103 protein-coding genes, 2 tRNA genes and 1 pseudogene (1 of these 106 only partly in view) are annotated in these 113,055 nt (G+C 64.4%); 47 read left to right on the top strand and 59 right to left on the bottom strand.

Annotated features, from left to right (window positions below; all coding sequences use genetic code 11):
- Positions 1-2,066, bottom strand: partial view of a TonB-dependent receptor domain-containing protein gene (locus AC0KVN_RS21745; protein WP_435567917.1) — the 5' portion only. The gene continues 952 nt to the left of window position 1, outside the view; only the first 2,066 of its 3,018 coding nucleotides appear in the window; its start codon is at positions 2,064-2,066; its stop codon lies off the left edge, out of view.
- A gap of 241 nt (positions 2,067-2,307) precedes the next feature.
- Here AC0KVN_RS21745 and AC0KVN_RS21740 point away from each other — a divergent pair, with 241 nt between their 5' ends.
- The gene (locus tag AC0KVN_RS21740) at positions 2,308-3,756 is read left to right on the top strand and encodes an amidohydrolase (protein ID WP_483656383.1); all 1,449 of its coding nucleotides are present in this window, start codon (positions 2,308-2,310) and stop codon (positions 3,754-3,756) included.
- Between the two features lie 19 nt (positions 3,757-3,775).
- Here AC0KVN_RS21740 and AC0KVN_RS21735 read toward each other — a convergent pair whose 3' ends face one another.
- The 6 genes from AC0KVN_RS21735 to AC0KVN_RS21710 all read right to left on the bottom strand — a co-directional run bounded on the left by AC0KVN_RS21735 (position 3,776) and on the right by AC0KVN_RS21710 (position 9,783).
- Positions 3,776-4,420: a trimeric intracellular cation channel family protein gene (locus AC0KVN_RS21735; RefSeq protein WP_004207533.1), complete on the bottom strand. Its 645-nt coding sequence runs from the start codon at positions 4,418-4,420 to the stop codon at positions 3,776-3,778.
- 53 nt (positions 4,421-4,473) lie between these two features.
- A complete protein-coding gene (locus AC0KVN_RS21730; RefSeq protein WP_435567919.1) occupies positions 4,474-5,790 on the bottom strand; it encodes a M20/M25/M40 family metallo-hydrolase in 1,317 nt (438 codons plus the stop codon).
- A gap of 99 nt (positions 5,791-5,889) precedes the next feature.
- Complete coding sequence (locus AC0KVN_RS21725; protein WP_284110388.1) at positions 5,890-6,435, bottom strand: glutathione peroxidase; 546 nt, start codon at positions 6,433-6,435, stop codon at positions 5,890-5,892.
- Between the two features lie 39 nt (positions 6,436-6,474).
- Positions 6,475-7,188, bottom strand: a complete 714-nt coding sequence (locus AC0KVN_RS21720; protein ID WP_374553378.1) for a VIT1/CCC1 transporter family protein — start codon at positions 7,186-7,188, stop codon at positions 6,475-6,477.
- Positions 7,185-7,943 (bottom strand): class I SAM-dependent methyltransferase, encoded by a 759-nt coding sequence (locus tag AC0KVN_RS21715; RefSeq protein WP_435567920.1) that lies wholly within the window; start codon positions 7,941-7,943, stop codon positions 7,185-7,187. The genes AC0KVN_RS21720 and AC0KVN_RS21715 overlap by 4 nt, the downstream gene beginning before the upstream one ends.
- Before the next feature lie 61 nt (positions 7,944-8,004).
- Positions 8,005-9,783, bottom strand: a complete 1,779-nt coding sequence (locus AC0KVN_RS21710; protein WP_161733184.1) for an ABC-F family ATP-binding cassette domain-containing protein — start codon at positions 9,781-9,783, stop codon at positions 8,005-8,007.
- 140 nt (positions 9,784-9,923) lie between these two features.
- Here AC0KVN_RS21710 and AC0KVN_RS21705 point away from each other — a divergent pair, with 140 nt between their 5' ends.
- Positions 9,924-10,649 carry an SIMPL domain-containing protein gene (locus AC0KVN_RS21705; RefSeq protein WP_010336071.1) on the top strand — a complete coding sequence of 242 codons (726 nt, stop codon included), beginning with the start codon at positions 9,924-9,926 and terminating at the stop codon, positions 10,647-10,649.
- A 4-nt stretch (positions 10,650-10,653) separates the two neighbouring features.
- Here AC0KVN_RS21705 and AC0KVN_RS21700 read toward each other — a convergent pair whose 3' ends face one another.
- Positions 10,654-12,147, bottom strand: coding sequence for a DUF389 domain-containing protein (locus tag AC0KVN_RS21700; RefSeq protein WP_435567921.1), 1,494 nt, complete (start codon positions 12,145-12,147; stop codon positions 10,654-10,656).
- Between the two features lie 70 nt (positions 12,148-12,217).
- Between AC0KVN_RS21700 and AC0KVN_RS21695 the strand changes: the two genes are divergently transcribed.
- The 4 genes from AC0KVN_RS21695 (at position 12,218) to AC0KVN_RS21680 (ending at position 15,196) form a co-directional block, all read left to right on the top strand.
- Complete coding sequence (locus tag AC0KVN_RS21695; protein WP_004207540.1) at positions 12,218-12,556, top strand: hypothetical protein; 339 nt, start codon at positions 12,218-12,220, stop codon at positions 12,554-12,556.
- 48 nt (positions 12,557-12,604) lie between these two features.
- On the top strand, positions 12,605-13,270 hold the full coding sequence (locus tag AC0KVN_RS21690; protein WP_435567922.1) for a response regulator transcription factor: 666 nt from the start codon (positions 12,605-12,607) through the stop codon (positions 13,268-13,270).
- 169 nt (positions 13,271-13,439) lie between these two features.
- Positions 13,440-14,744 (top strand): sensor histidine kinase, encoded by a 1,305-nt coding sequence (locus AC0KVN_RS21685; RefSeq protein WP_026109023.1) that lies wholly within the window; start codon positions 13,440-13,442, stop codon positions 14,742-14,744.
- Between the two features lie 98 nt (positions 14,745-14,842).
- On the top strand, positions 14,843-15,196 hold the full coding sequence (locus tag AC0KVN_RS21680) for a YbaN family protein (protein ID WP_004207544.1): 354 nt from the start codon (positions 14,843-14,845) through the stop codon (positions 15,194-15,196).
- Positions 15,197-15,381: 185 nt separating this feature from the next.
- On the opposite strand, the gene AC0KVN_RS21675 is transcribed toward AC0KVN_RS21680, so the two are convergent.
- The 3 genes from AC0KVN_RS21675 to AC0KVN_RS21665 all read right to left on the bottom strand — a co-directional run bounded on the left by AC0KVN_RS21675 (position 15,382) and on the right by AC0KVN_RS21665 (position 17,095).
- A complete protein-coding gene (locus AC0KVN_RS21675; RefSeq protein ID WP_125998488.1) occupies positions 15,382-15,783 on the bottom strand; it encodes a polyketide cyclase in 402 nt (133 codons plus the stop codon).
- Between the two features lie 77 nt (positions 15,784-15,860).
- The gene (locus AC0KVN_RS21670; RefSeq protein WP_435567923.1) at positions 15,861-16,616 is read right to left on the bottom strand and encodes a competence/damage-inducible protein A; all 756 of its coding nucleotides are present in this window, start codon (positions 16,614-16,616) and stop codon (positions 15,861-15,863) included.
- Entirely contained in the window at positions 16,613-17,095 is a 483-nt protein-coding gene (locus AC0KVN_RS21665) for a GFA family protein (protein ID WP_435567924.1), read from the bottom strand. The genes AC0KVN_RS21670 and AC0KVN_RS21665 overlap by 4 nt, the downstream gene beginning before the upstream one ends.
- A gap of 83 nt (positions 17,096-17,178) precedes the next feature.
- Between AC0KVN_RS21665 and map the strand changes: the two genes are divergently transcribed.
- The 6 genes from map (at position 17,179) to AC0KVN_RS21635 (ending at position 22,213) form a co-directional block, all read left to right on the top strand.
- Entirely contained in the window at positions 17,179-18,009 is an 831-nt protein-coding gene (gene map / locus AC0KVN_RS21660) for a type I methionyl aminopeptidase (RefSeq protein WP_010336065.1), read from the top strand.
- Positions 18,010-18,345: 336 nt separating this feature from the next.
- On the top strand, positions 18,346-18,684 hold the full coding sequence (locus AC0KVN_RS21655; RefSeq protein ID WP_004207549.1) for a P-II family nitrogen regulator: 339 nt from the start codon (positions 18,346-18,348) through the stop codon (positions 18,682-18,684).
- Positions 18,685-18,778: 94 nt separating this feature from the next.
- The gene (gene glnA / locus AC0KVN_RS21650; RefSeq protein ID WP_004207550.1) at positions 18,779-20,191 is read left to right on the top strand and encodes a type I glutamate--ammonia ligase; all 1,413 of its coding nucleotides are present in this window, start codon (positions 18,779-18,781) and stop codon (positions 20,189-20,191) included.
- 120 nt (positions 20,192-20,311) lie between these two features.
- On the top strand, positions 20,312-20,614 hold the full coding sequence (locus AC0KVN_RS21645; protein WP_435567925.1) for a helix-turn-helix domain-containing protein: 303 nt from the start codon (positions 20,312-20,314) through the stop codon (positions 20,612-20,614).
- A 43-nt stretch (positions 20,615-20,657) separates the two neighbouring features.
- Positions 20,658-21,707, top strand: a complete 1,050-nt coding sequence (locus AC0KVN_RS21640) for an NAD(P)H-dependent flavin oxidoreductase (protein WP_483656382.1) — start codon at positions 20,658-20,660, stop codon at positions 21,705-21,707.
- Positions 21,704-22,213 carry a DUF4269 domain-containing protein gene (locus AC0KVN_RS21635; protein ID WP_435567927.1) on the top strand — a complete coding sequence of 170 codons (510 nt, stop codon included), beginning with the start codon at positions 21,704-21,706 and terminating at the stop codon, positions 22,211-22,213. Before AC0KVN_RS21640 ends, AC0KVN_RS21635 begins: the two co-directional genes overlap by 4 nt.
- A 16-nt stretch (positions 22,214-22,229) precedes the next feature.
- On the opposite strand, the gene AC0KVN_RS21630 is transcribed toward AC0KVN_RS21635, so the two are convergent.
- Together AC0KVN_RS21630 and AC0KVN_RS21625 are read right to left on the bottom strand one after the other, a co-directional pair.
- Entirely contained in the window at positions 22,230-22,883 is a 654-nt protein-coding gene (locus AC0KVN_RS21630; protein WP_010336062.1) for a histidine phosphotransferase family protein, read from the bottom strand.
- 91 nt (positions 22,884-22,974) lie between these two features.
- The gene (locus AC0KVN_RS21625; protein WP_435567928.1) at positions 22,975-23,376 is read right to left on the bottom strand and encodes a M67 family metallopeptidase; all 402 of its coding nucleotides are present in this window, start codon (positions 23,374-23,376) and stop codon (positions 22,975-22,977) included.
- A 17-nt stretch (positions 23,377-23,393) separates the two neighbouring features.
- Here AC0KVN_RS21625 and AC0KVN_RS21620 point away from each other — a divergent pair, with 17 nt between their 5' ends.
- Together AC0KVN_RS21620 and rpoH are read left to right on the top strand one after the other, a co-directional pair.
- Positions 23,394-24,344 carry an RluA family pseudouridine synthase gene (locus AC0KVN_RS21620; RefSeq protein WP_161733197.1) on the top strand — a complete coding sequence of 317 codons (951 nt, stop codon included), beginning with the start codon at positions 23,394-23,396 and terminating at the stop codon, positions 24,342-24,344.
- Between the two features lie 78 nt (positions 24,345-24,422).
- On the top strand, positions 24,423-25,337 hold the full coding sequence (gene rpoH, locus AC0KVN_RS21615) for an RNA polymerase sigma factor RpoH (protein WP_004207557.1): 915 nt from the start codon (positions 24,423-24,425) through the stop codon (positions 25,335-25,337).
- Between the two features lie 57 nt (positions 25,338-25,394).
- Here the strand turns inward: rpoH and AC0KVN_RS21610 are convergent, their stop codons facing one another.
- Positions 25,395-25,880 carry a GNAT family N-acetyltransferase gene (locus AC0KVN_RS21610; protein WP_435567929.1) on the bottom strand — a complete coding sequence of 162 codons (486 nt, stop codon included), beginning with the start codon at positions 25,878-25,880 and terminating at the stop codon, positions 25,395-25,397.
- The gene (locus tag AC0KVN_RS21605; RefSeq protein WP_435567930.1) at positions 25,877-26,425 is read right to left on the bottom strand and encodes a TetR/AcrR family transcriptional regulator; all 549 of its coding nucleotides are present in this window, start codon (positions 26,423-26,425) and stop codon (positions 25,877-25,879) included. The genes AC0KVN_RS21610 and AC0KVN_RS21605 overlap by 4 nt, the downstream gene beginning before the upstream one ends.
- Positions 26,426-26,548: 123 nt before the next feature.
- Here AC0KVN_RS21605 and AC0KVN_RS21600 point away from each other — a divergent pair, with 123 nt between their 5' ends.
- Positions 26,549-27,838: an MFS transporter gene (locus tag AC0KVN_RS21600; RefSeq protein ID WP_435567931.1), complete on the top strand. Its 1,290-nt coding sequence runs from the start codon at positions 26,549-26,551 to the stop codon at positions 27,836-27,838.
- 43 nt (positions 27,839-27,881) lie between these two features.
- Positions 27,882-28,595: a monofunctional biosynthetic peptidoglycan transglycosylase gene (gene mtgA, locus AC0KVN_RS21595; RefSeq protein ID WP_159365789.1), complete on the top strand. Its 714-nt coding sequence runs from the start codon at positions 27,882-27,884 to the stop codon at positions 28,593-28,595.
- A gap of 212 nt (positions 28,596-28,807) precedes the next feature.
- Here mtgA and AC0KVN_RS21590 read toward each other — a convergent pair whose 3' ends face one another.
- The 3 genes from AC0KVN_RS21590 to clpP form a co-directional block, all read right to left on the bottom strand.
- A complete protein-coding gene (locus AC0KVN_RS21590; RefSeq protein ID WP_004207562.1) occupies positions 28,808-31,288 on the bottom strand; it encodes a TonB-dependent receptor in 2,481 nt (826 codons plus the stop codon).
- Positions 31,289-31,654: 366 nt separating this feature from the next.
- Positions 31,655-32,923, bottom strand: coding sequence for an ATP-dependent Clp protease ATP-binding subunit ClpX (gene clpX / locus AC0KVN_RS21585; RefSeq protein ID WP_004207563.1), 1,269 nt, complete (start codon positions 32,921-32,923; stop codon positions 31,655-31,657).
- A 133-nt stretch (positions 32,924-33,056) separates the two neighbouring features.
- Entirely contained in the window at positions 33,057-33,692 is a 636-nt protein-coding gene (gene clpP, locus AC0KVN_RS21580) for an ATP-dependent Clp endopeptidase proteolytic subunit ClpP (protein WP_004207564.1), read from the bottom strand.
- Between the two features lie 131 nt (positions 33,693-33,823).
- Between clpP and AC0KVN_RS21575 the strand changes: the two genes are divergently transcribed.
- Positions 33,824-34,453 carry an HdeD family acid-resistance protein gene (locus AC0KVN_RS21575; RefSeq protein ID WP_010336052.1) on the top strand — a complete coding sequence of 210 codons (630 nt, stop codon included), beginning with the start codon at positions 33,824-33,826 and terminating at the stop codon, positions 34,451-34,453.
- Here the strand turns inward: AC0KVN_RS21575 and AC0KVN_RS21570 are convergent.
- From AC0KVN_RS21570 to AC0KVN_RS21555, 4 genes are all read right to left on the bottom strand, one after another.
- Positions 34,435-35,406, bottom strand: a complete 972-nt coding sequence (locus tag AC0KVN_RS21570; protein ID WP_435567932.1) for a glycosyltransferase family 2 protein — start codon at positions 35,404-35,406, stop codon at positions 34,435-34,437. The genes AC0KVN_RS21575 and AC0KVN_RS21570 overlap by 19 nt on opposite strands.
- A 42-nt stretch (positions 35,407-35,448) precedes the next feature.
- Positions 35,449-36,858: a hypothetical protein gene (locus AC0KVN_RS21565; protein WP_435567933.1), complete on the bottom strand. Its 1,410-nt coding sequence runs from the start codon at positions 36,856-36,858 to the stop codon at positions 35,449-35,451.
- Between the two features lie 256 nt (positions 36,859-37,114).
- Positions 37,115-38,704 (bottom strand): trigger factor, encoded by a 1,590-nt coding sequence (tig, locus tag AC0KVN_RS21560; RefSeq protein ID WP_048938173.1) that lies wholly within the window; start codon positions 38,702-38,704, stop codon positions 37,115-37,117.
- 63 nt (positions 38,705-38,767) lie between these two features.
- Positions 38,768-38,852 (bottom strand) — tRNA-Leu (locus AC0KVN_RS21555).
- A gap of 119 nt (positions 38,853-38,971) precedes the next feature.
- On the opposite strand from AC0KVN_RS21555, the gene AC0KVN_RS21550 reads away from it, so the two are divergent.
- The 3 genes from AC0KVN_RS21550 (at position 38,972) to AC0KVN_RS21540 (ending at position 40,898) form a co-directional block, all read left to right on the top strand.
- Positions 38,972-39,172, top strand: a complete 201-nt coding sequence (locus tag AC0KVN_RS21550) for a hypothetical protein (RefSeq protein WP_483656381.1) — start codon at positions 38,972-38,974, stop codon at positions 39,170-39,172.
- A gap of 171 nt (positions 39,173-39,343) precedes the next feature.
- Positions 39,344-39,949, top strand: coding sequence for an RNA polymerase sigma factor (locus tag AC0KVN_RS21545; RefSeq protein WP_004207570.1), 606 nt, complete (start codon positions 39,344-39,346; stop codon positions 39,947-39,949).
- Positions 39,918-40,898, top strand: coding sequence for a FecR family protein (locus AC0KVN_RS21540; protein ID WP_435567935.1), 981 nt, complete (start codon positions 39,918-39,920; stop codon positions 40,896-40,898). The genes AC0KVN_RS21545 and AC0KVN_RS21540 overlap by 32 nt, the downstream gene beginning before the upstream one ends.
- Positions 40,899-40,904: 6 nt before the next feature.
- Here the strand turns inward: AC0KVN_RS21540 and AC0KVN_RS21535 are convergent, their stop codons facing one another.
- The 4 genes from AC0KVN_RS21535 to AC0KVN_RS21520 form a co-directional block, all read right to left on the bottom strand.
- Positions 40,905-41,603: an NAD-dependent deacylase gene (locus tag AC0KVN_RS21535; RefSeq protein ID WP_435567936.1), complete on the bottom strand. Its 699-nt coding sequence runs from the start codon at positions 41,601-41,603 to the stop codon at positions 40,905-40,907.
- 16 nt (positions 41,604-41,619) lie between these two features.
- Positions 41,620-41,931, bottom strand: coding sequence for a hypothetical protein (locus tag AC0KVN_RS21530; RefSeq protein ID WP_435567937.1), 312 nt, complete (start codon positions 41,929-41,931; stop codon positions 41,620-41,622).
- Between the two features lie 62 nt (positions 41,932-41,993).
- Positions 41,994-42,293: a polyhydroxyalkanoic acid system family protein gene (locus AC0KVN_RS21525; protein ID WP_004207574.1), complete on the bottom strand. Its 300-nt coding sequence runs from the start codon at positions 42,291-42,293 to the stop codon at positions 41,994-41,996.
- A gap of 23 nt (positions 42,294-42,316) precedes the next feature.
- Positions 42,317-43,000 (bottom strand): fumarylacetoacetate hydrolase family protein, encoded by a 684-nt coding sequence (locus tag AC0KVN_RS21520; protein WP_435567938.1) that lies wholly within the window; start codon positions 42,998-43,000, stop codon positions 42,317-42,319.
- A gap of 109 nt (positions 43,001-43,109) precedes the next feature.
- Between AC0KVN_RS21520 and dapB the strand changes: the two genes are divergently transcribed.
- The 4 genes from dapB to AC0KVN_RS21500 all read left to right on the top strand — a co-directional run bounded on the left by dapB (position 43,110) and on the right by AC0KVN_RS21500 (position 45,155).
- A complete protein-coding gene (dapB, locus tag AC0KVN_RS21515; protein ID WP_435567939.1) occupies positions 43,110-43,874 on the top strand; it encodes a 4-hydroxy-tetrahydrodipicolinate reductase in 765 nt (254 codons plus the stop codon).
- A 4-nt stretch (positions 43,875-43,878) separates the two neighbouring features.
- On the top strand, positions 43,879-44,538 hold the full coding sequence (gene nth / locus AC0KVN_RS21510) for an endonuclease III (RefSeq protein ID WP_435567940.1): 660 nt from the start codon (positions 43,879-43,881) through the stop codon (positions 44,536-44,538).
- 78 nt (positions 44,539-44,616) lie between these two features.
- On the top strand, positions 44,617-45,003 hold the full coding sequence (locus AC0KVN_RS21505; protein WP_435567941.1) for a hypothetical protein: 387 nt from the start codon (positions 44,617-44,619) through the stop codon (positions 45,001-45,003).
- A 75-nt stretch (positions 45,004-45,078) separates the two neighbouring features.
- Positions 45,079-45,155, top strand: a tRNA-Arg gene (locus tag AC0KVN_RS21500).
- A gap of 118 nt (positions 45,156-45,273) precedes the next feature.
- On the opposite strand, the gene AC0KVN_RS21495 is transcribed toward AC0KVN_RS21500, so the two are convergent.
- The 4 genes from AC0KVN_RS21495 to AC0KVN_RS21480 form a co-directional block, all read right to left on the bottom strand.
- Entirely contained in the window at positions 45,274-45,813 is a 540-nt protein-coding gene (locus AC0KVN_RS21495; RefSeq protein WP_435567942.1) for a methylated-DNA--[protein]-cysteine S-methyltransferase, read from the bottom strand.
- Positions 45,814-45,907: 94 nt separating this feature from the next.
- Positions 45,908-47,326 carry an efflux transporter outer membrane subunit gene (locus AC0KVN_RS21490; protein ID WP_435567943.1) on the bottom strand — a complete coding sequence of 473 codons (1,419 nt, stop codon included), beginning with the start codon at positions 47,324-47,326 and terminating at the stop codon, positions 45,908-45,910.
- 2 nt (positions 47,327-47,328) lie between these two features.
- Positions 47,329-50,508 carry an efflux RND transporter permease subunit gene (locus tag AC0KVN_RS21485; RefSeq protein ID WP_483656380.1) on the bottom strand — a complete coding sequence of 1,060 codons (3,180 nt, stop codon included), beginning with the start codon at positions 50,506-50,508 and terminating at the stop codon, positions 47,329-47,331.
- Positions 50,509-50,511: 3 nt separating this feature from the next.
- Complete coding sequence (locus AC0KVN_RS21480) at positions 50,512-51,720, bottom strand: efflux RND transporter periplasmic adaptor subunit (RefSeq protein ID WP_010336036.1); 1,209 nt, start codon at positions 51,718-51,720, stop codon at positions 50,512-50,514.
- A 116-nt stretch (positions 51,721-51,836) separates the two neighbouring features.
- Here AC0KVN_RS21480 and AC0KVN_RS21475 point away from each other — a divergent pair, with 116 nt between their 5' ends.
- Positions 51,837-52,424, top strand: coding sequence for a TetR/AcrR family transcriptional regulator (locus tag AC0KVN_RS21475; protein ID WP_004207585.1), 588 nt, complete (start codon positions 51,837-51,839; stop codon positions 52,422-52,424).
- Between the two features lie 47 nt (positions 52,425-52,471).
- Here the strand turns inward: AC0KVN_RS21475 and AC0KVN_RS21470 are convergent, their stop codons facing one another.
- On the bottom strand, positions 52,472-53,755 hold the full coding sequence (locus tag AC0KVN_RS21470) for a Xaa-Pro dipeptidase (protein ID WP_435567945.1): 1,284 nt from the start codon (positions 53,753-53,755) through the stop codon (positions 52,472-52,474).
- A gap of 227 nt (positions 53,756-53,982) precedes the next feature.
- Here AC0KVN_RS21470 and AC0KVN_RS21465 point away from each other — a divergent pair, with 227 nt between their 5' ends.
- A complete protein-coding gene (locus tag AC0KVN_RS21465) occupies positions 53,983-54,153 on the top strand; it encodes a hypothetical protein (RefSeq protein ID WP_435567946.1) in 171 nt (56 codons plus the stop codon).
- 9 nt (positions 54,154-54,162) lie between these two features.
- Here AC0KVN_RS21465 and AC0KVN_RS21460 read toward each other — a convergent pair whose 3' ends face one another.
- The 3 genes from AC0KVN_RS21460 to AC0KVN_RS21450 form a co-directional block, all read right to left on the bottom strand.
- Positions 54,163-57,060, bottom strand: a complete 2,898-nt coding sequence (locus AC0KVN_RS21460; RefSeq protein ID WP_435567947.1) for a M16 family metallopeptidase — start codon at positions 57,058-57,060, stop codon at positions 54,163-54,165.
- Between the two features lie 205 nt (positions 57,061-57,265).
- Positions 57,266-58,696, bottom strand: coding sequence for a DEAD/DEAH box helicase (locus AC0KVN_RS21455; RefSeq protein WP_004207589.1), 1,431 nt, complete (start codon positions 58,694-58,696; stop codon positions 57,266-57,268).
- 279 nt (positions 58,697-58,975) lie between these two features.
- Positions 58,976-59,446 (bottom strand): pyridoxamine 5'-phosphate oxidase family protein, encoded by a 471-nt coding sequence (locus AC0KVN_RS21450; protein ID WP_435567948.1) that lies wholly within the window; start codon positions 59,444-59,446, stop codon positions 58,976-58,978.
- Between the two features lie 105 nt (positions 59,447-59,551).
- Between AC0KVN_RS21450 and AC0KVN_RS21445 the strand changes: the two genes are divergently transcribed.
- The 11 genes and pseudogenes from AC0KVN_RS21445 (at position 59,552) to AC0KVN_RS21395 (ending at position 69,044) form a co-directional block, all read left to right on the top strand.
- Complete coding sequence (locus AC0KVN_RS21445; protein ID WP_435567949.1) at positions 59,552-60,130, top strand: NifU family protein; 579 nt, start codon at positions 59,552-59,554, stop codon at positions 60,128-60,130.
- A gap of 88 nt (positions 60,131-60,218) precedes the next feature.
- Positions 60,219-60,845 carry a tRNA (adenosine(37)-N6)-threonylcarbamoyltransferase complex dimerization subunit type 1 TsaB gene (gene tsaB, locus AC0KVN_RS21440; protein WP_201450259.1) on the top strand — a complete coding sequence of 209 codons (627 nt, stop codon included), beginning with the start codon at positions 60,219-60,221 and terminating at the stop codon, positions 60,843-60,845.
- A complete protein-coding gene (locus AC0KVN_RS21435) occupies positions 60,842-61,324 on the top strand; it encodes a GNAT family N-acetyltransferase (protein WP_004207594.1) in 483 nt (160 codons plus the stop codon). Before tsaB ends, AC0KVN_RS21435 begins: the two co-directional genes overlap by 4 nt.
- Positions 61,325-61,435: 111 nt before the next feature.
- Positions 61,436-61,861 (top strand): Ros/MucR family transcriptional regulator, encoded by a 426-nt coding sequence (locus AC0KVN_RS21430; protein ID WP_069337769.1) that lies wholly within the window; start codon positions 61,436-61,438, stop codon positions 61,859-61,861.
- Positions 61,862-61,987: 126 nt separating this feature from the next.
- Complete coding sequence (locus AC0KVN_RS21425) at positions 61,988-62,410, top strand: Fur family transcriptional regulator (protein WP_004207596.1); 423 nt, start codon at positions 61,988-61,990, stop codon at positions 62,408-62,410.
- A gap of 4 nt (positions 62,411-62,414) precedes the next feature.
- On the top strand, positions 62,415-63,173 hold the full coding sequence (locus AC0KVN_RS21420; protein WP_435567950.1) for a lysophospholipid acyltransferase family protein: 759 nt from the start codon (positions 62,415-62,417) through the stop codon (positions 63,171-63,173).
- Between the two features lie 9 nt (positions 63,174-63,182).
- Positions 63,183-64,547, top strand: coding sequence for a tRNA (N6-isopentenyl adenosine(37)-C2)-methylthiotransferase MiaB (gene miaB, locus AC0KVN_RS21415; protein WP_483656379.1), 1,365 nt, complete (start codon positions 63,183-63,185; stop codon positions 64,545-64,547).
- 101 nt (positions 64,548-64,648) lie between these two features.
- The gene (locus AC0KVN_RS21410) at positions 64,649-65,650 is read left to right on the top strand and encodes a PhoH family protein (RefSeq protein WP_010336027.1); all 1,002 of its coding nucleotides are present in this window, start codon (positions 64,649-64,651) and stop codon (positions 65,648-65,650) included.
- A gap of 24 nt (positions 65,651-65,674) precedes the next feature.
- Complete coding sequence (gene ybeY, locus AC0KVN_RS21405; RefSeq protein WP_010336026.1) at positions 65,675-66,184, top strand: rRNA maturation RNase YbeY; 510 nt, start codon at positions 65,675-65,677, stop codon at positions 66,182-66,184.
- Between the two features lie 69 nt (positions 66,185-66,253).
- A complete protein-coding gene (locus AC0KVN_RS21400) occupies positions 66,254-67,201 on the top strand; it encodes a hemolysin family protein (protein ID WP_017503267.1) in 948 nt (315 codons plus the stop codon).
- 398 nt (positions 67,202-67,599) lie between these two features.
- A pseudogene (locus AC0KVN_RS21395) lies at positions 67,600-69,044 on the top strand (DUF2142 domain-containing protein).
- Here AC0KVN_RS21395 and AC0KVN_RS21390 read toward each other — a convergent pair.
- Genes AC0KVN_RS21390 through AC0KVN_RS21375 form a run of 4 tightly spaced genes read right to left on the bottom strand, consistent with a single transcriptional unit; the run spans position 69,018 to position 72,789 of the window.
- Positions 69,018-69,659 (bottom strand): phosphatase PAP2 family protein, encoded by a 642-nt coding sequence (locus AC0KVN_RS21390; RefSeq protein WP_435567952.1) that lies wholly within the window; start codon positions 69,657-69,659, stop codon positions 69,018-69,020. The pseudogene AC0KVN_RS21395 and the gene AC0KVN_RS21390 sit on opposite strands and share 27 nt — an antisense overlap.
- Positions 69,637-71,052, bottom strand: coding sequence for a dihydrolipoyl dehydrogenase (lpdA, locus tag AC0KVN_RS21385; protein WP_435567953.1), 1,416 nt, complete (start codon positions 71,050-71,052; stop codon positions 69,637-69,639). The genes AC0KVN_RS21390 and lpdA overlap by 23 nt, the downstream gene beginning before the upstream one ends.
- Before the next feature lie 40 nt (positions 71,053-71,092).
- Entirely contained in the window at positions 71,093-71,494 is a 402-nt protein-coding gene (locus AC0KVN_RS21380; protein WP_004207606.1) for an acyl-CoA thioesterase, read from the bottom strand.
- Complete coding sequence (locus tag AC0KVN_RS21375) at positions 71,494-72,789, bottom strand: pyruvate dehydrogenase complex dihydrolipoamide acetyltransferase (RefSeq protein ID WP_435567954.1); 1,296 nt, start codon at positions 72,787-72,789, stop codon at positions 71,494-71,496. The genes AC0KVN_RS21380 and AC0KVN_RS21375 overlap by 1 nt, the downstream gene beginning before the upstream one ends.
- A gap of 189 nt (positions 72,790-72,978) precedes the next feature.
- On the opposite strand from AC0KVN_RS21375, the gene AC0KVN_RS21370 reads away from it, so the two are divergent.
- The 3 genes from AC0KVN_RS21370 (at position 72,979) to AC0KVN_RS21360 (ending at position 75,882) form a co-directional block, all read left to right on the top strand.
- Positions 72,979-73,434 (top strand): universal stress protein, encoded by a 456-nt coding sequence (locus AC0KVN_RS21370; protein WP_004207608.1) that lies wholly within the window; start codon positions 72,979-72,981, stop codon positions 73,432-73,434.
- A gap of 427 nt (positions 73,435-73,861) precedes the next feature.
- Positions 73,862-74,698, top strand: coding sequence for a transcription factor jumonji, JmjC (locus AC0KVN_RS21365; protein WP_435567955.1), 837 nt, complete (start codon positions 73,862-73,864; stop codon positions 74,696-74,698).
- Positions 74,695-75,882: a GNAT family N-acetyltransferase gene (locus AC0KVN_RS21360; RefSeq protein WP_435567956.1), complete on the top strand. Its 1,188-nt coding sequence runs from the start codon at positions 74,695-74,697 to the stop codon at positions 75,880-75,882. The genes AC0KVN_RS21365 and AC0KVN_RS21360 overlap by 4 nt, the downstream gene beginning before the upstream one ends.
- A 24-nt stretch (positions 75,883-75,906) precedes the next feature.
- Here the strand turns inward: AC0KVN_RS21360 and AC0KVN_RS21355 are convergent, their stop codons facing one another.
- The 7 genes from AC0KVN_RS21355 to paoA form a co-directional block, all read right to left on the bottom strand.
- Entirely contained in the window at positions 75,907-77,370 is a 1,464-nt protein-coding gene (locus tag AC0KVN_RS21355; protein WP_483656378.1) for a TolC family protein, read from the bottom strand.
- Between the two features lie 2 nt (positions 77,371-77,372).
- The gene (locus AC0KVN_RS21350; RefSeq protein WP_435567958.1) at positions 77,373-78,443 is read right to left on the bottom strand and encodes an efflux RND transporter periplasmic adaptor subunit; all 1,071 of its coding nucleotides are present in this window, start codon (positions 78,441-78,443) and stop codon (positions 77,373-77,375) included.
- Positions 78,440-80,122: an ATP-binding cassette domain-containing protein gene (locus AC0KVN_RS21345; protein WP_435567959.1), complete on the bottom strand. Its 1,683-nt coding sequence runs from the start codon at positions 80,120-80,122 to the stop codon at positions 78,440-78,442. The genes AC0KVN_RS21350 and AC0KVN_RS21345 overlap by 4 nt, the downstream gene beginning before the upstream one ends.
- Before the next feature lie 183 nt (positions 80,123-80,305).
- Positions 80,306-80,905, bottom strand: a complete 600-nt coding sequence (locus AC0KVN_RS21340) for a cysteine hydrolase family protein (RefSeq protein ID WP_435567960.1) — start codon at positions 80,903-80,905, stop codon at positions 80,306-80,308.
- A 20-nt stretch (positions 80,906-80,925) separates the two neighbouring features.
- Entirely contained in the window at positions 80,926-83,127 is a 2,202-nt protein-coding gene (gene paoC, locus AC0KVN_RS21335; RefSeq protein WP_313229542.1) for an aldehyde oxidoreductase molybdenum-binding subunit PaoC, read from the bottom strand.
- 4 nt (positions 83,128-83,131) lie between these two features.
- Complete coding sequence (locus AC0KVN_RS21330) at positions 83,132-84,082, bottom strand: FAD binding domain-containing protein (protein WP_010336012.1); 951 nt, start codon at positions 84,080-84,082, stop codon at positions 83,132-83,134.
- Positions 84,079-84,714 carry an aldehyde dehydrogenase iron-sulfur subunit PaoA gene (paoA, locus tag AC0KVN_RS21325; RefSeq protein WP_435567961.1) on the bottom strand — a complete coding sequence of 212 codons (636 nt, stop codon included), beginning with the start codon at positions 84,712-84,714 and terminating at the stop codon, positions 84,079-84,081. Before paoA ends, AC0KVN_RS21330 begins: the two co-directional genes overlap by 4 nt.
- 364 nt (positions 84,715-85,078) lie before the next feature.
- On the opposite strand from paoA, the gene AC0KVN_RS21320 reads away from it, so the two are divergent.
- Together AC0KVN_RS21320 and AC0KVN_RS21315 are read left to right on the top strand one after the other, a co-directional pair.
- Complete coding sequence (locus tag AC0KVN_RS21320) at positions 85,079-86,392, top strand: MFS transporter (protein ID WP_435567962.1); 1,314 nt, start codon at positions 85,079-85,081, stop codon at positions 86,390-86,392.
- 53 nt (positions 86,393-86,445) lie between these two features.
- A complete protein-coding gene (locus AC0KVN_RS21315; protein WP_435567963.1) occupies positions 86,446-87,459 on the top strand; it encodes a LacI family DNA-binding transcriptional regulator in 1,014 nt (337 codons plus the stop codon).
- 75 nt (positions 87,460-87,534) lie between these two features.
- Here the strand turns inward: AC0KVN_RS21315 and AC0KVN_RS21310 are convergent, their stop codons facing one another.
- Positions 87,535-90,045: a TonB-dependent receptor domain-containing protein gene (locus AC0KVN_RS21310; protein WP_483656377.1), complete on the bottom strand. Its 2,511-nt coding sequence runs from the start codon at positions 90,043-90,045 to the stop codon at positions 87,535-87,537.
- 188 nt (positions 90,046-90,233) lie between these two features.
- Between AC0KVN_RS21310 and AC0KVN_RS21305 the strand changes: the two genes are divergently transcribed.
- Positions 90,234-91,778, top strand: coding sequence for a putative 2OG-Fe(II) oxygenase (locus AC0KVN_RS21305; protein WP_435567965.1), 1,545 nt, complete (start codon positions 90,234-90,236; stop codon positions 91,776-91,778).
- A gap of 4 nt (positions 91,779-91,782) precedes the next feature.
- Here AC0KVN_RS21305 and AC0KVN_RS21300 read toward each other — a convergent pair whose 3' ends face one another.
- The 5 genes from AC0KVN_RS21300 to AC0KVN_RS21280 form a co-directional block, all read right to left on the bottom strand.
- Complete coding sequence (locus AC0KVN_RS21300; protein WP_435567966.1) at positions 91,783-93,990, bottom strand: alpha-galactosidase; 2,208 nt, start codon at positions 93,988-93,990, stop codon at positions 91,783-91,785.
- 5 nt (positions 93,991-93,995) lie between these two features.
- Complete coding sequence (locus AC0KVN_RS21295; protein ID WP_435567967.1) at positions 93,996-94,910, bottom strand: ROK family protein; 915 nt, start codon at positions 94,908-94,910, stop codon at positions 93,996-93,998.
- The gene (locus AC0KVN_RS21290; protein WP_435567968.1) at positions 94,907-95,998 is read right to left on the bottom strand and encodes a glycoside hydrolase family 68 protein; all 1,092 of its coding nucleotides are present in this window, start codon (positions 95,996-95,998) and stop codon (positions 94,907-94,909) included. Before AC0KVN_RS21290 ends, AC0KVN_RS21295 begins: the two co-directional genes overlap by 4 nt.
- 315 nt (positions 95,999-96,313) lie before the next feature.
- On the bottom strand, positions 96,314-97,144 hold the full coding sequence (locus tag AC0KVN_RS21285; RefSeq protein WP_435567969.1) for a 23S rRNA (adenine(2030)-N(6))-methyltransferase RlmJ: 831 nt from the start codon (positions 97,142-97,144) through the stop codon (positions 96,314-96,316).
- Positions 97,145-97,678: 534 nt separating this feature from the next.
- Positions 97,679-98,602: a LysR family transcriptional regulator gene (locus tag AC0KVN_RS21280; protein WP_097385635.1), complete on the bottom strand. Its 924-nt coding sequence runs from the start codon at positions 98,600-98,602 to the stop codon at positions 97,679-97,681.
- Between the two features lie 100 nt (positions 98,603-98,702).
- On the opposite strand from AC0KVN_RS21280, the gene AC0KVN_RS21275 reads away from it, so the two are divergent.
- Both AC0KVN_RS21275 and AC0KVN_RS21270 read left to right on the top strand, forming a co-directional pair.
- Positions 98,703-100,118: an aldehyde dehydrogenase family protein gene (locus tag AC0KVN_RS21275; protein WP_435567970.1), complete on the top strand. Its 1,416-nt coding sequence runs from the start codon at positions 98,703-98,705 to the stop codon at positions 100,116-100,118.
- The gene (locus AC0KVN_RS21270) at positions 100,115-100,846 is read left to right on the top strand and encodes an SDR family NAD(P)-dependent oxidoreductase (RefSeq protein ID WP_435567971.1); all 732 of its coding nucleotides are present in this window, start codon (positions 100,115-100,117) and stop codon (positions 100,844-100,846) included. The genes AC0KVN_RS21275 and AC0KVN_RS21270 overlap by 4 nt, the downstream gene beginning before the upstream one ends.
- A gap of 14 nt (positions 100,847-100,860) precedes the next feature.
- On the opposite strand, the gene AC0KVN_RS21265 is transcribed toward AC0KVN_RS21270, so the two are convergent.
- From AC0KVN_RS21265 to AC0KVN_RS21245, 5 genes are all read right to left on the bottom strand, one after another.
- On the bottom strand, positions 100,861-101,394 hold the full coding sequence (locus tag AC0KVN_RS21265; protein WP_010336000.1) for a cytochrome P460 family protein: 534 nt from the start codon (positions 101,392-101,394) through the stop codon (positions 100,861-100,863).
- A 12-nt stretch (positions 101,395-101,406) separates the two neighbouring features.
- Positions 101,407-102,441: an alpha/beta fold hydrolase gene (locus AC0KVN_RS21260; RefSeq protein WP_435567979.1), complete on the bottom strand. Its 1,035-nt coding sequence runs from the start codon at positions 102,439-102,441 to the stop codon at positions 101,407-101,409.
- Positions 102,442-102,577: 136 nt separating this feature from the next.
- Complete coding sequence (locus tag AC0KVN_RS21255; protein ID WP_435567972.1) at positions 102,578-103,351, bottom strand: alpha/beta fold hydrolase; 774 nt, start codon at positions 103,349-103,351, stop codon at positions 102,578-102,580.
- Positions 103,352-103,376: 25 nt separating this feature from the next.
- Positions 103,377-103,790 (bottom strand): organic hydroperoxide resistance protein, encoded by a 414-nt coding sequence (locus tag AC0KVN_RS21250; protein ID WP_287431049.1) that lies wholly within the window; start codon positions 103,788-103,790, stop codon positions 103,377-103,379.
- A gap of 26 nt (positions 103,791-103,816) precedes the next feature.
- On the bottom strand, positions 103,817-105,088 hold the full coding sequence (locus AC0KVN_RS21245; protein ID WP_435567973.1) for an epoxide hydrolase family protein: 1,272 nt from the start codon (positions 105,086-105,088) through the stop codon (positions 103,817-103,819).
- 217 nt (positions 105,089-105,305) lie between these two features.
- Here AC0KVN_RS21245 and AC0KVN_RS21240 point away from each other — a divergent pair, with 217 nt between their 5' ends.
- Together AC0KVN_RS21240 and AC0KVN_RS21235 are read left to right on the top strand one after the other, a co-directional pair.
- Positions 105,306-106,391: a redoxin family protein gene (locus AC0KVN_RS21240; protein WP_435567974.1), complete on the top strand. Its 1,086-nt coding sequence runs from the start codon at positions 105,306-105,308 to the stop codon at positions 106,389-106,391.
- Positions 106,392-106,498: 107 nt separating this feature from the next.
- Positions 106,499-109,240: an ATP-binding protein gene (locus tag AC0KVN_RS21235; RefSeq protein ID WP_435567975.1), complete on the top strand. Its 2,742-nt coding sequence runs from the start codon at positions 106,499-106,501 to the stop codon at positions 109,238-109,240.
- A 243-nt stretch (positions 109,241-109,483) separates the two neighbouring features.
- Here the strand turns inward: AC0KVN_RS21235 and AC0KVN_RS21230 are convergent, their stop codons facing one another.
- The 3 genes from AC0KVN_RS21230 to AC0KVN_RS21220 all read right to left on the bottom strand — a co-directional run bounded on the left by AC0KVN_RS21230 (position 109,484) and on the right by AC0KVN_RS21220 (position 112,919).
- Positions 109,484-110,128: a pentapeptide repeat-containing protein gene (locus AC0KVN_RS21230; RefSeq protein WP_435567976.1), complete on the bottom strand. Its 645-nt coding sequence runs from the start codon at positions 110,126-110,128 to the stop codon at positions 109,484-109,486.
- 112 nt (positions 110,129-110,240) lie between these two features.
- Positions 110,241-112,103: a methanol/ethanol family PQQ-dependent dehydrogenase gene (locus AC0KVN_RS21225; protein ID WP_483656376.1), complete on the bottom strand. Its 1,863-nt coding sequence runs from the start codon at positions 112,101-112,103 to the stop codon at positions 110,241-110,243.
- Positions 112,104-112,208: 105 nt separating this feature from the next.
- Positions 112,209-112,919: a response regulator transcription factor gene (locus tag AC0KVN_RS21220; protein WP_435567977.1), complete on the bottom strand. Its 711-nt coding sequence runs from the start codon at positions 112,917-112,919 to the stop codon at positions 112,209-112,211.
- Between the last annotated feature and the right edge of the window lie 136 nt (positions 112,920-113,055).

Genomic DNA, 113,055 nt, shown 5'->3' with positions numbered 1-113,055 from the left:
CGGCTGTTCGCGCGCGTGACGACCGTCGCGTTGGTCTGCTCCAGGTTCGGGGCGCGGAACGACTTGGCCCAGGAACCACGGAAGCGGATGCCGCGCACCACTTCCCAGGCGCCGGCGATCTTGGGCACGGCGACATCGCCGAAATCGCTATAATGTTCGTACCGGCCAGCCAGCTGGAGATCCAGGCTGCGCACCAGCGGGATGTCCATTTCCGGCGAAACCAGCGGCACGGCAAATTCGGCATAGGCGCCGAACACTTCGCGATGGCCGCTGGTGTCGTTGTTGAGCGCGGAGTTGACGAAGTCGCCCGCAACCGCGCCGGTCAGCGGATCGGTATAGGTGATGGTGCCGTCGATGCGCGGATCGCGATCGTCGAGCTGGGTCTCGCGCCGCGCCTCGATACCCGCCGCAAAGCCGACATTGCCACCCGGCAGGGTGAACAGGTCGCTCTTGGAAATGCGGAAGTCATAGGTCGCCAGGGTCGACTTGGTATAGCGGACCAGTTCCTCGCGCATCGCGTCGATGGTCGACTGGCTGTTCACCGACGTGCCGAAGATGTTGTAGGCGTCCGGGGTCGAGAGCGACAGATATTCCTGCAGCTTGGTGCGGCTGATATTGTCGCTGACGTCGCGGGCCCAGGCTTCGGAGTAGCTGACCGCACTTTCCCAGTTGAAGCCGTTGAACTCGCCGCGCAGACCGGCCAGCAGGCGATATTGCTGGTTGGTCACGGTGACGTTCATCGGACCGAAGTCATCGAACAGATAATTGTTGATGGTGAGCGGCAGCCCCTCGGCCGGGGCGTTGGTGCCGGCCAGGCGGTTGGGATTGACGGTACCGTTGGCGAACACGGCCTGACCCAGCGGGTTCCAGTAGTTGCTCGCCGGCACATAGATGGGGATCGAGCTGAGCGTTGCGACCGGGCTCTGCTGTGCCTTGGTCTTGCTGCGATAGAAGCCGGCTTCGGCGAAGAAGGTGACATCGTCGCTGATGTCATAATGGCCGGTCATGAACAGGTTGAGGCGGTTGAGGCGCGGCATGATCGACGTGCCCTGCGCCAGCGAGTCATAACGCAGGTCGCGGTCCGCGCCCGCCGTCGCCATCGCCCCATTCTGGATGCAGCGATCATTGCCGATCGCCGCGACGCAGCCCGTGCTGCTGGTCGGCTGCAGGTGGAACTGGCCCGATGCGTTGGTCAGGGACGTGCCGTTGATGGTGACGGGCACATTGCCATAGGTGCGCAGGTTGGCGAAGGGCGTGGTGGTCGACCGACCGTCGAGCGAGGTCGAGCCTTCGAACGCGGTGCCTTCGAACAGGCCACGGCGGTCGGAGGATTCGGTATAATATTGCTCGGTCGAATCCAGGCCGGTGCCATGGTCATAGCTGCCGAACAGGGTGATGTTGCCGCGATTTTCAGCAAAGTTGGTGCCGATCACGCCATTGGCGTTGAACTCGCGCAGGCCGGGGCCTTCCGCGCCGCCATATTGCAGCGACAGTTCCGCACCCTGATAGTCGGTCTTGAGCACGGTATTCACCACACCCGCCACCGCGTCCGCGCCGTAAATGGCGGCCGCGCCGTCGCGCAGCACTTCCAGCCGCTCCAGCCCGTTCACCGGGATGGCATTGGTGTTGTAGCTCAGCACCGGCACCAGTTGGTCGTTCGCCTGGCTGGTCGGGTGGGCGACGACACGGCGGCCGTTCAGCAGCACCAGCGTGTTGCCGATGCCCAGACTGCGCAGGTCGAGCGAGCCGACGTCGCCGCGCGCACCGTTGGAGCTGCCGGGCAGATATTGGCTGTTGAACTGGACGTCGCCAAATTGCGGGATCGAACGAAACAGTTCGTCGCCCGACACGGCGGCCGCGCTCTTGATCTCGTCGGTCGATACCACCGTGACCGGCAGCGCCTCGTTGATCTTGGCGCCCTTGATCTGCGAGCCGACGACGACGATGCCGTCCGCCGCATCCGCCGCCGGGGCGGCGTCCTGCGCAAATGCGCTGCCTGCGGTCATGGCCCATCCCATGGCGATCAGGCTCGCCGCGCAGGCTCCCTTGTTCCGATACACACCCATATGTCTTCCCCTGGCTCCCGCCATCCGATCCCTTCGGATGGGCTCTGATCTTTTGAGGTTGTCCCCTCGTCCGGCTGCGTGGCCGGAAACCCTCTCATTGTCGGAGACGCAGGCCCGAAAATTTCCCCCATCAAAAATTTCACTTTTGTGATGGTGGTATCCATCGCCCTGATCGATAAGCCGTTTCACCAGTGGGGGATGGTGCGGACCGCCCCGCTTCATGCAGCCAGGGGATCCATCCATGTCACGCTTCGCCCGCTCCTTCCTTGCCCTCCTCGCGCTCGGCGCATCGGCGCCCGCCCTGGCCGGGCCGCTGGCCGATGGCGACAAGATGGCGATCATGGCGGATGTCGATCGCGGCGCGGACACGCTGGCCAAGAACGCGCTGCAGATCTGGAACTATGCCGAAATCGGCTTTCAGGAGACCAAGAGTTCGGCGCTGTTACAACAGCAGCTGAAGGTTGCCGGCTTCACGGTCGAGGCCGGGATCGCCGGCATGCCGACCGCCTTCGTCGCCCGCTTCAGGACCGGCGACGGCCCGGTGATCGGCCTGCTCGCCGAATATGACGCGCTGCCCGGCCTGCCCCAGGCGGCCGAGCCGGTGCGCAAGCCCATCGAGGGCATTGCCGGCCATGGTTGCGGTCATAATCTGTTCGGCGCCGCCTCGGTCGCGGCCGCCATCGCCACCAAGGACTGGATGGCCGCGCACAAGATCAAGGGCGAACTGCGCCTCTATGGCACCCCGGCGGAGGAAGGCGGATCGGGCAAGGTGTTCATCGTCCGCGCGGGCCTGACCAAGGACGTGTCGGCGATGATCCACTGGCATGCCGCCGACAGCAACAGCGCGTCGCAGAATACCGCGCTCGCCAATATCAGCGGCAAGTTCCGCTTCCACGGCACCGCCGCCCATGCCGCCGCCGCGCCCGAACGTGGCCGCTCCGCGCTCGACGGGGTCGAGGCGATGGACGCGATGGTCAACATGATGCGCGAACATGTGCCGCAGGAAACCCGCATCCATTATGTCATCACCGATGGCGGCAAGGCGCCGAACGTTGTGCCCGATACGGCCGAGGTCTATTATTATGTCCGCCACCCCAATCAGCAGGTGGTCGCCGACATCATGGACCGGGTGAAGAAGGCGGCCGAGGGCGCGGCCATGGGCACCGGCACCACGGTCGAGTTCAACCAGGTCGGCGGCACCTTCGACCTGCTGCCCAACGACACGCTGGGCCATGTCATGTATGACAATCTGAAACAGGTGACCCTGCCCAGCTACAATGCGCAGGAACAGGCCTTCATCACCCAGATCCAGTCGAGCTTCCCCAAGGGCACGCGCATGGGTGACGGCAGCGTCGAGGCTTATAGCAGCGGCGGCCTGACGCCGGCCTCCACCGATGTCGGCGATGTCAGCTACACGACGCCGACGGTCGGCATGGTCGCGGCCACCTGGGCGCCGGGCACCCCGCCGCACAGCTGGCAGGCGGTTGCCGCGAGCGGAACCAGCGTCGGCACCAAGGGTGCCGTCGTCGCCGCCAAGGCGATGGCGCTGACCGCCGCGCAACTGTTCCAGAGCCCGGACACGCTGGCGGAGGCCAAGGCTGAACTGGATCGCCGCCGCGGCAAGGATTTCGTCTATCGCTCGCTACTGGGCGACAAGGGGCCGGCGCTGGAGTATCGAAACGGAAAGTGACGATCCCGAAGCAGGACGATCACTCGCCCGCCTCCTTATAGGCGGGCAACCCCAGCCCACGGCGGATTGCCAGCGCCCGCAGGCCAAATCCCAGCAGCGCCGCGATCACGCCGGCGACCGGCACATCCAGCCCGGCCAGCCGCAGCAGCACGAACAGGCCGGAGGCGAACGCTGCGGCCGTGACGTATAGTTCGGGGCGCAGCAGGATCGACGGCTCGCCGGCCAGCGTGTCGCGCATGATGCCACCGACACAGCCGGTGACCACGCCCATCATCCCCGCGACAAAGGGCGGCACGCCAAAGCTCATCGCCTTGGCCGCGCCAAAGACCGCGAAAGCGGCCAGCCCGATCGCATCGAGCCAGTCGAGCGCATGATCGCTCCACCAGCGGCGCGGCGTGATCCAGACGGTAATGGCGGCCGCCATACACACGATCGACGGCGCCGGATCATGGATCCAGAAGACCGGCGCATCGATCAGCAAGTCGCGCACCGTGCCGCCGCCCACGCCTGTCAGCAGGGCGAAGAAAGCGAAGGTCACCAATGTCTGACGCAGGCGCGCGGCAGCCAATGCCCCGGAAGCCCCGAAGACGAACGTGCCGATCAGGCTCAACGCCTCCAGCACGGGTCCGATATGGGTGGCGATCGTCGGGGTCGGCGGCAGCATGGCTTTCCGTAGCCGCTATCGGGCGCCAGCGGAAGCCGGCGCCCGAGGGTCGATCATTTCCGGCCTTTCTCGGCCGACAAACGGGTCATCAATATGGCCGCCCGCTTGGCCTGGCGCGGCATGGTGGACAGGTCCGCCTTTTCCGCCGGGCTATGGTCACCCATCGAGGCGAGGCCAAGACCCACCAGCCCGTCGACATCCTGCGCGACGAAGCTGATATCGCCCGCGCCGCGCTTGAGCGGATCAAGCTCGGGCATTTCGGGCAGGCCCAAATCCTTGTTGATGCCATTCAATTTGCCGAGCAGCGCGCGGTTGCCCGCCGTCGGCGCCATGGAGGGATAGCCCAGGTCAAAGGCGATGCTGGCGCCGGTGCCCGGCAGATGGCCGCTATCGACGATCGCCTGCATCTTCGCCCGCACCCGCTCGGTCTGATCCTGGCTGAGGGTGCGGAAATCGCCCTTGGCGACGGCGATCTGCGGGATGATGTTGGTCTTGCCGGTCACGGCGATGCGCACGCCATCCTTGTCAACATCGGCGCTCTGGCCGCCCCCGATCAGGCCGACATTGAAGGTCAGGTTAGGCTCCGGCAATTCCTTGCGGAAAGCGGTGATGATCCGCGCCATTTCATAGACCGCGCCATCACCGGCGGCGGCGGAGAAGATGCCCGAGCTGTGCGCCGACTTGCCGCTGGTGGTCAGCGTCCAGCTGTTGGAGGAGCGGCGCGCGATCGAGCCCATATCCTTGCCGTCCTCGCGGCTCAGCCCCTCGAAATCGAGCGCGACGTCGGCGCGCTTGCCGGCCGCGATCAGGTCAGCGCGGGAAATCGAGACCGGATCGCCCGAATCCTCCTCGTCACCGGTCAGCACCACCTCGATATTGGCGTTCTTCAGCGTGCCGGCCGCCTGCATCGCCTTCAGGGCGAGCAGCATCGTCACCACCCCGCCCTTGTCGTCGCCAACGCCCGGCCCGGCGGCCCAGTCGCCATCCCGCTTAAAGGTCTGGAACGGCGAGTCCGGCTCGAACACCGTGTCGAGATGGCCGATCAGCAGCATCTTCGTCGTGCCCGCCCGCCCCTTGTGGACCGCGATGAAATGGCCGGCACGCTTGACCTGATCCATCGGTTTCCAGGTGACGGCAAAGCCCAGTGCCTCGAACTCGGGGCGCAGCATGTCGGCCACCACCTTGACGCCGGCGACATTCATCGACCCGCTATTCTGGTTCACGATCTTTTCGAGGAGGGCGATCGCGGGCTCATGACCGGCATCGACGCTGGCGCCGATCTTCTGTTCGGCCGGGCTCAGCGCCGCCTGTGCCGTGGTCGCCAGCAGCATCGCGCCGCACAGCGCCGCCTTCACAATAGTCTGTCGCATGGGTTCGTAACTTCACCGAAACAAAGGAAGAATGGGCCGCTCCGGGGCAGCTTCAGAATAGAACGGGTGGCGCGCGCAGACACGCCACCCGTCGGATGCTTATTTCGCCAGTTCGGCTTCGATCGCGGCAACCAGCGCCGGATCGTCGGGCGCCGTCGTCGGCGCGAAACGGGCCGCGACGCTGCCATCCTTGGCGATCACGAATTTCTCGAAATTCCACAGGATTTCCGGCACCGGATTGGGCGTCATGCCATAGCCCTTGAGCCGCTCGCGGAAGCTGTCGCCATCGCCCTGCGCCTCCGGCAGTGCGCTCGTCAGTGCGGCATAAAGCGGATGCTTGTCCGGCCCGCTGACCACGATCTTCTCGAACATCGGGAAATCGACGCCGAAATTGGTGGTGCAGAAGGTCGCGATCTCGTCATTGCTGCCCGGTTCCTGGGCACCGAAATCATTGGCCGGGAAGCCCGCGACCACCAGCCCCTTGTCCCGATAATCGGCATAGAGCTTTTCCAGCCCCTCATATTGCGGCGTCAGCCCGCATTTGGAGGCGACATTGACCGCAAGCACCACCTTGCCGGCATAATCGGCCAGGGTCGCGTCGGCGCCCTTGATGGTCTTGAGCGGTATCTGCTGGATGTCGGTCATGCATCGTCTCCCTTGGATATCAGGCGGCGGACCTTGCCATCATATGGCGGCGCCGAAAAGATGCCCCGCCGCCGCCGTCACAGCCATCGCCAGCGCGCCCCAGAAGAAGGTACGCAGCATCGACCGCCCCGGCCGCGCCCCGCCCAGCCGCGCCCCGACATAGCCCAGCAGCAACAGGCAGAGCAGCGACACCGGCACGACGCTGATCCCGGCCAGCGACGGCGCGATGGCTGCGGCGACTACCGGTGGCGCGGCGCCACAGGCGAAACTCGCCGCCGAGGCCAGCCCCGCCTGCACCGGGCGCGGCGTGCTGAGGTCGGAAATGCCCAGCTCATCGCGGGCATGGGCGCCCAGCGGATCGGTCGCCATCAATTGGGTAGCCACCTGCCCAGCCAAGTCCCGATCCAGCCCGCGCTCGACATAAATGTCGCGCAACTCCTCCCATTCCGCATGGGGCTGCGTCGCCAGCGCCTTCTTTTCCTTGGCGAGATCGGCACGCTCGGTATCCGACTGGGCGCTCACCGACACATATTCGCCCGCCGCCATCGACATGGCACCTGCCACCAAGGCGGCAATACCCGACAATAATATGGACTCGCCCGTCGCGCCCGATGCGGCGATCCCGGTCATCAGGCTGGCGGTCGATACAATCCCATCATTGGCGCCCAGCACGGCCGCGCGCAGCCAGCCGACCCGGTTGACATAATGGACGGCATGATGTGGCCGTGGCGGCTCGACGCGCGGCATGGTCATGGCAATGTCTCCGTCGGGCTGATCCGTCGCGCCGCGATATGCATGGTCAGGAAACGGCCATGCCGTTCCACATCGACCAGCGCCTGGCCAAAGCCACGCAGATGCATCATCGAGAAGATGGCAGAAACGGGATATTCGTTCATCTGCATCATCGGCTCGCTCGACTTCTTCCCGCGCAGCCGATGGACCAGCCGCTGCAGGCCGGGAATATGGGTCCGCGCGCGATAAAAAGCGGCACGGACCGGCGTGTCACCGCGCCGGATCGCCACATGGATATTGGCCATCCCGCCGACCGCCACCCGATCAAGCAGGCGCCCGATCAGCGGCAGGCCACGCTCGACCGCGATATGCTGAAAGACGATATAGCTGTGGACGAAGTCGAACTCGCCGACGGCCATGCTCAGCCGGTCGTCGGACTGACGAAAATGGGCGTTGCCTATGCCCCGCTCCAGCCGCAGCCGCTCGGCCTCCTTGAGCATGCCCGGCGCGACATCGAGCCCGACCACCTCGTCGAACAATCCCGCCAGCGGCAGGGCGACGCGGCCGACGCCGCATCCGAAATCCAGCGCCCGTCGACGCGGGAGCATGCCCAGTTGCCGCTCCAGCCGGCCCAGCCGTTCCTGGATATAGGCATCGCCGGTCTGGAAAAATGCGTCGAGATCGACCTGTTCGCGTCGGAACTGAGGCGCGGAGACCACGCCATAATAGGGGTCGGTCTCCCCCCATATCCGCCAGTCCCTGTCGGTATCGATCATGCGACCATCCTGAAGTTTCGACGCCGTCTGGCTATCAGATGCAGGGGGCAGCGCAAGGGGCTCAGCCCAGCCCCTCGGCCTTCTCCGCCAGTTCCAGCCAGCGTTCCTCGGCCGCGTCCTTCTCCGCGCGCGCCTTCTCGATCGCAGCGGTCAGCGCGGCGAATTTCTTGGGATCGCGGGTATAGAGCGCGGGATCAGCCAGCGCCTCCTCGTCGCGGGCGATCGCCGCTTCCAGTTCCTCGATCTTCTTGGGCAGCAGGTCGAGGTCGCGCTGGTCCTTGTAGGTCAGCTTGGTCGAGGCCGGCTTGGGCGGCGGCGGTGCCGCAGCCTCCTTCTTCTCCGCCTTGGGCGCGCGGCGCGGATCGCGCTTGGCGATCCAGTCGGCATAACCGCCGACGATCACGTCGACCTTGCCCGATCCGTCGAGGCCGAGCGTGACGGTCACGGTCCGATCCAGGAAATCGCGGTCATGGCTGACGATCAGCACCGTGCCATCATAGTCCGCGATGACTTCCTGCAGCAGGTCGAGCGTTTCGAGGTCGAGGTCGTTGGTCGGCTCGTCCAGCACCAGCAGGTTGGATTCGCGGGCAAATTCGCGCGCGAACAGCAGACGCGAGCGCTCGCCACCCGACAGGGTGCCGACCTTTGCCTCGGCCAGCGAGGGATCGAACAGGAAGTCCTTCAAATAGCCATGGACATGTTTGCGGACGCCGCGCACGTCGATCCAGTCGCCGCCTTCGGCCAGCACGTCGCGCACGCTCTTGTCGCCCTGCATCAGGCTGCGCTGCTGGTCGATGAAGATCATGTCCAGCGTCTTGGCCAGCGTCACCGCGCCGCTGTCGGGCGCCAGTTCGCCGGTCAGCAGCTTGAGCAGGGTCGACTTGCCCGCACCATTGCCGCCGACGATGCCGATCCGGTCGCCACGCTGCACGCGCAGGGAAAAGTCGTTGATGATGGTCCGATCACCAAATGTCTTGGTGACATGCTCGGCCTTGATGACGCTCTTGGTCTTGCTGTCGTCGCTCGCCACCGCGATCTTGGCAGTGCCCTGCGGCCCCTGCATCGCGGCACGCTGGGCGCGCATCTCCCACAGCTTGGCAAGGCGCCCCTGGTTGCGCTTGCGCCGCGCAGTGACGCCGCGCTCCAGCCAGTGTGCCTCGATCTTGAGCTTGGCGTCCAGCTTCTCGGCGGCGCGTGCCTCCTCGGCATAGACCGCTTCCATCCAGTCCTCGAAACCGCCGAAGCCGATTTCGTTGCGGCGCATCTGGCCGCGATCGAGCCACAGCGTCTGCCGGGTCAGGCGGGTGAGGAAGGCACGGTCATGGCTGATGACGATGAAGGCGCCGGTATAGCGGGCGAGCCAGCTTTCCAGCCAGTCGATCGCCGCGATATCCAGATGGTTGGTCGGCTCATCCAGCAGCAGCAGGTCGGGTTCGCTCGCCAGTGCGCGGGCGATCGCGGCACGGCGGCGCTCACCGCCACTCGCGGTCGCCGCTTCGCGCGACAGGTCGATGCCCAGTTGGTCGGCGATCGCCTCCACCTCATGGGCGGGCGGCGCGAATGCGCCGGCCAGCGCGAAATCATGCAGCGTCTTGAAGGCGCTGACGTCCGGATCCTGTTCCAGCGTCACCACCCGCGCGCCCGGCTGCACCGAACGAATGCCCTCATCCGCCTCGATCTGCCCACCGATCAGCTTAAGCAGCGTAGTTTTACCCGCGCCGTTGCGCCCGATCAGCGCCAGCCGGTCGCGCTGGCCGACATGGATGTCGATATGCCGGAACAGCCAGTGGCTGCCCTGCGAGAGGCCGAGATTTTCGAACGAGAGAATGGGTGCTGCCATGGCGGTGCAGCTAGGGCCTATCGGGCGTCGGGGCAAGAGTGGAACCGGAAAGCTGTCGGACGGCTTTCAACGCAGGACAGCGTCCATTCATCGCACCCAGGCCAAAAACGGGTGCAGGACTTACAGAGGAGACCATGTCCATGAAATCCGCTCTCGCCCTGATGGCGCTCGGCGCCGCCGCACTGCCTGTCGCGGCTGTCGCCCAGACCAGCGTCACCATCGCCGAGACCGCGCCGGTGGTGACGTTGAACGTCACCGAAAGCGTCGAGGCCGCGCCTGACGTCGCGACCATCGGCACCGGCGTTCAGACCAAGGCCCCGACCGCGGCCCAGGCGATGAAGGACAATGCCGCCAAGATGGACGGGCTGATCGCGGCGCTGGCCAAGGCCGGCATCGCCAAGGCCGACATCCAGACCAGCGGCATCAACCTCAACGCCCAATATGACTACAGCAACCGCGACGGCCAGCCGTCCGGTCCGCGTTTCCTGGGCTATGAGGCGTCGAACCAGCTGAGCGTCAAGGTGCGCGACGTGAAGAAGGTCGGCGCGCTGCTCGATACGCTGGTGCAGGCCGGCGCGACCAACATCAACGGCCCCAGCTTCTCGGTCGAGGATCCGAGCCCGCTTCAGGCCCAGGCCCGCGCCACCGCGCTCAAGACGGCCAAGGCCCAGGCCGATTTCTATGCCCAGGCGGCGGGCTATCGCTCGGCCCGGCTGGTCTCGATCTCGGAAAGCAGCAGCGGCGGCAATGCGCCGATGCCGCTGATGGCGGCCCGCTTCAAGGCCGACGCCGCGCCGACCCCGGTCGAACCCGGTCAGGTCAGCGCATCGATCAGCCTGACGGTCCAGTACGCGCTCGAACGCTAAGCCGTCATTCCTCGACGCGCCAGTGCGGCACCGCAAGGTCCGCGCTGGCGCCTTTGACCAGCCGCGCGTCGATGCCAAGATCGGCAAAGGGCTTGAGTAGCCCCTCATTCCCCTCCCCCTTGATCGACAGGTCGATCGGCAGGCCGGTGCGCTGCGCCGCCCACAGCACAAGCGCCAGCCGATCCTTGTCCGTCACGGCCCCTTCATCATCCAGCGCGAGCGACGGCAGCGGCAGGGTCGGCGGCGTAACCTCTATCGTCCAGCCGGGCGTTGCCGCCGCCGCCCGCCGCTCCAGCGCCCAATAGGCGCCGAGGCCCGCATCCGGCAAAGCCCGCGCCCGCACCACCGCCCGCTTGCGCGCGGTATCCACCGTCACCGCATCGGGATTGACGCCGGCGACCAGCGCCAGCCGGTCGGTCAGGCGATCGATCTGCCCCTGCACCTCACGCCGCGCGGTCTGGGCGGCGAGCAACTGGGCATTGTCGGCATCCGTCCCCTCACCCACCCGAATCTGTTCGATATCCAGCGACACCGGCTTGCCCAGCATGTCCCCCAGGATATGGCCGGCCCGCGCGGACGCATCGCGTTCGTAATGGCTGGTGAGGACGCTGGCGGTCACGGCAAGCGGCTTGGCGGCGAAATCCAGGTCGAGCTGCGCGATCCGGGCGCCATCGGGAAATTCGCGCCGGATGACGTCGCGGGCATCGCGGGCGGCCCGCGCCTCCCAGGCGATCTGGCCGAGCGACAGGCCGAGCGGCACTGCCAGTGCCAGGAAGATAGCGCCTATGAAAACCATCTGCAGCCAACTCTGGCTGGGCGACAGGCGGCGGCCAAAGCCATAGAGGCGCGCCATGATCGCCGCGGCCAGGGCGATCGTCACGAAATTGGTGAAGAAGAGGAGGAAGGCACCACCCGCGACCGTCGCATTGAGCGTCGCCAGACCAAAGCCCACCGTTGCCAGCGGCGGCATCAGCGCAGTGGCGATCGCGACGCCGACGATCGTGCCGGCCTTGCCGCGAATCATCGCATAGGCGCCCGCCAGCGCGGAAAAGAGCGCGACCATCAGGTCGAACAGATTGGGCCGGGTGCGGGCGGCGATTTCACTGGTCACCGTCTGCAACGGCGACAGCAGGACGATGAAGGCCGTGAACGCGATCGCCACCAGCGCCCCGCCCGCCAGCGCGACGATCGTCCGGCGGATTTCACGCGCATCGGTCATGGCGAGGCCAAAGCCCAGCCCGACGATCGGCCCCATCAGCGGCGAGATCAGCATCGCGCCGATCACCACGGCCGGCGAGGAGAGCAGCAGGCCGAGCACCGCAATGCCCGCCGACATCAGGATCATGAAGGCGTAGGAGGGGCTCCAGCCATCATCGGCCCGGACCCTTTCGAGCACGGCCTGATGATCGATCCCACGGATTACATGGCTGCGCCACCAGCGCGGAACGGAGCGCCACAAGGGCGCATCGGCTACGGGCCTGTCATCTTCATTCTGCATGGTTGGCAAGCCTAATTCGCCCGGCCGCTCCTTTCCAGCGCGGAATGACCGGTCATTCACCACCTGTTCAATGCGCTTCGCCTATGCCATGCCCATGACAATGATCGCCAAAAGCCTGACTGCCGGACTGGCCGCAATTATGGCCCTGTCCCTTATGACACCGGTCGCCGAAGCCGGTGGCCGCCGTGACGAACAGGATGCCGCGCGTCGCGCGATGCTGGACGGCCAGGTCATGCCCTTTTCGATGATCAAGCGCCGGGTCGACGCCCAGGTGGGCGGCGCCACCTATGTCGGCAGCGAGTTCAACCCCTCCACCAATCGCTATCGCCTGAAATATGTGAAGGACGGCAAGGTGATGTGGGTTGATGCCGACGGCCGGACAGGCGATATCATCGGCTGGGCGCGCTGACCGCGCGCCGCCCAACCTCTTTGCGTCGATAACAAGAAACGGAACCCTATGCGCCTGCTGATCGTCGAGGATGAACCGAGTCTGGGCCAGCAGCTCAGGAACACGCTGGAAGGTGCCGGCTATGCCGTCGACCTCGCCACCGATGGCGAGGATGGCCATTTCCTGGGCTCGACCGAAAATTATGACGCCGTGATCCTGGACCTGGGCCTGCCCACGATCGACGGCCTGACCGTGCTTGATCGCTGGCGCAAGGAAGGCCGCAGTTTCCCGGTGCTGGTGCTGACCGCGCGCGATAGCTGGTCCGACAAGGTCGCGGGCCTCGATGCCGGCGCCGACGATTATCTGGCCAAGCCCTTCCAGAGCGAGGAACTGATCGCCCGCCTGCGCGCGCTCATCCGCCGTGCCAGCGGCAACGCGTCGAGCGAACTGATCGCCGGCGACGTCCGCCTCGACACCCGTTCGGGCAAGGTGACGCTCAAGGGCGATCCGGTGAAGCTGACGGCGCAGGAATATAAGCTGCTGTCCTATCTGCTCCACCACAAGGGCAAGGTGGTCAGCCGCACCGAGCTGATCGAACATATTTACGACCAGGATTTCGACCGTGATTCCAACACGATCGAGGTGTTCGTGACGCGCATCCGCAAGAAACTCGGCGCCGATGTCATCACCACCATCCGCGGCCTTGGCTACAGCCTGGACGAGCCGGGGCGCTGATCCGCGCCCCATCCGCTTCCGTTCGCTGCGGGCGAAGTCGACAGGCAAATAGGTCCGTGCCATCGGCCATGTTTCTCGGCTGCGCCAGCAGTGAACGGGTGTAGGATCATTTTGCATGGCCAGCCCGTCGCCCTCCCCCGTCCGGTCCACCGGGTCGATCAGCCGCCGCATGATCGGCATTGCCGCGCTGTGGATCAGCGTGCTGCTGCTGGGCGGCGGCGTCGCGCTCGACCGGGTGCTGTCGGACGCGGTGACGCGCAATTTCGACGACGGCATGAATTATGTGCTGACCGCGATGATCGCGGCGGCCGAGATCGGCCCGGACGGCGAAGTGCTGTTCAACCGCGAACTGGCCGACCAGCGCTTCCTGGAACCCAATAGCGGCCTCTATTACCAGATCAGCGCCAAGGGGCATGAGGATTGGCGGTCGCGATCGCTGTGGGACCGGGCGCTCAAGGTGCCGGGCGACCATGCCGACCGCAATTTCCATGTCTATGACAGCAAGCAGTTTCCCGGCGAGGATCTGCGCGTCATGGAGCGCAGCGTCATCCTGCCCGGTTCCGACGCGCGCTGGATGTTCATGGTGGCGCAGGCGCGCCAGGGCCTCGATGGCCAGATCAAGACGCTGCGATCCACCCTGTTCAAGAGCTTCGCGCTGCTGGCGCTGGGCCTGATCGTGCTTGCCACCTTGCAGACCATCTATGGCCTGCGGCCGCTGCGCAAGGTGCGGCTGGAAATCATCAAGATGCGCGATGGCGACAAGAGCCGGGTGACCGAACCCATGCCCGCCGAAGTGCTGCCGATGGTCGAGGAGTTGAACGCGCTGCTCGCCCATAATGAGCGGCAGGCCGAGGAAGCGCGCACCCATGCCGGCAACCTCGCCCATGCGCTCAAGACGCCGCTGACGGTCATCATGAACGCCGCGACCGCCAATGCGCCGGACCTGGGCGAAACAGTCGTGCGCGAGGCGACGACGATGCGGCGCCAGGTCGACCATCACCTCGCCCGCGCCCGCGCCGTCGGCCGGCGCGGCGCGGCGCAGAGCCGGGCCGAGGTCTGGGCCAGCCTGGAGGCGGTCGAGCGCGCGGTGCGCCATCTCTATCAGGATGCGCGGGTCGACATGGACGGCGACAAGCATGCGGCGGTCCGCGTCGAACGGCAGGATCTGGACGAAATGCTGGGCAATCTGGTCGAGAATGCCGCCAAATATGGCGGCGGCAGCGTGTTCGCGACCGTCAGCCGGGTTGGCGCGATGGTCGAGATCATGGTCGAGGATGACGGCATGGGCATTCCCGAAGCCGACCGGGTGCGCATCTTCGATCGCGGCGTGCGTCTCGATTCGGGCAAGCCCGGCACTGGCCTTGGCCTCGCCATCGTCCGCGATGTCGCCGAAATCTATGGCGGGTCGGTGGCGCTGGAGGAGAGCGAGGATCTGGGCGGACTGCTGGTCCGCCTGCGCCTGCCGGCCGCCTGACAAAGGGCGCCCGACGAAAGGCAATTGCGTTCCTGCAAATCAATAGCATAGACAGGACAGACCGGGCCGCATCGGCCCATTCCAGACGGGATCGACGGGTGCGGCGCCATCTCTATCTCATTGCCGGCTTCCTCTCGATCGGATTGGGCACGCTGGGCGCCTTCCTGCCGCTGCTGCCGACCGTCCCTTTCATGATCCTCGCGGCCTATTGCTTTGCCCGCTCCAGCCCGGAACTGGAGGCAAAGCTGCTGGATCACAAGCATTTCGGTCCGCATATCCGCCGCTGGCGCGAACGCGGCGCGATCAGCCGCAAGGGCAAGAAGGCCGCGCTCGGCGCCTTCGCCTTCAGCGCGATCCTGGCGCTGATCTTCTCCCCCTTCCCCTGGTATCTGATCCCGCTGGCCGCCGCACTGATCGGCGGCAGCTGGATCTGGACACGGCCGGAAAGCTGAGCCGCCTGGCTGGGATCGAAATCAGCCTTTAAAGTCTGTTGGAGAATGCGCCCTTCGGCGCATTCCGGCACCAGCCCGCTCCCCCACCCGGCCACCCAACGGCAGTATTCTATGGGTGGCCGGGTGGGGGAGCGGGCTGGTGCCGTATCAGAAATCACTCTTTCGCGATTTCTCAAAATGGCCTCTTAGCCCAGCGTCTTTGCATAATCGCGCAGCGCGCGCAGATCGCGGGTAATCCACTTGGCGTCGCGCGCGAAATCCTCGTCACTCATACCGGGTTGGCGAAAAAGCGTCAGCATCACCTCTGCCCCATCCCCATTCTCAATGACGCGCAGCGGGACATGAACCTCCCGGCCATCGCCGGTCTCGACGAAATGATCCATCACGCCAAATTCATTGTGCGGCGTGAAGCGAACGACGATCGGCCCATCCGGACCGTCGGCAATCCATCCGGTGCCGCCCCTGCGCAGATCGGCCTCGGTCAGGCCCGATGCCCATTTCGGGAATATCTCCGGCTGCCAGATCGCTTCGTAAAGCTCGCGCCAGTTGCGCGCTATCGTGACGCTGTAGGTTCGCGCGGTAAGCATGCCGTATTCTCTCAAAGAAGTGGAACCGCGCTGTACCGCCGTCATGCCTTCTTGTCACCGGAACGGATGTGTTCTGGTTAGATACCGCCCGGCACCGGGGGCCAGCCGCCGGAGGTCAGCGCGGCGCTGAGGTCCGTGACGCACGCATCCAGCACCGCCTGGTCGGTCGAGCGGATGACGAAATTGGCGCCGGTGCGCCCTTCGCGGAAGAAGGGGTAGCTGCCGATCTGGACGCCGTCATGGGCGCGCTCGGTGGCGCCGAGCAGGTCGGCAATCTCGCTTTCCGCGACCCAGCAGCCGATCGTCGCCGACAGAACCGGCAATCCGCCTTCCAGCGTGCCGGTCAGGCTATCGAGCATGCCGGCGGTGATGTGCGGCACCCCGGCCATGATGAAGATATTGCCGTGGCGAATGCCCGGCGCGCCCGACATGCGGTTTTCGATGAGGTCGGCGCCGGCCGGCACCCGCGCCATGCGCAGCCGCGCATCGGTAAGGCCACCGCGCGTGACATAATAGCGTTCCAATATCGCCCGCGCTTCGGGATGGATCTCGACGCCGACGCCCAGCGCAGCGGCGATCGCATCCACCGTGATATCGTCATGGGTCGGGCCGATGCCGCCGGTGGTAAAGAGATAATCGTTGCGGGCGCGCAGCGTGTTCACCGCCTCGACGATCGCGTCCTGCACGTCGGGCACCACCCGCACCTCGCGCAGGCGGATGCCCTGGACATTGAGCCAGGTGGCGATCTGCGCGACATTCTTGTCCTGAATGCGGCCGGACAGGATTTCATCGCCGATCACGATCACGGCGGCGGTCCAGATGCGGTCACTCATGCCAGCGGCTCCGCACGGGCAGCGAGCGCCATCAGCCGGGCCAGCCGATCGGGCGGCAAGACGTCCGCCGGCTTGTAGCTGGCCTCGAAGACCGGCACGTCGGCGGGCAAGGCGGTCCAGTCCGACCGGTCGGCGACGAAGATCGCGGCATCGGGCCGGATCGCCGCGCGATCGTCCAGCGTGCCGACCCGGATCGCCGCCCCCGTCCGGCCGAGACGGGGATAGAAGCTCCAGACCGCCGTCCCGCAGTTGGCGCAGCGCACGATCACCTGGCTCTTGCCGCTGCCGGTCGGCACGACATGTTCGCTCAACTGCCCAGACAGGAGATGAAGATGATCGACCTCGACAAAAGCGTTGACCGCCGATGCCGCGCCGCTCTGTCGCTGGCACAGGCTGCAATGGCAGTTGTTGACGAAGATGGGATCGGCATCGACCCGATAGCGCACCTCACCACAGGCGCATCCGCCTTCCATCACCATGTCCGTTTCTCTTTTCCTGATAGCGACCGCGGGGCTGAGCGAAGACACTCGCAATGCCGGATCGCAGGGTCTATATCAACCACATGACCGAATATATGACGATGACGGCCGACGCGCCGGTTTCCCGCTCGACCGCGATCAAGCTCTATGACGCGGCCGGTTTCGACGGCATGCGCAAGGCCGGCCGGCTGGCCGCCGAGATCCTCGACGCGCTGGTGCCCCATGTGGTGCCGGGCGTGACCACCGGCGAACTGGACGACATCGTCCGCCGCATGACGCTGGACGGCGGCGGCGTGCCGGCGACCCTGGGCTATCGCGGCTATACCCATAGCTGCTGCATCTCGCTCAACAATGTCATCTGCCATGGCATTCCGGGCGATTACAAGCTCAAGGACGGCGATATTCTCAATATCGACGTCACTCCGCTGGTCGATGGCTGGCATGGCGACACCAGCCGCATGTTCATCGCCGGCGATGCGCCGATCAAGGCGAAGCGGCTGGTCGAGATCACCTATGAATGCCTGATGCTGGGCATCGAGCAGGCCAAGCCCGGCAATCATCTGGGCGACATCGGCCATGTCATCCAGCGCCATGCCGAAAAGCATCGTTACGGGGTGGTCCGCGATTTCTGTGGCCATGGCCTGGGCCGCGTCTTCCATGACAGCCCGGAAGTGGTCCATGTCGGCCGCCCCGGCACCGGTCCGGAGTTGAAGCCCGGCATGTTCTTCACGATCGAACCGATGATCAATATCGGCAAGCCCGGCGTGAAGATGCTGGACGATGGCTGGACGGCGGTGACGCGCGACCGCACCCTGTCGGCCCAGTTCGAACATAGCATCGGCATCACCGAAACCGGCTGCGAGATTTTTACCAAGAGCCCGACCGGCCTCGACTGCCCGCCCTACGCGCGCTGATTTCTGCCTGCCCATGGCGGTCCCAAAGGCCCGCTCCGTTCATGCCATCGGGATCAGTCCTGACCGGCATCGACGGGGCGGGCCTTTTGCGTGATGGATCGTTCAACCACTGCCCAAAAAACAGGCAGAATGACATGATATTGCCCGGAATCCGGGCAATATGGACAAAGATTGCTGCATCGCCGAAAGCAGGCCTAGCGATTCGCCACTTGGCACGGTAATTGATTGTTAAGGGAGACGGCGCTTGCCTCGGGGGGCATGATGATCGTCGCTTGAAGGTTGAAGGATGCGGGGCCAACCCGCGTCCGTTCGTGCGTCATGGGTTGGGATTAAGTGATGAAGAAGATCGAGGCGATCATCAAGCCGTTCAAGCTGGACGAGGTGAAGGAAGCGCTGCACGAAGTGGGCGTATCCGGCATCACCGTCACCGAGGCGAAGGGCTTCGGCCGCCAGAAGGGCCATACCGAACTGTATCGCGGCGCCGAATATGTCGTCGACTTCCTGCCCAAGGTGAAGCTGGAGGTCGTCGTCGACGACGCCCTGGCCGACCGGGTCGTCGAAGCGATCTGCAGCGCCGCCCAGACCGGCCGCATCGGCGACGGCAAGATCTTCATTTCCGCCATCGAGGGCGCGGTGCGCATCCGCACCGGCGAACGCGACAGCGACGCCATCTGATTTTCGACAGGTTCTAGCCGGCGGACAGGGGTCCGGCGGACACAGGCTTCAACGACCCCTTCGGGGGGGTATCCATAGAGAAGGGCAACTGCACATGGCCAACACGCCAAAAGACATCCTGAAGATGATCGAGGAAAAGGAAATCGAGTGGGTCGATGTCCGTTTCACCGATCCCAAGGGCAAGTGGCAGCACCTGACCATGGTGTCTTCGGTCCTCGGCGAAGATGAGCTGACCCAGGGCCTGATGTTCGACGGTTCGTCGATCGAAGGCTGGAAGGCGATCAACGAGTCGGACATGATCCTGAAGCCCGACCTGGACGCCGTCTATGTCGATCCGTTCAGCGCCACCCCGATGCTGATCATCTTCTGCGACATCGTCGAGCCCGACACCGGCGAACTCTATGCCCGTGACCCGCGCTCCTGCGCCAAGCGCGCCGAGGCGTTCGTCAAGTCGGCCGGCTTCGGTGACACCATCTATGTCGGCCCGGAAGCCGAATTCTTCATGTTCGACGATGTGCGCTTCGAGAATGACTACTCGCAGAGCTACTACAAGATCGACGACATCGAACTGCCGACCAACACCGGCAAGGAATATGAAGGCGGCAACCTGGGTCACCGTCCGCGCGCCAAGGGCGGCTATTTCCCCGTCGCGCCGGTCGATCCCTGCACCGACATCCGCGCCGAAATGGTGTCGACCATGCTCGAAATGGGCCTGCCCTGCGACAAGCATCACCATGAAGTCGCCGCCGCGCAGCACGAACTGGGCCTGACCTTCGGTACGCTGGTCCAGACCGCCGACCGCATGCAGATCTACAAGTATGTCGTGCAGATGGTCGCCCAGGCCTATGGCAAGACCGCGACCTTCATGCCCAAGCCGATCGCGCAGGACAATGGTTCGGGCATGCACACCCACATGTCGATCTGGGAAGGCGGCAAGCCGCTGTTCGCGGGCGAAGGCTATGCCGGCCTGTCCGACACCTGCCTCTACTTCATCGGCGGTGTCATCAAGCACGCCAAGGCCCTCAACGCCTTCACCAACCCGACCACCAACAGCTACAAGCGCCTGGTTCCGGGCTTCGAAGCCCCGGTTCTGCTGGCCTATTCGGCCCGCAACCGTTCGGCCTCCTGCCGTATTCCCTACGGCGCCGGTGCCAAGGCGAAGCGCGTGGAATTCCGCTTCCCCGACGCGATGGCCAACCCCTATCTCTGCTACGCCGCGCTGCTGATGGCCGGCCTCGACGGCATCGAGAACAAGATCCATCCGGGCGCCGCGATGGACAAGAACCTCTATGACCTGCCGCCCGAAGAGCTGAGCCAGGTGCCGACCGTCTGCGGTTCGCTCCGTGAAGCGCTCAACAGCCTGGAAGCCGACTATGAGTTCCTGCTCAAGGGCGACGTGTTCACCAAGGACCAGATCGATGCCTATATCGAACTGAAGTGGCCCGAAGTGTATCGCTGGGAAATGGCGCCCTCGCCGGTCGAATTCGACATGTATTACAGCGCCTGATCCTTTCACAGGTTGCTGGAGGACGGGCCCGGTCGCGCAAGCGGCCGGGCCTTTTCCGTTGCGGCGCGGCAGGCGTGCTGTTCTATTCCGGCACCACGCATCGACGAAGGGAGACTCGCCTTGCAGATCAGCGGAAAGCTTGCCCGCGCCGCCCGCGCCCTGGTGGAATGGCCGCGTGATCATGTCGCTCGCCTTGCGGGGATCGATATGCCGATGCTGGCCGATTTCGAAGCCGGCCGCGCCGATCCGGGTGACGATGCCAAGGCACGACTGCGCCTGATACTGGAACAGGGTGGCGCCGTCTTCCTGCCGGAGGATGGCGAACAGGGCGCTGGCGTTCGCCTGAAATTCACCGTACGCGACGTGCGCGCAATCAACCGCATGGAAGGCGAAGGCGGCCCGGTGGGCAACGACGACGTCTGATCCCCCTGTTGCAGGATCGATCGCCACCGCCCACATGAACTGCATGAACCCGATCGACGCGCTGGACCTTTCCCTTCCCCTGATCCAGGCGCCGATGGCGGGCGTATCGACGCCGGCGATGGCCGCCGCCGTCAGCAATGCCGGGGCGCTGGGATCGATCGCCGTGGGGGCAACTAATGCAGCGGGTGCGCGCACCATGATTGCAGCGACGCGCGCGCTCACTGACCGGCCGTTCAACGTCAATCTGTTCGCCCATGCGCCGCCCCGCGTGCGCCCGGCTGAGGAACAAGCGTGGCTGGCGGCACTGACGCCGCTCTTTGCCGCGCAGGATGCGGTGCCACCCGCTGGCCTGGAGACCATCTATCGCAGCTTTGCCGAAGACCCGGCGATGCTCGACCTGCTGGCCGAAGCGCGCCCACGCGTAGTCAGCTTTCATTTTGGCCTGCCCGGCGCTGAGCAGATCGCGGCGCTCAAGCAGGCGGGTTGCCTGCTGCTCGCATCCGTCACCAATTTGGACGAGGCGGTCGCCGCCCGCACCGCCGGCATCGATGTTCTGATAGCGCAGGGATTTGAAGCCGGCGGCCATCGCGGCATGTTCGATCCCGATGCGCCCGATGCAATGCTCGACACCTTCGCGCTGACCCGCCTGCTGGTGGCGAAGGCTGGCCTGCCGGTGATCGCGGCCGGCGGCATCATGGAAGGGCGGGGTGTGCGCGCCGCGCTCGACCTGGGCGTGGTGGCGGCGCAACTGGGCACGGCATTCATCGCCTGCCCGGAAAGCAGCGCCGACGCCGCCTATCGCGCCGCCCTTGCCAGCCCGGCCGCCCAGCACACGGTCATGACCCGCGCTATTTCCGGCCGCCCGGCGCGCTGCCTTGCCAATCGCTTCACCCAATGGGGCGCTGAGAATGGTGGAGACGTGCCCGACTATCCGCGCGCCTATGCCGCCGGGAAGGCCCTCAACGCTGCCGCCAAGATCCAGGGCGAAGGCGGCTATGGCGCGCAATGGGCCGGCCAGGGCGCGCCCCTCGCCCGTGCCTTGCCGGCGGCAGACCTGGTCGCGGCGATCGCTGAGGAGATGGAGGCTAAATGAGCCGCGTCGCGCATCAGGTCGCGCTGCAACGCACCGGCGTCCTGAGGTTATTGGCGCCCTATGATCCGCATGTTGCGGGCACGCCGCCGCTTGGCCTTGACCTGCCGGACAGCGACATCGATATCGTCTGCGAGGTGCGGGATTTCGATGCCTTTGCCGCCTTGATGACCGAGCATTTCGGCGATCGCCCCGATTTTGCGGTTCATGCGCGCCCCGACCTTGATGCCATGATCGTCCGCTTCAGCGCGTGGGACTGGCCATTCGAGATTTTCGGCCAGGCCTTGCCGGTCGCGCAGCAACATGGCTGGCGCCATTTCCGTGTTGAGCGACGCCTGCTCGATCTGGGCGGTTCTGCTTTGGCGCAGGCGATCATGGCCTTGCGCCATCGCGGCCTGAAGACCGAGCCCGCCTTTGCGGCTCTACTGGGCCTGATCGGCGATCCCTATGCCGCGTTGCTGGAACTGGAGGGACAGGACGACGCAGCCCTGCGCGCCCTGCTGCCCTAACTTCTTCCGATCTGACTTATTCTGCGCGGTCGGGGATGGCGGCGCCAAACAGCAGCACCGAATCGCCCGGCGGCGACAGCACGATCTCGCCGCCAGCCTCCATCACCAGCGCCCGTACCATCCAGGCGGCCGCCGTGCGCGACGCCAAGCCACCGGCCGGCAAGGTTCCCGCCAGCGCCGCGCGCAGTTCGGGATCGAGAATGACCTTGGGCCCCTCACCCCGCACCACGATCTCGGTCACGCCCGGCCGCTTCTCCGCGCCGATGTCGAGTTGCCCGCCGCGCACCAGCGCATCGCCAGCGATCAGCGCCAGATTGAGCAGCACCTTGACCGCGAGCTTGGCCAGCATCTGTTCCTCGACCATCCAGCCAAGCTTCACCCGGCCCGAGGCGAACATGCCCTCGATCGCGACCTTCGCCTCATGCGGCGGCACCGCATCGCCAAAACCGCCCGCCGAACCAAAGGCCAGGCGGAAGAATTTCAACTTGTTGGCCGAGGTGCGGGCACTGTCGGCCAGCAGGTCCAGGCAACGCTGGCGCATGTCCGGGTCGGTTTCGTCAGCCATCAGTTCCAGGCCATTGTTGAGCGCCCCGACGGGGCTCAGCAGGTCATGGCAGAGGCGCGAGCAGAGAAGGCTGGCAAATTCGATGCTGTCGATCGGATGGGTCATGGAGATGGAGGCCGCCGGATTTACGGGAAAAGACACCTTCCCGGCTAGGCTTCCCCAGCCGATGATGCAAGCCCGGCTCACCCCCTTTGCATCACCTTATGTCGAGCAACGCCTCCACGAAGGCCACGCCCCCCTCCCCGTCCGGCCCGGCCACCCATGCGCGCACCGCTCCCCCGCCGACGATCAGCCACAAGGCGCCGTCCGGCGCGGCGCAGGCGCGGTCCGTTTCCGACGGAATCGGCACGCCCGATGGGTGGGAATGATAATGGCCAAGCACCGCCGGCCCGCCCCTGCGCGCGGCCCGGTGCGCGGTCAGCAAGGTCGCCGGAGCCAGTTCGAAATGACGGGCCGGATCAGGCGCCACATTGGCTGCGGGCAGGATCGTGTCGATGCGCCCCCCCTGCCCCAGCAGCAGGCCACAGACCTCCCCCGGCTCGGCCGCAGCCAGGGCCATGATTTGTTCCAGCAGCACCCTTGAAATTTCGGCCTTCATTCCTACATCCCTAGGCAATGGTTCCGGGGGTTTCCATCATTGAAACGACGATAGGCGAAGCCCAGGCGGGTTTGCGCCTCGATCGCGCATTGGCCGAACTGCTGCCCGACCTGTCGCGCGAGCGGATCAAGGCGCTGATCGTCGAGGGACAGATCGTCTCTGGCGGTCGATCGCTCAACCCGTCGATGAAGGTGGCGGTGGGGCAGGATTACAGCATCACCCTGCCCGCCCCCGTCGCGCTCGACGCCGTGGCGCAGGATATTCCGCTCGACATCGTGCATGAGGATGCCGACCTGATCGTGGTCGACAAGCCTGCCGGCCTGGTGGTCCACCCGGCGGCCGGCAATCTGGACGGCACGCTGGTCAATGCGCTGCTGCATCATTGCGATGGTCAATTATCCGGCATTGGCGGCGTGGCGCGTCCCGGCATCGTTCATCGCATCGACAAGGATACTTCCGGCCTGTTGGTCGTTGCCAAGTCGGACAAGGCCCATGAGGGCCTGGCCCGGCAGTTCAAGGATCACAGTATCGACCGGCTCTATGCCGCGATCGTCTATGGCATTCCCGCGCCGGGGTCCGGCACGGTCGATGCCTGGATCGGGCGGTCCGACGCTGATCGAAAGAAGATGGCGGTTCATCGGGAAGGGCGCGGCAAACATGCCGTCACCCACTACCGCGTGATGGAGCGCCTGCGCGGCGCGGCGATGGTGGAATGCCGGCTGGAAACCGGCCGCACTCATCAGGTTCGCGTGCATATGGCGCATCTGGGTCACCCCTTGATCGGTGACCCGGTTTACGGTAGAGACAGAAAAGGTTTCAAATCAATACTGGAAACGCTGGGTTTCAAAAGGCAGGCATTGCACGCGAAACGGCTGGGGTTCATACATCCTGTGACGGAGGAACCCTTGGCTTTCGACAGTCCCCTGCCTGCAGATATGCAGGAACTGTTAAGCGAGCTTCACGTATAGGTTCTGACAAGTTTGCGCGGCCAGCGGATGCCACTTTCGGGTCTGGCTGGCGCGCATGTAAAGGGAAGGAATTGTGACATGGCCAATCGGAGCAATGTCCCCGCGGTTCCGGCGCTGGGCGGTGAAGCCAGCCTCAACCGCTATCTGTCGGAAATTCGCAAGTTTCCGCTGCTGACCCCCGAGCAGGAATATATGCTCGCGAAGCGCTACGAGGAACATCAGGATCCCGAGGCGGCGGCCCAGCTCGTCACCTCTCACCTGCGTCTCGTGGCGAAGATCGCCATGGGCTATCGCGGCTATGGCCTGCCGGTCAGCGAACTGATCAGCGAAGGCAATATCGGCCTGATGCAGGGCGTGAAGAAGTTCGAGGCTGAACGTGGCTTCCGCCTGGCGACCTACGCCATGTGGTGGATCCGCGCGTCGATCCAGGAATTCATCCTGCGCAGCTGGAGCCTGGTCAAGATGGGCACCACCGCGTCGCAGAAGAAGCTGTTCTTCAACCTGCGCCGGATGAAGAACAATATCGAGGCGTTCGAGGATGGCGATCTGCGCCCCGAGGACGTGACCAAGATCGCGACCGATCTGGGTGTGTCGGAAGATGACGTGGTGTCGATGAACCGTCGCATGGCGATGGGCGGCGATACCTCGCTCAACGTTCCGATGCGCGAGGATGGCGATGGCCAGTGGCAGGATTGGCTGCAGGACACCGATCCGCTGCAGGACGAACGCGTCGCCGAGGAGCAGGAACGCACCCAACGTCACGAGATGCTGGTCGAGGCGATGACCGACCTCAACGATCGCGAGAAGCATATCCTGGCCGAGCGTCGCCTGGCCGAGGAGCCCAAGACGCTTGAGGAACTGAGCCAGGTCTATGGCGTTTCGCGCGAGCGCGTCCGCCAGATCGAGGTTCGCGCCTTCGAGAAGCTGCAGAAGGCGATGATGCGCATCGCCGGCGGCAAGCTGGAAAAGATGGCACGCTTCGCCGCGGCCTGATCCGGCGACACAGGAAAAGAAGAAGCCCCGGAGCGATCCGGGGCTTTTTTTTTCGTCTTAGAGCATCCGCACCATTGAGACGCTGTCCGCGCCATAACTGTCGGCGGCGACCGGCGCGTCGACGAAACCCTGTCGGCGCCAGAAGGCATCCGCGCCGTTGACGGCGGTCAGGGCGATGCGATCAAAGCCGGCGGCGCGGGCCTGCGCGATGGTGAGGTCCACGGCCGCCGCAGCAGCGCCGGTGCCGCGCGCTTCGGGCAGCAGCGCCAGGTCGTGGAGATAATAGCGATCGGGCGTGTCCGGCAGCACGCCGATCAACCGGTCGAGCGCTGGCGGCCGGTCGCCGGCCCAGGGATGGGTGACGAGATAGCCGAGCGCCTCCCCATCCCGCTCCAGTAGGAAGCAGCCCGCCGGATAGAGGCGCAGCCTTTCGGCATAAATGGCAGGCTTCTCCGTATAGGCGCCATGGACCCGGTCGGAAATGGCCGCCGCCGCGTCCACATCCTCCTGCCCCATCGGTCGCCACTGGATGCTGCCGCTCATGCCTCCACACCCAGGGCACGGCGATTGGCCGCCAGCAATTCCTCCGACAGCACCGGATCGTCGACCGCGCGAGCCAGCACCATCGTGCCGACCAGTTGCGCCATGCGAGCGAGCGCCGCGTCGCGATCGGCGATACCGGCATTTTGCAACGCAGCGGTCAGATCCTCAAACCCTTCGCGAAAGGCGGCGGCGAGCGGCCCGCCCTTGCGCGCGGCGTCCGGACCGAGCGCGATCAGCGCGCAGCCGGTTTCGGGCGCGTCGCGGTTACGGGCGCTCAGATAATCGGCGGTGATCGCATCCGGCCCATCCTCGGCCGACAGACGACGCCACTTGGCCGCGCCGCGCGCGAGCGACGTGGCGCAGGCTTCGGTCGCCAGCGCCTCCTTCGATTCGAACTGATTGTAGAAACCGCCATGGGTAAGACCACATTCGCGCATCACCTCGCCAATGCCGACGCCCTCAACGCCACGGGCACGAAACAGGCGCGACGCCGCATCCACCACCTTCTCGCGATTGCGTTCGGCCTGTTCACGGCTGACTTTCATGATCCTGCATCTCCAATTGGCCTCTTGACCTTATATATGATACCCATCATTTAACGCTAGTCCGTTTTCCGGCTCAAGAAGCAGTTCAGGGGCCAGTCCAAGGGCCAATCCAAGGGGAAGTCGATGCTGTCCACCATGTTCGCCCGCCGCCTGGCCGCGCGCAATGTCCATTATGGCTGGGCCGTCGCGGGCACGACGTTCCTCACCATGCTGGTGGTGGCCGGCGCGGTCGGCGCGCCGGGTGTGTTCATCGTCCCCCTGCAAAAGGAATTTGGCTGGAGCGCGGCGGATATTTCCGGCGCGCTGGCTATCCGTTTCCTGCTGTTCGGGGGCATGGGGCCTTTTGCCGCCGCCTTCATGAACCGCTTCGGCGTGCGGCGGATGATGCTGATTTCGCTGTCGATCGTCATTGGCGGTCTGCTGCTGTCGCTTGGCATGACGCAATTGTGGCAGCTCGTCCTTCTCTGGGGCGTGGTGATCGGCGTCGGCACGGGCCTCACCGCTATGGTGCTGGGCGCGACGGTCGCCACCCGCTGGTTCAGCGAGCGGCGCGGACTGGTGATGGGGCTGCTGTCGGCCAGCACCGCGACCGGCCAGCTCGCTTTCCTGCCGCTGCTGGCCAGCATGACGGACAGCTATGGCTGGCGCATGGCGATGCTGCTGGTGTGCGGCGCGATCCTGGTCGCCGCGGTCGCGGTCATGCTGTTGATGCGCGATCGACCGTCGGACCTGAACCTTGCCCCCTATGGCGAGCAGGCGATCCAGCCCGTGCCTGCCCAGCCGGCCAGCCTGGGCGCGCTGCTGGCGACGCCGCTGATCGTGCTGCGCGACGTAGCGAAGGTGCCGACCTTCTGGATCCTCTTCTTCTCCTTCTACATCTGCGGTGCCAGCACCAATGGCCTGGTCCAGACCCATTTCATCTCGCTGTGCGGCGATTATGGACTGGCGGCGGTGGGCGCGGCGTCGATGCTGGCGATGATGGGGCTGTTCGACTTTGCCGGCACGCTGGCATCGGGCTGGCTCAGCGATCGCTATGACAATCGTTGGCTGCTCTTCTTCTATTATGGGCTGCGCGGCCTGTCGCTGCTCTATCTGCCGTTCAGCGATTTCTCGATCTACAGCCTGTCGCTGTTCGCCATCTTCTATGGTCTCGACTGGGTAGCGACGGTGCCGCCGACGGTGAAGCTGACGGCGCAGCGCTTCGGCCCGGAAAAGGCAAATATCGTGTTTGGCTGGATCTTTGCCGGGCATCAGCTGGGCGCGGCGAGCGCGGCGCTGGCCGGCGGCCTGTCTCGCACCGCCTGGCAAAGCTATATGCCCGCCTTCATCGCGGCAGGCATATTGTGCCTGATCGGCGCGGCGCTGGTGCTGCTCATCAACCGGGGCCGGACGCAGACGCTGGCCACGGCCTGAAGGAATCGATGACGGCGGCGCGCAGGGGCGCTAGTTTGCGGCCATGAAAAAAGCCAAAGCCGCGCCTAAGCCTGCCTCCGCCCAGAAACGTCGCTCCCGCTGGATCAGCATCCCCCTCAAGGTCGCCATCGGCTTTGTCGGCCTGTCGGTCGGCACCGTGGTCATCTATCGCTTCGTGCCGCCGCCGGTGACGATCACCATGTTGCTCGACCCCAATGGCATCACCAAGGAATGGAAGCGCCTGGACGCGATCGATCCGGACATGCCGCGCGCGGCGATCGCGGCGGAGGATAGCCGCTTCTGCAGCCATCATGGCTTCGACGCGGTCGCAATTGCCCAGGCGATGCGTCACAATGCCAGCGGCGGGCGCATTCGCGGCGGCTCCACGATCAGCCAGCAGACGGCGAAGAATGTCTTCCTGTGGCAGGGTGGCGGTTTCGTCCGCAAGGGCTTCGAAGCCTGGTTCACCGTGCTGATCGAGGCGATCTGGGGCAAGCGGCGGATCATGGAAGTCTATCTGAACGTCGCGGAGACCGGCATCGGCACCTATGGCGTGCAGGCCGGGTCGATCCGCTATTTCGGCCATGGCGCGGGCAAGCTGGGCCGGGCGGAGGCGGCGCGGCTGGCGGCGGTATTGCCGTTGCCCAAGAAGCGCGAGGCGATCGACCCGCATGGCTTCACCCGCCGCTATGGCAACAGCATCTCCGCCCGCATCCCGGTGGTACAGCGCGACGGGCTGGACGACTGCCTGAACTGATACAGCGGCCAAGCGCCCGAAAATAGGAAATCGGGCGCTTAACTTCCCATATTTCTCGCACATTTCGACATTTTATTGCGCTGTCCTGATCCTATCGGAAAGCGCCCTCTGTTCTAACCCCAAGCATGATCGAGCGGCCGCGAATAGGACATGAAAAAGGGAGGCGCGGATCGCTCCGCACCTCCCTTCCTTTTTGCCTGTCGGCGCCTGGCTTAGAAGCCGATCACCAGCGAGCCGCTGATGGCGCGCGGAGCACCGAAGTTGACGTTCGTGCTCGACGCGGTGGTCAGGCCGCCGCTGAACGAACCGATGTAGAACTTGTCGAACAGGTTCGACACGTTCAGCTGGAAGAAGGCCTTGTCCAGACCCATGTCCTTCAGATTGTAACGCAAGTCGAGGTCGACAACGGTGTAACCCGCCACCTTGAAGGTGTTGATGTCGTTCAGCCAACGCGAACCGGTGCGCTTGATCTGGGCGCCCAGATCAACCGGACCCAGCGTACCCTGAATGCGACCGCCCCACAGATAGCCCGGAGCGCTGCGTTCGCGGTTGCCCTTGGTCGCTGCGAAGCTGTTCGCGCCAGTCTGGACGTCGGCACCGATTTCCGATTCAATCCACGAACCGAATGCGTAAACCAGCAGGCCGTCCATCGGGCGAACCGACACGTTGGCGTCGATGCCATACTTCTTCACGCCACCCAGGTTGGTGTCGATCGAGCAATCGCATTCGAAGCTGTAGGCCGAAGCGATACGGTTCTTGTACTTCGCGTACCAGCCGGTGACAGCCGCCTGAACGATGTTGTTCTGGTAGCGCAGGGCCAGATCGAAGCTATCCGACGTTTCGGCAACCGGCTTCGATGCGGCGTTGGTCGCCGGCAGGAAGATCGAGTTGTAGAGCGTGTCGGTGCCCGGAACCGAGATGTTGGCGGCATAGCTACCCGCGACGCTCACTTCCGGCGTGATCTTGAAGATCGCGCCGACGTTCGGCAGGAGCTTGTCATACTTGTAGACGCGCTGCTGCGGCGCGGCGAAGGTCGGATTGGCCAGAGCATAAGCCGCGACATCGCCACTGGCGACGCAGTTCACATTGCCGTTGGCGGCCGTGGTGAAGCAGTTCTGGTTCAGTTCGCGCTTGAAGAAGGGCGCGCGAACGCCGAGGTTCACGATCAGACGTTCATCGACGAACATGCCGCGATATTCGCCAGCGACCTGGTTCAAGGTCGCGTAGGACTTGCGATCACGCTTCTGCAGGATGTTGCCGACGGAATCGGTCAGCGGATCATTGACCGGGAAGACGTCCAGCGGCTCGCCGTTATGATCGAGCAGCGCAGCTTCGCCGGTCTGGCGGTGACGGGCGCGATCGAAGCTGTACGACAGACGCAGACGGTTGTTTGCGTCAAATTCATAAGCGAGGTTCGCGATGGCGACCCAACGACGGGTGTTCGTCTGGCTGGGATTGACGATCGCGGTGCGATCCGATTCCGTCGGGTCGACGCGGCCATTGCCATTCGCGTCAACGCCGAGTTCGCCGTCACCGTTCAGGTCGTTGCCGAAATAGGCCGAGCCGCCGAAATAGCCGGTGTAGGCCTGGCCGTTCTGATAGTAGAAGCTTTCATAAGCTGCCACGCCGCCGCCGCCATTGGCCTTGGTGGTGCTGTAGGCAGCATCGGCCGAGAAGATCAGCTTGTCGGTCAGCGTCAGGCGCGTGCTCATGCGCTGAATGCCGGTGTTCGACGGATTGTAGCGACGCTCCCACTGCGAGCCGCAATAGCCCGAAGGAAGCTGGTCAGCGACACCGGCAACCGGCGTCGGCAGGACGCAAGGTGCGCCCGCACCGCCGACGTCATAGAAACGGGCGCTCTTGTCACCCGAGAAAGCGGCAGCCGAACCGGGCGAACCACCGAAGTTGTTGCGGTTCACGTTATAGTGCGCAGCCAGCGAGATGAAGTCGCCATTGCTGCCGATCTCCTGGTAGATCTTGCCGTTATACTGGGCCTTGTCGACCTTGCCGTAGTTGGCGAACGACGCTTCGTTATAAGCGCGCGAGGCCGAAACCCACGCCTTGGTGCCATGGCCGGTGAAATCGCCGGTCTGGATCATGCCGAACACACGGTGCATCGGACGATCGCCAGCACCCTTGGCCGCGATGTTGCCGTAGCTGACGCTGGCCAGCGCACCGAAATCGTCGCTGGGGGTCAGCGAGTTGATGTTGACGGTGCCGCCAACCGCGGCAGCGGTCGGGCTGTCGACATCGGTCGCGCCGAGGTTGACGTTGATGCTTTCGACCAGTTCGGGGTCGATCTGCTGGTTGGTGTAGATGGCATAGTTACCCGAGTCATTCATCGGAATACCATCGAGGATCTGGGCGATACGATCCGAGCTGAAGCCACGGATGGTGAAGCTGCCGCCCGACGAACCCCAGGGATCGTTGTTGGTGAAGCTGACGCCCGGCACCAGGTTGATGATTTCGTTGACGGTCTGGCCGGGGCGCTGACGCTCGATGATTTCCTGGGTCAGAACGACCTTCGCCTTGGGCGAGTCAGGGATCTTCACGCCGCCGACGCCCTGGTTCACCACTGCACCGGTGACGACGATCGAATCTTCGAAATCCTGCGAACCGGTCGACTGCGCGAAAGCGACAGCCGGGGCAGCGACGGCGAGAATCGCGGCGCTGCACTTGAGAAACTGCTTCATTGACCCTTGTCCCTTTTTCAAGAGTGCGCCCCACGGCGCCATAACCATTTTGCTCTTCGAGCCGGCGCCGCATCTGGCGGCCACTGGCGACGCCCCTGTGATGCTATGATTGCAATTATGTTACAATGCAGGTGCGGGACTGTCACAATTGGACGGATATCTGGACAAGGCACTGAAAAACAGCCGGAAACACCAATCTATCACATTGATTTTATTACATAATATGTCGAAATTTTACACCACGCCAACACTGGTGCAATTATGCAACGGCGCAGGAAATTTTGTGCAGTGCGAAAGACTTGCACGAAAAAGGGGCCGGTGGATGGTCCACCGGCCCCTTTTGTTCCAGCCTGAACGGCGAATGAACTAGGCGGCGTCTTCCGCGCGCTTGTCCTTCTCGCTGAACACGCGAATCGGTTCCTTGGTCCCGGCGACGACATCCTTGTCGACTACCACTTCGCCGACACCCTCCATCGAGGGCAGATCGAACATGGTGTCGAGCAGGATAGCCTCCAGGATCGAACGCAGGCCGCGGGCACCAGTCTTGCGCTCGATCGCCTTCTTCGCGATCGCGGTCAACGCATCGTCGGTGAAGCTCAGCTCGACATTCTCCATGTCGAACAGCTTGCCATATTGCTTGACCAGCGCGTTCTTGGGCTCGACCAGGATCTTGACCAGTGCGGTCACATCCAGATCCTCCAGCGTCGCGATCACCGGCAGACGGCCGACAAATTCGGGGATCAGGCCGAACTTCAGCAGATCTTCGGGTTCGCTCTGACGCAGCAGTTCGCCGGTCTTGCGCTCTTCGGGGGCCGCAACATGGGCACCGAAGCCGATCGACTTGGCTTCCAGACGGTCGCCGATGATCTTTTCCAGACCCGCGAACGCGCCGCCGCAGATGAACAGGATGTTGGTCGTGTCGACCTGCAGGAACTCCTGCTGCGGATGCTTGCGACCACCCTGCGGCGGAACCGAGGCGGTCGTGCCTTCCATCAGCTTGAGCAGCGCCTGCTGCACGCCTTCACCCGACACGTCGCGCGTGATCGACGGGTTTTCGGCCTTGCGGCTGATCTTGTCGATCTCGTCGATATAGACGATGCCGCGCTGCGCCTTCTCGACATTATAGTCGGATGCCTGGAGCAGCTTGAGGATGATATTCTCCACGTCCTCGCCGACATAGCCGGCTTCGGTCAGCGTGGTGGCGTCAGCCATGGTGAAGGGCACGTCGAACGTCTTGGCCAGCGTCTGCGCCAGCAGCGTCTTGCCGCAGCCGGTCGGGCCGACGAGCAGGATGTTCGACTTGGCCAGTTCCACCTCACCCGGCTTGGAGCCATGGTTGAGGCGCTTGTAATGATTGTGGACCGCGACCGACAGGACGCGCTTGGCGCGCTTCTGGCCGATCACATAATCGTCGAGCACATCGCAGATCTCCTGCGGGGTCGGCACGCCGCCATCCTTCTTGCCGACGAGACCGCCCTTGGTCTCCTCGCGAATGATGTCGTTGCACAGTTCCACGCATTCATCGCAGATGAAGACGGTCGGCCCCGCGATCAGCTTGCGCACCTCATGCTGCGACTTGCCGCAGAAGGAGCAGTAAAGCGTGCTTTTTGAATCGGAGCCCGTAAGCTTAGTCATTCGCCAATCTTTCCTCCCCGCCGTCGGCACCATGCCGGATCTGGCCGGGGATATTCTGGTCCAAAGGCCATCCTAGACCGGGGCACGGCGGTTTCACAAGGGGTGATATACCGCGCCCCGGTAAAGATCGCCTTTAGGCTTCTGCGGATTCCGCAGCGGCCGGGCGGCGATCGAACACTTCGTCGACCAGACCGAACGCCTTGGCTTCGTCAGCCTCCAGGAAGGTGTCGCGGTCCATCGCCCGCTCCACCGCTTCCAGCGACTGGCCGGTATATTTCACGTAGAGATCGTTGAGGCGGCGGCGAATCCGAAGGATTTCCTTGGCCTGGATCTCGATATCGGATGCCATGCCCTGGGCGCCGCCCGACGGCTGGTGGACCATGATGCGGGCGTTGCTGAGCGCGATGCGCTTGCCCGGCTCGCCAGCGGCCAGCAGGAAGCTGCCCATCGAGGCGGCCTGGCCGATGCAGACGGTGCCGACCTGGGGGCGGATATATTTCATCGTGTCGTGGATCGCCATGCCCGCCGTGACGACGCCGCCCGGCGAGTTGATGTACATCCAGATGTCCTTCTTCGGATTTTCCGATTCGAGGAACAGAAGCTGGGCGACGATCAGCGAGGCCATATGGTCCTCGACCTGGCCGGTCACGAAGATGATCCGCTCGCGCAGAAGACGCGAGTAAATATCGAAGCTGCGCTCGCCACGGTTCGATTGCTCGATGACGATGGGAACCAGCGCGGCCATGGGATCATGCATGATGTTGGTCATTGTGCTCTTTCAGTCAGGTGCTTTTGCCCGACCCCCTACATCGGCACAAAACCCGACTGGTTCAAGGGGGAACCATGTGTCACCCCTACCGTTCCACAATCGTTTCAAATCGCGACAGGGGGAACAAGCCGATGGTTTCCGACGTGCATTCCGATATTCCGCCCCATGACGGCCGGGCCGGACCGGGGCTGATCGCCGCCTTCTCCTTCGGTTGGAAGGCGCTGGCGCTGCGTGGCGTGGTCTCGATCATCCTGGGCATCATCGCCCTGGCCTACCCGTTCAGCGCGCTGTTCGCGCTGACGCTGATCTTCGCGGTCTATGCGCTGGTCGACGGCATATTCTCGGCGATCAGCGCCTTTCGCCGGATGGGCCATGGCCGCCATTGGGGCGCGATGCTGCTGCGCGGGCTGCTGGGCATTGCCGTCGGCATCATCTTCATCGTCACCCCGATCGCGATGACGATCACCTATGCGCTGCTGACCGTGTTCCTGATCGCGGGCTGGGCGATCATCGCCGGCGGGCTGGAAATCATCGCCGCGATCCGGCTGCGCAAGGAGATAGAGGGCGAATGGCTGCTGGCGCTGAGCGGGCTACTTTCGCTGCTGCTGGGCCTGTTCGTCCTCTATTTGGCCCTTGCCAACCCGCATGTGTCGGTGGCGATGCTGGGCTGGGGCATCGGCTTCTATGCGCTGGTGACGGGCGTCACCCTGCTGATCCTGGCGATGCGACTGCGCCGCCGGGTTCAGTCCTTCAAGGCGTAGTCGCTGGGCGCCCGGAAGGCGAGATAGGCGAGCCGTCGCACTTCGCGGCGGCCGCGCACCACCGTGTCGAGGATGAGGCCGCACATGCCGCTCAGGGTCGCCAGGATCATGAGGCCGGTGACCAGGATTGCGGTAGGAAACCGCGGCACCAGCCCGGTCTGGGCATAGGTGACGATCAGCGGCACGGCCAGGCCGAGCGCGAGCGCCGCGAGGAAAGCGGCGATGATACCGAAGAACAGGATCGGCCGCTCGATGCGATAGAGGGTGATGATCGTGCGCAGGATGCGCCAGCCGTCGCGATAGGTGGACAGCTTGCTGACCGATCCTTCAGGCCGCGCACCATAGGCGGTCATCACTTCGGACACCGGCATCGCCAGTTCAAGGGCATGGACGCTGATCTCGGTCTCGATCTCGAAGCCGGCGGACAGCACCGGGAAGCTCTTGACGAAGCGGCGCGAGAAGACGCGATAGCCCGACAGGATATCGGTGAAGCTCCGGCCGAACAGCTGCTTGAGCAGGCTGGTCAGCGCCCAGTTGCCGAAGCGGTGGCCGCGGCGATAGGCTTCCTCCACCTGGTCGCGGCGGCAGCCCACCACCATGTCGAGATTATCCTGCAGCATGGCAGCGATCATCTGCGGCGCAGCAGCGGCCTCGTACGTCGCGTCACCATCGGCCATGATGTAGATGTCGGCATCGACATCGGCGAACATGCGGCGCACGACATGGCCCTTGCCCTGCTGGGCCACGCGGCGAACGATCGCGCCCGCGCCGGCCGCCAGTTCGCGGCTGCCATCGCTGCTGTTATTGTCGAAGACATAGATTTCGGCATGGGGCAGCGCGCGGCGGAAATCCTCCACCGTCTGCACGATCGCCCCGGCCTCGTTATAGCAGGGCAGGATAACGGCGACGCGGGGATGGCCCACGCCAATGTTCGAAAGATTGTCCATATCCATAAATTGCCCCAACCTATGCTGACCAAATATGGCCGCCGCCCGTCAGACCGGCGGCGGCAACATGTATCGCGCAACGACGGTCAGCGCCAATATGGCTGCCGGCACACCCACCGTTGCAACCGCCAATGCCGAATGTCGCCGCATCATGGCCCTTATCGTCGCATCGGACAATGCGAGCGGCAGGGCCAGACAAACCGCCAATGTCGTAAAGAAGAAATAGCGCTGATCGGTCGCCACCCCGACAAGCAGGAAGGTGCCTGTATATATCAAGGCAAGCCATATCAATATCGCGCTGACATGCAGCAGCGCATCGCGCGAGACGCGCAGCGCGGCGATGATCCAGGGCAGCAGCACCAGCGCGATCGCGACCATCATCACGGGCGAGGTCAGCGGCGAATAGCGGACCTGGTCCAGCAACCGGTTCTTGAACGACCCGCCGCGGTTGCCGGCGGTGTTCAACTTGCGCACGGCTTCGGTATGATGGACCGGCACCCAGAAATAGAGGGTCGAGTTATAATGGGTCAGGCGATGGCGCAGATAAGCCAGCGGATGATGCCGGATCGCACCAGTCCAGCGTGACGACAGCGATGCGCCACCGCCATCCCGGATCGCCTGCTCGACATTCTTGAGCACATGGCAGTTCCAGTGGGCATAGGCCAACGTGTCCCACATGATCGGGCTGTAGCAGCGATGGACATCCTGCGTCAGCGCCGGCGCGCCGGGCAGATCGGCCAGGACATCATCCCCGCCCCGCACCATGATGCCGGCGATGTCGAATATCTGCAGCGAACGGATCGCCCCGGCATCCGATGCGCCAAGGATGCGATGATTGACGATATTGCTGGCCGGGACCAGCAGCACTCCGCCGACCGCAGACAGCGCCAGCATCAGCACCGGCCGTGCCATCAGCGCCGGCCAGCCGGCAAAGACCAGCATCGGCGCAACCAGGAACACGGCATTGCTGCGCACCAGCGCCGCCATGACGACGATCAGCAGCGCCAGCACCCAGCACAGCGTCCGGGCTGGCCGCGCGGCGACGAGCCCTTCCTGCATCGCCCCGATGATCGCCACGGCCAGCAGCAGCATCACCGCCATCATGATGTCCTTGGCGATGTTGACGCTCATCATCAGCAGCATCGGCTGGGCCGCGAGGAAGATCATGCAATAGGCGCAGAGCCACCGGCCGCGGCGCGCCGGCAGGCTGGCCAGCAGCGCAACGCCGCAGCCGTAGAAGATCGTGTCGAAGGCGAAGATCGGCCCGGTGCCCGCGCCGAACAGGGTCAACGCTTCCCAGATCCGCGCCATCAGCGGCGGATGCCAGTCGTTGAACCGGCCGGTGACGATCTGATGATATTGGCTGTTGCTGTCGCTGTTCGGCTCACCGGGAAAGCGCAGGAGCAAGAAGGCGAGAAACAGGAGCAGGCAGACGCCCACCAGGAGCCACCTGTTCATCAGCAACTGCCCAAGACCCCGACCAGAACCGCCCTTGACGACTTGCATAAGCCCTCCGCGATCAGTTCATCGCCTGATCCCTAGTTTCGGGCCTTCATCAGAATATATTGCAGCGCAAAAATAAAGATCAGGAAAAGCGCGTATCATCCCGGCGTTCGCGCCGAGGGCTCATAGCCAATCACCCGCGCGCCCATGCAAAACGCCCGCCCTTCCCTGTCGGGAAGAACGGGCGTTCCGATTTGCTGGCTGGAAAGGCTTATTCAGCCTTGGCAGCGGCCTTCTTGGCGGGAGCCTTCTTCGCCTTGGGCTTTTCCTCGGCGACAGCTTCCTCAGCCGGGGCTTCGTCCTTCTTGGCGGCAGCCTTCTTGGCCGGAGCCTTCTTGGCGGGCGCTTCCTCGGCTACGGCTTCGGCCTCGGCGGGCTCGGCCTTCTTCTTGGCAGCAGCCTTCTTCGCCTTGGGCTTTTCGTCATGGTCATGGCCGCAGCCCGGACCGTGGACGTGGGGCTTCAGATCGCCATCTTCGGCTTCGATCGCGGCTTCCAGTTCCTCACGGCTGACAGCGCGATCGCTGACTTCCGCCTTTTCGAACAGGAAGTCGACGACCTTGTCCTCATAGAGGGGGGCGCGCAGCTGGGCGGCGGCCATCGGATCCTGGCGGACATACTGCACGAAACGCTCACGATCCTGCGGGCTGTACTGCTGGGCAGCCTGCATGATGAGACGGTTCATTTCATTGTCCGAAACGACGACATTGTTGGCCTGGCCGATTTCCGACAGCAGCAGGCCCAGGCGCACGCGGCGCACGGCGATGCCGCGATAATCTTCCTTCTCGGCTTCCATTTCGGCGAGAGCGGCTTCCGGATCGGCTTCATGGCTGGCTTCATGCTGAAGCTGCTGCCAGATCTGGTTGAATTCGGCTTCCACCATGCTCGGCGGAACGTCGAAGTCGTGCGAAGCGGCGAGCTGGTCGAGCAGCTTGCGCTTCATATAGGTGCGGGTCAGGCCGTTATGCTCCTGCTCGATCTGGCCCTTGAGCAGATCCTTGAGCTGGTCGAGACCTTCCAGACCGAGCGACTTGGCGAAATCGTCATCGAGCTTGGGCTTGTCGGCGTTCAGCACCGACTGCACGGTCACGTCGAAGGTCGCGGCCTTGCCGGCGAGGTGCGCGGCGCCATAATCTTCGGGGAAGGTGACTTCGATGGTCTTTTCTTCGCCCTTCTTCACGCCGCCGAGCTGCTCTTCGAAGCCGGGGATGAACTGGCCCGAGCCGATCTTCAGCTTCACGCCTTCGGCCGAACCGCCTTCGAACGCTTCACCGTCGACCTTGCCGACGAAATCGATGACCAGCGTGTCGCCGTCCTTCGCCTTGTGGCTGGCGGCATATTCTTCCAGCGCGCCCTGCTGGGTGGCGATGCGGCCGGCCTGTTCCTCGACCTGCGCGTCGCTGACTTCGGCAGTCAGGCGCTCCAGCTTCAGACCGTCGATGCTCGGGGCTTCGATCACGGGCAGAACTTCCAGTTCCACCTTGACCTGCGCGTCCTTGCCGAACTCGAAGCTTTCGTCCAGTTCGACCGAAGGCTGCATCGCGGGACGCAGCTTCTGGTCGGCGATCAGCTTCTGAACGCTTTCCTGGATCGAATTGTTGAGGGCGTCACGCTGCAGGCTTTCACCATGCATCTTCTTGACGAGGTTCGCCGGCACCTTGCCGGGGCGGAAGCCGGGCATGCGCACCTGCGGCGCAATCGCCAGCACTTCCTTCTCAACGCGGGCGTCGATATCCTTCGACGTGATGGTCACGGTGTAGGCGCGCTTCAGGCCCTCGTTCAACGTCTCGACAGTCTGCATCTCTTCTCTCAAACGCTTTCTTAGCTGAATCTCGTTGGCGCCGGATCAAGCCAAGCCTGACACTGGTGCGGGCGAAGGGACTCGAACCCCCACATCTTGCGATACCAGAACCTAAATCTGGCGCGTCTACCAGTTTCGCCACGCCCGCATCGGTCGCCGGTCGGCGCGGCATAGAGAAAAGCATTGGCGAGAGCAAGGGATATGGATGCATTGGTGGAACCGGCGTCCTTGCCCGCGCGTAGCTTCTTCTTTGCAGGAGAGCATAGCATGGCCACCCAGCCCGATCCAGCGCGCGACACCCTGCCCCCGCCCGACCGGATCGAACCCCAGTCGCCGCCGGAAGCGCCGCCCCCTGCGACTCCGGACGAGACTCCGATCAACGAGCCGCCCGAAATCATCCCTGGCGAACCCGATTATGACCAGCCCGATCGCGCGCCGGACGAGGTTCCGCCTGACATAATTTCGTAACCACGCAACAAAAGAAGGCACCTGAAAACTTTTTTGCAACAGGGTGGAACTTTTTATGGCGGATTACGGAATATGCGTAATCACGTGCTGGACACCCCCCGGAATCCATGATTGAAATGTGACAACAAAAAGAAATTCAGGAGAGGCGCGCTGACATAAAAGGGGGTCGACGTGCATAGGGTTCGCGCCAAGCTAGAGTGGTTCAAGACCGTGATTTTGCCGCAGGAAGCTGCCTTGAGGGGCCGCCTGCGTCGCATTTTGCCCTCCACCCACGAGCTGGAGGATATGGTCGCCGAAGTTCTTGCCCGTGCCTATGCCACGGAGAACTGGGAAAATGTCACCACCGGGCGCGCCTATCTCTTCACCATCGCCCGCAACCTCGTCATCGACACCGCCCGCCGCAACAAGGTGGTGAGCTTCGAGACGATCGCCGATCTGGAATTGCTGGGCGGCGAAAACACCATTGAGGCACAGCTTCACGCCCGCGAGGCGCTCCGCCAGGTCGAGGCGATTGTCGATTCGCTGCCCACCCAGTGCCGCCGCGTCTTCATTCTTCGCCGTATTCACGAAAAATCGATGCTGGAAATAGCGGAGGAAATGTCTCTGTCCGTTTCTACTGTTGAAAAACATCTGGCCAAAGCGATCGGCATAGTTATGCGGGCCTGGGCAGAACGTGAGGAAACGGATTTCGAACGTGCAGGCGTCGGGACCAGGTTCAAACAGCGGGGACAGGGACGCGATCGCGTTGGAAGCCGCGCGCCTGCTGGCCAGGCTTAACAGCGCCCCTACCCCCCAGGACGAAGACGAGATATGTGCGTGGATCGAGGCCGATCCGCGCCATGGCGTGGCCTTTGCCCGCGCCGAAGCCGCCTGGGAGGCGGCCGAGCGGCTGAAGAGCGCCGCCGCCGAAGTCAATCTGCCCCCGCTCGAAGCGATCGTCAGCGAGGAACAGCAGCGCCGCCTGTCGCGCAACATCATGATTGCCGCCGGCATCGCCATCGTCTTCTTCATCGTCGCCGCGATCGTCACCATCCGCACCTTCAGCGGCGTGGATCGTTATGAGACGGCAGTGGGCCAGATCCGCGACGTCGCACTGGCCGACGGCTCCATCCTGCACCTCAACAGCAATAGCGAGGCGGAAGTCCGCTTCACCGACATCGGCCGCAAGGTGCGCGTGCTGAAGGGCGAAGCCTCCTTCGACGTGGCCCATGACAAGGGCCGCCCGTTCGACGTGGAGGTGCGATCCGCCCAGATCCGCGCCGTCGGCACCGCCTTCAACGTCCGCATGCGCCCGTCGGTGGTGGAGCTGACGGTCACGCAAGGCACGGTGACGGTCCATTCGGGCAATAGCGGGCTGGAAAAGGTCAGCGCCGGCAGCGGCGCCGTGATCCAGTCGCGCAGCATCGACCTCACCCATCTCAGCCCCAAGCTGATCGACCAGCGCACGGCCTGGCGCGACCAGATGGTCGAGCTGGACGGGGAAACGATCGAGCAGGCGGCCAGCGAGTTCAACCGCTATCGCCGCGCCCCGATCCTGATCGGCGATGCGCGCGTCTCCTCGCTGCGGGTCGGCGGGCGCTTCCGCGTCAGCGACAGCAAGGAATTCCTCTCCGCCCTGCAACTGAGCCTGCCGATCCGCGCGGTGAATGGCGAGGATGGATCGGTGATGCTGCTTTATCGCGATGAACCCGATGGTGCCGACATCATGGTGCCACCCAGCGAATAAGGCCGGTCAGCCGAGCAGGTCGCGGACCAGCGCGGGCACAAGTTCGCTTGCCGGGCCAAGCCGGCTTTCCTCGAAATAGCTGCTGCCCGCCGACGGATCGAGATTGAGCTCCAACGTGCGGGCACCATAATGGCGCGCCATCTGGACGAAACCGGCGGCCGGATAGACCGCGCCCGACGTGCCGATCGACACGAACAGATCGGCCTGCGCCAGCGCTTCCTCGATCCGCTCCATATCATAGGGCATTTCGCCGAAGAAGACGATGTCGGGCCGCAGGCTGGGCGCGCCGCAACCGGCGCAGGCGCTGCCGGGCGGCAGCGGATCCGCCCAGCCCACCGCCTTGCCGCAGGCGGCACAGAGGGCGGACTTCAATTCCCCATGCATGTGGAGCAGCCGGGTCGCCCCTGCCCGCTCATGCAGGTCATCGACATTCTGGGTGACGATCAGCAGGTCGCCGGGCCAGGCGCGGTCGAGCGCAGCCAATGCCTCATGCGCGGGATTGGGCGCCACCTCCGCCAGCTTCGCCCGTCGCTCGTCATAGAAGCGATGCACCAAGGCCGGATTGCGCGCCAGCGCTTCGGGGGTGCAGACATCCTCCACCCGATGCCCCTCCCACAAGCCATCCGGCCCGCGAAAGGTGGCAAGCCCGCTCTCGGCCGAAATGCCCGCGCCGGTGAGGATGACGATATTGCGGATGTCGGTCATGCGACGTTCGCCCCCTTCATTTGTTGCGCCGGATGAACTGGCTGGCAAACCGGACATTATAGGCGTGCATCTCGCCTTCTGGAGTGATCACCAGTTCGATGACATTGGCGCGCTGAAAATCATCCTCACGCTCCTCATCATCGACCTTCAGGCTGACCGTCACCACATCGTCATCCGTGGCGACAAGCTTATAGTCATAGGACACGATGCGGCCGAAGCAGGCGACCTCACCACCGTCTACCGACAGTTCGACCGTCGGATCGTCCGCATCGATCCAGAGCCCCTGCATTTCCATCGGAAGGGCTACATCCCGGCCTGAGCGATCCATCCTTACCTCTTTTCCTGTTCGGGACGGCCGCTCAACCTCGCTGCAAGGGCCGCGCCATTGTCTTAAGCCTTGGTCAGCATCTTCTGGGCGCTGGTCTTGATGAAGTCGGAGATCGGACCGGACATCATCTTGAGGAACATCGGGATCGACACGGTGCCGCGCACCTTGTCCTCCTCGATCAGCAGCTTGACCGGGATGGTCTGGGCCATGGCCGAGATTTCCATGTCCAGCGCATAGTCGGACGGCCAGGTCGCGGTCATGGTGCCACCGCCGGGGATATGCTGCTCCAGCTTGGGCAGGCCCTGTTCGACCCGGCGCTTGGCCTCGTCACGGCCGAGGTCATGGGGAATGTCGATATCCATCCTGTTTGTCCTTGTTCTGATGGTCAGTTCTGAAAGGCGATGTCGAGCGGCGGCAGGCCGGCGATGGTCGCCTGCACCGCCTGGCCGGGCGCGATCGGGCCGACGCCGGCAGGCGTGCCGGTGAAGATCAGGTCGCCGGGCGCCAGTTCCACATAGGTGGAGAGATTGGCGATGATTTCGGGCACTGACCAGATCATGTCGGCCAGGTCGCCCGACTGGCGCGGGTCGCCCTCGATGCAGAGCGCGATGGCGCCACTGGCCGGCGGCGTGCCGGGATGGATCGGGCCGATCGGCGCGGAGCGATCAAAGCCCTTGGCCATGTCCCAGGGACGACCGGCCTTCTTCGCGACCGCCTGCATGTCGCGGCGGGTGAGGTCGATGCCGACCGCCCAGCCATAGATCAGCGCCAGCGCATCCTCGACCGCGACATCCGTGCCGCCCGCGCCGAGCGCGACCACCAGTTCGACCTCATGATGCAGATCCTGCGTGCGCGAGGGGAACGGCAGCGACGCGCCATTCTCGACCACGGCATCGGCCGGCTTGGTGAAGAAGAAGGGCGGCGCGCGATCGGGATCGCCGCCCATCTCGCGCGCATGTTCGGCATAATTCTGCCCGACGCAGAAGATGCGACGGACGGGGAAGCGATCGGCGCTGCCGTCGATCGGCAGGGTTGGAACGGAGAGTCGGGGAAGATCGAGCATGGCCATCTCTTAGCCATGGTCGGTCGCCTTTCCCAAGAAATTCATGGTGCCGGATGACAAAGGGCCGCCGCTCTGGCATCGCGCGCTGACTTATAGCCAAGGAACGGATCAGGGCATGACCAGCATTGGGATTTTCGGCGCCGCCGGGCGCATGGGCCGCGCCATCGCGCAGGCCGCGGCGGAGGCCGGGCTGACCGTGGCGGGCGGCACCGATCGCGACGGCAGCGGCGAACTGGCGCCAGGTGTCGCCATCACCAATGATCCGCTGGCATTGGCACAGGCGGCCGACGTGCTGATCGACTTTTCCGTGCCAGCCGCGCTTTCCGCCAATCTCGACGCCTGCATCGCCGCGAACAAGCCGATCCTGATCGGCACGACGGGACTGGAGGGCGAGCATCATGTGCTGATCGACCAGGCAGCGGCACACATCCCGGTGCTACAGACCGGCAATACCTCGCTGGGCGTCAACCTGCTCGCCGCGCTGGTCGAAAAGGCCGCCGCCAGCCTGGGCGACGATTGGGATATCGAGATCGTCGAAATGCATCACCGCCACAAGGTGGACGCGCCGTCGGGCACCGCGCTGCTGCTGGGCGAAGCGGCGGCGAAGGGGCGCGGCATCGCGCTGGCCGACCATAGCGAACGTGGCCGCGACGGCATCACCGGCGCGCGGGCGAAGGGCGCGATCGGCTTTGCTGCGCTGCGTGGCGGATCGGTCGCAGGCGACCATCAGGTCATCCTGGCGACCGAAGGCGAGCGGATCGAACTTGGCCATCGCGCCGAAAACCGCAGCATCTTCGCGCGCGGCGCGATCAAGGGCGCAAGCTGGCTCGCCGGCCAGCCGGTCGGCCGCTATGACATGAAGGGCGTATTGGGGCTCTGATGCCATGAACAAGGGCCAGATCTTCGACTTTTTCAGCCGCCTGGCAGAGGCCAATCCCGCCCCTGTGACGGAGCTGGAATATGGCAATGCCTACCAATTGCTGGTCGCGGTCACCCTGTCGGCACAGGCCACCGATGTCGGCGTCAACAAGGCGACCCGCGCCCTGTTCCGCGAGGTCGAAACGCCGCAGCAAATGGTCGATCTGGGCGAGGATGCGCTCAAGCAGCACATCAAGACGATCGGCCTGTTCAACACCAAGGCGAAGAATGTCATCGCCCTGTCCGAAATATTGGTGCGCGATTTCGGCGGCGAGGTGCCGCAGGATCGCGACGCGCTGACCACCCTGCCCGGCGTTGGCCGCAAGACCGCCAATGTCGTGCTCAACACCGCCTTCGGGCAGGAAACCTTCGCGGTCGACACCCATATCTTCCGCGTCGGCAACCGCACCGGCCTGGCGCCGGGCAAGACGGTGCTGGCGGTCGAGGACAAGCTGGAAAAGCGCGTGCCCCAGCCCTTCCGCCGCGACGCCCATCATTGGCTGATCCTGCATGGCCGCTATGTCTGCAAGGCGCGCAAGCCCGAATGCTGGCGCTGCATCGTGTCGGACCTGTGCCGCTTCAAGCCCAAGACGCCGGCACCCGGCAGCGTCGCAAAAGCCGCCTGATCGCGCCCGACGGCGGTGCTAGGATCGGTACGGAAATCAGCTCCGCGAATCGTCTTGTCAGTACGAAGGAGAGAGACAATGTCCATCCGCCCCATTCTCACCGCCGGCCTGCTGCTGGCCTGCGGCCTGACGCCTGCTTTCGCCAAGACCAAGGACAAGCCGGATCCCTATGTGCCCAGCGGAGATCCGGTCGACTGCATTTCCATCAGCCAGATTCGGTCGAGCAGCGTCCGCGATGATCGCACCATCGATTTCGAGGTCAGCGGCAAGAAGATCTACCGCAACAGCCTGCCCAACAGCTGCCCCAGCCTGGGCTTCGAGCGGCGCTTCTCCTATCGCACCAGCATGTCCCAGCTCTGTTCGGTCGACATCATCACCGTGCTGTTCAACGCCGGGCCGGGCCTGCAACCGGGTGCCAGCTGTGGCCTGGGCAAATTCCAGCCGATGGTGAAGGCCTCGAAATAAGTTTCGGGAACAGGTGATTTTGTGGCTGGCGCGGTTCGAAGCCCTTTGCTAAGCGCCCCTTCTGACCAGCGTCATGCACCCATAGCTCAGCTGGATAGAGCGTTGCCCTCCGAAGGCAAAGGCCAGTGGTTCGAATCCACTTGGGTGCACCAAACCGCCGCATAGATCGGCTGGCTGACGCGCAGTTTCCTATTTTAGCGTTACGGAACGCTGGCGCCGATTGGTCGATTTCTGAGCCGTGATGCGAACAACGCATGATGACGAGGCGGCCTAAACCGATCTCGCGCCGGCATCGGCAAGCGGCATTGGCGCGAACGAAAAAAGATCGTCCCCGCCCTTCTCCAGATCGAGCAGATATTTCTTGGTTTCGACGCCGCCGGCAAAGCCGGTGAGCGCGCCGTTGCTGCCGACCACCCGGTGGCATGGCGCAATGATCGAGATCGGGTTGCGGCCATTGGCGGCGCCGACGGCACGGGTCGCGGTCGGGCGACCGATGGCGCGCGCGATGTCGGCATAGCTGCGCGTCTCGCCGAACGGGATGTCGAGCAGCGCAGCCCAGACCTGGCGCTGGAAATCCGTGCCCTGAAAATGCAGCGGGACGCAGAAATGCCGCCGCTGGCCAGCGAAATATTCCGATAGCTGGGAGGCCGCGTCCCGCAGCACCGGATGCTCGGTCGCTTCGGATCGGGCGCCCAGGCGGACGCGGGCGGGATCATCGTCGAGCCACAGGACCGCCATCAGTCCTTCGTCGCTTGCGACCAGCGTCAGGTCGCCCACCGGCGACATCATCGTCATACAGGCCAGGGTCATCGTCATCCTCCATGCGTCATCGCTGGAGATAGGCGATGATCCCCGCCCCCGCTTCCTGCCGCTTGCGGTCAAAGTCCGCAAGCGGCAGGCCGCATCATTTCAGGCCACCACCCATGGCGCGATACAGCTCGATCATGTTGGTGAGCCGCGCCAGACGCGTCGTCACCAGGCTCTGCTCCGCGCTCGACAGGGTCCGCTGCGACACCAGCGTCGGCAGGAAGCCGTCGACACCTGCACGGAAGCGGGCCTGCGTCAGGTCATAGGCCTTGCGTGCAGCATCGCGCTGCGAGGTCTGCGCCTCGACCTGATCCGTCATCGTGCCGCGCCGGGCGAGCGCATCGGCGACCTCGCGGAAGCCGGTCTGCACGCTCTTTTCATAAGTGGCGAGCATCGCGTCATAGGTCGCCCTGGCGTAACGCAGATTGCCCTTGTTCCGGCCGAAGTCAAAGATCGGCAGGGTCGCACTGGGCGCCACCGACCAGGTGTCGCTGCCCGACTTGAACAGGCCGGACAGGCCAAGGCTGACCGTGCCCAGCGCCGCCGTCAGCGACAGCTGCGGGAAGAAGGCCGCCCGCGCCGCACCGATATTGGCGTTGGCCGCGATCAGCTGATGCTCGGCCGACGCGATGTCGGGCCGGCGCAGCAACAGGGTCGAGGGCAGTTCCGCCGGCAGATTGTCGAGCGTGACATGGCCTTCCGGCAGGGCCGAGGGCAGATCCTCGCTGCCGAGCGTCGTGCCCGCCAGCAGGTTCAGCGCATTCTGGTCCTGCGCGACCAGCGTGGTGGCGCTGGCAATGGCGGCCCGCGCCTGGTCATAGCTGGTCTGTGCCTCGCGCACTTCCAGTTCGGACGCGATGCCCTTGTCGAAGCGGGCCTTGTTGAGGTCCAGCGTCTCCTTGAACGCAGTCGCCAGCGCCCGCGCGATCGACAGCAATTCCTGATCGGCGGCCATGTTCACCCAGGCCGTCGCCACTTCCGCCACCAGTGCGGTCTGGGCCGCATTGCGGTTTTCGACCGAGGCGAAATATTGCTCCTGCGCCGCCTTGGTCAGGTTCCGCACCCGGCCGAACAGGTCGATTTCCCAGGACGAGATGCCGACCTGCGCCTGATAGACGTCGGTATTGAGGCGCTGGCTCTGGCCGAACTGAACCAGTGGCTGTTCCGAATAGGTCGCCGTGCCGGTGGCCCCGACGGTCGGCAACAGATCGGCCCGCTGCACCTTATATTGCGCCCGTGCCTGTTCGACATTGGCGACAGCAATGCGCAGGTCGCGATTGTTGGCGAGGCTCGTCTCGATCACCCGCACCAGACGCGGGTCGGTGAAGAAATCGCGCCAGGCGGTATCGGCCGGTACGATCGCCGCGCCGCCGTCCGCCGCGGCCGCATAGGCCGGCCCCTCGGGGCTGGCCTGCGGCACCGGCAGTTCGGGGCGGGCATATTTGGGCGCCATGTCACAGGCGGCCAGCGTCAGCGCCAAAGAGGCGACCGACATTGCTTTGATATTACGCAACATTCTTATGCCTCCTGCGGTGCGTTCGGCGTTTCGCCGTCGGCGTTACGCTGTTCTTCCCCTTCATGATGTTCGCGGAACAACCGCTTCACCACGGTGAAGAAGACCGGCACGAAGAAGATGGCGAGGACGGTGGCGGACAGCATGCCGCCGACCACGGCCCAGCCGATGGCGTTCTGGCCACCCGCACCCGCGCCCTTGGACACGGCCAGCGGCAGCACGCCGAAGATGAAGGCGAAGCTGGTCATCAGGATCGGCCGCAGACGCAGCTTGCCCGCTTCCAGCGCCGCCTTGGCGGGCGGCAGCCCTTCGCGCATCTTCTCTTCGGCAAATTCCACGATCAGGATCGCGTTCTTCGCCGACACGCCGATGGTCGTGATCAGGCCCACCTGCAGATAGATGTCGTTGTTGAGGCCCGCCAGCGTCGCCGCGATCACCGCGCCGAGCACGCCGAGCGGCACGACCAGCATGACCGCGATCGGCACCGACCAGCTTTCATAGAGCGCAGCCAGGCAGAGGAAGACGATCAGCATCGAGAGCGCATAGACATAGGGCGCCTGTCCACCGGAGGTCTGTTCCTCATAGGAAATGCCGTTCCAGGCATAGCCGATACCGGCCGGCAGCTTGGCCGCGAACTCTTCCATCGCCTGCATCGCGGTGCCGCTCGACACGCCGGGTGCCGGAGCGCCCTGGATGTTCATCGACGGCACGCCATTATAGCGCTCCAGACGGGCCGGGCCCTGGACCCATTCCGTGGTGGAGAAGGCGGAGAGCGGCGCCATCACGCCCGTGCTGCCACGCACATGATAGGCGTTGATCGCGTCGGCCGAGGTACGGAACGGTGCATCCGCCTGCACATAGACGCGCTTCACGCGGTCGCGGTCGATGAAGTCGTTGACATAGGATCCGCCCAGATTGGTGCTGATCGTGTCATTGACGTCCGACTGGGCGATGCCCAGCGCACCGGCTGCGGCCTGATCGACATTCAGCTTCAACTGCGGCGTGTCTTCCAGGCCATTGGGACGGACCTGCGCCAGGCGCTTGTCGCCCATCGCCATGCCCAGCAATTGGTTGCGGGCTTCCAGCAGCTTCTCATGACCAAGATTGGCCTGATCGAGCAGCTGGAAATCGAAACCGGACGCATTGCCCAGTTCCTGCACGGCCGGCGGCACGAAGGCGAAGGCCATGCCCGACGAGATCTTCTGGAACGCCATATTGGCGCGCAGGGCGATCGCGGGCACGCGATTGTCCGCACCCGACCGCTCATGCCAGTCCTTCATGCGGGCAAAGACGATGCCGACATTCTGGCCCTGGCCCACGAAGCCGAAGCCGGCGACCGTGAACACGGCCGAGACATTCTTCTTCTCGTCGACCAGATAATGATCGCGCATCCGGGCGAGGGCCCGCTCGGTCTCTTCCAGCGTCGTGCCCGCGGGCAGCGACACCTGGTTGATGATGATGCCCTGGTCCTCGTCCGGCAGGAAGCCGCTGGGCAGGCGCAGGAAGATGAAGGCCATGCCGACCACCACCAGGCCATAGACCAGCATGGTACGAACCCAGCTGCGCTCGACCTTCTCGACGCCCTTGCCATAGCGCACCACGCCCTTGTCGAAGGTGCGGTTGAACCAGTCGAAGAAGCGGCCGAGGATCGAACCGATCGGCCCGTTCCAGCTATGCCCGTGCGAGGCTGGCTTGAGGATGGTGGCGCACAGCGCCGGGGTCAGGATCAATGCGACCAGCACCGACAGGATCATCGACGACACGATGGTGATCGAGAACTGGCGGAAGATGACGCCGGTCGAGCCACCGAAGAAGGCCATCGGCAGGAACACCGCCGAGAGCACCAGGCCGATGCCGATCAGCGCGCCGCTGATCTCGTCCATCGACTTCTTGGCTGCTTCCTTGGGGCTGAGCCCTTCATCCTGGATCAGACGTTCGACATTCTCGACGACGACGATCGCGTCATCGACCAGCAGGCCGATCGCCAGCACCATGCCGAACAGCGTCAGGGTGTTGATGGTGAAGCCGGCTGCGCTGAGGATCGCCAGCGCACCCAGCAGAACCACCGGCACCGCAATCGTCGGGATCAGCGTCGCACGCCAGTTCTGGAGGAACAGGAACATGACGACGAACACCAGCAGCACGGCTTCGAACAGGGTATGGACCACCTGCTCCACCGACAGCTTGACGAAGGTCGAGTTGTCGACCGGGAAGTCATATTTGACCCAGTTGGGGAAATTCTTCGACAGCTGGTCGACGCGCGCCTTGACCGCTTCCACCGTGTCGAGCGCGTTGGCGCCCGGTGCCAGCTTGATGCCGAAGCCCGATGCCGGATGACCGTTGAATTTCACGCCGAAACCATAGGTTTCCGCGCCCAGCTCGACCTTGGCAACATCCTTCATCAGCACGACCGAACCGTCGCTGTTGCTGCGCAGGCGGATATTCTGGAATTCCTCCGGCGTGCGCAGGCGCGACTGGGCCGTGACGGTGGCGTTGAGCGCCTGGCCCTTGGGCGAAGGCGAACCACCGATCTGGCCGGCCGACACCTGGGCGTTCTGCGCGGTGATCGCCGACTTCACGTCGCCGGTGGTCACGCCCAGATTGGCCATCTTGTAGGGGTCGAGCCAGATGCGCATCGCATATTGCGAACCGAACAGCTGGGTATCGCCAACGCCGGTGACGCGGCTCAGCGGATCCTGAAGGCTGGACGCGATAAAGTCCGCCGCGTCTTCCTGGTCATGGATGCCGTCGTCGGAATAGGCCGCCATGATGAGCAGGAAGCTGGACGTGGACTTGCCCACGCGCAGGCCCTGTTGCTGCACTTCCTGCGGCAACAGGGGGGTCGCCTGCGACAGCTTGTTCTGCACCTGCACCTGCGCAATGTCAGGATCGGTGCCCTGCTCAAAGGTCAGGGTGATGTTGAGATTGCCCGAACCATCGCTGGTGGACGAGAAATAGCGCAGATTGTCGATGCCCTTGAGCTGTTGCTCGATGATCTGCGTCGTCGTGCTTTCCAGCGTCTGGGCGTTGGCACCGGGATAGGTGGTCTGGATCGTCACCGCCGGCGGGGCGATTTCCGGGAACTGCGCGACCGGCAGCGACCGGATCGCGAGCAGGCCCGCCAGCATGATGACGATGGCGATGACCCATGCGAAGATGGGCCTGTCGATAAAATAGCGGGCCATGGCTTAGTGCGCCTCGCCCGCGTTTGACGCGCCTTGTGCAGCGGCCGGCTTCGCGCCGCCCTGGGCGGCAGCGCCGCCTTCAGGCGCGGTCACCTGCTGCGGCGCGCCGGGCTTCACCACCGTGCCGGGGCGCAGATTGACCAGGCCTTCAACGATCAGCTGATCGCCCGGCTTCAGGCCGCTGGTGACGATCCACTTGTCGCCGATCGCGCGGTCGACGGTGACCTGGCGCATCTCGACCTTGTTGTCCTTGCCCACGACCATCGCCGTAGCCCGGCCGCGCGCGTCGCGCGAAATGCCCTGCTGCGGGGCCAGGATCGCCTGGGTGCGCTCACCCTCGATCAGCTTGGCGCGGACATACATGCCCGGCAGCAACAGGCCGTCGGCGTTGGGGAAGATCGCGCGCAGCGTGACCGCGCCCGAGCTGGAATCCACCGTCACGTCGGCAAATTGCAGGCGGCCTTCCCCCGGATAGACGCTGCCATTGGGCAGGATCAGCTGGATGCGGGCGCCCTGCGCCTCGCTGATGCCGCCAGCCTTCATCGCCTGCTTGAGGTCGATGATCTGCGCGGCCGACTGGGTCACGTCGACATAGACGCGGTCGGTGCGCTGGATGGTGGTCAGCGGATCGGCCTGACCGGTCTGAACCAGTGCGCCCGGCGTCAGCAGCGAACGGCCGATACGGCCCGAAATCGGCGCGCGGATGCGGGTGAAATTCTGGTTCACCTGCGCTGCCTGCACCGCGCCCTGCTGCGCCGCAACATTGGCGCGAGCCTGCTGGGCCGCAGCCGCCGCGTCATCATATTCCTGCTTCGACACCGCATTGATGCCGACCAGATCCTTGTAGCGCTGGGCCTGCAGCCCGGTCGAGCGGATCGCCGCCTGGGCATTGGCCAGCGAACCCTGGGCTTGGGCGAGCGCCGCGCGATAAGGCGCGTCCTCGATCTCGTAGAGCAGTTGCCCGGCCTGGACATTGCCGCCTTCGGTAAACAGGCGGCGGCGGATCACGCCGCTGATCTGCGGCCGGACTTCGGCCGTTTCAAAAGCCGAGATGCGGCCCGGCAGTTCGTTCAGCAACGGTGCAGACTCGGTCTTGAGCGTCACCACGCCCACGCTCGGCGGCGGCGGTGCGGGCGGCGCTTCCTGACCGCAAGCGCTCAGCGCAAGGGCCGAAACACAGGCCAGCAATCCGAAGAAGTTCCCCTTTTGCATCAATTTTCCCAATCCGATAAATATCGCAGGACCGGAATGAACGTTCATTCCGCTTGCCGCGCACCTAAGAAGCTGTCAGAGGGAATTCAAGAGAAAAACAATTTTCCGAGGGTAAAATGGTTGCAGCGCAGCATGAAAAAAGCAGTCGCGACCGTGTACTTGCAGCGGCGCGAGACCTGTTCAACAGCCATGGTTTCCACCAGACGTCCATGGCCGAACTCGCTTCCGCCGCACAGGTATCAGTGGGGCAAATATATCGGCTTTTCAAAGGAAAGGAAGATATCATCGAGGCTATCGTCCATGCCGACGCCGACCAGTGGGCGGAGGACGTCGATATCCTGCGCAAACGACTCGACAGTGGCGAGTTGAGCATCGACGATACGTTCGAGCAACTGATGCTGCACGTCATTGACGAAAAGGATGAGGCGCTGTCCTTCGACATCCTGGCCGAAAGCTTCCGCAATCCGACGGTCGGCGAGATGATCGGCACCATGTGTGGCCGTTTCCGCGACGATATTCGCGACTTTGCCTGCGCCGCCAACCCGGAGCTTTCGGGCGAGGCGCTGGACGGCGCGGAGGAGATGATCCTGGCCTGCATGTTCGGCCTGGGCCATCGCAGCCTGTCGCGCCCCAATCTCAGCCCGGAGGCGTCGGCCCGGCGCGCCGCCCAGATGATCGTGGCAGGCCTGAAGGCCGTGCGCTGATCGCAGCGAAAGCCGGTTCACGCCGATCGTGAACCGGCAACGGCGGATCACTCCACCAGTTCGCCGCCCTTCACCACGTCGCTGACATGCTGCAGCAACGTCACATCCTTGAGAGGATCACCCTGCACTGCAACGATGTCGCCATAGCGGCCGACGGCGATCGCGCCGACATCGGCTTCCCAGCCCAGCGCCTTGGCGCCGCTGACGGTCGCCGCCTGGATCGCCTGCATCGGCGTCATGCCCCATTCGACCATCTTGGCAAACTGCTTGCCATTGTCGCCATGGGGATAGACGCCGGCATCGGTGCCAAACAGCATCGGCACGCCGGCCTTCACTGCCTTGCGGAAGGTTTCGCGCTGAAGACGCCCGATCAGCTTTTCCTTGTCCAGGCTTTCCTGTTCCGTGCCATTGGCCGTGCCGGTCGCCAGGATATAATCGTCATTATAGATATCCATATCGAACCAGGTCTTCTTGCTGGCCGCCAGCTTGATCGTCTCGTCATCGGCCAGGCTGCAATGTTCGATCGTGTCGATCCCCGCCTCGATCGCGGTGCGGATACCGTCATTGCCATGGGCGTGCGCCGCAACCTTGAGGCCCAGCATATGCGCCTCGTCGGCGATCGCCTTCATCTCGTCAAAGCTCAGTTGCTGCGCGCCGACCGCGTCGCCTAGCGAGAAGACGCCGCCGGTCGCACAGATCTTGATGACGCGCGCGCCATATTTGTGCAGCCAGCGCACCTTGGCGCGGCCCTCCTGCGGGCTGTCGACCACCGAAGGTTCCTTGCGATCCATCGATGGCGGCAGGCCACCGCCATCGCAATGGCCGCCAGTTGCGCCGATCGCATAGCCGGCCGGGATGATCCGCGGCCCGACAATCTGCCCCTCCTCGATCGCCTGCTTCAGGCCCACATCGGCGAAATCGGCCGACCCGACATTGCGCACCGTAGTAAAACCGGCCTTCAGCGTGATGCGCGCATTCTTGACGCCTACCGCCGTCCAGAAACTGTCGGTGTAGCGCAGCCCCTGATAGCCGCCCACTTCCGCCAGGCTGGTCAAATGGACGTGCATGTCGATCAGGCCCGGCAGGATGGTCTTGCCCGACAGGTTGATATGACGGACGTCACTGCCCCAGCGCACGGTGCGCGCGTCGGCGATGCCGGTAATGCGACCATCGGTAATGAAGATAGCCGGATGATCGACCGTCTTGCCGGCCAGTACATCGACCATATGGTCCGCGGTGACGACCACCTGCTCGGCAAGCGCCGGTGCGGCAGCCAGCGACAACAACAGGATGGTGGTGGCCATGGCCGATGCCCGGACAGTCTTCAACATGCGATGCAAATCCCCCTGGGCGATCGATGTCCAGACCGTGCATGGCCGGATCATCATTGCCCCAAGCCCCTGACCTAGCGACCAAGGCCAGCCGGCATCAAGGGCAAAGATGGATGGTCGCATCGCGCCGCCCACCCCCGTTTCACCCCCGTCCACCGCAAGCCCCTGCCCTGCCCGCAACCTGTTGGCGCCCCGCCCATTGGAGGATCAATCGAGGGAGGTATTTCATGGATCTGGAAGCGAATTTCGGCCGCGCCTATTTCGAGCAGCGACGCGACCGCAATCGCCAGTTGGCGGCGCGATCGGCCACACCGGCGCTCCGCAACATGCATCTGGAATATGCGCGGCTTTACGAGCAATTGCTGCAGACGGAGGACGCGCAAGCCGCCTCCGCCTGATCCAGCCGCCTATTTGGCGGCGACGCCCTGCGGCAGCACCACCGCCGACCAGTTCTTGCCCGGCACCAGATATTTGGTCGCCAGCGCCTGGATGTCGGCCGGCGTGACGTTGAGCAGATCCTGGCTCATGGTCTGCATCGCCTGCACATAGCGGGGATCATGGGTCGATCCCTCCATCTGCCCCATCCAGAAGGCATTGCCGGTGCTGGCGCGCATCAGCAACTGCCGCATCGGCGCCACCGCCCGTTGCAGTTCGTCGGCGCTGATCGGCGTCTTCGCCAGATCGGCCGCCGTTTCCTTCACGACGCTGTAGAAATAATTGACCCGGTCGGGCCGCACCTGGCTGGTCACCAAGATATAGCCGCCACTGTCATAGGAAAAGGGCCAGCTATTCTGCACGCTGGGCGAATAGGCCGCACCCTCGGTCGAGCGCAGCTTGTCGAACAGCCGGTCATTGAAGATCTGGGTCAGGATTTCGAGCTGGCGCGCCTCCTTCGTCAGCGCAAAGCCGCCCGAAGTCGGCCAGGCCATGACGGCGGCCGCCTGTTCCTTGTCACCGTCATGGCGCAGGATGACCGGCTGGTCGACATGGGCGGGGAAACGCTGCACCTTGTTCGCGGCCGGCACCGGCACGTCCGGGCGGGCCGGCATCGCGCCAAAGGTCGCCGCCACGGCCTGGATCGCCTCTTCGGCCTTCACCTGACCGAAAATCTGGATCTCGATCGGTCCCGAAGCCAGGATCGGCTCCCAGGTCTGGCGGAAGCTTTCGGGCGTCAGCGCGTTGATTTCCGCCTTGGACGGGGTGCGGAACCGCACATCCTTGTCATGCAGCAGCCAGTTGAGGTCGCGCCCCAGCACGCCATCGGGCGCGCGCGACATCGCGTCATAAGCGACCGAGGCGCCGGTCTTCACCCGCGCGATCGGCGCGGGATCCCAGCCCGGCTGGTACAGTTTGGCGGCGAACAGGCGCAACTGGTCCTTGTAATCGGCCGGGCGCGTCACCGCCTGCAATTCGAACGCGTCATCGTCGGTCGAAAACTGCATGCCCATGCGCCGGCCATTTGTCAGGTCGTCCAGTTCCCGCTGGCCCAGCTTGCCGATGCCGCTGGCCACCAGCGCATAATCGCCGGCCCAGCTTGCCACCGGCTTGGTCGGCGAGAAGGCCTGCTGGCCATGACCGAAGCGGACATTGATGCGCACCTTCTCGGTTTCCGCATCATTGGCGAACAGGGTCAGCTTGACGCCATTGGAGAAGGTGATGCTCTCCATGCCCTGCAACCCCACCGGCGTGCGCGACACGACGGTCGCGGGCGCACCGAATTTGGGCAGGTCGTCCATCGTCACCGCCTTGTCGGCCAGGCGGGCATTGGTCGCCGCCTTGACCGGCGCGGCAAGCGCAGCAGCCAGCTTCTGGTCCTGCCCCGCCTCGACCTTGCCGGTGATCAGCATCGCCCGGAACACCCCGGCGGAAAAGAGCCGGCGGGTGCAATCCAGTATCTTCTGCGGCGTCATCGCCGGCTTGCCGGAACGGAAGATGTCGAGCGCGGCCTGCGGGCTGACCGTAGTTTCGCGAATGTCCACCGCGCTCACCAGATCGCTCGCCTGCTTGGCCCCGGCTTCCGTGTCGGCATTTTCGACCTGGATCGCCAGCGCCGTGTCAAGCTGCGCATATTCGCGGTCGATTTCCTGCTGGGTCGGCGGCGCGGCCTTGGCATCCTCGATGATCGCGCGCACATCGGCCAGCGCCTTCTCCCAATTCTCGCCGGTGGGCGTGATGGTGATGAAGGTGCCGTCGGCCGACCGGCTGATATCCTGCTGGTCGACACCCGCCGCCAGGAAGCTGCCCCCTGCCCGTGCCGCCTGCTCCAGCCGCCGGCTGACGATCTGCAGCGCCAGCATGTCGGTCAGCTTGTCCTGATTATAGACGATCGTGTCGGCATGCGGCTTCCACGGACGCAGCCAGGCCATGGTGAGGCCGGTCGGCGAGCCCGGTTCCACCACGACGCGGGTGGCCGGCGCCTTGGGATCCGGCTCGCCGAAATCGGGCTGCTCGGCGCCCTTGCCGCTATCCTGCCAGCTGGCAAAATTATCCTTGAGCAATTGTTCGGCCAGCGCCGGGTCGATATCGCCGGCAATCGCGATCACCGTGTTTTCCGGGCGATACCAGCGCTGGTGGAAGGCTTCGGCCTTGGCCGCGGTCACCGCGTTGAGCGTCGCGACCGTGCCGATCGGCGCATGGTCGGCCAAGGCCTGGCCGGCGAAGAAATGCTGGCGGCTGGCATCGGAAATGCGCATCTGCGGCCCGTCGCTCTCGCGCCGTTCGGCCAGCACCACCGCCCGCTCGGCATCGACCGCGCTGTCGACGATATTGGGGTCGGTCATCATGCCGGCCAGGATTTTCAGGCTTTCGCCAAGGCTCGCCTGATTGGCCTGGGGCAGGTCGAGCGCATAGGTAGTGCCGGTCGGCGTGGTTGCGGCATTGCTGTCGCTGCCGAAGGTTACGCCCAGCCGCTGCCAGATGCGCTTCGACTCGCCATCGGGCACATGGCGCGACCCGCGCATCGACAGATGTTCCATGAAATGGGCATAGCCCTGCTCATCGGGCCGCTCCATCAGCGATCCGGCGTCGATGCGCAGGCGGATCGACACCTGCCCTGGCGGCACGCCGTTGCGGCGGATGGCATAGCGCAGCCCGTTGGACAGCGTGCCGAACCGCCACGCCGTGTCGATCGGCACGTCACTATTTTCGTAGAGCCAGGGGCGGATATCCGCCTGGCTGCCGCCCGGCGCGGCCTTTGCCCCGGCGACCGAAGGATCGGTTCTTGCCGCCAGCGGCAGGGGAGAGCCCGACAGAAGCAGGGCAAGAATGGTGAGCGAAGCGGCCGAACGGCGAGAGGTCAAACGCATAGGCAGGGGAGCCTAACGGCATTTTCCTGAATGACCACTGACAAAGATGGTCACGCCGCGGCATCAGAGCATCGCGCGCAAAAGGGGGAACCGGTCTTGCGCCCCACGCGATGCGACAATGGAAATATGGCGCGCGCAAAATGGCACGCGCCAGAGCGGGTCGCCCCGGACACTCCATGGGGGAGCGCCCGGAACGCCTTAGCCATTAGCCGCGCGGTGCGCCGGTGCGCTGGACCGCGCCCTTGTGCGTGCCGACGGCGCCACCGCCGCCACCGCGACGACGACGGAAATTCTTCTTGGCGCCGGCACCATCGCCTTCGCCACGATGCGCGCCCTCGCCACGATGGCCCCCTTCACCACGGCGAGCCTTGTCGGGCGCGCCGCGCTGGGCCTTCTGCCCTTCCTGATAGCGACGCTGGCCTTCGGCGCGCTTGGCCTGCTGGGCCGGGCTCTGGCTCGGACCCTTGCGCTGCGGCGCGGGCTTGGGAAGGTTGCGCACGGCCTCCAGGAAATTCTCCGGCAGGGGCACGATCTCGGGCTTCACCTTGGTCGCCCGCTCGATCGCCTTCAGATAAGGCCGTTCATCATCCGCCACGAAGCTGATGGCGATGCCGTCCGCGCCGGCACGCGCCGTCCGGCCGATGCGGTGGACATATTGTTCCGGCACATTCGGGATTTCGAAGTTGATGACGTGGGACACGCCCGACACGTCGATGCCGCGCGCGGCGATGTCGGTCGCGACCAGCAGCTTGCAATGGCCGTGGCGGAACGCCTGCAGCGCGGTGGTGCGCTGTGCCTGGCTCTTGTTGCCATGGATCGCGAAGGCCTGGATGCCCGCGCCCTCCAGGAAGCGCACGACGCGGTCGGCGCCATGCTTGGTGCGGGTGAAGATCAGCGCGCGGTCGATCTCCTCGGTCTTCAGCACGATATGCAGCAGCGCCTGCTTCTCCGCCTGGTTGACGAAGGTCAGCTGCTGGCGAACACGCTCGGCCGTGGTCGACTGCGGCGCGACGCTGACCTTGACCGGATCATTGAGGAACTGGCCGGCCAGCGCCTCGATCTCCTTGGGCATGGTGGCCGAGAAGAACAGGTTCTGGCGATCGCGCGGCAACAGCTTGGCGATGCGCTTCAGCGGGTGGATGAAGCCCATGTCCATCATCTGGTCGGCCTCGTCGAGGACGAAGATTTCCGTGTCCTTGATGGTGAAGGCGCGCTGGTCGATCAGGTCGAGCAGGCGGCCGGGGGTGGCGACGACGATGTCGACGCCGGCCGACAGGGCACGGATCTGCTTGTTGACCGGCACGCCGCCGAACACCGTTTCCACCGACAGGCGCAGGAAGCGGCCATAGTCGCGGAAGCTCTGGGCGATCTGGGCGGCCAGCTCGCGGGTCGGCGACAGCACCAGCATGCGACAGCCCTTGATCGGCGTCGGCTTGGGATTGCGCGCGAAATAGTCGAGGCTGGGCAGCGCAAAGGCTGCGGTCTTGCCGGTGCCGGTCTGGGCGATGCCGCACAGGTCGCGGCCTTCCAGCAGGACCGGAATGGCCTTTTGCTGGATCGGCGTCGGCTCGGCATATTTCTTGGCGGTCAGCGCCTTGATGATTGGCTCGGAAAGACCAAGTTCATTGAAATGCATGAGAAACTCACAAGTCGGCCGGGCGCCAACCTGTCTGCGGACGCAGCAAGGGCGCAAGGCGGGTTAGGAAACGACCCGCGTGAATAGGGAAGCCTCAAGCTTGGCGCAGACTGTCATTGGCCGGTTCCCAGGGCCTGTCAGAGCCGGGAACGATCACGCTGCCAATCGCTATCGGGCCCCAAGGGCCATGCTGCGCTGCCGCACATATGGGGCAAATGCCGCTGAAAAGCAAGCGGCCACGGGATTTCGCCCGCGGCCGCCCAACATCATGCCAATCCTTTAAAGACTGACCTTGGCATGCTTGTCGCGCAACTCCGCCCGGACATCGCCGCCGAACATCATCTTGAACACGCCGCCGATCGACAGATCGGCGCGCCAAATTTCCGCCGTGCCAAGATCAAAGCGCAGCATCAGCAGGTTGGGATCCTGCCGTCCGCCCGGATACCAGGCCTCGACCTGCTTCGACCAATAGCGGTCGATCACCGCCTCGTCGGCCTCCGGCACCAGCGTGCCGTTGATGCAGGCGAACAGATAATGATCCTTCGCCGCGAACTGCGCCATGGCCGGCCCGCCGGCGGCCAGCCGATTGTCGCGACTGGTGTAGAACCAGAAGCAATGATCGGCATCCTTGTCCAATTGCGCGGTCATCGGCACGCTGTGCGCATGGGCATCGTGCAACCCCACCATCAGGAACGGGCTGCTCGACAGATCTGTCCAGAAACGTTCGCGAATATCCTTGTCGTCGCTCATCTTTCCATCTCCTTATCTGGGGCTTCACCAAAGGAAATGGCCCGACGCCGCCGAAGTTCCGTTTGACCGCTTGATCTCGCGCGCGCACGTCGCCACATAGCGGCCATGCTGATCGAGACCGAACTCACGCCCAATCCGGCGACCGTCAAATTCCTCCCCGGCCAGGCCGTCATGGGCGCTGCAGGAACCCGCGACTTCGCCAGCCCCGAAGAGGCGGAAGCCTCGCCGCTGGCCGATGCGCTGTTCGGCCTGGGTGACGTGACTGGCGTCTTCTTCGGCGCCGACTTCATTTCGGTGACGATCGCGCCGGGCGCCGAATGGAGCGACGTGAAGCCGGAAATCCTCTCGATCCTGCTCGACCATTTCTCGGCCAACATGCCGCTGTTCGCCGCCGGCACCGCCGCAGGCTTCAGCGTCCCGGCCGAGGAAGAGGCCTTGACCGACGATCCGGAAGATGCCGAGATCGTCGAGCAGATCAAGGATTTGATCGAAACCCGCGTACGCCCGGCCGTGGCCAATGACGGCGGCGACATCATCTATCGCGGCTTCGACAAGGGCACCGTCTATCTGCGCATGCAGGGCGCCTGCGCCGGCTGCCCCTCCTCCTCCGCCACGCTCAAGAACGGCATCGAGCAGCTGCTCAAACATTATGTGCCGGAAGTGACGGAAGTCCGCGCGGTCTGACGCTGCGATGACCGGATTTGGCAAATCGCCCCGGATCGATTAACCGCAGCCATATCCATATCGGCACCGCGGCTTCGGGGGAGTGAATTTGCGCATATTGGTCATCGACACCGCCACACAGGCGCTGTCCGTTGCGCTGCTGGAAGACGGCCAGCCAATCGGCCATTTTCATGAAATCGTCGGCCGCGGCCATGCCGAGGCCCTGCTGCCCGCTATCGCCGCGCTGCCCGATGGCGGGCACGCCGATGCGATCGCGGTCGATGTCGGGCCGGGCAGCTTCACCGGCGTGCGCATCGGCATCGCCGCCGCCCGCGCTTTGGCACTCGCCTGGTCGGTGCCGCTCCATGGCTATAGCGCCTTTTCGCTGATCGCCGCGATGGCGGCGCTCGACCATCGGGACGGCCCGGTCGCCGTCACCATCACCGGCGGTCATGGCGAACTTTTCTGGCAATTGTTCGAGGCCGATGGCCGCACCGCCACGACCCAGCCCGCCTCCACCCCGATCGCCACGCTCGCGACCCAGCTCGACATGGCGCAATTTTACGGCACCGGCGCCGAGGCGCTGGTCACCGCACGCGGCGACGGCACCGCAATAGCCCTCTATCCCGAAGCCGCGCGCTACAGCCTGATCGCGGAGCTTCCGCCGCTTGCCCCCTCCCCGCTCTATGGCCGCGAGGCCGACGCCAAGACGATCGCGGAGCGCGCCGCTTCATGATCCCCGCCGGCCTGACGCTCGACACCTATGACGAGGGCGAGCGCAATGCGCTCGCCGACGCCATGGAAGTGATGACCCGCGCCTTCGACCCGCTGTTCGGCGAGGCCTGGACCCTGCCCCAATTGTCGGGGGTCATGACCATGCCAGGCACCTGGCTGACCGTCGCCCATGTCGATGCGGCCCCGCTCGGCTTCGCCCTGGTCCGTTCGGTGCTGGACGAATGCGAACTGCTGCTGCTGGCGGTCGATCCGCTGTGGCGTGGCCGTGGCATCGGCCGGTCTCTGCTGGGCCACAGCCTGACGCTGGCCCGTCGCCGCGGCATCACGTCGATGAACCTGGAAGTCCGTGCATCGAACATGGCGGTCAAACTTTATGAGACTATTGGTTTCGAATATGTACATCGTCGCCCCGGTTACTATCGGGGCAATGATGGAAAGCTTCATGACGCTTTGAGTTTTCGCATCGACATGCTTGTTTAAGGCAATCTTCTCTTGCGAAGGCAGGCCACAGGGTCTAGCCAAGATATACCGCTCTGAATCCATTTCCTCAGGCGGGTCGCACAATAGAAGCCTTTGCAGGAAACAAGAAAAATGGAAAACGAATCGGCACAGAGCGAACTGCTCGTCACTCTGACCTCCGACATTGTCGCTGCGCACGTCTCGAACAACAGTGTTGCTGTTTCCGACGTCGCAACCCTGATCCAGAATGTTCATGCCGCGCTGACCGGTCTTTCGACCCCGGCACCCGCCCCCGAAGTCAAGCCGGAACCGGCTGTTTCGGTGCGCGCATCGATCAAGCCGGATTACATCATCTGTCTGGAAGACGGTAAGAAGCTGAAGATGCTCAAGCGTCACCTGATGACCCATTATCAGATGACCCCCGAAGATTATCGCGCCAAGTGGGGCCTGCCGGCCGATTACCCGATGGTCGCCCCCAATTATGCCGAACAGCGCCGCTCGCTGGCCAAGAAGATCGGCCTGGGCACCAAGCGCCGCCGGACCCGTGGCAGCAAATAAGCCCCACAACTTCGGCATTTACCTATTGCGAAAGGGGCGCATCGACGATGCGCCCCTTTTCCGTTGGAACAAAAGCGGCTAGGCAATGTCCGACTTTTCCATTTTTGAAGCGAGCCAGCCCCCCGCATGAACCGCAAGATCGACGTCGAAGCCCTTTGCCACGAAAAGGGCCTGCGCATCACCGAACAGCGCCGGGTCATCGCCCAGGTGCTGAGCGACGCGACCGATCACCCCGATGTCGAGGAACTGCACAAGCGCGCGTCCACCATCGATCCGGGCATCTCGATCGCCACCGTGTACCGCACCGTGCGCCTGTTCGAGGAAGCCGGCATTCTGGAGCGCCACGATTTTGGCGACGGCCGCGCCCGCTACGAAGCCGCCCCGGAATCGCATCATGACCATCTGATCGACGTCGAAACCGGCAACGTCATCGAATTCGTCGATCCCGAACTGGAACTGCTACAGAAGCAGATCGCCGAAAAGCTCGGCTTCCGCCTGGTCGACCATCGCATGGAACTGTACGGCGTCGCCCTCGACCGCAAGGACTGACGCCTTGGCGCCACTGCGCCGGGCAGGCCGCATCGCCGCCCTGCTGGGCAGCCTGCTGCTCTGCCTGCCCCCGCACCTCTTGTGGCGCCTGATCCGCCGTCCATCCCCCTGGCCGCGCCGCTTCCTGGGGATGGCGGCCCGCTCGGTCGGCGCCCGCGTCCGGTTGGAAGGTCACCCGGTCGACAGCGACATGTTCCTGATCGCCAATCATGTCAGCTGGATCGACATTCTCGCGCTGGCCGACGCCACCGGCGCAGCCTTCGTCGCCCATGACGGCATTGCCAGCTGGCCGGTGATCGGCTGGCTCGCCGCCCAGAACAACACATTGTTCGTCTCGCGCGAGAAGCGCGGCAGCCTGTCGGGCCAGCTCGATGCGCTGCGCGCCGCGCTCGCCGGTCACCAGCCGGTCGCGCTTTTTCCGGAAGGCACGACCAGCGACGGCAGTGGCCTGCTGCCCTTCAAACCCTCGCTGCTCGCCGTGCTGATGCCGCCGCCGCGCGCGGTGATGATCCAGCCGGTCCATATCGATTATGGCGCGGCCACGGCGGAGATCGCCTGGCATGGCGACGAGCCCGCCGGCGCCAATGCGAAGCGGCAGCTTGAGCGCAAGGGCCGCCTGCCCGTCATCATCCGGTTCCTGGAGCCGTTCGACCCGGCCAGTTGCGCCGATCGCAAGATATTGGCCGCCACCGCGCACCAGCGGATCGCCGCGAGCATTGCCGCGCACCTGCCACCTTCCTCTTCGGGCCAAGCGCCTGTATAGCTGGACGGCATGAATCGTAACGACGCCCCCGAACATAAAGCCGGCAAGGGCCCGGCCACCTTCCAGGTCAAATCCTTCGGCTGCCAGATGAACGTCTATGATGGCGAACGCATGGCCGAAATGCTGGGCGAGCGCGGCATGACCGCTGCTGCCGATGGCGCAGAGGCCGACCTCGTCATCCTCAACACCTGCCACATCCGCGAAAAGGCGGTGGACAAGGTCTATTCCGACATTGGCCGCCTGACCCGCGAGGATGGCACGCGCCCGATGATCGCCGTTGCCGGCTGCGTCGCCCAGGCCGAAGGTGGCGAGATCCAGCGGCGCGCCCGCAATGTCGACATCGTCGTCGGCCCGCAGGCCTATCATCGCCTGCCCGACCTGATCGGCAAGGCGCAGCGTGGCGAGGATGCGGTCGACACCGACATGCCGGCCAATTCCAAGTTCGCCGCCCTGCCCGGCCGCACCAAGCAGGCCCGGCCGACCGCCTTCCTGACGATCATGGAAGGCTGCGACAAATTCTGCACCTATTGCGTCGTGCCCTATACCCGCGGCGCGGAAATCAGCCGCAGCTGGACCGCGATTCTGGACGAGGCCAGGGCGCTGGTCGATGGCGGCGTGCGCGAGATCACCCTGCTGGGTCAGAACGTCAACGCCTGGACCGGCGAGGATGACAAGGGCCGGATGCAGGGCATGGACGGCCTGGCCCGCGAACTGGCGAAGCTGGGCGGGCTGGAGCGTATCCGCTACACCACCAGCCACCCCAATGACATGAGCGACGGCCTGATCGCCGCCCATGGCGACGAGCCCAAGCTGATGCCCTTCCTCCACCTGCCGGTGCAATCGGGCAATGACCGTATCCTCAAGGCCATGAACCGCAGCCACACGGTCGACAGCTATCTGCGCATCATCGAGCGCGTGCGCGAGGCCCGGCCGGACATCGCCCTGTCCGGCGATTTCATCGTCGGCTTCCCCGGCGAAACCGACGCGGAGTTCGAAGATACTCTGAAGATCGTCGACCAGGTGCGCTATGCGCAATGCTATTCCTTCAAATACAGCCCCCGCCCCGGCACCCCGGCGGCGGACATGGATCATCAGATCCCGGCGGCGGTGATGGACGAACGGCTGGCCCGGCTGCAGGCCGCGATCAACCGCCATCAGGTCGATTTCAACAGCGCCACGGTGGGCCGCACCACCAGCATCCTGCTCGAACGCAAGGGCCGCTACCCCGGCCAGCTGATCGGCAAGACGCCCTGGCTGCAATCCGTCCACGTCACCGCGCCCGAATATGGCATTGGCGACATGGTCGATGTCGATATCATCAGCGCCGGCCCGAACAGCCTGGCCGGCGAAATCAGCAGGAGGAAAGCCGCTTGAACCAAAGCCTCGTCATTCCCGCACAGCCGGGAAGCCATCTCCCCGACCCACGGCGCCTGCCGGTCCTTACGAGATGCATGACGAGCCAGGGAGGCTTTTGAATGGGCAAGAAACCGCACCATCCCCGCACCGACATTGCCGAGCGCGCGCGCCTGGAAGTGACGTTCGAGAAGCCGCATCTTCTGGGTGCGCTGTTCGGCCAATATGACCAGAATCTGGTCGCGATCGAGAACCGGCTCGGCGTCTATATCGCCGCGCGCGGCAACAAGCTGCAGATCGAGGGCGAGGCCGAAGCCGCCGCCCGCGCCCGTGACGTGATGACCGGCCTCTACAACCGCATCGTCGCCGGGCAGGAAATCGACAATGGCGCGGTGGAAGCCGTGATCGCCATGTCGGCCGAACCGACGCTGGATGGCATCATCCGCCATGACGTCGCCGAACCGCCCAAGGTGATGATCCGCACCCGCAAGAAGACGATCGTCCCCCGTTCCGCCACGCAGGTCGCCTATATGGAGGCGCTGACCCGGAACGACATCATCTTCGCGCTTGGCCCGGCAGGCACCGGCAAGACCTATCTGGCGGTTGCCCAGGCGGTCAGCCAGCTCATCACCGGCAGCGTCGATCGCCTGATCCTCTCCCGTCCCGCCGTCGAGGCGGGCGAGAAGCTCGGCTTCCTGCCCGGCGACATGAAGGAAAAGGTCGATCCCTATCTGCGGCCGATCTACGACGCGCTGCACGACACGCTGCCGGCCGAACAGGTCGAACGGCGGATCGCCAGCGGCGAGATCGAGATCGCGCCGCTCGCCTTCATGCGCGGTCGGACGCTCGCCAATGCCTTCATCGTGCTGGACGAGGCACAGAACACCACCATCGCCCAGATGAAGATGTTCCTGACCCGCTTTGGCGAAGGCAGCCGCATGGTCATCTGCGGCGATCCCAAGCAGGTCGACCTGCCGCAGCCGGGCATTTCGGGCCTGGCCGACGCGGTCGCGCGGCTGGACGGGGTCGAGGGCATCGCCATGGTCCCCTTCGGCATTGGCGACGTCGTGCGCCATCCGGTGGTCGGCCGCATCGTCCAGGCCTATGAGGGGCCGGATGCCTAAATCTTCACAACGGATCTCAACATTATGATCGAAGTCGCTGTCCTTCATGAAGAAGGCTGGCCCGGCACGGACTGGGAATTTCTCGCGCAACAGGCGGTTTCGGCCGCCATTGCGCACAGTCCCTATGCCGCCTTCGCGACCGACTCCACCCTCTATGAAGTCGCGGTCAAGCTGACCGACGACGATGAGGTGCATCAGCTCAACCGCGCCTATCGCGAGAAGGACAAGCCGACCAACGTCCTGTCCTTCCCGATGGTGCAGGAAGACCTGCTGGAGGTGACGGCCAACACCGACGATGGCGAGGTTCTGCTGGGCGATATCGTGCTGGCCGAGGGGGTCTGCGCCGCCGAAGCCGCGGAAAAGGGCATATCGGTTGCCGACCACGCCACGCATCTGATCGTCCACGGGACTTTTCATTTGCTTGGATATGACCATATGGACGACAATGAAGCCGAGGCGATGGAAGCGCTGGAAATCCGCGCGCTTCTCAGCCTTGGTCTGGCCGATCCCTATGGGGATCGGGACAATGGTTGATCATGCTTATTCGGATCTGGTCTGTCACCGGCTTCGACAATGTTCTGAAACAGGGGAATAGGAAGTAAGATGGCTGAAGGCAGCCCGAAGGATAGCGCCGGTTCCAAGGAAGCGGACAGTAGTAACGAGGGCGGTTTATGGAGCGGCCTGAAGTCGCTCCTGTTCGGCGAGAATGAAGCCCCCAGCCTCCGCAAGGAACTGGAAGAGGCGCTCGACGAATATGATGAGGAAGAGCAGGAAGAGGGCGCGGCCCCGCCTGCCAAGGGCGATCTGTCCGCGATCGAGCGGCAGATGGTCCGCAACCTGCTGCATTTTTCCGAACATACAGTCGACGACGTCGCCCTGCCCCGCGCCGACATCGTCGCGATCGAGGAAAAGGCGAGCTTCGCCGAACTGGCGGAACTGTTCGCCGAGGCCGGTCATAGCCGCATCCCGGTCTATCGCGAGACGCTCGATACGATCGTCGGCATGGTCCATATCCGCGATGCCTTCGCCATCCTCGCCGGCAAGGCGCCGGTGCCCGACACCCTGGCGCCGCTGATCCGCCAGCCGCTCTATGTGCCCGAAAGCATGGGCGCGCTCGACCTGCTCGCCGAAATGCGCGCCAAGCGCACCCATCTGGCCATCGTGCTCGACGAATATTCGGGCACCGAAGGGCTGCTGACCTTCGAGGATCTGGTCGAGGAAATCGTCGGCGAGGTCGAGGACGAGCATGACGACGCGCCCGAAGCGATGCTGGTGCCGTTGGAAGGCGGCATGTGGGATGCCGACGCCCGCGCCGAACTGGACGACGTCGCCGAGGAAATCGACCCGCGTCTGGGCGAGATCGAGGAAGATGTCGATACGCTGGGCGGTCTCGCCTTCGTGCTCGCCGGCCGCGTCCCCGAACCGGGCGAGATCATCCCGCACGAACAGAGCGGCTGGAAACTGGAAATCCTGGCCAGCGACGGCCGCCGCGTCACCCGCCTGCGACTCCACCCGCCGGTCGAACAGGAACTGGAAGCGGAAGAGGCCTGAGGGTAAAGCCTTCGCTATAGTAGTGATATTCAGTAGCGAGCAGATGTTACACAATTCCTCTCCCGTTAACGGGAGAGGAAGGGCCCCGCGTCGAAGGCGTGGGAGGGTGAGGAGTTTCTGAAGTAAGCAGCCCTGATCCAACTTCGCCTAGCCGGCTTTGCCGGCAAGGCTTCATATCCTTCTCCCGCTGACGGGAGAAGGGAAATTCGAAATGGTTGTTGCTTTCCCTGCCTTTCGCCCTTGCGAGTGTAGCGAGACAATCCAGTTCGCTGCCATTCAGCCTTCGTCTTTCCCATCGCAAAATGTTAACGGGGCATATCTAGGGCGTATCAATACCCATTCGAACGGCGAGCATGCGCAGCGAGCGATCTTCTTTCAGGCACCATCCTTATGCCGACATGGCGGTCGCCCCGCCATGGTCGCGTCTCGAACGGATAATGTTTCTTGCCGTCTGCCTCGCGACTTTGTTCTTCGCGATCCTGACGCCCCCTTTCCAGGCGCCGGACGAGAACCAGCATTATATGAAGGCGCTGGCCCTGTCGCAGGGCCATGTGGTGACGCAAATCCAGGGCGACCGGATCGGCGCGGAACTGCCGCGCGCGGCGGTCGATCTTCATGCCGTCGATTTCCCGACCGAACCGGACGGCAAACGCCACCGCTATGACAAGGCGATGATCGACCGGGCCTGGTCCGCCGACGCTGCTCGCCCCGGCACGCGCTTTGCCGAATTTCCCAATGTCGCCAGCTATGCGCCGACCCTCTATGCCCCTGGCGCCGTCGGCCTCGCGATAGGCGACGCGCTCGGCCTGCCGCGCATCGGCGCCTTCTATGCCGGCCGCATCGTCAATGCGCTGACCGCATTGCTAATGCTCGCCGCCGCGCTGCGCCTCATCCCATTTGGCCGGATGGCGCTGCTCGGCACCGCGCTGCTGCCGACCTTCTGCTATCAGATCGGCTCGCTCTCGCCCGATGCGGTCATCAACGGCCTCGGCTTTCTCGGCCTCGCCCTGGCACTGCGGATCGGCTTCATGGCGCCGGACCGCGCCAGTACCGCCGCCACGCTGGTCACCGCGCCGCTACTGGCGCTGGCCAAGGGCGTCTATCTACCGCTGATGGCCGCCGGACTGCGTTGGCCAAGCCGCGCCAGCCTGTCGCGCAACGCCCTGATCCTCGGCGCGATGCTGCTGGGGGCTGTCATCTTCGCTGTCTGGATGAAGGCGAACGGCGGCAGCCAGGCGCTCTACCACATCACCTCGCGCAAGACCGGGGAGAGCGTGCTGACCGCGCCGCTGGCCCAGCAACTCGCCGTGATCCTGGCCGATCCGGCCGGCTATGGCCGGATCCTCGTCTCCAGCATCGTCGAGCGGGCACCAGTCTATGCGCTGCAAATCGTCGGCCGCTTCGGCTGGAACGCGATCCTGCTGCCGCTGCTCGCCTACCCGCTCGCCCTGCTGATGCTGGGCAGCGCGGTGCTGAGCGGATCGGGCGCGCGCGCTTCGGCCTCGGCCAGCGGCTATGGTGGCTGGCGATCGCGCTCGGAACCGCGCTGCTGATCGAAACCGCCATGTATCTCACCGGCACGCCGCTCGGCGCCGATTATGTCCAGGGGACGCAGGGCCGCTATTTTCTGCCACTGCTGCCGCTCGTGCTGCTGGCGCTGATGCCGGCCAATCCGTTGCGCGGCGCTCGCCTTCTCTGCGCCGGCGCGGGCTTGGCCCTGCTCATCATCGCGATGCTCAGCGCCTGGGACAGTTTCTGGGTCCATGGCTTCGTCACCGCCGACGGCATGCCGCCGCACAGCAGCATCGGCCGGGCCTTACTGCTGCCCTCGCCGCGCTGGTAGCCAGACCGCGCACAGCATAAGCCAGCCCAGCCCCTCAATCCATCCGGCCATCACGTCGCTTGGCCAATGCACGCCCAGCCATACCCGGCTGACGCCGATCAGTGCGATCATCGCCCCGCCCGCACCATAGGCCCAGCGCCGCCCGGCCAGCATCGCCAGCGCACCAAAGAACATCATGTTCCCCGCCGCATGGCCGCTGGGAAAGCTATAGCTATGCACGATGTCGAGATGCGGCAGCAGGTCGGGCCGGGGCGCGGCGAAGATCTGCTTGAGGATGAGGTTGAGCAGCGTGCCGCCAATCTCCACCCCCGCAAACCACGAGGCCGCCGCACGCCGCCCGGTAAAGACCAGCGCGCCCAGCACGACCAGCGACAGGATGATGCGGATCGCCGTGCCGCCGATTGCCGAGGCGAGCCGCATGACCATGGTCACATGCCCGCCCAGCGCCGTCTCGCGCCCCTGCCCGGCCCAGCCCATCAGGCCTATATTCAGATCGTCAAGCAGCCCATTGCGCTGCGCCAGCGCGATTCCCAGCACGCAAAAAAGCGCGAGGATGAACATCCCCGCGCCCTTTTTCAGCATCTGCTGCCGATCAGATATGGAGCGCACGCCCATAAGCGGCGAGCACGCTTTCATGCATCGATTCCGAAATGGTCGGGTGCGGGAACACCGTCTGCATCAGTTCGGCCTCGGTGGTCTCCAGCGTCTTGCCGATGGTATAGCCCTGGATCATCTCGGTCACTTCCGCGCCGATCATGTGGGCACCCAGCAATTCGCCGGTCTTGGCATCGAACACGGTCTTGGTGAAGCCCTCGGCCTCGCCCAGCGCGATCGCCTTGCCGTTGCCGATGAAGGGGAACATGCCGACCTTCACGTCATAGCCCGCTTCCTTGGCCTTGGCTTCGGTCAGGCCGACCGATGCGATCTGCGGGTGGCAATAGGTGCAACCCGGAATGTTGCGCACGTCCATCGCATGCGGGTGGACATCCTTGTTGCCCAGCGCCTGCGCGATCGCCTCGACCGTGGTGACGGCTTCATGGCTCGCCTTGTGGGCCAGCCATGGCGGCGCGGTGACGTCGCCGATCGCCCAGATGCCGTCGACATTGGTGCGGCCATAGGGGTCGGTCTTGATGTGGAAGCGCTGGTCGGGCTCGACGCCGACTTCTTCCAGGCCGATATTCTCGACATTAGGGACGATGCCGATCGCCACGATGACATGGCTATATTCGGCGGTGATGTCCTTGCCGGCCTTGTCCTTGATGGTCGCGGTCACGGCCTTGTCGGTCGCGGCGATCTTCTCGATCTTGGCGCCGGTCAGGATGGTCATGCCCTGCTTCTTGACCGCCTTTTCGAGGAAGGCCGAGACATCGGCATCCTCGACCGGCACGATCCTGTCCATCATCTCGACCACGGTCACGTCAGCGCCCATGTCATTGTAGAAGCTGGCGAACTCGATACCGATCGCGCCCGAACCAATGACCAGCAGCTTGGTCGGCATTTCCGGCGGGGTCATGGCATGGCGATAGGTCCACACGCGCTTGCCGTCGGCTTTCAGCTGCGGCAGATCGCGGGCGCGGGCGCCGGTCGCGACGATGATATGCTTGGCGGTCAGTTCTTCGCTCTTGCCGTCCTTGGTGACGGTCAGCTTGCCCTTTCCGGTCAGCTTGCCATCGCCCATGTGGACGGTGATCTTGTTCTTCTTCATCAGGTGCGTGACGCCCTGATTGAGTTGCTTGGCGACGCCGCGCGAGCGCTTCACCACCGCCTCGATGTCGGCGCTGATCTTCTCGGCAACCAGGCCATAATCCTTGGCATGCTGCATATAATGGAAGATTTCGGCCGAACGCAGCAGCGCCTTGGTCGGAATGCAGCCCCAGTTGAGGCAGATGCCGCCCAGATTTTCGCGTTCCACGATCGCGGTCTTGAGGCCCAGTTGCGCCGCCCGGATGGCGGCAACATAGCCGCCCGGGCCGGAGCCGAGGACGATCAGGTCATAGGTATCAGCCATGGTCTCTCTCGCTATTCGATATCTTGGTCAGGCCGCGCCCTTATTGAGCAGGCAGCGGCGGCACGGAACGGGGCTGGCGATCCTCACCGATCGCCACGAAGGTGAAGGTCGCCTGGGTCACGCGATAGGATCGATCGTCGTGACGGGCACGGCGCCACGCCTCGACATCGATCTTCATCGATGTGCGGCCGACCGACTTGAGCGTCGCGAACACCGACACCTCATCGCCGACGATGACCGGACGGTGGAAGGTCATGCCCTCCACCGCGATCGTCACCGCACGGCCATGGCTGTAGCGTGCCGCAACCGAACCCGCAGCCGAATCCATCAGGCTCATCAGCCAGCCGCCGAAAATATCCCCATGGGGATTGGTATCGGCCGGCATGGCGATGACGCGCACCGCCGGGCTATGCTCCGGCGGCTGCTCGTCGATCTTCGCCATCAGGCCAGCATGCCCAGCGGATTTTCGATGAGTTCGCGGAAGGCCTTCATCAGACGGGCGCCGTCGGCACCGTCGATCGCGCGATGATCGAAGCTGCCGGTCGCCGACATGACGGTCGCGATCTGCAGCGAGTCATCGACCACGAAGGGACGCTTCTCGCCCGCGCCGATCGCCATGATCATGCCCTGCGGCGGGTTGATGACGGCTTCGAACTGCTTGATGCCGAACATGCCCATGTTCGACAGCGACGCGGTGCCGCCCTGATATTCGCTCGGCTGCAGCTTGCCGGCCTTGGCGCGATCGGCCAGGTCCTTCATCTCGTTCGAGATCGCAGCCACGCCCTTGATATCGGCGCCGGTGACGATCGGGGTAATCAAGCCACCGGGGATCGACACCGCCACCGAAATGTCGGCGCGCTTGAACTGCAGCATCTGGTCGCCGGCGAACTGCACGTTACACTCGGGCACCTGCATCAGGGCCACGCCCAGCGCCTTGATCAGCAGGTCATTGACCGACAGCTTGACGCCACGGCCCGACAGGCCGGCGTTCAGCTCGCCGCGCAGCTTCAGCAGCTTGTCGAGCTGAATATCCACGGTCAGGTAGATGTGCGGCACCTGCTGCTTGGACTCGGTCAGGCGGCGCGCGATCGTCTTGCGCATGCCATTGAGCTTGATGACTTCGTGCGGGATGCCAAAATCCTGCGCGGCGGCGGCCACCGGTGCCGGGGCAGCGGCGGGTGCAGCAGCGGCCGGGGCGGCAGCCGGCGCAGCGGCCTTGGCCGGCGCAGCAGCGGCGCCATCCAGGTCGGCCTTGACGATGCGGCCATTGGGACCCGAACCGGCGACAGCGGCCAGATCAACACCCTTGGCTTCGGCCAGACGACGGGCCAGCGGGCTCGCCTTCACGCGGCCTTCCGCCGGAGCGGCGGCGGCCTTCGCCGGCACCGGATCAGCCTTGGCGGCGGGAGCGGCGACTTCGGCCTTTGCCGGCACCGCATCAGCCTTGGGCGCGGGGGCAGCGCCACCGCTGGCGGCCGCTTCGGCGACATCCTCGCCCTCTTCGGCGATGATCGCGATGACGGTGCCGACCTTCACGCCCTCGGCGCCTTCCGACACCAGAATCTTGGCGACGGTGCCTTCATCGACGGCCTCGAATTCCATGGTGGCCTTGTCGGTCTCGATCTCGGCGAGAAGGTCGCCGGACGATACCTTGTCCCCTTCCTTGACCAGCCACTTGGCCAGCGTGCCCTCCTCCATGGTGGGGGACAGGGCAGGCATCTGGATCGTCTTGCTCATGCGTTCGGGGCCTCTTCTTGATTATCTGGCACGCGCCGTTTCGGAGCCCGTTTTCACCCTTTGGCCGGAACGGTCAAGGCCACGCCTTGCGCAAGGGCCCATAATGCCCCACATTTCACCTCGTTGGTTCGTCGGGGCAGTTTTGACGGGCCGGCAAGGCCGATTTTTGTTTCTCGGGGATATCGAACAATGCGGACATATCTGGTGGTCGTGGACGAATCGCCCGAAGCGGAAACCGCGCTGCGCTTCGCCGCACGCCGCGCCGCCAAGACAGCCGGGACGATCCGCATCCTGGCCCTCATCCCGCCGTCCGAATTCGTCCAGTGGGGCGGCGTCCAGGCGACGATGGAGGATGAGGCGCTGCAACGGGCCGAAGCGCTTGTGACCAGTGCCGCCGGCACGCTGACCGACGAATCCGGCATCCGCCCCAGCATCACCGTGCGCCAGGGCGATCCCGTCGCGGTCGTGCGCAAGACGCTGGAGGAAATGGACGATGTCGCCGCCCTCGTGCTGGGCGCCGCCGCCAGCGGCCCGCCCGGTGCCCTGGTATCCCACTTCACCGGATCGGACGCGGGCAAGATGCCCTGCCCGATCATGATCATCCCCGGCGGCCTCGACAGCGACGCGATCGACCGGCTGAGTTGAACCAGAGCCTCAAGGCTTCTCCGCAGCGAAATGCGTCGTGCCGGCGCGTGCGTCCGCGGCGCCCCATCAAGCGCAGACCTCTCGCCGCTGCCGGCAATATCATGATGCCGCACGGTTGCCGCCAGCGCGGCATCCGACAATCGCGCAAGGGGAGAATAGCGCGCATCTAAGACCAGGCACGATCAAAACACCGCATTACGATCTTCTTCATCGCATCAATGCGGAAACAGACCAGAAATCATTGCCGCAACCATTTTTCATCCAAAATTATATTTCCGCATCACCATTTCAACTCAGCCCAAACAGAAACTGAACTTCTTATGGCCTGAAAATATACTGGAAGACGCGCATCGTGTTTAACGCGATCTTCAACCTTGCACGACAAGTTTGCGGCAATTGATCTCGTCATTGCGGAAGAACTTCCTCCATGAGCTTTGTTGCGCCGTCCAGTCTCGGTCCTCTCGCCAGCGCCTATCCGCTGTCACCGACCATGCTGCAGCATAGCCTGACGGACCATCCGCTGCTCTCGTTCGAAGCCCTGGCAAAAGCCAGCATCGACCTGCCACCGCAATTTGTCGAACGCCGGATCGGCAATGCCCCCAATGGCGGCGAATTCGCGATGGATCGCTCCGACGACGCCAATGTCGCCACCGTCATTCGCTCGATCCAGACCAGCGGCAACTGGATCATGCTCCGCTTCGTCGAGCAACTGCCCGCCTATCGCGAGTTGCTGGCCAGGCTGATGGACCAGATCGGCCCCGCAATTTCTCCAGCGACCGGTCCGGGGCTGACGGTGCGGGGGTTCATCTTCATTTCCGCGCCGGGAACGCTCACCCCGTTTCACTTCGATTGCGAATATAATATCCTCTTCCAGATCGCGGGCGACAAACAGTTCGCGACCTATCGCCCGATGGCACCATGGCTGCCGATCGACCGGCACGAAGCCTATTATGGTGGTGGCGACAATATGCTGCCCTGGAACGACGCCTATGAAGCGGATGCCGACATCCACCCCATGCAGCCGGGCGACGGCCTGTTCATCCCCTATGCCTCGCCCCATTGGGTCAGGGCGGGCGCGGAGCCATCCATTTCGCTGTCGATCACTTGGCAGAGCCAGTGGAGCCAGGCGCTGGGCGATGCCATGCAGATCAATCCGCTGCTGCGGCGATGGGGCTTGCCCACCGGCGACGTGCCGATATGGCCCAAGGCCGCCAAATGGCGCTCGATCGAGTGCCGCGTGGCGCGCAAGGCCGGTCTGTTATGAGCCACCTTCCCGCCTCCGGCAGTTTCCAACCGGACGCCAGCCATGCCTGGCCGATGTCGGACGCCGACCAACCCGCCGTCCGCATCCTGCGCCATGCCGATCTGACAGCCGATGATCGCGCGCAATGGGCAGCCCTGTCGGCACTGGCCGGGGCCGCCAATGTCTTCGCGCAGGACTGGTTCATGGACGCCGCCCTGAGCCACGCGCCTGATGGCGCTGACGTGTTACTGGCCGTCGTGGCGCCCATCGATGGACCATGGCTGGGCGTCATGCCGCTGATCGCTGCACCACGTTTCGGCCGGTGGCCCGTTCGCCTCTGGCGCAACTGGTCGGCGACCAACCAATTCCTGGGCACGCCGCTGGTCATCGCGCAGTCCGCCGACCTGTTCTGGAAGAGCCTGTTCGCCTTCCTGGACCAGCGCTCAGGCGGGGAGATCATGCTGCATGTCTCCGGACTGGATGCCGACGATCCGGTCAGTATCGCCCTGTTCGACCGCTGCGAACGGGAAAGGCGAGCATTCCACAGCATCCATTGCCATGATCGTCCAGCCTATCGCGCCGGCAAGGAAGGGGAAGGCCGCGGCGACGCGAAAATGCGGAGCCGACTGCGCAGCCTGTCGAGGCGGCTGGAACAGGACCATGGCCCGGTCACGATCGACATTCTGGCGCCGGACGCGCCATGCACAGCCTGGATCGACGCGTTTCTGGACCTTGAGGCATCGGGCTGGAAAGGCCGTAGCGGCAGCGCATTGGCAAGCGACGGCGCGACCCAGGCCCTGTTTTGCGAAGTGATAGAACGCGGTCATGCGAACGGCAGCGCCCGCCTCGCCACCCTGTCGGTCGGGGGCCGCGCGATCGCCATGTCGAGCTGGTTTGAAGCCGCCATCTGGGGCCATGGCTTCAAGATGGCGTTCGACGAGGATTATCGCGCTTATGCGCCGGGCCAGCTTCTGATGCGCGACATCAGGGATCGCATCGGGGCCCGCCCCGGCATGTCCTTCGACAGTTGCGTCCCACGCGGCGCCGGGCACTGCCATCGACTTTGGGGCAGCAACCGGAAGATTGTCGATGGCGCCGTCGCGATCGGCTCTCCCTGGCATCATGTCCAGTTCGACGCCCTGATGAAGGCGAGAGCCGCCTATGCGGCGATCAAGGCCCGTTTTCCCGATCGACCGGCGACCTGACGCCAGGTCGCAGCGACATGCCGCCTAGCTGCGATCCAGTCCCAGCGCCCGGTCATCGGCCGTTGCCGCCGCCATTTCGGCCTGGGCCGCGGCGATGCGCGCCTGCGCCTCGATCAGCTTGACCGCCGCATCGGTGGCCGCTTCCTCGCGACTATTGACCAGGAAGAAGTCGCTCGACCCCAGATCGAAGCGCCGCCGCTCGGCCTGGGCCAGTCGTTCGGCCAAGTCGCGCTGCCGCCGGGTCGTATCGACCAGCACGCGCGCGGCGTCGACCTCGATGCCGATGCCGGCCACTTCGGTGCGGATCTTTTCCGCCAGATAGCGCTGCTTGACGGTGAGTTCGTCGATCTTCGCCTGGCTCTCGGCGACCTTGCCCCTCGCCTTGCGGTTCTGCAGCGGCACTTTGAAGGTCACGCCGACGATCACCTCCAGCGGCGTGCGGCTATAGCCACCCAGCCCCTGGGCACCGACATCCTTAGCGACCTGTCCCTCGAAATCCAGCTTGGGGCGGGTGTCGTTCTCGGCCAGCGCCAGCTTGACCGAGGCGTTGTCGATTTCCTCCAGCAGGATGCCGAAGTCGGGGCGATCCTCTATTGCGAACAATGGGTTGATCCGCAGGCCGTCGAACGCGGTAGCGGACGCGGGCAGGCGCGCGGCATCGACGAGGATCGGCAATCCGTCCGCATCGCGATAATAGAGTGAGAAGCTGTTGGCCGCCGCCATGAACTCCTGTCGCGCCTGCACCACCAGCGCCTCGCGCTTGACCATGTTGGCTTCGTTTTCGGTCAGCAATATCGCGGACTTGGCACCCAGCTGCACCTGGCGCGCAATGCCGTGGCTGCGGCTTTCGGCCAGATCGTAGAGCGCCTCATAGGCCTTGAGCTTGAGGCCGCTCGCCACCCATTTCTGATAGGCGGCAATGGCGCGCGCCTGCACGCCGATCGCGGTCGCCCGCGTTTCGAAGCGCGCGATATCGATGTCATTGCCGGCGATTTGCGATGCGGATCGCCGCGCGTCGATCAGGCGATCCCGCATCAGGGCATAGAGTGCCCCGATCTTCAGCTCGCCCGCGCGATTGGTATAGGCCTTGTCTTCATAAACCGGGAAATCCCCGCGCGAATTGCGATATTGGCCATAGACATAGCCGCCATTGCCGGTCAGCGGGCGTTCGACCTTGCTGTCGATCAGCGTGCCGTCATAATAGCCCTCGACCCGGCTGCGGGCATCCACGGAAAACACCGTGTCGAAGGCGCCCTGTGCGCTGATCGCGCGCCCTTCGGCCTGACGCGCGCGCGCCAGAGCGGCAATGATATCGGGCGCCGAGCGGGCCGAGGATTGCAGCACCTCGTCCAGCGTCAGCGGCGTCGAGGGCTGCCCTGCGGTCGGCGCGGGCGTCGCATCGACCGAGAGGGCCTCACCAGCCGCGCACGGCAGGGTGCCCGCACCCATGGCCGCGACCAGCATGGGCAGCGCCATTGCGCGCCACATCGTCACTTCTTCTTCTCGATCGAACTCTTGTCGTCCTTGGGCGCTTTCGCCTCGCCCTTGCCGGCCACCTGATCCTGGCCGAAGTTGAGCGGGAAATCGTTGAGCTGGCGCCACAATTCATACCAGACCGGCACCGTGTCGCCCTGCACCCAGCCCAGCACCTTGCTGCCCTGACGGACGAAGCGTCGCTCCGGCCAGGCGGTCTTGCCCGGCGCCTGTTCCACCAAGATCCGGAACAACCCGTCGGTGCGCGGCGTGGGATCGACCGACCGCACCTGGCCGTCATAGATACCAACAGCGAAAGCCGGCCAGCCACTGAACTGGAAGGCCGGGAAGCCCTCAAATTCGAGCCGCACGGAGCGCCCCGGCTCGACCAGCGGCACATCGCGCCCGTCGACATACAGTTCGACCGCGCGGGTTATATTCTCGGGCGCGATCGTCGCCAGCACCGTGCCGGACGAGATCAGCGCGCCGCCCGCTGCAGCATTCAGATCCTGCACCCGACCTTCGCGCGGCGCAGAGACGATCTGCGCCGAACTTTGCGCGAGCTTGATCTCGATCTGCTTGAGCTTCGCGCGCGCTTCGGCCAGCTTCGCATCGACATCGGCGACCTTGATCTGGGTCTGCTCATAATCGCGCCGGGCGGCCAGCCCTTCGGCATAAAGCTGGCTGGTGCGATTGACGTCGATCATCGCGGTCGCCCGCGCCTGCTGGACCGCCGCGATCTGCGCCTCGACCTGTGCCTTTTCGCCCGCCAGCCGGGCGAGGAAATCGGGATCGACATCGACCACCCGGACGATCGGATCACCGGCCCTGACATGATCGCCGTCCCTGACGTAGAACTCGGCGACGCGGCCGCTCACCAGCGAGGATACGTCGCGGGCGCGGTCCTGCGCGCTCAGCGTCGTGACCTGACCACCGCCCTGCGCCGTCTGCTGCCAGGGCACGAACAGGATCGCCAGCACGAGCAGGACGCCCAGCAGAATGAGCCAGGCGACGGTCGTCACCAGTCGGGGCGGCCGCAACTGGTCGAGCGATGGAAAATGTTCGGCCTGGGCGCGATCGAGCGTCATGGCTGCGCCTCCCGCGCTGCGACGAAGCGGGCAAATTCATCCTTGTCGGTGAACCGTTGCTGCGTGCGCGCGCCAACCCAATACCAGGCGTCGAGGTCGAGCGCTTCGGGGCGCCCGCTGCTGAGCAGCACGGTCGTGCCCGCTGCCCGCAACTCGGCCAATGTCGCCTTGAGGCTGGCAATCGGCATCATGTCGTAAAGTTGCGACAACAGCAGTACGCGCGGACGGCTGAGCAAGGCATTGGCAAGCTTGAGCTGCATCACTTCGACGATCGACAGCGGCGAGCCGGAGCTGGCGAGCTGGGTATCCAGCCCGTGCGGCAGCCTGGCGAGCCGCGCGCCCAGGCCCACCCGTTCCAGCGCGTTCATGATCCGCGCCCCATCCATGTAGCGACCTTCGGCGAACGAGAGATATTCGCGCAGGGTGACATCGATGATGGTCGGGCGATTGAGCACCATCACCGCCGATCGCAGCAGATACATGTCGAAACTGCCCAGTTCACTGCCGCCGATCAGGACGATGCCGCTGTCGGGCGCGGCGTGGCGCTTGAGCAGCAGCGCCAGGGCGCTTTCCATGCCCGGTTCGGCAAGGATCACCGCCTGTTCGCCGCTCGCAATCTCGAAATTGAGCTGGGCCTTGTCGATCTCGACATCGCGGAAGCGGACCGATCCGTCCTGCGGCGCCTCCCCGCGCTGGCCAAGCCGCTCCTGCGGGATGGCCAAAATCTGCGATAATTCCTCGCTGCTTGCGACCAGATCATAGAAGGTGTCGAGATAGGAACCGAGCTGGTAGATGCCGTAGAAGACGCCGGACAGGATCAGTTCCGCCGCGACCAGCTGCCCGATCGAAAGCTGGCCGGCCAGGATCAGATTACCGCCGAGCGCGAGCAAGGCAGCCGCCGCGAAGGCATAGACCAGAAAATAACCCAGCGTCTGCGCGAAACTGTAGCGGAAATAACGGCGATGCGCGGCGATATAGTCGGCAATGACCGTTTCGGAGCGATCCATCGCGAAATTCAGGTGCCGGGCCGACTTGTAGAAACCGTTGGAACCGCCGACGCTTTCCAGCCAGTGCGCGGCATTATGCTTGGCATGGCTCACGCCCACCGCGCCGGTGATCGCGCCATGCCGCCAGGCCAGCCAGATCATCAGGCACACCGTTACCAGCACCAGGTTGAAGGCCAGGAAGAAGGGATGGTAGAAGCTGGTCACCACCAGGCCCACTGCCCCCTGCAGCACGATGGTGAAGGCGCCGATCACCAGGCTGGGCACCGATTTCTGGACGATCACCATGTCGAAATAGCGATTGAACAGGCTGCCCCGGCTTTCATCGACGAAGAAGGGGTTCTGCGCATGCACCGCGCGCACGGTGATTTCCGCGACCACCCGCGCAAAGATGCGGCGTTCGAAGATCGCGAGCAGATAGACGCGCAGCGCGCTCAGCCCCGCCACGACCAGCAGCAGCGCCAGCAGCACGCCGGACAGGATCCACAAGGGCGCGACCAAAGCGGTGCGCGCCACCGAGTTGATCAGCAGTTGCACGGAGATGGGGGTGGCCAGCGACAACAGGCTGATCGCTACCGTATAGACGATCCCGACATTCACATAGCTGCGGTCAGGCCCCACCACCTCCGACAGCCACGCGGCCGCCTGCCGCAAGCCGAAACGCTCACTCGCCAACTCGACACCTGTTCCCTGCCAGCCTCATCGAAAGCGCCCCTAACCGCGGCGATTACGGCCCACAATGACTTATGCTGCACAGCAACATAAACTTATGAAGCGTTTGCAGAATGGTGCAGGCATCAGGGCAAATGCTGCCCTCCCGCCAGAAGTCCCCCGCTCTGGAGGGGACAGATCGGTCCTTCAGCCAAATTGCGCGAGGAAATCCCGCCCGGTCATTGGCAGCGAGAACATCGGGAAATCCTTGGTGATGGCGACGCGCTGTTCCTCCTCGCCGATGGTGGCGCAGCAGTCGATCAGCGTCGCGACATGATAGCCCCGCTCATAGGCGGAGCGCATGGTGGATTCGACGCAGCAATTGGTGAGAAAGCCGCCGATGGCCAGGTGCGTGATGCCATGCTGGCGCAGGATGAAGTCTATATTGGTGCTGGCGAAACAGTCCAGGCCGCGCTTGCCCTCCACCACGATCTCGCCATCGATCGGCGCCATGGCATCGGCAATCTGCGCGCCCCAGCTACCCCGGCGAAAGGCCTTGGCGGCGATCACGCCGGCAAGGATGCCATAGGGGCGGGTCGACAGTTCGGGATAGCCCTCCGCAAAGCTGATCGGCACATGAAGGATGGTGAGCCCCGCCTGGCGCGCGCCATCCAGCAGGGCGACGCTGTTCGCCAGCATGCTGGTGGCGCGCATCACGTCCCGCACCGCCTCATGCTGGGCACCGCCCTCGCTGACGAAATCATTCTGATATTCGATCAGGACGATGGCGGTCTTGTCCGGCTTCATGCTGTTGCTCCGGTTAAGGGTCAGGCGATGTCGGGCATCTGGTCGAGATATTTGTCGAGCGTCAGCGGATAGTCGCGCACGCGGATGCCGGTGGCATTGTAGATGGCGTTGGCGATCGCCGATCCGGGGCCGCATATGCCCAGTTCCCCCACCCCCTTCGCCTTCAACGGCGAGACCACCGGGTCGAGCGTGTCGAGGAAGATGCATTCCTGATGCGGGATGTCGGCGTGGACCGGCACTTCATAGCCGGCAAGGTCGTGATTGACGAAGAAGCCGAAGCGGGTGTCGACCGCCAGTTCCTCCATCAAGGCGGAGCCGGCCGACATGACCATGGCACCGATCACCTGGCTGCGCGCCGACAGCGGATTGAGGATGCGGCCGGCATCGCACACCGCCAGCATGCGGCGTATGCGGGTTTCCCCGGTATAGGCGTTGACCGCGACTTCGGCGAAATGGCCGGCATAGGTGCCGACGTCATAGCCCTTCTTGAAATCGCCGAAGCTGATTTCATCCTCCGCCGTAAGGGCACCAGCATCGGTCAGCGCCATGCGGCGACCGCCCGCATCGATCCGGCCGTCGGCGAAAGTCGCGCTATCGGCGTCGAACCCCAGTTTCTGGCCGATCGCGCGGCGCAACGCCACGCAGGCGGCATAGACGCCGGCGGTCGAACTGGCCGCGCCCCATTGGCCGCCCGACCCCGATGAGGCGGGGAAATCGGAATCGCCCAGCACCACCTGGACCCGATCGAGCGGCACGCCCATGGTTTCCGCCGCGGTCTGGGCGATGATCGTGTAACTGCCGGTACCGATGTCGGTCATGTCGGTTTCGATGGTGATACGGCCATCCGTGCCGAGCCGCGCGCGCGCGCCGGACGTCGCCGTCGGCCCGCCGCGATAGCCCGCTGCGACGCCCATGCCGATCAGCCAGGCGCCCTCGCGGCGCTGCCCCGGCCTGGCGCTGCGCTGCGCCCAACCGAACCGCTCCGCCCCTTCGCGCAGGCAGCGGACCAGATTGCGATCGGAAATGCGCTGGGTCGCATTGGCAGGCACTGTCCCTTCGGGCTCATTGCGGATGCGCAGTTCGATCGGGTCCATGCCGAGCTTTTCGGCCAGTTCGTCGATCGCCACTTCCAGCGCCAGATGCCCCGGTGCCTCGCCGGGCGCGCGCATCGCATTGCCTTCCGGCAGATCGAGCATGGCGACATGATTGGCGGTCATGCGATTGGCGCCGGCATAGACTTTGGGCGTCTGCGCCGTGCCATCCTCGCCATCCGTGCCGTTGATGTTGCTCGACCAGTTTTCATGCCCGATCGCCGTGATCCGCCCGTCGCGCTCCGCGCCGATACGGATGCGCTGGATCGTCGCCTGACGATGGGTCGCGTTATTGGCCATCAGCGGGCGCTGCACGGCAATCTTGACCGGCCGTCCGGCCGCCTTGGCACCCAGCGCCGCCAGCACGGCATCCGCCCGCACGAACAGCTTGCCGCCGAAACCGCCGCCAATATAGGGCGAATCCACCCGCACATTGGCAGGGTCGATGCCCAGGATCTTGCTCATGCTCTGCTTGGCCCAGGCGATCATCTGGTTGGACGTCCAGAGCGTCAGCCTGTCGCCGTCCCAGGCGGCGATGGTAGCGAACGGTTCCATCATCGAATGGCTTTCGTTCGCCGTGCTGTACCGCGCGTCGAGCTTCACCGGCGCTGCGGCGAAGGCGGCGGCGAAATCGCCCTGACTGCTGGTGTCGGGCTTGCCCCCCTGCCCCTTGGCCAGCGGCGCGGCCGGGGCAACGGCAGGAAAATCGAACACGCCCTTGTCGCGCACATAATCGGTGCGGATGAGCGCCGCGGCGGCGCGCGCTTGCTCGAAGCTTTCGGCCACCACGCAGGCGATCGCCTGATGATAATGATGGATGTCGCTGCCGCCGAACAGCGGGGCATAATTCATCATGCCCTTGCCGACCGGCTTGGTATCGGGGGCGGTGACGATCGCGATCACGCCCGGCGCCGCGCGCGCGAGACTGGTGTCCATCGCCGCGATCCGTCCCTTGGCGATGGCCGATCCGACGACGAAGCCATAGGCCTGGTTGGCGATGACATCATGGCGTTCGGCGGCATAGGGCGCCTGGCCGGTGGTCTTGAGCGGGCCGTCGATCCGGGGCGTCGACTTGCCGACGATCTTGGCCTGATCGAACAGATTGGCCTTGGCGGGGGCATCGAATTTCATGGGATCAACTCCTCGCCTGGGCCATGAGCGACGCCAGCGTCCGCTCGGCCAGTTTCAGCTTGAACCTGTTGTCCTCGGTCGGACGGGCATCGGCAAAGACCTTCTCGGTTACGGCGCGGGCGCCGCCGGGAAAGGCGGCTTCGGCCGCTTCCACCCGCCATGGCCGATGGGCGACGCCGCCAAATGCCACGCGTCCGCTACCGTCCTTCTGGATGACGGTGGCGACCGAAACCAGCGCGAAGGCATAGGAGGCCCGGTCGCGCACCTTGTAATAGAGCTGGGTGCCGCCGATCGGCTTGGGCAAGGTGACGGCGGTGATCAGTTCGCCAGCCTCCAGCACATTGTCGCGCTGCGGCTCATTGCCGGGCAGGCGATGGAAGTCGGCAAAATCGATTGCGCGCTTTGCGCCATCGGCCTTCACCGTCTCGACCTTCGCATCGAGCAGGCGCAGCGCCACGCCCATGTCGCCGGGATAGGTGGCGATGCACTGATCCGACGAACCGATGACGGCAAGCTGTCGGGAAAAGCCGCCGATCGCCGCGCAGCCGGTGCCGGGCCGGCGTTTGTTGCAGGGCATGTTGGTGTCGTAGAAATAGGGGCAGCGGGTTCGCTGCAGCAGGTTCCCGGCCGTCGTTGCCTTGTTGCGCAACTGGCCGCTGGCGCCGGCGACGATCGCACGGGCAAGGACGCCATAGTCGCGGCGGACCGCCATGTCCGACGCCAGCGCCGTGTTGGTGACGAGCGCGCCGATCCGCAGCCCGCCCTCCGCCGTCTTCTCGATCCGGTCGAGCTTCAGATCCTGGACATCGACCAGATGGGTCGGCGTCTCGATCTCCAGCTTCATCAGGTCGAGCAAATTGGTGCCGCCAGCCAGATATTTGGCGCCTGGCCGGCCGGCCACGGCCGCGGCGGCCTGCTCGGGCGTCTTCGCCCGTTCATAGGTGAAGCTCTTCATGCCTTTGCTCCCGCGACCTGCGCCATGGCCTCGGCAATGTTGGAATAGGCGCCGCAACGGCAGAGATTGCCGCTCATCCGCTCGCGCATCTCGATATTGGAATAGTCCGGGGCGCGGGTGATGTCCGCCTGGACATGGCTGGGAACGCCCTGCTCGATTTCCTTGAGCACGGCAACGGCGGAGCAGATTTGCCCCGGCGTGCAATAGCCGCACTGATAGCCGTCATGGGCGATGAAGGCCGCCTGCATCGGATGGAGGTTGTCGGGCATGCCCAGCCCTTCGATCGTGGTGATCTCGTCGCCCTGATGCTGCAGCGCCAGGCTTAGGCAGCTGTTGATGCGGGTGCCGTTGACCATCACGGTGCAGGCGCCGCACTGGCCATGATCGCAGCCCTTCTTGGTGCCGGTCAGCTTGAGATGTTCGCGCAGCGCGTCGAGCAATGTCGTGCGGGTGTCGAGCTTCAACTGCTGCCGCTTGCCATTCACGATGAAATCCACCGCCATCATGGGCGGCGGCGCAGCGGGAGACGGCTGTGCCTGTACTGGTGCTGGAATGACGGCAACCGTCGCGGAGGCGGCGCCGCCCGCCAATATGCCACGTCGCGACACGCCCATATCCGGAAAATCGGCCATAAAAATCTCCCCTGCAGACGCTGGCTGCGCGCTCTATCGAAGAAAAAACTGGCGGCCGTCTTCCGGCCTGCCATCTACCCAGATGGAGGATAACACAGGAGAGGCCGTTCAGGTTCATGCGATGATCGGCATGATGTCATGATCAGGGATCATGAATGCCGCGAAGATTGCAACAGCTTCCGATGGCTGTCCATCATGCAGAGCGCCCCCTCCCCGGCCGATCCAGCCAATAAATCTCCAGCTATTTGGGTTCGAAAATACTGCCTCGAAAATACTGCCTCACAGAATAAGCAAACGTTTGCATATCCATAATCACTCTGTATGATCGACGTCAGAAAGGTCGCAAGGGCGACGGAGAGGATATATGCGGGACAGAGCCAGCAAACCACGAATGCATCTGTCACGCATCGTCGAAATGAATCTCGGTTTCCTCGGCATCCAATTCTCCTTTGGCCTGCAACAGGCCAATATGGGGCCGATCTATCGCTATCTTGGCGCGGATGAAGCGCATTTGCCGCTGCTCTGGCTGGCGGGGCCGGTTACCGGCCTGCTCGTGCAACCGATCGTGGGCGCATTGAGCGACCGGACGGTCAGCCGCTGGGGGCGGCGCACGCCCTATTTCCTGATCGGCGCCATATTGTGCAGCCTAGGCCTGCTGATGATGCCCTACAGCCCGACGCTCTGGTTTGCAGCCAGCCTGCTCTGGATGCTGGATGCGGCAAACAACATCACCATGGAGCCCTATCGCGCCTATGTCAGCGATCGACTGAATGAGAGCCAGCGATCAGTCGGTTTCCTGACGCAAAGTGCCTTTACCGGCCTTGCCCAGACGCTGTCCTATCTGGCGCCGACGCTGCTGGTGTGGTGGGGCTTCGACGCCGATCTGGTCGATGCGAACGGCATACCCGACATCACGCGGATAGCCTTTCTGGTCGGTGCGGTCATTTCCATTTCGACGATCCTGTGGTCCGTGCTGCGCGTGCCCGAACTGCCGCTGCCAGCGGACGAGATGGCGCGCATGCGCGGCGAGCGCTTGTCCTTCGGCACGGCGCTGCGCGACTTCATCGCGGCGGTGCGCGACATGCCCGTCGCCATGCGCCAGCTTGCCCTGTCGATGCTGCTGCAATGGTTCGCGATGTTCGCCTATTGGCAGTTCATCAGCTTCGCGCTGGCCCGCGCGATCTTCGACACTGCCGATCCAGCGAGCAGCGGCTTCCGCCAAGCTGTGCTACTCACCGGCCAGGCGGGCGCGCTCTACAATGCCGTCGCCTTCCTCGCCGCCTTCGCCATGGTGCCGCTCAGTCGGCGGATCGGGCCGCATTATGTCCATGCCGTGGCCGTAGCCTTGTCCGGTGCCGCGATGCTGGCCATCCCAGGCACCAGTGATCGCACCCACCTGTTTCTGCTGATGATCGGCATCGGCATTGGCTGGGCCAGCATGATGGGCAATCCCTATGTCATGCTGGCCAACGCCATCCCGCCCGAGCGGACCGGGGTCTATATGGGCATTTTCAACATGTTCATCGTCATTCCCATGCTGCTTGAAACACTGATCGTACCGGTCATCTACCGTCCGCTGCTGGGCAGCGATCCGCGTAACATCCTGTTGATGAGCGGTGTGATGATGATCGCCGCCGGAGCTGCCACCCTGATCGTCAGGAAACCTCGAAAGAGTTGATACAGCCGCGATCCGGATTGTCCCCCGTCCTTCCCTGGCCTAGACGATAGGCCATGACGGATCATCAGAACGAACCTGTCCGAAGCATAACCGACCTCGCCCGGATCGCCGGCGTCTCGGTATCGACGGTATCGCGTGCGCTGACGTCGAAGGGCGCGCTCAACAAGGATACCCGCCGCCGTATTCAGGAACTGGCGGCCCGGCATGGCTTCCAGTTGAATGTCGCTGCGCAGAATCTGCGACTGGGCCGCACCGGGGCGATCGCTGTCCTGCTGCCCCTGGGTCATGAGCGCGGGCAGCATCTGTCCGACCCTTTCTTCATGGCGATGCTGGGCTTTCTGGCCGACGAACTGACGGAGCGCGGCTATGACCTGTTGCTGTCGCGCGTCCTGCCCGATGGCGAGGATTGGTTGGACGCCTTCATCCGCTCCGGCCGGGTCGATGGCGTCATCATCATCGGCCAGTCCGACCAGAGCGCCGTGCTGGACCGTACCGCGAGCCATTATCGCCCGCTGGTGATCTGGGGCGCCCATGCCGAGCGCAATCAGTATCTGACGATCGGAACCGACAATGTCGCCGGCGGCGCGCTGGCGGCCCGCCATCTGCTGGAGCGTGGACGCGGCAAGTTCGCCTTTTTCGGCAATGTCGCAGTGCCCGAATTTGCCGCCCGCTATGAAGGCTTTCTGTCCGCCCTGCCCGCCGATGCGCGCGATCGGGTCGAACTGGTTCATGCGCATGTCACGCCGGAGGCCAGCTATCGCGTGGCGGCCGACTATTTTGCGGCGGGCCATCGCCCCGATGGCGTGTTTGCCGCGTCCGACGTGACCGCCATGAGCATCATCACCGCCGCCGCCGAACAGGATATCCGCGTGCCCGACCAGTTGTCGGTCGTGGGCTTTGACGATGTGCCGCTGGCACGACTGTCCAACCCTCCTCTCACCACCATTCGGCAGGATATCCAGCGCGGCGCCACCCTGCTGGTCGAGCAGTTGTGTCAGCGGCTCGCAGGCGAGGAGGTCGGATCGATCCAGATCGCGCCGGAGATCGTAATCCGGGAATCAAGCTGACAAGAAAAGGCCCGGCGCCTTGAGGGAGCCGGGCCTTCGAGGTAGCCGAAACATGCGTTTCGGCGTCGGATCGGGTCAGAAATTATAGCGGATCGAAGCCGTCACGGTGCGGCCATAGACCGCGCTATTCTGGAAGATGCCAGTCGTTGCGCTGATCGGCAGCAACTGCCCGCCACCACGATAGCCAAGCGTATCGAACAGATTATTGGCGTTGAGGCCCAGTTCCAGATTCTCGATCGGTCGCACCTTCACGAAGCCATTGAAGAAGGTCGTGCCGCGCACGGTGTAGAGATTGAAGTCGTCATTGGGTGCGCTCGACTGCCCGCTGGCCGACAGGCCGACCGCGAACAGGCCCGCATCATAGGATGGCGAGATCAGATAGGTGAGCTTGGGAATGCCACCGGGCCGGTTGCCGACCAACGCCGCCGTTGCGCTGTCCTTGATCTTCGGGTTCACCCAGGTCGCATCGACCGCCAGGCGGAAATTGCCGAGATTGAGGCGCCCGGTCAGTTCCACGCCCCAGGAGCGATAGTCGTTGGAGATGTTGGGATCATTGTTCGGCGGCGGATTGTTGATCCGGGTAAAGTCGTAATTATTTTCGGTGAGGGTCGAGCGAAATCCGGTGACTTCCACCGAATAATTGCCCGACCCACCGACGAAGCCACGATGCTTCACGCCCACTTCCTGCTGATTGAGGAAGTTGATTGCCGTGCTGGCACCCTGGCTGTTGAGCGACCCGTCGGCATTGAAATTCCCGCCCAGCGTGCGCCGGTCGGCGTTGAAGCGCCCGCCCCGGCTGGCACGGGCGAAGATGCTGGTGCTGCTGTCGAAGGCATAGAGCGCACCGAACGACCAGCTGGTATAGCTGCGCCGGTAATTGATCCGCTCGATCGCGCCGCCCGGCACCATGGAAGGGATGGTCGCGCTGCCCACTTCATCGCTGACGATATAATCGGGGCCAACGACGCCCGCCTGCGCCGTGCCTTCGCCGCGCACCCGATCGAAGCGCACGCTGGCGTCGAGGTCAAAGCCGCCGCCCGAATAATTGGCCGACAGGAAAGGTGCATCATCGGTATATTTGAGGTCTACACTGCGGGCGCAGCAACTGCCCCAATTGTCGTTGAAGCCCGCCTGGCCCGCTGCGGTGATCTGCGTGCCGGTGGTGGAATAGAGATTGAGCGGCGCGGCATTTTCGCCTTCCAGCGCGCTATATTGGCGGTTCACATGCCAGTCCTGGACGATGTTCTGGCTCATGTGGAACCAGCCCGCCTGCACCGTGATCTTGCCCGCACCGACATCGAACCTGCCGGTCAGCGCCAGATTATTGGCGATGCTGCCCATATCCTTCATCACCGTGTTGATGTTCGGATTATTGTTCAGATAAGTGCCGGTATAGGCCTGCCCCATGCTCGGTCCCGCCGCGTAGCGGATCGCCCCCACCGTCTGCCCGTTGACGGTCGATCCCCGCACGCTCGCGGTCGTCGCGACATTCAGGAACTGGGTGGTGAAATTGCCGCTCATGTCGGTGTAGCGGAAATTATTGTCGACGGTCAGCGCGTCGCTCAGCTCATAATGGAATTGTGCCCCGACGGAGGTGACGCGGGGATGGATGCCCTCCACATCGGCATTTTTGAGTACGCCGTTGGTGTCGACATATTGGAAGCTGCGCTGGTAGATGGAATAGGTCGATCCGTCTCGCGCGTCGAAGCCCGGCAATGGCTTGAAATTAGTGATCTTGTTGCCATCGATCGTCACCAGCGACGGCATGGTGGTGTTGGTCGGCGCCTGTTCGTCCAGCCGTTTGAAGTTGAATCGGATATAGCCCCGGCCATCGCCCAGATCCTTGGTCAGATTGGCCTTCACCTGATAGCCGCGCAGGATGTTGAAATCCTCATTGGTCGGGCCGCCGCCTTCACGGGCATAGCCGCCGACATGGAAGCGCAGCGTGTCGCTGATCGGGCCGCCATAGTCGAAATCGACGCGCGTCTCGCGGAAACCGACGCCCTTGGACAGGCCGATCGAGCCGCCCTCCTTCTCGCCTGTCTTGCTGATATAGTTGACGACAGCGCCGGGCGCCTGACTGGCGAAGGTGGAGGCGGAGCCGCCGCGCACGGCTTCCACCCGCTCGACATTCTGGTCGAAGCGCAGCCAATAGTCGTTGTTGCCGAACTGGATGTCGCCGAACAGGGTGACGGGCAGGCCGTCCTCCTGCAGCGCGACATATTCCGATCCGCCGGTCGAAACCGGGATGCCGCGCACGCCGATATTGGCGTTGCCGCCCGGCCCCGCCGTATCGGAGGGCTGGAGGCCGGGGATGGAGCGCAGCACTTCGGCTTCGGAGCGCGGCGTGAAATTCTGGATCGCCTCCTGGCTGACCTGCGACACCGAAATGGACGATCGGAACCGCGACTTGTCGCCGGCTGCGGCGGTCACGACAATATCCTCGCCGTTGACGGGTTCGGCATTACCGGCGGCTGCCGCCTGCGCTTCGGCAGGTGCGGCATCCTGCGCCAGGGCAGGCCCGCCAAGGCAGGCCATGGCCAGCGCGAACGTGGAAATGCGGCTTGGCTGAAAGCTGGTCTTCATCATCCCCTCCTTAGGGCCGCCACGCATCGCTTCGCGGTCGGTTGAAGGCTTGCATAACCACCCCTGCAAACCTTTGCAACATTTTACAGCAAACGTTTGCATTTCATCTCGTCAGCCCGGTGTTTTGGCTATATTGCGATCAGATAAGCGGCGGCGGCGGCCCAGAAACAAGAGCAAGCAGGTTGAGGATGAAAGACGATAACAGCCTCGTCGATCTGGTCGCGAACCAGCCAACATCGCCGTCTTCTCCCGATGCCGCCGCTTGGCTGCGATCGATCGAGTCGGCCATTTTGGACGCCTTGCGCGCCGGGGCTGGAGACCAGCTCCCCTCGCGATTGGAACAGGTCGGCATAGCTTGGCCAGACCATCCCCGCCTCCTCTGGCTCAAAGCATTGGTTCTGCGCGAAATGCAGACGCATGAGCCTGCGCTTATCGCCGCCGAGCGCGCGGCTGCTCTGGCGAAGGATGATCCGGCGGCGCAGGCGCTGTTCGCCCAACTGCGCTATGAAACCGGTCGGAGCGCCGCCGCGCAATTCGCTGTCGCCCGCGCGCTCGCGCCTGGAGACATGGCGCTGGTTCGTGGCCATGCTGGCGCGCTTGCAGCGGAAGGCGACAGCGATGCGGCACTGGCCCTGATGACGGCTGCGCTCGACGATCATCCCGGCTGGATCGAGGGCCAGACCTATCGCGCAACATTGCGGCGTCTGGCTGGTGCAGGTGCGGGCGCGGATGAGGGCTTTGCCGAGGCGCTGCGCACCGAGCCGCATAATCTGGCGCTTCATCTGGCTCGCTTCCACTGGCTGGCCAAGGCAAAGTCGTGGGATGATGCCCGCGCCGTGCTGCACGACGCAAGCCGCGCCTGCGGCGATGTTGATGCGCTGGAGGTGGCGCACCTCTATCTGGAGGCGGAATCGGGCGCGGCGGCGAACAGGCCCGATCTGTTCGACGGGCTGGCCGACCGCCCCGATCCTGGCCTAGCCCTTGCCCGCGTCCGTCATGCATTGCGCTGCGGCGCGCCGGAGCGGGCGGTGCCAATCGCGTTTGCACAGCTTGGCTCACCATCCGCTCCGCTATTCTGGCCCTATCTGTCGATCGGCTGGCGGTTGCTGGGGGACGACCGGGCGGCCTGGCTCGACCGGCCAGAGCAGTTCATCCATGCGGCCGACATCGGTTTAGATACGCAGGACTTGTCCGATCTGGCGGACCTTCTCCGCACGCTGCACACCGCCACCTCCCCCTATCCGGATCAGTCGGTGCGCGGCGGCACCCAGACCGACCGGCCGCTGTTGTTCCGACATGAAGCGATCATGCAGCGCACCCGCGCGGCGATCGAGGCAAGCGTGCGCGACTATATCGATCACCTGCCTGCCGCCGAGCCGGGCCATCCGCTGCTAGGGACGCCACGCGGCGAGGTGAAATTTGCAGGTAGCTGGTCCGTGCGCCTCCATGCCCAGGGCTTTCATGTCGCCCACACCCATCCGGTCGGCTGGATCAGTTCGGCGCTGCATGTCGCCTTGCCCGACCCGGACGCTATGGGGAAAGAGCCTTCGGGCTGGCTGCGTTTCGGGATGCCGCCGCCGGAACTGGGGCTGGACCTGCCACCCTATTGCGAGATCGAACCAAAGGTCGGGCGGCTGATCCTCTTTCCGTCCACCCTGTGGCACGGCACCGTGCCGTTCGCGGATGGCGAGCGGTTGTCGATCGCCTTCGACATCCGCCCGCCGCGCCGCTGAACGCTCAGCTTTCGAACAGATAGGCCGCGCCCTTATAATCGCCCTTCAGCTTCACGCGCAGCCCCTGTTCCATCCAGTAGGCGCCGCTCGCCTCCGCCGGCACACCATCCGGCAAGGCCGATCCGTCCAGCATCCGCACCCGGTAGCTGCGCAGCGGGTCAAGCCCCTCGGGATGGACCGCCTCCACATTGTCGCGGAAGGATGAACTGTGCAGCATCTGGAACAGCACGGCCCGGCGCTTGTCCGGGGAGACATGGAAGGTCGCAGAGCTTGCCGCATCCGGCCGAGGCGGCGCGATGCGGTAGAGATCGCCGCGCTGCACGATATCCCGAATGGACTTGTAGGCGGCGATCCATGTCCTGGCCGTGGCAAAATCCGCCTCCTGCCAATGATCCAGATTGGCGCCGATCCCAAGGCTGCCCTGCATGGCGGACAGGAAGCGATAGTCGAGACTGGTTTCCCGCCCGTTCGCCCAATTGGGGCTGTCCGTCACCCAGGCCATCATGATCGACGGCGCATAGGCCTGGGTAAAGCCGTCCTGAATGATCAGCCGATCATAGGGATCGGTATTGTCCGACGTCCAGCTCTGGTCGGTCAGGCCCATAATGCCCAGGTCGATGCGTCCGCCGCCACCCGAACAGCCCTCGATTTCCAGCCCCGGATGCCGCCGCCGCAGTTCGGACAGGATGTAATAGAGGTTGCGGACATATTGGACCTGCACCCGCTGCTGATCCTGCGGCGGCACGCCCGGCCAGCCGGCCTCGGTCCAGTTGCGATTATAGTCCCATTTGAGGAAGGCGATGTCGTTCTGGCGCACCAACCGGTCCAGAACCGCCAGAAGATGATCGCGCACATCGGTCCGAGCAAGGTTCAGGACGAGCTGGTTGCGGCCCTCGGTCCGCGGACGGTCCGGGAAGTTCAACACCCAGTCGGGGTGGGCGCGGTAGAGGTCCGAATTGACATTCACCATCTCCGGCTCAACCCAGAGGCCGAAATCCATGCCCAACGCCTTCACCCGGTCGATCAGGGGTTTCAAACCATTGGGAAATTTGCGCGGATTGACCGTCCAGTCGCCCAGCCCCGCCTTGTCGTCGTCGCGCGCGCCGAACCAGCCGTCATCGACGACGAAACGCTCGACGCCGATCTTCGCCGCCTTCTCGGCCAGTGCCATCTGTCCGGCCTCTGTCACGTTGAAGGTGGTCGCCTCCCAGCTATTATAGAGAACCGGCCGGATCTTCGCCTTGGCGCCGCCGGGAATGATCGCAGCGCGCTGGAACGCATGAAAACGGCGCGAGGCGTCTCCCATGCCCTTGCTGCTGTAACCCGTGTAGAAAATCGGTGTGTCCAGGCTCTCGCCCGGCTTCAGCGCCCAGCTGAAATCATAGGGATTATAACCGCCGCTGATCCGCACCCGGCTGAGATTGTCGAGGCCCACCGACAGGCGGAAGGAACCGGACCAGGCCAGCGCCCCATACCAGACAGGACCATCCGTCTCGCTGCCCTTGCCGTCCTTGACCAGCGCAAACCAGGGCTGATTGCCATGGCCGGTCGATCCTCGGCGACTTTCCAGCACGGTTAGGGCTGGCGTCACCGGCGTTTCTACCTGCGACCATTCCGACGCATGGCGCCCCGTCAGATAGCGGAGACGATAGCCGTTGCCGACCGGCAGCGTGTAGGTCGCCGCCGCAATCTGGTCGATGCGCACCGGCTTGCTGTCGCCATTGCGAACGCTGGCCGATCGGGCGATCACGCCTGTCGCCGGATCAATCACATAATGCAATGTCACCGTGAGCGGCCGGCGGATATCGGCCAGTTCCACCGTCAGCGTTTCACCCGAAATCTTGTGGCCGCGATATTTAAGGACCAGGTCGCGATTGCCGTCGGCGAACACCGCCTTGATGCCCGGTTCGCTGACCAGCCCCTCCCCCTGCCCGGCATATTCCTGCGCCGTGATCGATCCGGCCGGGTCGAAACCCGACAATTCGGTGGGATGCCGGGCTATGAGCGGCGCCTTCTCATCCAGCGCCTGCCCCCAATAGAGCGGCTGGATATAGCCCTGCTCATCCACACCCATGGCATAGGTCACGCCGCCGCCATCGAGCCGCATCACCCGACCATCCGCTGTGGCGCTGACCTTTGCCCAAAGGACGCCAGGACAGGCAAGAGCCGTGAAGACGGTAGCCGCCAGGCACAATGACCGAAGGGATCGCATATTCATCATCCTTGCCTTTCCGCCAGGGCATCAAGTGCCAGCGCGACCGCGCCGAGCGGCCCTGCCTGATCGCCCAGCGCGGGGGTGCGCACGATGGCCGCGATAGTGTCCGGAGTTACAAACGGCAGATAGCCAGCCAGTTGCGCGACAATCTTGGCCCGAACGCGATCGAGCAGATCGGCGCGGCCCATGCCGACGCCCCCGCCAATCAACACCTGCCGCGCTGCCGTCATGAGCAGGATCGTGGACACGAGCTGGGCAAGGTCATGGGCGACATGATCCCAGCGGGGATCCTCCGCATCGATCTGGTCACCCGGCTGGCCGAAGCGCCTTGCCAGGGCCGGGCCGGACACCAGCCCTTCGATACAGTCGCCATGAAAGGTACAGGCGCCAGGGAAATCATCCCCCTTCGCCCGGCGAATGGCGATATGCCCCAGTTCCGGATGCATCGCGCCATGCAGCGTTTTGCCATTCAGGGCGAAGCCGCCGCCCAGCCCCGTTCCTACGGTGAGGTAGCAGAGGCAATCGGATGGTTCCTGTCCCTGTGCCCCCGCGCCCCAGCGCGCTTCGGCCAACGCCGCCGCATTCACATCGGTATCGATCGCTGCCGGACAGGGCAGCGCGCCGGCCAGCGCACCAAAAATGTCCGTATCGCTCCAGCCAGGCTTGGGCGTTGGCAGCATCCGGCCGAAATCCCCAGCTTTGCTGTCGAGCCGCAAAGGGCCAAAGGAGGCGATGCCCAAAGCGGCAAAGGCCTCTTCCGCGTGCCAGCGGGTCAGGATTTCCCGTACCGCGCCCAATGTCACGTCCGGTGTCGTCGTTGGCACCAATTGTCGCTCGACAATTTCAGTTCCGCGTGCGCGCAGAACGAAAACCTTGGTCCCGCCCAGCTCGACACCCGCGACCAATGGGGGCGTCATGCCGCCACTCCAGCAGCATCGCCATCGAGCCACAACTGAACGAAGGGTGCAAAGGCGCCACCGAACCGCCGCTTGCGTCCTCCCCCTCCCCAATTATCGACAAAGCTGGTGACCCGCAGATCAGGCAGCACCATCCAGCTATAGCTTTGCGCAGGCACTTCATGCGGGTTGGCGAAGACCAGGCCACTGCCGTTGATCGGGTGCCAGGGGCCGCTCAACATATCTGCGACCATGCCGTAGAGGCCCGTCGGCCCTATTGGCCCTTGTGGATTGAACACATGGGCCTGGGTCGACCAGAACAGATAATAACGCCCCTGATGGAAAACCACATGCGGTCGTTCCAGCTCATTATTAATGTCGTCGGCGACGATCAGCGGCGGCTGGACGGTCCAGTCGTCCGGGCGATCGGCCGGGGCGGTGGCAACCCCGATTACCCCGTTGAAAGCCGATGCCGTTCCCGCCAGCGAGCCGGCGAAAAACAGATGATGGCGACCATCTGCAGGGTCGCGAAAATAGGCGGGATCGCGATAGGCCTTGATCGTGCCGATGGCGCCGCCGCCCGTGGTGGGCATATACCAATCCGGCATAGGTGGGATCACTTCGCACAGGTCGCGCCAGTCCGCCAGGCGATCGTCATCGCCAAGACTGGCCCGTGCGCTGAACATGCGCTGCTCAAAGGTCAGTCCATTGTCGCCGCGCCGCCCGGCGGCCGTGAAATAGAGGATCACATCGCCGGTGGCATTGTCGACGATGGCCGATCCAGACCATTCCCGGCTGCCCGGCGAAAAGCCATCTGGCATGGCAGGCCCAAGGTCGGACCAACCGCCATCCTCGTGGCGAAGCAGATGAATGCGTGCATGACCATGGCGCGCGTCCGGATCATCAAATCGCGGCGCCCCGAGCGCCATCCAAAGCTCGCCCCCCGCAGCATTGGCAAAGGGTGCGCCATCCCGGCGCTGGATCGGCCACGCATCCCAGATGCCCAGGTTGAAGGCGACCGGGGCAAAATCCTTGTCGGCGATTGGGGCAATGACGATCGGCGACGAGGGAATTGCAGCAACATGCGCAGCCGTCCAGGATATCGTCACATCAGCGCCCTCTTCATGGGAGGAGGACGCCGTCAAGCGTGCAGTCCCAACGACATCCTCCCCAAGATAGAAGCAGGCCCATTCGCGCGGATACGCCCGTCCGGCCGTGCTTCATCGAAGGCGATAAAGTTTTATGCAAACGTTTGCAAGCGCCAATCAAGCGGGTAGCATCGAAGAACTGCTGGCCTCTCGACGCTAAACTTTCAATTGCCCCCAGTTGAGCGGCGATGCCATTTCCCGAACCATCGGCCATCCGCCTGCGCCAAAGCCGGACGCTGGCATCTGCCCCGAATGAAGGGTTGGATGCGCCTTATATCAATCGGCCAACCAGCCGGATATGATCTCGCCCCTATGCCCTTCGGGCGCCAACGCCGCGCGCAATGCCTCCAACAAGGGCGGCAGTGCCTGCGTGAAAGCATAGGGCGGATTAACGATGAAGAGGCCTGCGCCATTATAGATGCCGGGTTGCTCGCTATCGTACAGCCAATGCTCCACGCACAGCAGCTTGGGGATGCCGAGCTTGCGTAACTGCTCCTTCCACCGCCAATGCGTGGCATGGTCTTTCAGCGGAAACCAGATAACGGTCACGCCATGCGCCCATTTGCGCTGCGCGGCGGCGAGGGTCGCAGTGATGCGTGCGCGCTCGTCCGTTTGCTCGTAGGGCGGGTCGACCACCACTACGCCACGCGCGGTGCGGGGCGGCACCATGGCCAGCCAAAGCTCATAGGCGTCGCGTTCATGCACGGCCGCGTTTGTGCCGCGCATCACACCCCGCAGGGTGTAGGCGTCTTCCGGGTGTTTTTCATTGAGGATCAAGACATCCTGCGGGCGCAAAAGCTGCGCCAGAAATTGCGGCGAGCCGGGATAAAGGCGCGGTTCGTCACCCACATTCACCGCCTGCACGGCGGCGCGATAGTCGTCCAGCAAGGGGGTCGGGTCGGCAAAGGCCCGCAGCACGCCCTGCGTTGCCTCGCCGGTGCGTTGGGCATCGTCGCCGCCAAGATCGTACAGACCGCAGCCGGAATGGGTGTCGATCAGCGTGAGCGGGCCCGGCTTGTGCTGCAAGGCCCGCACCAAGGCAATCAGCAGGCTGTGCTTGACGACATCGGCGCTGTTGCCCGCATGGAAGGAATGGCGATAATTCATAGTGATTCAAAATCCTGACGATCTGCCTTTACGAGTTGCAGGGCCTTCTGCAAAGCGAAGCTAGGCCTTGTCCGCGAGCACGATCATATGCGGTCCAAGATGATTGAGCCGTTCGCCGGCGATTTGGCGATCATGCGCCCGTCCAACGGCAGTCGGAGCCGGTTTGAGAGACCTTCGCCGTTATGGGCAGCGGTAATGGCATCCATCATCCCGTCCCAGGCGCCCGCCTTCCGGCACCGCCCGAAGCGGTTGTGCTAGGTCGTGCGCGGGGCATGGCAGTCGGGCAGAACGCGCCATGGCGCACCAGAGCGCAGCCGCCAGCTTGCTCCCCTCGCCAAGTCTTGCTTCCCTGCTTGGCTAAGGGCACCCACACCTTAGCTCGCTCGCATAAACCTCTGAAGTTTATGGGGTCGTGGCCCAGGTGCCGACCGCCCGCCTTTTCCATGCAGTGCAGGCGCTAGACGATGGAATAAACGCATCAGACGTACGCCATCTCTTCGATTACTGTGCCAACGATAGCTTCCTGTTGCCCCTTCAACGCAGAATGACGCTGGTCAGATCTTCGCCTCGCTTATGCCCCTCGCGGATCAGGTCGATCAGTGCCTGCAACTTGCGCGGAATATGGCGCCGCCCGGCAAAATAGAGCGACAGGCCGGCAAAGGGCGGCGTCCATTCGTCGAGCAGCGGGACCAGTCGCCCGGCCGCGATATGGGGTAGCGCGCCGCGCTCCTCGACATAGGCCAGCCCAGCGCCATCGACGGCCGCGTCTAGGATCAGGTCGGTCGCGTCGAGGACGAGATTGCCCGGCGCGTCGATCAGCATGGCCTCTCCATGCCGCTCGAACTCCCAGCGATAGAGGCGCCCGCTGGATAGCCGCATGCCAATGCAGCGATGGTCCAGCAGATCGGCTGGCACGATCGGGGCACGACGCCCAGCCAGATAGGCCGGTGCGCCGACGACTATCATCCGCAGTTGCGGAAAGATCGGCACGGCAATCATGTCGGGCGGGATCGCATCGGCCAGCCGCGCGCCCGCGTCGAAGCCCTGCCCGGTAATGTCGACCAACGCGCTTTCGGTCACGATTTCGACCATGACCTGCGGATAGCGGCGGCCATATTCGAGGATGATCGGCTGCAGCATCATCCTCGCCGCGCCCGGTGATGTGTTGATCCGCAGCGTGCCGGACGGTTCGCTGGCATCGGCGCCCAGATCATCCACAATTTGGGCGATCGCCTGCAAGGCAGGTCCGATCCCTGCCACGAACTGCTCACCCGCGGCGGTCAGCACCACGCTGCGCGTCGTCCGGTTGAACAGGCGCACCGCCAGCCTTTCCTCCAGCGCTGCGACCGCATGGCTGAGCGCGGAGGAAGACAGGCGCAAATCGCGCGCTGCCGCGCGAAAGCCGCAGTGCCGGGCGACCGCCAGCACCGCCTCCATCTCCGCGACGCTCGGCATCATTGCGCGAAATTCCTCATCAGTCTGTACAATATTGCCCTTCTTATCAGATCGGCGGCGCGGGTCCACATGCAGCGCAGAGACACAATGGAGGCTTCACGCCATGCAGATGATCAGCGAAAACTATATCGACGGCCGGTTCCAGCCCGTGTCAGGCGATGAACAGGCGCCCTTGTTTAATCCGGCCACGGAAGAGCAGATCGGCATTGTCCGCCTGTCCAACGCAGCGGATGTGGATACCGCGGTGGCGGCGGCGAAGCGGGCCTTTCCCGTGATGGCCCACAGCACGGTGCCCGAGCGCATCGCGATGCTGCGGCGCCTGGCCGATGTGGTCGCCGCCCATGGCGATGCGATGGCATCCGCAATGGGCCAGGAATATGGCGCCCCGACCTATTTCATCGACTATAGCGCGCGGCGCGCAGGCTCAGTCTTCCTCGACATGGCCAATGTGCTGGAAAGCTATGCTTGGCAGAGCCGGATCGGGGCTGCGGAGGTCAAAAAGCGCCCGATCGGCGTCGCGGCTGCGATCACGCCATGGAACAGCAATTTCGGCTTCATCTGCGCCAAGCTGGCGACCGCCATCGCGGCGGGCACGTCGATCGTCATCAAGCCGTCCGAAATGAGCGCGCTCCAGACCCATGTCCTGCTGCAGGCGCTCGACCGGGCCGACCTGCCGGCCGGCGCGCTCAACATCGTCAACGGATCAGGCGCAGTCGCCGGGGCCGCGCTCACGGCCCATCGCGACATCGCCAAGATCAGCTTCACCGGATCGACTGGCACTGGTCGGGCGATCCTGCATGCTGCCGCGGAACGCATGGCCCGCGTCACGCTCGAACTGGGCGGCAAGGGCGCACAGATCATCCTCGACGATGCCGATCTCGATGCCGCGGCGATCCAGGCCCTGACAAGCGGCTTCATCAACAGCGGTCAGGCCTGCATCGCCGGCACCCGCATCCTGGTTCCCGCGCGGCTGAAGGGCGCGTTGCAGGATCGCCTGATTGCCGCGCTGGCACATTGGCCGGTCGGTCCAGCCAGCGACCCGGCATCGCGTATCGGCCCGATGGTCAGCCAAAGGCAATGGGACCGGGTGCAATCCTATATCCGGCTCGGTCAGGCCGAAGGCGCAACCCTGCTGGCGGGTGGCGAAGGGCGGCCCATGGGGCTGGATCGCGGCTGGTTCGTCCGGCCCACGCTGTTCACCGATGTCGACAATGATATGCGCATCGCGCGCGAGGAGATATTCGGCCCAGTGCTGTCGATCATCGCCTATCAGGATGACGCGCATGCAATCCGGATCGCCAACGATAGCGATTATGGCCTGCAAAATTATCTGCTGGGCACAGACCCCGACCGGCTGAAGCGCGTGGCACGACAGCTGGATTCCGGCCGGGTCGTCATCAACGGCGCCGCGCATGAACCGCTCGCCCCCTTTGGCGGGGTCAAGCAGTCGGGCATCGGCCGGGAATTTGGCAGCTTCGGCCTCGACGCCTTCCTCGAACCGCGCACGGTGCTGGCATGAGCCGGATCGCGTTCGTCACTGGCGCCAACAAGGGCCTTGGCAAGGAAGTGGTGCGCCAGCTCGGCCAGGCCGACATGACTATGCTGCTTGGTAGCCGCGATGCCGGACGCGGCGCAGAGGCGGCGGCAGAGCTGCGCGCCGCGGGGATCGACGTCCAGTCGATCCTCATCGACGTGACCAGCGACGCCAGCGTGATCACGGCCGCCGCTCAGATCGAGGCCGAGCATGGCCGGATCGACATATTGGTCAATAATGCCGGTATGTTGCGGCGCGTGCCGACGATCGAGACGTCGGCGGCGAACATGCGCGAAACCTATGACACCAATGTCTTCGGCCTGGTGCGGGTGACGCGGCAGATGCTGCCGCTGCTGGTCCGATCCGACGCGCCGCGCATCGTCAACGTCGCCAGCACCAGCGCCTCGCTCGCGCTCACCAGCGATCCCGCCACCCTGTTCGGCCAGTCGGACACGATCCTGGCCTATGCCTCGTCCAAGACCGCGATCTTGATGCTGACGCAACATTATGCCCACGCCTTCCAGCGCAGCGCGGCGCACCGGCACATCCGCATCAACAGCGTGACGCCCGGCCATATCGCCACCGACCTCAACGGCCATGCCGGCACCCGCACGGTCGAACAGGGCGCGCGGGTGGTCATGACCTTTGCGACGCTGCCGGACGATGGCCCCAATGGCGGCTTCTTCAATGAGGATGGCCCCCTGCCCTGGTAGGGCAAGGTCGCCCTTCATTCGGCATAGTCGGTGAAGACGAAATCCTTGCCCTTCTCCAGCCGCTCCAGCTTCTGGTGACAGGCAAAGCAGCTCTGCACCACGGCCGGGTCGGGATCGGGGCGGCCGCCCTCGAACTGGCCATAGCCCCAGCCGCCGGTCGCGGCATAGCGCTTCGCATCCTTGACGCTGACCTGCACATTGGTCGGCGCTCCGGCGACGAAGGATTGCGGGGCGGGAAACACCGCATCGTTGCGCGGCGAGGCCTGATAGCGCCAGGCCAGCCGGACGATCACCGCGCCATCGGGAAAAGGCCGTTTGCCATCGCGAAAAGCCTTCACCGCAATGACATTGCCCAGGATCGCGCGGATATCGTTGTTCTTGCCATTTTCCTGCGCCACGCTGATCAGTTTCCAATCACGATAGCCCTTGGGCAGCTTTACGCCATAAATGGGAGAAGCCTGCGTCTCACGGGCCGGGCCGGCGAAGACCACCGATCCGCCCAGCAGCAATGCTGCCATGCCCAGAGCCAAAGTGCCGATCCGTCTCATCGCTTGGCTCCTTCATCCGACCATGCGTGCGGCGTCGAGCACCGCGTTCGCAAAGGCGGCCGGCGCCTCCTGCGGCAGATTATGGCCGATGCCGCCTTCGATCAGCCGATGCGCATAAGCGCCGGTGAACTTGGCGCGATAGGTGGCCGGATCGGGGTGCGGCGCGCCATTGGCATCGCCTTCCATCGTAATCGCCGGGATCGTCACCGGCGGGCCGGCGGCCAGTTTCGCCTCCAGCGCGTCATATTGCGGCTCGCCTTCGGCCAGGCCCAGCCGCCAGCGATAATTGTGGATGACGATCGCGACATGATCAGGATTGACGAAGGAGGCCGCCGACCGGGCAAAGGTCGCATCGTCGAACGCCCAGCGCGGCGACGCCAATTGCCAGATCTGCTTGTTGAAGGCGTTGGTATTGGCGGCATAGCCGGCCTTGCCGCGCTCCGTCGCGAAATAATATTGATACCACCATTGCAGTTCGGCGGCGGGCGGCAGCGGCTTGGCATTGGCGGCCTGGCTGCCGATCAGATAGCCGCTGACCGACACCAGCGCCTTGCACCGTTCGGGCCACAGCGCCGCCATGATGTCTGCCGTGCGCGCGCCCCAGTCGAAGCCGGCCACCACCGCGTGGCGGATGCCCAGCGCATCCATCAGCGCGATGCCATCCGCGCCCAGCGCCGCCTGCTGTGCATTGCGCGGGGTGGCTGCGTCGCGGAAGACGGTGCTGCCATGGCCGCGCAGATGCGGGATGATGACCCGATGCCCCTGCGCCACCAGCAGCGGCGCGACCTCGGCAAAGGCATGGATGTCGTATGGCCAGCCATGGAACAGCAGGATCGGCGCGCCATCGCGCGGCCCCATGTCGACATAGCCGATATTGAGCACGCCGGCGTCGATCTGGCGGATTGGTCCCAGCGCAGGCGGGTTCGCACCGGCAACCGGAGCGGCAAGCGCCCGACCAGCCGACCCGCCTGCCACCAGCGTCGCGGCCATGGCGGCGGCGACACGAACGAAATCCCGGCGAGCCGGGTCTGCAATATCCTGACGCATCATCATTCTCCTATCCATGGGCTGAACCGGGTCCAAGCTGGCCGGCACTCACGGCGACCGCTTCCTGATAGGCGCATCGCCGGCGATGCGCCTGTTAATCGCTGTGATCTGCTGTGAGCGCGCATGATCCCCGTTGTCAGTCCGCCGCCGCCGCCGCCTTCTCGATCAGCCGGGCGACTTCGGGTGCGTGCGATACCATCACGACATGCGATGCACCGCGGATCACCACGCTCTGCCGCGCGGCTGCGCGCTGCGCCATGAAGGCCATGGCGGCGGGCGGGATGTTGCGGTCGGCGTCGCCATAGATGAACCAGGACGGCACGGTCTTCCACGCTGCCTGGGTCGCGGCTTCCGACAGGGCGGCCTCGGCAATCGGGCGCTGCCCCGCCGCCATCAGGCGCGCTTCGGCCGGCGGCACGTCGGCGGCGAACTGGTCATGGAAGCGGGCCTGCAGGATATAGAGATCCTTGCCTCCCGAACCGAGCGAGACCGGCGGCGCCAGTGCCGGCCCAAGCGTGCTGCCGGGGAATTTGCCGGTCAGGCCGATGGCGGTTTCGCCGACGTCCGGCGCAAAGGCGGCGACATAGACCAGCCCCTTTACATTGGCGTGGCCAGTTGCCGCCTCGCTGATCACCGACCCTCCATAGGAATGACCGACCAGGATCACCGGCCCGGCGATGCTGCGAACCAGATCGGCCACGACATCGGCATCGGCGCGCACGCCGCGCAGCGGATTGGGCGCGGCGACCACCCGATAGCCATCCTGTTCAAGGAAGGGGATCACCCCGTTCCAGCTGGAACCGTCGGCAAAGGCGCCATGGACCAGAACGATGGTTGGCTTGACCGGCTGGGCCTGGGCATTGCCTGCGGCAAGCCCCGCCAGCAATGCGCCCATGATGAGAGTCCGCATGTCAAATCTCCTGAGGTTCGGGGTTTCAGACAAGCGTGACCAGGGCATCGATATTGCCCTTGATCGCCTTGGAATAGGGGCAGGTGCGGTGCGCCTGCTCGATGATCTGCCGGGCCATGTCGGGCGCGAGGCCGGGCACCGAGACATTGAGCCGGGCGGCAAGCGAATAGCCTTCGTCGCCATGGCACAGCGACACCTCCGCATCGATCGCCAGGTCATCGGGCAGGGTCACGCCCTTCCCCTTCGCAGCGATCGCCATCGCGCCTTCGAAACAGGCAGACCAGCCGGCCGCGAACAATTGTTCGGGATTGGTCCCCTGCCCCGGTCCGCCGGGCGTGGAAAGAGGAAGGTCGAGGCGCCCATCGGAACTGCGGGCGTAGCCTTCGCGTCCACCGGTCACATGGACCTGGGCGGTGTAGAGCGTCTTGGTGTCGGACATGGCAAGTCTCCTTTTATTGAGGGGGTTCAGCGCAGCGGACGAAAGGCGGTGCGCAGTTCCTGTGCGAACAGCATCGGCTGTTCCCAGGCGGCGAAATGGCCGCCATCGGCCACCGCGTTGAAATAATGGAGCCGGCTGTAGCAGCGCTCGGCCCAGCTTCTGGGCGCGCGGAAAATCTCGCCGGGGAAGACGCTGATCGCGACCGGCAGGTCGATGACGCCGCGCGCGTTGAAATTATTGCTATGGTCTTCCCAATAGATCCGGGCGGCCGAGGCGCCGGTGCCGGTCAGCCAGTAGAGCGAAAGATCGTCGAGGATGACATCGCGGCCCAGCAGCTTCTCGGGCTGGCCGTCGCTAAAGGTCCATTGCGCGATCTTCTCATACATCCACGCCGCCATGCCGACCGGCGAGTCCACCAGCGCATAGCCGATCGTCTGCGGCCGCGTGTTCATCATCGCGGCATAGGCGGCATTGTCGCGATAGAAGGCGGCGAGCTGGTCGAAGGCCCGGCGTTCCGGCGCACTCAAGGTGGCGGGTGGCGGATCGCCGGCGGCAAGGATATGGGCGATCTCGGCCGGCACCACGGCCGGCATGTTGAGATGGATGCCGATCAAGCCCGGCACATGCTGCAGAGCCATGCGCTGCGAGATCACCGATCCGCAATCGCCGCCCTGGCTGACATAGCGATCATAGCCCAGCCGCCGCATCAGCACCGACCAGGCCCGACCGATATGGTCGGATCCCCAGCCCTGCACGCGGGGCTTTTCGGAAAAGCCGAAGCCAGGGATCGAGGGAATGACGAGGTGGAAGGCGTCGTCCGCCGTGCCGCCATGCGCGGTCGGATCGGTCAGCGGGCCGATGACCTTCAGAAATTCCAGGGTCGACCCCGGCCAGCCATGGGTCAGGATCATCGGCAAGGCGCCGGCATGGCGCGAACGAACATGGATGAACTGGATGTCGAGCCCGTCGATCCGGGTCATGAACATCGGCAGCGCATTGAGCTGCGCCTCGACCCGGCGCCAGTCATAGGCGCCCGCCCAGTAACGCATCAGCGGTTCCAGCGTCTGGCGACGCACGCCCTGGCTGTCATCAGCGACCGGCTGGGTGTCGGCCCAGCGGGTTTCGGCGATGCGCCGCTTCATCGTTACAATGTTCGCCTGCGGGATGGCGACGCGAAAGGGCCGAACAGCCGTGTCGTCGATCGCGGCCCGCAGCGCGGACGGGATGGCGCCGGCCGCGCCTGCCAATGCAGCACCTGCCATGAACCGGCGGCGTGATGTCGAATGGGGTTCCGTCATGTTCATTTCCTCGATCCGGGAAGTCATGGTCCCGGAGATAGAGGAGCGTGCGCGGAACGCCCGTTAGTTGGGATGATGGGGCGTTAGCCGTTGCAAATGCGATGATCTGCCGCCCGCGCCGCTGCCGCCAACTAACGCGCCCGCACAGGGCCTAACAGGCAACCGCGCGACCGGCCGCTACATTGCAGGCAAAAGAGCAACCACAAGGCCGCCCGCCATGACCAGAACCCGTTCGATCCGCTTCATCGCCGCCGCCCTGCTGGCAGCCGGTGCCACCACCATCGCCTGCTGCGCCGATGCGATCCGCGCAGCCCCTTCCCTTGCCGCGCCGTTCGGCGCCCCGCGAAAGGCCATTGACGTGCTCGATCATGCAGGCCCCTGGCTGACGCCCGTGCCGGATGGCGTGACCTCCCTGCGCGGCAAGGTGGTGCTGGTGAATTTCTGGACCTATTCCTGCATCAACTCGCTGCGCGCACTGCCCTATCTAAGGGCCTGGCAGGAACGCTATGGCGACAAGGGGCTGGTCGTGGTCGGCGTCCATGCGCCCGAATTCCGGTTCGAGCATGATCCCGCCAAGGTCCGTCAGGCCACAGCCCGGTTGGACGTGGGCTATCCCAATCTTCAGGACAATGACTATGCCGTCTGGCAGGCGTTCGGCAATCAGGGCTGGCCCGGCTTCTATTTCATCGACGCCAAGGGACAGGTGCGCGGCTATCGCGTCGGCGAGGGCGATTATGCCGAGTCCGAACAATTGATCCGCCGCCTGCTGGCCGAGGCCGGTCACGATCCTGCGGCCATTCCCGTGACGCCAATCCAGGGCAGCGGGATCGAGGCGCCGGCAGACTGGCGCAATCTGGCATCGGGCGAAGCCTATCTGGGCCATGACAAGGCAACCGGCTTCCGGTCGCCCGGCGGCCTGCGCCGGGATGCGACCGCAAGCTACAGGGCGGCAACCGATCTGCCGCTGGGCGGGTGGGATCTGTCGGGCGACTGGACCGTCGGATCGGAATTTTCCCGCCTGGATGCCCCCAATGGCACGCTGCGCTATCGCTTCCATGCGCGTGACGCGCATCTGGTCCTGGGCGGCGCACCTGATGGTCACCCGATCCGTTTCCGCGTGACGATCGACGGCGCGGCGCCCGGTGCCAGCCATGGCGCCGATACCGATGCGCAGGGCTGGGGCGAAGTGCGCGAAGACCGGCTTTACCAGCTTGTCCGCCAGAACGGCCCCATTCGTGATCGCACCATCGCCATCCAGTTTGCCCGGCCGGGGGCCAAAGCCTATTCCTTCACCTTCGGCTGATTTCCCGCTCTGCCTCTCGCTGCCCCACTGGTCGTTGCCTTTCGCTAACGATATGGCAGCAAGCCAGACAGCGGCGTGGGTGCCGCCGGAAATGGGACGGTGCAGGCGTGGCGGACGGGGACAAGCAGCTTCTGGGGGAACGGCGCAGCTTCGGCCCCTTCGCGCTGCTGCCGGCTGAACGACTGCTCACTCGCGACGGCGTGCCCGTGGAGATTGGCGGTCGCTCCTTCGACCTGCTCGTCGTCCTGACCGAACAGCCGGGGCAGATTCTTTCCAAGCGCGACCTGTTGAAGCGGGTCTGGCCCGATGTCGTGGTCGAGGATGGCAGCCTGCGCTTCCACATGGCGGGCCTGCGCAAGCTGCTGGGCGAAGGCATCGACGGCGCACGCTATATCGCGACCCAGGTTGGGGTAGGCTATGCTTTCGTCGCGCCGGTCGCGGTGCAGGGGCCGGAGACGGGTCGGACCGTGACGCCAGCCCCTGCCCCGCTCGCACCGACGCATAATATCCCGCCGCGCCTGCCGCACCTTATCGGCCGGACGGAAGATCTGGCGCTGTTGCAGGACCGGGTCATGGATACGCCGCTCTTCACCATCGTCGGCGCTGGCGGGGTCGGCAAGACGTCGCTGGCGATCGAGATCGGCCACGCCCTCGCCCCGCAATTCGCCAATCGCGTCGCCTTTGTCGATTTCAGCATGTTGGAAAATCCTGGCCTGGTGCGGCCGATGATCGCCGGCGCCATGGGCCTGACCGTGCAGAGCGACGATCCGCTGGCGGTGATCCTGGGCCATCTGCGCGATCAATCCTTTCTGCTGCTGCTCGACAATTGCGAGCATCTGATCGCCCCCACAGCTGAACTGGTCGAACATATCATCGACGCTGCGCCGCAAGTGCGCATCCTCGCCACCTCGCGTGAGCCGCTGCGCGTGCGCGGCGAACATGTCCATCGTCTCGACGCGCTCGGCTATCCCGACGATAGAGAAGCTCTGACGTTGGCACAGTTGCGCGCCTATCCCGCGATCGAGCTATTCCTGGAACGGGCGCGCGCGGCCGACAGCCAGTTTCGGGTCGATGAGGGTGACGCGCGCCTGATCGGGGATCTCTGCGCGCGGCTGGGCGGCATGGCCTTGCCGATCGAACTGGCGGCCGTGCGCGCCGCGACCCATGGGCTGGAGGCGACGGCCCGCCAACTGGGGGAACGCTTCAGCCTGATGTGGCCGGGGCGACGCACCGCCCTGCCGCGTCAGCAAACATTGCAGGCGACGCTCGACTGGAGCTATGATCTTCTGTCCGATGTCGAGCGGATCGTGCTGGAGCGGCTGGCCATCTTCGTCGGCCCCTTCTCGATCGACGCCGCGCTGGCGGTGGTTGCCGACGCGCTGGTGGGCGCGGACGATATCGCCGCCGCCGTCGATCAACTGGTTGCCAAGTCGCTGATCGCGCCCAACCGGATGCGTGGCACAGGCACCTATCGCCTCCTGGAGATGACCCGCGCCCATGGTCGCCAGCATCTGCTTGCCCGTGGGCAGTCGGATTTCCACGCCAATGCCCGGCGCCATGCCGCCTATTATCTGGCGGAACTGGAAGCCCTGCTGGCGCAGGAAGATGACGTCCTTCAGGATCAGCGCCCCTTGCGGCAGCAACTGGGCAATATCCGCAGCGCGCTCGACTGGGCCTTTGGCGAAGACGGGGATCGGCGCATCGCCGTGCGCCTTGCCGCTGCCAGTGCGCCGGTCTTCCTCAATCTCTCGCACCTGATCGAATGCCGCAACTGGTGCAGCCGGGCGCTGGGCGAAATAGTGGACAGCGAACGCGGCACCGCGATCGAGCTGGAACTGCAGGGCGCGCTCGCCATCGCGCTGATGTTCACCCGTGGCAATCGGCCGGAAGCCGGCAGGGCGCTCGACCGCGCGCTGGAAATCGCCCGGCTGCTGGAGGATCGCTGGAGCGAGTTGCGCATTCTCGGCCGACTACACATTTTTCATGAGCGGATCGGCGAATATCAGGTCGCGATGGATCACGCCGCGCGGGCAATCCAGGTGGCCGAGGCGGTCGGCGAGGATGAAGCCATCGGCGTCGCCTATTCGCTGTCAGGCATTTCGCACCATCTGGCCGGCAACCAGATACAGGCGCGCACCGATCTGGAAATGTCCCTGGCGCATGCTCCTCAATCGCTGCGCAGCCAGACGGTGCGCTACGGCTTCGACCATCGCAATCGCTCCATCATCGCGCTGGCCCGCACGCTCTGGCTGACCGGTGATGAACAGCGGGCCAAGGCCCTGGCGCGCCAGGCCGTCGAGGAAGCGGCGACGCTCAATCATCCCGTGACGCTCTGCATCGCGCTCATCTGGTCGCTATCGATCCACAGCTGGATGATGGACTTTGCGGCCGCGGAAGAAACGCTCGCCACCTTTGCCGACTGCGCCGAGGCCAATGCGCTCGGTCCCTATATCGCCGCCGCCAGCGGCTTTGCCGGCGAGTTCGCGATCCTGCGCGGGAAAGCAGGCGGCGACGCGCTGGGCGCCATCGAGCAATGCCTCGTCAGGCTGCGCGCTGCCCGTTATGACCTGCTGACGACGCCTTTTTCCATCGCACTGGCCCAGGGCCTGATGCTCGACACCCGTTTCACGGAGGCTGGCACGGTGATCGACGCCACCATCCAGCGATGCGAGGCAAATGGCGAACAATGCCTAATGCCAGAATTGTTGCGGATCAAGGCCAGAATCGCAATCGGACTCCTCGACAGCGCAACCGCGAAATCATCCCTGAATAACGCCATCACGCTCGCGCGCCGGCAAGGGGCTGACGCATGGGAACGGCGATCCGCCGCGGATCTGGCTTCTTTGTAACGGCTGTTGGCGGATAGGTTCTGGGCGTAGGAGAGTCGGGCGCGCCCCTTCCAAGACATTCAGAGCCGGAGTTCGGCTACCCAGGTGCATGATCGCCGCAGTACAGGTCCTGGCCCCTCGTAGAGACAAGGAGACGAGTGAGCTTAGATTTCTATGTCCTCTGCAAGAGCTGAAGCATCCTCCACGTCAACTTCCAGTGCCCCATTTATCAACCAATGGCCGCAGGAGAAACGCGCGATAGGCCTACTGATTGCGTTGGCGCTCCCGTTCCTCCGTCTGCCAGACGGTATCGCCGCTTTGCCAATGGGTCGGGCAGCCCCTGCAATCCTTCATCCATGCATCCTGGAACACGGCAAAGCGCAATTGCACGCCATCCATGACGGCGCGTTCCAGGTCGGCTTCGTAGAATTTGGCCTCCATAAGATCGGTGTTGATGAAGCGCGCATCCTGGAAGCTTGCTCCCTTGAGCAGCGCCTTTTCCAGCGTGGCGGCGGTCATGTCACTGCGGTCGAACCGCGCCCTGGCTGCGCGGACGAAGGAGAGATCGGTGCCGCGCAGTGATGCCCCCTCCAGCCGGGTGCCGCCCATGAAGGCCGTGCTCATCCGCGCGCCGTCGAGGTCGGCGCTGGTCAATTTGGCCCCAGTCAGATTCGCATGACGCAGATCGGCGCGTGCGAGCTTTGCTCCGGTCAGGTCGGCGCCGCTGAGATCGGCATTGGCGAGATCGGTAAAGCGCAGGTCGGCGCCGGGGCAACTCGCCTTCGGTCCGATCCGGCAGCCATTGACGATCCAGGGATCGGGGCGCTCCTCGACATTGGTGGTGAGCATCTGGGCAGTGGCTGGCGGGACAGCCAGCGATGCGGCCAGCAGGGACAGGATGATGCGCATGGCAGGTTCCCCATGAAAACGGAGTCCGCCCGGTCGGTCGGCAAGGGAGGCGCCGGCCGACCGGGCGGATCGGCACCGGGGGTGATGAGGCCCCGGTGATGCCGGAAGGGGATCAGCCTTCGGGCAGTTCGAACACCCAGAATGAGCCACCCTGGCTGACCGAGCGCGTGAGGTCGGCCATGTCGCCACCCCATAGCGGCACCGCGCCGCCATAGCCCGAGGCGAGGCCGATATATTGCTTGCCATCCATCTCCCAGGTGATAGGCACGGACACCACGCCCGACCCGGTCTGGAATTTCCACAGCTCCTCGCCAGTCTTGGCGTTGAACAGCTTCACATAGCCGGCGCTGGTGCCCTGGACGACTATATTGCCCTTGGTGGTCAGGTTGCCGCCCCATAGCGGCAGATGTTCCTTTACCTCCCAGGCGATCTTGCCGGTCTTGGGGTCCAGCGCCCGCAGCACGCCGACATGATCGTCGAACTGCTTGCGGATGCGGAAGCCCTGGCCAAGATAGGCTGCACCCTTGTTATAGGTGACATTCTCGGTCCAGTAATCCTCCGACCAGTCGTTGGACGGGATGTAGAACAGTCCGGTTCCCGGATTGTAGGACATGGGCATCCAGTTGGTGCCGCCCAGGAAATTGGGGGTGACCTTGATCACGTCCCCCTTGTCCTGGCCTGGTGCAGGCGGCGGCGGGCGTTGCCCCGGATTTTCGATCGGCCGGCCATTGGCTACATCCCATTTGCTGGCCCAGCTGATGTTCGGGACGAAGGGATAGATGCCCAGCGCCGATCCCTTCTGCTTGCTGATTTTGCCGTCGCGTTTGGTCAGCTTGTCGAGATCGGTCAGGAAGAAATAGCCGTTGCGATCGGCATGGGCGCCGGCGCGGATCGTCTTGCCGTCCTTTTCCAGATCGAACAGCACGATCGGATTATTGCCCGAAAAGTCCCAGGCGTCGTTGGGCGTATGCTGGAAGAAGCCCACCGGCTCGCCGGTCGAGGGTTCGATATAGACCTGGCCCGATGTATAGAGACTGTCGCCCGGCGAACGCTTCCAGGTATTCCACGGCGCGGGATTGCCGGTGCCGATGACGATCGTGTTGGTCTTCACGTCAAAGGTCGCCGACTGCCAGGGCGCGCCGCCGCCATGGTTCCACGCCTCGACCTTCTTGCCATCCTTGTCATTGGGCCAGCTCGGCGCCTTGGGATCGCCGGTGAAGCTCGACGGCTTGCCGTTGAGGCGTCCCTGATGCCCCTCGACCATTGGCCGCATCCAGATTTCCTCGCCGGTGTCGGGATCGCGGGCATAAAGTTCGCCCACCACGCCGAATTCATCACCGGACGATCCGTGGATCAGCATGACCCGGCCGGTCTTCCGGTCCTTCACGATCGTCGGCGCGCCGGTCATGGTGTAGCCGGCCTTGTGATCCTGGAACTTCTTGTTCCACACCACCTTGCCGGTCTTGCGGTCGAGCGCGATCATGGAGGCGTCGAGCGTGCCGAGGAAGATCTTGTCGCCATAGATGGCCGCGCCGCGATTGATGACGTCGCAGCAGGGACGGATGTCATCGGGCAGGCGCGCGGTGTAGGACCAGATCTTCTTGCCCGTCGCCGCGTCCAGCGCGAATATCCGGCTGTAGGATGCGGTCACATAGATGACACCGTCATAGAAGAGGGCCTGGCTTTCCTGCCCGCGCTGCCGCTCGTCGCCGAATGAGAAAACCCATTTCGGCACCAGTTTCTTCGCGGTGTCGCTGTTGATCTGGTCGAGCGTGCTGAACCGCTGGGCCCGCACGCCCAGGCCGTACATCAGTACATTGTCGTTGCTCTGCTCGTCATTCAGGATGTCGTCCCAGCTGACGCCTGGCAGCTTGAAATCATGCTTGGCCGCAGCCCCATTCTGACCCAGCGCCGGCCCCGTCAGCATCGTTGCCAGCGCCATCATCGCCACCAGCCGCCCCCTTGCTCCTCGCATCGCATCCTCCTTGGCAGTGCGGCTTGATCGCCGCTTACCCGGAGAAGTGTAGGAAGGCTTTCTGAGAGCGTCCTGAGCGCTTCATGAGATCCCTCTCAATATCGCTCATGCTTTGGTCCCATGCCGCAGCATGAAACCGACCCCACGCACCGTCAGCAGGTCGGGCGCGCAGGCGTGCGCGGTCAGGCGCTTGCGCAAATAGCCGACATAGACATCGACGCTGTTTTCCGTGACATCGGCGTCGGTGCCCCACGCCATGTCCAATATCTGGCTGCGCGATACCACCTGCCCCGCCTGACGGGCCAGGCACAGCAGCAGGTCGAACTCGCGCCGGCTGCAATCGAGCGGCTTCCCCTCGATCTGTGCCGTCCGAGCACGAATGTCGATCGCCAGCGATCCCAGCGACAGGCGCTCGACATCGCGGCCTTCGCGACGTCGAACCATGACCGCCAGCCGCGCCAGCAATTCCTCGAAGGAGAAAGGCTTGGTCAGATAATCATCGGCGCCGCAGCGAAACCCCTCCAGCTTCTCGTCCAGGCTGGCACGCGCGGTCAGCATGCAGATCGGCAGATCGACCCCGTCCTGCCGCGCTTCGCGGCACAGGTCGGCGCCATCCATGTCGGGCAGGCCAAGGTCCAGGATCGCAGCATGGAACAGGCCGGATGCCAGTCTTGGACGGGCCCGCCGTCCCGATGTCTGCCATTCCACCATATAGCCTTCGGCCATCAATCCGCGATGGACGAAACGGCCGATGCCCGGATCATCTTCCACCAGCAGGATGTTCATGGCACCACCGGCAAGGTCAGCGACACGCACAGGCCCTCCCTCATGCGGTGATTGGCAGCGTCCAGTTGGCCGCCATGCCGATCCGCGATCTGTCAATCGGCGTCGAAACGGGACCCCCGATCGGCGCGCAAAAGGGACCCCCTTTCAAGGATGGCACGACGGTCGA

The organism is Sphingobium sp. SG1, assembly GCF_057063145.1.
This window is presented reverse-complemented; position numbering and strand designations above follow the sequence as displayed.

Bases quoted from the DNA above. Each gene is read 5' to 3' on its own strand.
- AC0KVN_RS21740 (WP_483656383.1), top strand. From the start codon at position 2,308: ATGTCACGCTTCGCCCGCTCCTTCCTTGCCCTCCTCGCGCTCGGCGCA.
- AC0KVN_RS21735 (WP_004207533.1), bottom strand. From the start codon at position 4,420: ATGCTGCCGCCGACCCCGACGATCGCCACCCATATCGGACCCGTGCTG.
- AC0KVN_RS21730 (WP_435567919.1), bottom strand. From the start codon at position 5,790: ATGCGACAGACTATTGTGAAGGCGGCGCTGTGCGGCGCGATGCTGCTG.
- AC0KVN_RS21725 (WP_284110388.1), bottom strand. From the start codon at position 6,435: ATGACCGACATCCAGCAGATACCGCTCAAGACCATCAAGGGCGCCGAC.
- AC0KVN_RS21720 (WP_374553378.1), bottom strand. From the start codon at position 7,188: ATGACCATGCCGCGCGTCGAGCCGCCACGGCCACATCATGCCGTCCAT.
- AC0KVN_RS21715 (WP_435567920.1), bottom strand. From the start codon at position 7,943: ATGATCGATACCGACAGGGACTGGCGGATATGGGGGGAGACCGACCCC.
- AC0KVN_RS21710 (WP_161733184.1), bottom strand. From the start codon at position 9,783: ATGGCAGCACCCATTCTCTCGTTCGAAAATCTCGGCCTCTCGCAGGGC.
- AC0KVN_RS21705 (WP_010336071.1), top strand. From the start codon at position 9,924: ATGAAATCCGCTCTCGCCCTGATGGCGCTCGGCGCCGCCGCACTGCCT.
- AC0KVN_RS21700 (WP_435567921.1), bottom strand. From the start codon at position 12,147: ATGCAGAATGAAGATGACAGGCCCGTAGCCGATGCGCCCTTGTGGCGC.
- AC0KVN_RS21695 (WP_004207540.1), top strand. From the start codon at position 12,218: ATGCGCTTCGCCTATGCCATGCCCATGACAATGATCGCCAAAAGCCTG.
- AC0KVN_RS21690 (WP_435567922.1), top strand. From the start codon at position 12,605: ATGCGCCTGCTGATCGTCGAGGATGAACCGAGTCTGGGCCAGCAGCTC.
- AC0KVN_RS21685 (WP_026109023.1), top strand. From the start codon at position 13,440: ATGATCGGCATTGCCGCGCTGTGGATCAGCGTGCTGCTGCTGGGCGGC.
- AC0KVN_RS21675 (WP_125998488.1), bottom strand. From the start codon at position 15,783: ATGCTTACCGCGCGAACCTACAGCGTCACGATAGCGCGCAACTGGCGC.
- AC0KVN_RS21670 (WP_435567923.1), bottom strand. From the start codon at position 16,616: ATGAGTGACCGCATCTGGACCGCCGCCGTGATCGTGATCGGCGATGAA.
- AC0KVN_RS21665 (WP_435567924.1), bottom strand. From the start codon at position 17,095: ATGGTGATGGAAGGCGGATGCGCCTGTGGTGAGGTGCGCTATCGGGTC.
- map (WP_010336065.1), top strand. From the start codon at position 17,179: ATGACCGAATATATGACGATGACGGCCGACGCGCCGGTTTCCCGCTCG.
- AC0KVN_RS21655 (WP_004207549.1), top strand. From the start codon at position 18,346: ATGAAGAAGATCGAGGCGATCATCAAGCCGTTCAAGCTGGACGAGGTG.
- glnA (WP_004207550.1), top strand. From the start codon at position 18,779: ATGGCCAACACGCCAAAAGACATCCTGAAGATGATCGAGGAAAAGGAA.
- AC0KVN_RS21640 (WP_483656382.1), top strand. From the start codon at position 20,658: ATGAACCCGATCGACGCGCTGGACCTTTCCCTTCCCCTGATCCAGGCG.
- AC0KVN_RS21635 (WP_435567927.1), top strand. From the start codon at position 21,704: ATGAGCCGCGTCGCGCATCAGGTCGCGCTGCAACGCACCGGCGTCCTG.
- AC0KVN_RS21630 (WP_010336062.1), bottom strand. From the start codon at position 22,883: ATGACCCATCCGATCGACAGCATCGAATTTGCCAGCCTTCTCTGCTCG.
- AC0KVN_RS21625 (WP_435567928.1), bottom strand. From the start codon at position 23,376: ATGAAGGCCGAAATTTCAAGGGTGCTGCTGGAACAAATCATGGCCCTG.
- AC0KVN_RS21620 (WP_161733197.1), top strand. From the start codon at position 23,394: ATGGTTCCGGGGGTTTCCATCATTGAAACGACGATAGGCGAAGCCCAG.
- rpoH (WP_004207557.1), top strand. From the start codon at position 24,423: ATGGCCAATCGGAGCAATGTCCCCGCGGTTCCGGCGCTGGGCGGTGAA.
- AC0KVN_RS21610 (WP_435567929.1), bottom strand. From the start codon at position 25,880: ATGAGCGGCAGCATCCAGTGGCGACCGATGGGGCAGGAGGATGTGGAC.
- AC0KVN_RS21605 (WP_435567930.1), bottom strand. From the start codon at position 26,425: ATGAAAGTCAGCCGTGAACAGGCCGAACGCAATCGCGAGAAGGTGGTG.
- AC0KVN_RS21600 (WP_435567931.1), top strand. From the start codon at position 26,549: ATGCTGTCCACCATGTTCGCCCGCCGCCTGGCCGCGCGCAATGTCCAT.
- mtgA (WP_159365789.1), top strand. From the start codon at position 27,882: ATGAAAAAAGCCAAAGCCGCGCCTAAGCCTGCCTCCGCCCAGAAACGT.
- AC0KVN_RS21590 (WP_004207562.1), bottom strand. From the start codon at position 31,288: ATGAAGCAGTTTCTCAAGTGCAGCGCCGCGATTCTCGCCGTCGCTGCC.
- clpX (WP_004207563.1), bottom strand. From the start codon at position 32,923: ATGACTAAGCTTACGGGCTCCGATTCAAAAAGCACGCTTTACTGCTCC.
- clpP (WP_004207564.1), bottom strand. From the start codon at position 33,692: ATGACCAACATCATGCATGATCCCATGGCCGCGCTGGTTCCCATCGTC.
- AC0KVN_RS21575 (WP_010336052.1), top strand. From the start codon at position 33,824: ATGGTTTCCGACGTGCATTCCGATATTCCGCCCCATGACGGCCGGGCC.
- AC0KVN_RS21570 (WP_435567932.1), bottom strand. From the start codon at position 35,406: ATGGATATGGACAATCTTTCGAACATTGGCGTGGGCCATCCCCGCGTC.
- AC0KVN_RS21565 (WP_435567933.1), bottom strand. From the start codon at position 36,858: ATGAACAGGTGGCTCCTGGTGGGCGTCTGCCTGCTCCTGTTTCTCGCC.
- tig (WP_048938173.1), bottom strand. From the start codon at position 38,704: ATGCAGACTGTCGAGACGTTGAACGAGGGCCTGAAGCGCGCCTACACC.
- AC0KVN_RS21550 (WP_483656381.1), top strand. From the start codon at position 38,972: ATGGCCACCCAGCCCGATCCAGCGCGCGACACCCTGCCCCCGCCCGAC.
- AC0KVN_RS21535 (WP_435567936.1), bottom strand. From the start codon at position 41,603: ATGACCGACATCCGCAATATCGTCATCCTCACCGGCGCGGGCATTTCG.
- AC0KVN_RS21530 (WP_435567937.1), bottom strand. From the start codon at position 41,931: ATGGATCGCTCAGGCCGGGATGTAGCCCTTCCGATGGAAATGCAGGGG.
- AC0KVN_RS21525 (WP_004207574.1), bottom strand. From the start codon at position 42,293: ATGGATATCGACATTCCCCATGACCTCGGCCGTGACGAGGCCAAGCGC.
- AC0KVN_RS21520 (WP_435567938.1), bottom strand. From the start codon at position 43,000: ATGGCCATGCTCGATCTTCCCCGACTCTCCGTTCCAACCCTGCCGATC.
- dapB (WP_435567939.1), top strand. From the start codon at position 43,110: ATGACCAGCATTGGGATTTTCGGCGCCGCCGGGCGCATGGGCCGCGCC.
- nth (WP_435567940.1), top strand. From the start codon at position 43,879: ATGAACAAGGGCCAGATCTTCGACTTTTTCAGCCGCCTGGCAGAGGCC.
- AC0KVN_RS21505 (WP_435567941.1), top strand. From the start codon at position 44,617: ATGTCCATCCGCCCCATTCTCACCGCCGGCCTGCTGCTGGCCTGCGGC.
- AC0KVN_RS21495 (WP_435567942.1), bottom strand. From the start codon at position 45,813: ATGACCCTGGCCTGTATGACGATGATGTCGCCGGTGGGCGACCTGACG.
- AC0KVN_RS21490 (WP_435567943.1), bottom strand. From the start codon at position 47,326: ATGTTGCGTAATATCAAAGCAATGTCGGTCGCCTCTTTGGCGCTGACG.
- AC0KVN_RS21485 (WP_483656380.1), bottom strand. From the start codon at position 50,508: ATGGCCCGCTATTTTATCGACAGGCCCATCTTCGCATGGGTCATCGCC.
- AC0KVN_RS21480 (WP_010336036.1), bottom strand. From the start codon at position 51,720: ATGCAAAAGGGGAACTTCTTCGGATTGCTGGCCTGTGTTTCGGCCCTT.
- AC0KVN_RS21475 (WP_004207585.1), top strand. From the start codon at position 51,837: ATGGTTGCAGCGCAGCATGAAAAAAGCAGTCGCGACCGTGTACTTGCA.
- AC0KVN_RS21470 (WP_435567945.1), bottom strand. From the start codon at position 53,755: ATGTTGAAGACTGTCCGGGCATCGGCCATGGCCACCACCATCCTGTTG.
- AC0KVN_RS21465 (WP_435567946.1), top strand. From the start codon at position 53,983: ATGGATCTGGAAGCGAATTTCGGCCGCGCCTATTTCGAGCAGCGACGC.
- AC0KVN_RS21460 (WP_435567947.1), bottom strand. From the start codon at position 57,060: ATGCGTTTGACCTCTCGCCGTTCGGCCGCTTCGCTCACCATTCTTGCC.
- AC0KVN_RS21455 (WP_004207589.1), bottom strand. From the start codon at position 58,696: ATGCATTTCAATGAACTTGGTCTTTCCGAGCCAATCATCAAGGCGCTG.
- AC0KVN_RS21450 (WP_435567948.1), bottom strand. From the start codon at position 59,446: ATGAGCGACGACAAGGATATTCGCGAACGTTTCTGGACAGATCTGTCG.
- AC0KVN_RS21445 (WP_435567949.1), top strand. From the start codon at position 59,552: ATGCTGATCGAGACCGAACTCACGCCCAATCCGGCGACCGTCAAATTC.
- AC0KVN_RS21435 (WP_004207594.1), top strand. From the start codon at position 60,842: ATGATCCCCGCCGGCCTGACGCTCGACACCTATGACGAGGGCGAGCGC.
- AC0KVN_RS21430 (WP_069337769.1), top strand. From the start codon at position 61,436: ATGGAAAACGAATCGGCACAGAGCGAACTGCTCGTCACTCTGACCTCC.
- AC0KVN_RS21425 (WP_004207596.1), top strand. From the start codon at position 61,988: ATGAACCGCAAGATCGACGTCGAAGCCCTTTGCCACGAAAAGGGCCTG.
- miaB (WP_483656379.1), top strand. From the start codon at position 63,183: ATGAATCGTAACGACGCCCCCGAACATAAAGCCGGCAAGGGCCCGGCC.
- AC0KVN_RS21410 (WP_010336027.1), top strand. From the start codon at position 64,649: ATGGGCAAGAAACCGCACCATCCCCGCACCGACATTGCCGAGCGCGCG.
- ybeY (WP_010336026.1), top strand. From the start codon at position 65,675: ATGATCGAAGTCGCTGTCCTTCATGAAGAAGGCTGGCCCGGCACGGAC.
- AC0KVN_RS21400 (WP_017503267.1), top strand. From the start codon at position 66,254: ATGGCTGAAGGCAGCCCGAAGGATAGCGCCGGTTCCAAGGAAGCGGAC.
- AC0KVN_RS21390 (WP_435567952.1), bottom strand. From the start codon at position 69,659: ATGGGCGTGCGCTCCATATCTGATCGGCAGCAGATGCTGAAAAAGGGC.
- lpdA (WP_435567953.1), bottom strand. From the start codon at position 71,052: ATGGCTGATACCTATGACCTGATCGTCCTCGGCTCCGGCCCGGGCGGC.
- AC0KVN_RS21380 (WP_004207606.1), bottom strand. From the start codon at position 71,494: ATGGCGAAGATCGACGAGCAGCCGCCGGAGCATAGCCCGGCGGTGCGC.
- AC0KVN_RS21375 (WP_435567954.1), bottom strand. From the start codon at position 72,789: ATGAGCAAGACGATCCAGATGCCTGCCCTGTCCCCCACCATGGAGGAG.
- AC0KVN_RS21370 (WP_004207608.1), top strand. From the start codon at position 72,979: ATGCGGACATATCTGGTGGTCGTGGACGAATCGCCCGAAGCGGAAACC.
- AC0KVN_RS21365 (WP_435567955.1), top strand. From the start codon at position 73,862: ATGAGCTTTGTTGCGCCGTCCAGTCTCGGTCCTCTCGCCAGCGCCTAT.
- AC0KVN_RS21360 (WP_435567956.1), top strand. From the start codon at position 74,695: ATGAGCCACCTTCCCGCCTCCGGCAGTTTCCAACCGGACGCCAGCCAT.
- AC0KVN_RS21355 (WP_483656378.1), bottom strand. From the start codon at position 77,370: ATGTGGCGCGCAATGGCGCTGCCCATGCTGGTCGCGGCCATGGGTGCG.
- AC0KVN_RS21350 (WP_435567958.1), bottom strand. From the start codon at position 78,443: ATGACGCTCGATCGCGCCCAGGCCGAACATTTTCCATCGCTCGACCAG.
- AC0KVN_RS21340 (WP_435567960.1), bottom strand. From the start codon at position 80,905: ATGAAGCCGGACAAGACCGCCATCGTCCTGATCGAATATCAGAATGAT.
- paoC (WP_313229542.1), bottom strand. From the start codon at position 83,127: ATGAAATTCGATGCCCCCGCCAAGGCCAATCTGTTCGATCAGGCCAAG.
- AC0KVN_RS21330 (WP_010336012.1), bottom strand. From the start codon at position 84,082: ATGAAGAGCTTCACCTATGAACGGGCGAAGACGCCCGAGCAGGCCGCC.
- paoA (WP_435567961.1), bottom strand. From the start codon at position 84,714: ATGGCCGATTTTCCGGATATGGGCGTGTCGCGACGTGGCATATTGGCG.
- AC0KVN_RS21320 (WP_435567962.1), top strand. From the start codon at position 85,079: ATGCGGGACAGAGCCAGCAAACCACGAATGCATCTGTCACGCATCGTC.
- AC0KVN_RS21315 (WP_435567963.1), top strand. From the start codon at position 86,446: ATGACGGATCATCAGAACGAACCTGTCCGAAGCATAACCGACCTCGCC.
- AC0KVN_RS21310 (WP_483656377.1), bottom strand. From the start codon at position 90,045: ATGAAGACCAGCTTTCAGCCAAGCCGCATTTCCACGTTCGCGCTGGCC.
- AC0KVN_RS21305 (WP_435567965.1), top strand. From the start codon at position 90,234: ATGAAAGACGATAACAGCCTCGTCGATCTGGTCGCGAACCAGCCAACA.
- AC0KVN_RS21300 (WP_435567966.1), bottom strand. From the start codon at position 93,990: ATGCGATCCCTTCGGTCATTGTGCCTGGCGGCTACCGTCTTCACGGCT.
- AC0KVN_RS21295 (WP_435567967.1), bottom strand. From the start codon at position 94,910: ATGACGCCCCCATTGGTCGCGGGTGTCGAGCTGGGCGGGACCAAGGTT.
- AC0KVN_RS21285 (WP_435567969.1), bottom strand. From the start codon at position 97,144: ATGAATTATCGCCATTCCTTCCATGCGGGCAACAGCGCCGATGTCGTC.
- AC0KVN_RS21280 (WP_097385635.1), bottom strand. From the start codon at position 98,602: ATGATGCCGAGCGTCGCGGAGATGGAGGCGGTGCTGGCGGTCGCCCGG.
- AC0KVN_RS21275 (WP_435567970.1), top strand. From the start codon at position 98,703: ATGCAGATGATCAGCGAAAACTATATCGACGGCCGGTTCCAGCCCGTG.
- AC0KVN_RS21270 (WP_435567971.1), top strand. From the start codon at position 100,115: ATGAGCCGGATCGCGTTCGTCACTGGCGCCAACAAGGGCCTTGGCAAG.
- AC0KVN_RS21265 (WP_010336000.1), bottom strand. From the start codon at position 101,394: ATGAGACGGATCGGCACTTTGGCTCTGGGCATGGCAGCATTGCTGCTG.
- AC0KVN_RS21260 (WP_435567979.1), bottom strand. From the start codon at position 102,441: ATGCGTCAGGATATTGCAGACCCGGCTCGCCGGGATTTCGTTCGTGTC.
- AC0KVN_RS21255 (WP_435567972.1), bottom strand. From the start codon at position 103,351: ATGCGGACTCTCATCATGGGCGCATTGCTGGCGGGGCTTGCCGCAGGC.
- AC0KVN_RS21250 (WP_287431049.1), bottom strand. From the start codon at position 103,790: ATGTCCGACACCAAGACGCTCTACACCGCCCAGGTCCATGTGACCGGT.
- AC0KVN_RS21245 (WP_435567973.1), bottom strand. From the start codon at position 105,088: ATGACGGAACCCCATTCGACATCACGCCGCCGGTTCATGGCAGGTGCT.
- AC0KVN_RS21240 (WP_435567974.1), top strand. From the start codon at position 105,306: ATGACCAGAACCCGTTCGATCCGCTTCATCGCCGCCGCCCTGCTGGCA.
- AC0KVN_RS21230 (WP_435567976.1), bottom strand. From the start codon at position 110,128: ATGCGCATCATCCTGTCCCTGCTGGCCGCATCGCTGGCTGTCCCGCCA.
- AC0KVN_RS21225 (WP_483656376.1), bottom strand. From the start codon at position 112,103: ATGCGAGGAGCAAGGGGGCGGCTGGTGGCGATGATGGCGCTGGCAACG.